The sequence below is a fragment of the Kitasatospora sp. NPDC048296 genome, from assembly GCF_043201815.1.
Lineage (GTDB): Bacteria > Actinomycetota > Actinomycetes > Streptomycetales > Streptomycetaceae > Kitasatospora.
This window is the reverse complement of the sequence record NZ_JBICZB010000007.1, coordinates 60,366-171,738: the sequence shown is the minus strand read 5'-3', so window position 1 is coordinate 171,738 and position 111,373 is coordinate 60,366. Positions and strand designations below refer to the sequence as shown.

Below are 111,373 nucleotides of genomic sequence, written 5' to 3'. Positions count from 1 at the left end.
GGTACCTCACCCCACTCGAAACCCGAGCCAGACTGCAGCGCGACTTCACCCCCGCAGCGTAAGCAACCGCTGTCCAAGATCAGGGGGGAACTTCATGACCTCGGCCTTGGACACTTCGCGGTCCTCTCGGACGGGACGAAGACCGACAGTCCACGCTTCCTGCGGCGTGCCGAGAAGAAGCTCAAGCGCGCCCAGCAGGCCCTCTCACGCAAGGCCAAGGGCAGCAAGAACCACGAGAAGGCCCGTCACAAGGTCGCTCGCGCCCACGCGAGCGTGGCCGATGCCCGGCGCGAGTTCCACCACCAGCTCTCCACCCGGCTGATGTGCGAAAACCAAGCCATCGCGGTGGAGGATCTGGCAGTGAAGGGACTCGGCCGTACCAGGCTGGCCAAGTCGGTGCACGACGCCGGATGGTCGGCGTTCGTAAGCATGCTGGAGTACAAGGCCACGAAGTTCGGCCGGACCCTGATCCGGATCGGCCGGTTCGAGCCGACCTCTCAGGTGTGCTCCCACTGCGGAGTCAAGGACGGTCCCAAGCCCCTGCATGTCCGCGTGTGGCAGTGCCAGGCGTGCGGCGTATGGCTGGACCGGGACATCAACGCCGCCGTCAATATTGCCAAGGCCGCCGGACTGGCGGTGACAGCCTGTCGAGCGCAGGTAAGACGGGGACCTGTCCCCGCACAGCGCGAAGAAGCAGGAACCCACCGAGACGGTCGGACGACCGTGGTAGGAATCCCCGGGTTTTAGCTCGGGGAGCGGAAGTCAATCCAGGGTGTCCGGCTCGTCGGTGAGGCCGAGGCGCAGGTGCTCGATGTGGTAGACGGCTTGGTCGAGGAGGGCGGCCACGTGGTTGTCGTAGAGCGCGTAGACGACCGAGCGCCCTTGGCGCTGCCCGACCACCAGGCCGAGGTTGCGCAGCAGTCGCAGCTGGTGGGAGCAGGCGGACTGCTCCATGCCGACCTCGGCGGCCAGTTCGGTGGCGGCGCAGGGCCCCTCGCGCAGCCGGGAGAGGATCAGCAGCCGGGACGGGGTGGCCAGGGCCTGCAGGGTGGTGGCCACCCGGGCGGCGCTGGTGGCGTCCAGGCGCGTGTGCGGGACGGCGGTGGCGGGGGCGGCTCCATGACCCATGCAGGCAATACTACAACTCATGCATGAAGAAGCGTTCATATGTTCATGTATGGTGGATGGGTCGTTGGCCCCACCCCGCCCTGAAGGGTCCCGCTTGCCATGTCCTCCTCCGCGCTGACCGAGCGCCCCGCGCCCCCGGCCGCACCACCGCGCCCCGACACCGCCCCCAGGCGGCGCACCCGGGTGCTGTCGCTGCCCGAGGCCCGCTGGGCCGCCGTGGCGACGGTGCTGTTCCTGATCGCGCTGCCGCTGCAACTGACCGGCGCGCCCGCCTGGGCGTGGGGCCCGCTGTACGCCCTCGCGTACGCGACCGGCGGCTGGGAGCCGGCCTGGGCCGGACTCCGGGCGCTGAAGGAGAAGACCCTCGACGTCGACCTGCTGATGATCGTGGCCGCGCTCGGCGCGGCCGCCGTCGGCCAGGTCATGGACGGCGCGCTGCTGATCGTCATCTTCGCCACCTCCGGCGCGCTGGAGGCCCTGGCCACCGCCCGTACCGCCGACTCGGTGCGCGGACTGCTCGACCTCGCGCCCGCCACCGCGACCCGGCTGCTGGACGACGGCACCGAGGAGAGCGTCCCGACCGGGGAGTTGACCGTCGGTGACACGATCCTGATCCGGCCCGGCGAGCGGATCGGTGCCGACGGCCGGGTGCTGGACGGCGCGAGCGAGGTCGACCAGGCCACCATCACCGGCGAGCCGCTGCCCGTCGCCAAGGAGGTCGGCGACGAGGTCTTCGCCGGCACCCTGAACGGCACCGGCGCCCTGCGGGTGAAGGTCGAACGGGACGCCTCGGACTCGGTGATTGCCCGGATCGTCGCCATGGTCGAGGAGGCCTCCGAGACCAAGGCGACGACCCAGCTGTTCATCGAGAAGGTCGAGCAGCGCTACTCGATCGGCATGGTCATCGCCACCCTGGCCGTCTTCGCCGTGCCGCTCGCCTTCGGCGCGGCCCTCACCGGCTCGCTGCTGCGGGCGATGACCTTCATGATCGTCGCCTCGCCGTGCGCCGTGGTGCTGGCGACCATGCCGCCGCTGCTGTCCGCCATCGCCAACGCCGGACGGCACGGCGTGCTGGTCAAGTCCGCCGTGGTGATGGAACGGCTCGGCCAGGTCGACGCCGTCGCCCTGGACAAGACCGGCACCCTGACCGAGGGCACCCCCCGCATCACGGACACCCGCCCGCTGCCCGGCTCCGGCCTCACCGAGGACGAGCTGCTCGCCCTGGCCGCGGCCGCCGAGCACCCCAGCGAGCACCCGCTCGCCCGCGCCGTCGTCGAGGCCGCCCGGGCCCGCGGGCTCGCCCTGGCCGTGGCGGAGGACTTCAACTCCGTCCCCGGTGTCGGGGTGAGCGCCACGGTCGAGGGCCGGGTGGTCACGGTCGGCGCGCCGGAGCGGGTTCATGGGGGCACCTCCCGGCCGGAGGCTGGGGGAGGGCGCGAGGGCGCCGCCTCGGAGATCGCCGCCGAGCTGGAGGAGCGCGGCCGCACCGCCGTCCTGGTGGAGGTGGACGGCGTCCCGGTCGGCGTGCTCGGGATCGCCGACCGGCTGCGCCCCGACGCCGCCGCGACGGTGGCCGCGCTGACCGGCCTCACCGGCCGTACGCCCGTGCTGCTCACCGGAGACAACCCGCGCGCCGCCGCGGCCGTCGCCGCCGAGGTCGGCATCGGGGAGGTCCGGGCCGGACTGCTGCCGCAGGGCAAGGTCGCCGCCGTCAAGGAGCGGGAGGCGGACGGTCGCCGGGTGCTGGTCGTCGGCGACGGCGTCAACGACGCGCCCGCCCTAGCCGCCGCCCACATCGGCGTCGCGATGGGCCGGGCCGGCTCCGACCTGGCGCTGGAGACCGCCGACGCCGTCATCGTGCGCGACGAACTCGCCACCGTCCCGGCCGTGGTGGCCCTCTCCCGGCGGGCCCGCTCCTTCGTGGTGCAGAACCTGGTGATCGCCTCGCTGTTCATCACCGCCCTGGTGGTCTGGGACCTCGTCGCCACCCTCCCGCTGCCGCTGGGCGTGCTCGGCCACGAGGGCTCGACCGTCATCGTCGGCCTCAACGGCCTACGGCTGCTGCGCGAGGCGGCGTGGACCAAGGCCCGGGGTCAGGGCCTCCCCCCGACGCACGATCCTCTGTAACTGCCGGCTCTCTTGATCGGTCAGCCGGGGACCCGGACCGGCTCCGCCACCAGGTCTCCCCGCGCCGAATCGGATGTCGTCACGGCCGACAGGCTCAGGCATCACCGTCGCCGACCCTGCGAACCTTGTCGGTCACAGCGCTGGGAGAGTCGGCTTAATCGGGGGGAGACTGCCGAGCCCGCTCGGCCCGACCCCCTCGGGCCGGGCGGGCTCGGCGGGGTCATGCGACCAGTAGGGGTCGTCGACCGTCGCGCACTCCGCCTTGATGGACTCCGGTGGCCCCTGCGTGAATCCGCCTGAGCCGTTGGGCTCGGTGGAGTCGGCGACATCGACCATGGAGACATGCAGCTCGGCACAGCCGTCCGCGCCCATCAGGAACTGGAGGTGCTGCTGCGAATCCTTCACCTCCAGCAGCCGCTGCTCACGTCGAACCACGTACCCCTTCGCGGTCCAGAGTTTCTGCACCTCGTCGAGCCGCTCATTCTGCTTCCCCGGCCCGATCCGGACCCGGCCCCATTGCTCGGCCAGCAGTTCCGCGCGGCCGGTCTTCTTGCATCCCTGGGTACCGCAGAACCCAGTGGTGTCGGCCAGGCTGTAGTACCTCGCTTCGGTCCACTGGAGTCCCGGGTGGAAGGCCCCCGCGACGTCGGCGAGCTCGGCCTCGATCCGGTGCTGTGCCTGGTCGACCGGCACGGTGGGTTCCTCGGGCTCCGGCCAGGCGTACCAGCCGATCAGGAGCGCCAGCAGTACCGCCGGCACTGTCACGCGCCATACTGCGGCCCTCACCTCGGGTCCTCCCTGGTGATCGTGTTCCCGTGGCCGCTCACGATCTTCCCGATGTTGGGGAGCGAGTCGCCGCCCTTGTCGTGCTTCCCGAAGTAGTTGTCGTGGGAGTCGGTCACTGAACCGTCAGCCACCGAGAAGCGCTGCGCGCCGAAGCCCTGGCTCGCCGGGTCCGTGCCGTGCCACAACCCGTCGGGATTCGTGATCGCCTCGTACGCAGCCCAACCGGGAACGAACATCCCGGGCGCGGGCGCCATCGCGACGGGGTCGTACTTGGCCGTGCCGACGTACACGTGATCCGCACCGATCCCGAGCTGCGATGCCTTGTCCACCCCGACACCCGGGCTGCCGACCAGGACGATGTCGTCGACGGGCAGGCCACCGGGCTGCTGGGTCGCTTTCCCGACCACCAGGGAGCCGTAGCTGTGCCCCTGCGCGGTCATGTGTGCCGGCGCGCCCTCGTGGGTGGCCCGGAGTCCGTGGAGGAACTTGTTGTACGCGGCCCCGCCCTCCTCCGCCCGGTCCTGCATGAGCACCGAGGAGCCGGTGCCCTCCAGCTGTGGGGCGTCGTACCCCAGCCAGAACACGGACGCGACGCTCGGGGGCACGTCACCGTTGGCCGTCGCAGCGGTCGTGGCTGACTGGTAGATGCGCTTTGCCGTGGAGGCGTCACCCGCTCCGACGCCTGCCAGAGTGCTGTTCAGCCCGGGCACCAACGACGAGACGTTCTTGGCCTTGTCCGGGTCGCCCCAGGACAGGATCGCGCGGCCCTGCCCCTGATCGCCGATGCCCAGCAACAGCAGCGGCGGGTCGGAGTTCGGCCCGCCACCGTCGTCGAATTTGCCGTCGAGCCGCTTCTGAATGTTCTGGAAGCCGGCGAGCTTCTCCTTGAGGGCGTCGTGCTTGCGCTTCCACTCCGTGTAGTCGGGGTTCTCCACTGGCCCGCCGTTGGTCTCGGCGACGCTCAGCATCTTCTTCGGCTCGGGGCCGAGGTTGTCGAGTTGGCGCTGGTAGTCCTGGATCAGGTTCTTCAGGTTGGTCTTGTTGGCGTCGTTGCGGGCGGCGGCGGGGATGCCGTCGAGGTTGCCGATCTGGTCGGGGTGGTTGAGGATCATCCGGTGCTGCTGGTCGTCGGTCAGGCTGTTCCACCAGGCCTTGACGCTGTTCGGGTCGGTGCCGGCGGCGGGGGCCTGCAGGAGCGCGTTCGCGGCGTCGGTGTCGGTCTTCGCGGTGGCGGAGTCGAGGCCGGTGCCGTTGCTCGCGTTGGTGGCCAGGTGGGCGAGTCGGGCGTTGATGGTCTGGTCGGCGTGGTCGGCCTCGTTGAGCGCCGCGGTGATCCGGGCCTGGATCTGCTGGGCCTGTGAATCGGCGTCGTTGCCGGCGAAGTTCGGGGAGTTGGGGTCCTTGTCCCAGGTGATCCCGTCGTCGGCGACGGTCAGCTTGTGGGTCTTGGCGTCGTCGAGGGCGCTGATCAGGTGCGACTGGGCGGCGGCGAAGCCGTCGTAGGCGTCCTGCAGGGCGCGGCTGACCAGGCCGATCTCCTGCTGGGCGGCCTTGAGTTCGTTCTCCAGGTTCTGCATCCGGGTGTTGGCGTGGTCGGCGGCGGTCCCGGTCCACTGCGAGGTGTTCAGCCGGTTGACGACCTCGGTCTGCCAGTTCTCGACGTGCTGGCCGAAGGCGGTGGCCAGGGTGTCGAAGGCGTTCTTCGCGGTGGTGATGCCGATGATGTCGGCGTCGTGGAGGGTCTTGATGTCCATCGGCTACTCGCTCGCCTTCGCGCTGCGGGGCGCCACCGGGCCGGCGACGAAGTTCGTGTCGAAGGGGTCCGGCGCCGACCCGTTCGAGACGGGCGCGTTCGGGTTCCGCATGCTGTTGTGGGCGTTCTGTTCGGCCGTTCGGTAGTAGGTGGCCGTCGTGCCGAGCTTGGTGCCGACGTCGCTCATGTCGCTGCCGAGCTTGTCCAGCAGGGTCTTCCAGTTGGTGCTGCAGTTGGTGATCGCGCCGGCGGTGAGCCAGCCCTTCAGGCCGCCGGCGGCCTGGTTGCACGGGTCGGTGAGCTTCGCCGTCTCGCCCGGTATGAGACCGCCTATGTGCTGGGCGCTCTGTCCGCAGCCGTCCAGTTCGGCCGGTTTGACCTTGAACTCCAAGCCCGCGTCAGGATCTGCCATGTTTCGTCCCCCGTCAGATCCGGACCGACCGGTTGCCAGGTCGGTCCGTAATGATCAAAAACTGACGACGCATATTAGCGGATCATTAATACGCATCCTGATGAACAGGGACCAGATGGACACGGGGGCAGCCGCACCTCCGGAAGGTGTGGCCCCGAACTGATTCGGCTCAGGCCGGCGGGGTCGGTCGGGCTGGACGCAGGGGGAGGCGAAGCCGATCCGCAGCGTCCGCTGGGGCGTTCCCAGGTCGGGGGACGTCCTCCCTCACAGTGGCGTGAGGATGTCCTGGTGCGCCCCGTCGAGGACGAAGCCGTTGTCCAGCCGGACCCGGACGGTCACCCGGCTGCCCCGCTCCTGATGCTCGGCCCACTCCGGTTCCAGCGCGGCGATCTGCCCCTCCAGCCGCTCCCGGCTCGCTTCCGGCATGGTGTGCCCGTAGTCCTCGAACAGCGCTTTGAGTCGCTGGTACTCGCGGACCTCCTCGCTCTCCGGGAGCTCCCCGTCCACGCGCTCGACGGTGCCCTCGATCCCGGCTCCCAGCGAGAGGAACCCGACGGTCGCCCCGGTTTCCCCGGCGACGGCCTCACCGATCCCGAGGTCCTCCGCCAGCCTGACGCGCCGGCCTTCCTCCAGGGTCATCCGCCCTCCGCCTCTCAGTCGCTCGGTGCCGCAGGCGCAGTCGGCCTGCGGCACCGGCCATTATCCGCCGGGTGCGTCGGCAACCTCTCAGGTGCAGTGCGCCGCGGCCGGGATCAGTTGCGCACCAGGAGCCAGGCGCCCAGGCCGCCGCAGTAGGAGCCGTTGTAGGTGGTGGTGTGGTAGCCGGCCGGAACGGGGGTGTACGGGCAGATCCACAGGTAGGGCCTGGCCCGCTGCATGAACCAGGAGCCGATGCCGCCGCAGCCGGGGACCTGGTGGTTGGTGTTGATGTACCCGGGCGGGATCGGTGAGCCCGCGCAGGTCCAGATCCCGTCCCGGACCAGCTGCATGTACCAGGTGTCGATGTTGGCGCAGCCCATCCCGTTACCGGCGTGTTGGGTGAGCACGTAGCCGGGCGGGATCGGTGAGGTGCCGCAGGTCCACAGGCCGTCCTGGGGCAGCCGCATGTACCAGGAGTCGTAACCGTCGCAGCCGTTGGGTGTGTGGCCGGAGAGCACGTACCCGGCGGGGATCGGTGAGGTGGCGCAGGTCCAGATGCCGTTCCGCACGGGCTGCTGGAACCACATGCCGGCTCCGTTGCAGCCGTTGTTCGTGTGGTTGGTGAGGACGTAGCCCGGGGTGACGGGCGCCCCCCGGCAGTTCCATCCGGCCCCCGCCGCGGCGACGGAGGGAGCCGATGCGGAAGTGCGGGCGGGCGCTGCGCCGGCGGTGCCGGCGGCGGCGCCGGTGAGGACGGCCGCGATCAGCGCGACCACCCCCGCCACGGCGGCGAGCCGGCTCCGGAGAGCCGCGATCGACGAACGGTCCAGTGGTCGGTGATGCCTTCGGTTCACTGCACACCAGTCCAATCGGCAGGTCCGTACGGCACCGTGCGACGGCCGGGCGGCGCCGGATTCGGTGGAGCTGGTGTGACCCTAGCGGGGGTTGGAACGATCCACGAGACGCGGCATGGCCACCTCATGAACCTGGCCGGAATCCTCCGCGATGTGCCGCCAATTCGGCTTCCCCATAGGCTGGTTCGCGTCCGGCGGGCCGCCGGCGGCGCGGTCAGCCGAGGGCGGCGGGGCGGTGGGGGCGCGGCCAGGTGGGGTGGTGCTGGTCGATGACGTAGTGGTGGCCGTGCTGCCAGGCGCCGGTGGGGGTGGGGTGGGCGCCGGCGAGGTGGGGGTGGCCCGCGGGGAGGTCGGTGTGGAGGTGGCTGAGGGCGTCCGGGTCGCGGCTGGGCCACAGGGTGGTGGCGACGACGGCGGCGGCCAGGGCGACCGCGCCCAGGACCACGGCGGTGGTGGGCAGCCCGACGCCCGCCGCGAGCCAGCCGGCCAGCGGGTAGGTGAGCAGCCAGCAGCCGTGGGAGAGCGAGAACTGGGCAGCGAAGGCGGCGGGCAGGTCGGGGCCGGCGGCCGAGCGGCGGATGACCCGGCCGCCGGGCGTCAGGACAGCGGAGCTGCCGGCACCGACCAGGGCCCAGGCGGCGAGCAGGGCGAGCCAACTGCCCGTCCCGGCCGGGGCGGCGGTGACGGCGGTGACGGCGAGGAGCACGCAGGGCAGGGCGAAGGCGGCGGGCAGCATCACGGACCGGTCGCTGACCCGCGCCAGCAGCCGGGGCAGCAGCAGCGCCGTGAGCATCGAGCCGACGCCGTACGCACCGAGGGCGAGGGAGACGGCCCCGGCCGGGCGGTGGAAGTGGTCGCGGACGACGTTGACGGTGTTGACGTAGACGATCGCGCCCGCCGCCGCGACCGCGAGGTCCAGCGCCAGCAGCGCCCGCAGCCGGGGGGTGGCCCAGAACAGCCGGGAGCCGAAGGCGGCCTTGCGGTAGATCCCGCCGGGGCGGTCGACCGGCGTCGGCTTGGGCAGGACGGCGGAGGCGACCAGGGCGGCGGAGGCGAGGAAGCCGGCCGTCGTCCCGGTGAACAGCCAGTTGTACGAGACCACCGAGAGCAGCAGCGCGGCGAGGGCCGGGCTGAACAGTGACTCCAGGTCGTAGGCGAGCCGGGACAGCGAGAGCGCCCGGGTGTAGTCGCGTTCGGCGGGCAGCACGTCCGGGATGGTGGCCTGGAAGGTCGGGGTGAAGGCGGCGGAGGCGGCCTGCAGCAGGAAGATCAGGACGTAGACCTGCCACACCTGGTCGACGAACGGCAGGGTGAGCGCGACCCCGGCCCGGGTGAGGTCCATCGTGACCATCAGGGCCCGCCGGGGTATCCGCCCGGCGAGTGCTCCGGCGATCGGCGCGACGGTCACGTACGCGACCATCTTGATCCCCAGCGCGGTGCCGAGCACCGCCGGGGCGTCGCTCCCGGCGATCGAGTACGCCAGCAGCGACAGCGCCACGGTGGCCAGGCCGGTGCCGACCAGGGCGACGACCTGGGCGGTGAACAGGTGGCGATAGGTGCGGTTGCGCAGCACGCTCAGCATGGGTCCCGTCCCGGGGGCGGCGGCGGTGGGGGGTGACGGGTCCATCATAGTTAATGCGTGCATACGTGTGCACCTATTGGTCGCAGGGCTCCACGGCCGGGGAGCCGCCCGGGCTCAGTCGTGCGGCGGCAGGTGCCCGATCTGGTGGTCGGCGACGTTCAGGGCCTCGTCCACCAGCCGCCGCAGGTGCCCGTGGCGCAGCGAGTAGACGACCCGCCGTCCGTCCTTGCGGGTGGCGACCAGCCCGGCCAGCCGCAGCTTCGCCAGGTGCTGGCTCACCGACGGCCGCGCGGCCCCGGTCGCCTCGGTCAGCGTGGTCACGTCCGCCTCGCCCCGCCCGAGCCGCTCCAGCAGCGCGAGCCTGGTCCGGTCGGCCAGCAGCGCGAGGACGGACGCGGCGACGTCCAGCCGCGCCTCGGCCCGCTGCTGCGAGCGGTGTGCATCTGCCAGATTCGCGCCGGTGCTCATCCGGCCATCGTAGGCCCCGGCCGCGTGCACGCGTGCGTACCTGACGGCCGACGCCTGCGGCGCCAGTAGGCCACGGTGACGGCCGCCGGCAGCGGGCCCCAGTGCGGCCGGGACGACGCCGCCGCGCCGGGCCGGTCGGTGTGCCTCGGCCGGGAGAAGGAGTCGCCTCCCCTCGGCGGGGGAGGCGACTCGTCCGCCGGACCGTCAGGCCGTCAGTCCGCTGTCTGCTCGGTCGACTGAGCGTTGTCGGCGGGTCGCTCCTCGGCGGGGGCGGCGGCGGGGGCCGGGGCGGGCTCCAGGTTGCCCATCCGGGGGAGGGCGAACAGCGCGGCGAGGATCAGGGCGCCGCTGATCACCAGCGGGGTGCGGACGTTGACGGCGGAGCCGATCCAGCCGCTGAGGCCCGCGCCGATCAGCATGCCGATCCGGGTGAGCATCAGGTAGCAGCTGTTGACCCGGCCGAGCAGTTCCTTCGGCACGATCTGCTGGCGCAGCGAGATCGCCTGGACGTTCCACGTCACCACGCCGAAGTTGCCGACCGCGAACAGCGCCGCGACCAGGAACACCGAGGGGCTCAGGCCCATCAGCAGCAGCGCGGAGCCCATCAGCACGAAGGAGAGGGCGATCCGGGCCCGGCGGCCCATCCGCTGGCTGAGCCGGCCGGCCAGGGTGCTGGCGGCCGTGCCGCCTATCACGCCGGAGGCGAGGACGACGCCGTAGGCCCAGGTCGGCGCGGACAGGGTGCGGGTGACCAACAGCGCCAGCATGGTGATGCCGAGCGCGGAGGCGCCGCCGGCCAGCGCGGAGAGGGTGGCGACCAGGCGCAGCTGCTTGTGCTGGTAGAGCCAGCGGACGCCCTCGCGGATGTCGGCGACCATCGGGCGGCCGGTCTGCGTCCGGGGGGCGGTGGAGCGGCCGGTGAGGAAGACCAGGCCGGCGGCGGCCGCGAAGGACAGACCGTCCACCGTGAAGGGGTACCCGGCGGCGAGGGCGAAGAGGGTGGTGCCCACCAGCGGGCCGGCCATCCGGCCGACCAGCAGACCGCCCTGCAGCCGGCCGTTGGCGGCGTCGAGCTGATCGGGCCGGACCACGTCCGGGATGGCCGAGGTGGCGGCGTTGACGAAGACCGTCTCCCCGCACCCGAGGACGAAGGCGAGCGCGGCGAGCGCGGCCAGCGGCGGGGTGGCGACGAAGACCCAGGTCGCGAAGCCGAGCACGATGACGGCGCGTCCGATGTCGATCGTCCACATCAGCCGGCGGCGGTCGAAGCGGTCGGCGATGACGCCGCCGAACAGGGCCATCAGCAGCCAGGGCAGCGAACCGGATACCGCGACCAGGGAGACGGCCTTCGGCGAGTCCGAGACCGTCAGTGCGAGCAGTGGCAGCGATGAGTCCCGCATGCCGTCGCCCACCGCTGAGATCGAGGAGGCCGACCACAGCATGGCGAATTTCCGGCCCAGTTGGGGCCTGCTGCGCTGAGGGGGTGCCGCTAGGCTGGCTGAGGTCACCGACGCAGTATGGCATGACCGCTACAGATTTGGCCGCCCCTTCACGGAGCATTCCCAGCCGGTCCGTCAGAGTCCGGAAACGCCCTTGACAAGGGTGGTCAGCCCACCGGCCAGGGCCAGCCCCAGCACCACGACCCGGGCCCGGTGTTCGGGCACCCGCGCGGCCAGCAGTCGGCCGACCACCGCACCGCCGGCGAGTGCGACGGCCACCAGCCCCCAGGCCGGCGCACTCAGTGCGGGCAGGCCCTTGGTCGCCAGCGAGAAGGCGTTCACCACGACACCGTACAACTGGGCGTTGGGCACGAACTCCCGCGCCGTCCAACCCGAGTTGACGGCATAGAGGGACATCGCCGGGCCGCCCACCCCGGCGGCCGAGTTCATGAACCCGCTGGTGGCGCCCGCGACCAGGGCCCCGCCGACCCCGCGCAGCGCGGCGGCCCGCACGCCCCGGATCACCAGCAGCGAGGCCGCGCTGACCAGCAGTCCGATGCCGATCAGCAGCTCCGGCGTCGGCACCTTCGCCGCCACCCAGGCCCCGGCCGGGACGGTGCAGACGGCGGCGACCAGCAGCGGCAGCATCGCCGTCGGCCGGACCTGCCGCCAACTCCCGGCCAGCCCGACCGCGCTGATCGTCCCGGCGGCGAAGTTGGCCAGCGTCACCCCGCCGTTCGGGCCGAGCATCAGCACCAGGACGGGCGCCGCGACCAGGGCGAAACCGATGCCCGCCAGCCGCTGGACGGAGGCGCCCACCAGGACGACCAGGCCCAGCACCAGTTCGCCGACCCAGCCGCCCATCAGTGCCGGCCGCCGGCGGCGGGCGAGGACGGCGCCACCAGGACGGCGGTACGCGCGGGGCGGTTCAATCGGGCTCCTCGGTCGGCAGTCGGTCCTCGGTCGGCGGTCGGTCCTCGGTCGGCGGTCGGTCGGCGGTCGGTCGGCACCGATCATGCCCCACGGCCGGGTCGCCGGGGGCATGCCCCGCCCGCCGGCCCGGGGAGCGGGGACCCCCGGTCACGGCTTCGGTAGCGCGTCGGAACTCGTCGGGAGCGGGTAGGAGCCCGGGTCGACGGCTCCCGGCAGACCGGCGGCCGGGCGGCCGGGGGCGTTCGGGTCGGGCAGGGACGGCTGCACGGGCGGGGGCGGGACCTGGTTGAACGCGAGGCCGGGCGGCGCCTGGACCGAGGCGGCACGGCCGGCGGCCAGCGAGCCGCGCCCCTGGGTGCCGCAGGCGGCCTGGGTTTCGAGGTCCGGCGGGCTCTGGACGGCGGGCTGGTTGCCGGTGAAGCAGTTGCCGGGGTCGGCCGAGGCGAGGACGAGGTCGACGCCGTTGCCCTCGGTGCGGTTGCGCTGGACCTGGTTGCCGCCGGCCGGGTGGCCGGCCGGGTCGGTGATGATGACGCCGGCCGCCAGGTTGCCCGTGACCAGGTTGCGTTCGACCCGGTTCGCCGTGCCGCCGCCGATCCCGATGCCGATGCCGAAGCCGCCGTCGGCCTGTTCGGGGGTGTCGTGGGCGTTGTTGTCGGTGACGGCGTTCCCGGCGATCACGGCGCCGTGCTGGGGGGCGAGGGCTTCGAGGTCGTTGGAGTTGACGGTGACGCCGACCCGGTTGCCGACCACGCGGTTGCCGAGGATGTACAGCCCGTCCGAGGAGTTGGTGAGTTCGATGCCCACGGCGTTGCGTTCCACCGTGTTGCCGCGCACCAGGGTGTCGCAGGGCTTGCACTGGCCGACGTAGATGCCGGAGTCGGCCCCGCCGGACGCGTAGGAGTCCTCGATCACCCCCGCCCGGGCGTCGAAGGCGTAGATGCCGTACAGGCCGTTGTTGTAGGCGGTCACGCGGGTGGCGCGGAAGCCCTGGACGGCGGGGAAGCGGGTGGTGTCCAGGGGGTTGTAGGCGGAGCCGCCGGCGCCGCGCTGCTGCAGCTTCTCGTCGGTGACGCCGGTGAACAGCACGCCGTTGGCGAGGAAGCCGTGCACGGTGAGGTTCTCCACCACCGAGCCGGGGGCGGTCACGGTGACGCCGTTGACCAGCCGTACGCCGCCGTCCAGGACCACGGTGTTGCGGTCGGTGCCGCGCAGCACGATGCGGGGCTTGGCGATCCGCACGCTCTCCTGGTAGGTGCCCGGTGAGACCAGCACGGTGTCGCCCTCGCGGGCGACGTCCACGGCCTTCTGGATGGTCGGGAAGTCCTGCGGGACCCGGACCACGGTGCCGTCCGGGTGGTGGGCGTCGGAGGAGGGGTCGGCGGTGGAGGAGCAGCCGGACAGGGCGAGGGCGGCGGCGGTGAGAAGCGCGGGGAGGCCCCGGAGCGAGGTCCGTCCACGGACCGGTCGGGAATCGGAGTCGAGTTGACGGATAGTCAAAAGTTGCATAAGGGGTGTTCTATCGTCTCCAATGTCGGTCATGCATGCCGAAACCGGAAAGGCGCGGAAAGAACCGGGAGCTGCCGGAAGCGGTGTCGACCGAAGGGTGCTGATCGCGGGCGGCGGTGCGGGGCTGGCCGCCGGGATCGGTGCCGGGCTCGTCGCGCTGGGGCGCGGGCGGCCCGCCGCTTCGCCCCCGCCCCCCTCCGCACCCGCCGCCGTTCCCTTCCACGGCGAGCGGCAGGCCGGGGTGACGGCCCCCCAGCAGCCCGCCACGGTGCTGCTGGCCCTCGACCTGGCGCCCGCCGCCACCTCGGACGGGCGCGCCGTACTGCGCTCCCTGCTGGGCGAGTTGACCCGGGTGCTCGCCGAGGCGGCCGGCGGCACCTCGACGGACCCGCGCCTGCGGGGCGCGGAACCGGCACAGCTCACCAGCCTGGTGGGGGTCGGCCCGGGGCTGGCCGCGCGGCTGGCCCTGAACGTGCCGCCCGCGCTGGCGGACGTCCCGGCCTTCCCCGGCGACCGGCTGGACCCGGCGCGCGGCGGCGGGGACCTGGTGGTGCAGCTGTGCGCCGCCGACCGCTGGCCGCTCACGGTCCTCGCCGAACTCGTCGGCGCGGCGGGCAGGTCGGCGGGGGCGGGCGTCCGCTGGACCCAGTCCGGCTTCCTGGCCCGAACCGCCCCGGGCACCACGCCGCGCAACCTCTTCGGCTTCAAGGACGGCACCGCCAATCCGGACGAGACGGCCGCCCGCCAGTGGGTCTGGGGCCCGCCCGGGCCGTACGAGCACGGCACGGTGCTGGTCTACCGCCGGATCCGGATGGACACCGCCGCCTTCGCCGCCCTCCCCGAGGACCGCCGCGACCTCGCGATGGGCCGCCACCTCACCGACGGCACCCCGCTCACCGGCACGGCCGAACACGACGACCCCGACATCTACGCCAAGAACCCCGACGGCTCCTACGTCATCCCCAACACCGCCCACGTCCGCCTCACCAGCCCCCGGCTCGACGCCGGCGCCCGGATGCTCCGGCGCGGCTACAGCTACGACGACGCCCCGGACGACCGGGGCCTGCTGTTCTGCGCCTTCGTCCGCGACCCGGCCCAGTTCAGCAAGGTGCAGGAGCGGCTGGCGGCGAAGGACGCGCTCAACCCCTTCCTGGTGCACACGGCCTCGGCGGTGGCCTACGTGCTGCCGGGGGCGCGGGAGGGCGGGGTGCTGGGCGAGGGTCTGTGGGCCTAGCGGGCCGTGCCCGGCGGGCTGTTGGCCCCGGTGATCGGCGGCGGGGCCGCGTGGCAGACTGGCGCGATGGATCATCAGGTGGAGCAGCCGCTGAGCGGCGGGAACGTCAGCGCCGGTGTCGTCCGGGTCGGGGACACCGTGCGCCGCCCGGCCGGGCCGTGGACGCCCGCCGTGCACGCGCTGCTCGCGCATCTGCACGCGGTGGGGTTCCGGGGCGCTCCCCGGCCGCTCGGTCTGGACGACCGGGGGCGGGAGGTGCTCGACTTCGTACCGGGCGAGGTGGTCTGGCCGGACCGCTTCGCGCTGGTGGAGCCGGTGGAGCGGCTGGCCCGCGTCGCCCGGTTGATCCGCGAGTTCCACGACGCCGTACGGGACTTCACGCCACCGCCGGACGCCCGCTGGCAGGTGCTGATCCCGGCGGACGAGCACGAGATCATCGCCCACCACGACCTGGCCCCGTGGAACCTGGTGGCCGACGGCGGGGGCGGCTTCGCCTTCATCGACTGGGACGCCGCAGCCCCCGGCTCCCGGCTGTGGGACGTCGCCTACGCCCTGCACGGCTTCGTCCCGCTGTCGGCGGATCCGGTCTGGCAGCGCGCCGACGCCGGGCAGCGGGTGCGGGTCTTCGCCGACGCCTACGGGCTGGACGAGGGCGAACGGCGCCGCCTGGTCCCGCTGTTGGGGCGTCGCACCCGCTCCATGCACGACTTCCTGCGGGAGCAGGCCGGACGGGGTGTCCAGCCCTGGGCGCGACTGTGGGCGGAGGGCCACGGGGAGATCTGGTGCGGCGACGCCGACTGGATCGAGCAGCGGCAAGTGCACTGGGAGCGAGCCCTGTTGGACGGATGAGGCCGCTCCCGGGGGCGTGTCCGACAATTCGCGTCGCGCGCCCGGCGGGAACGGTCGGACAGGCCCGGATCACCAGGTGACGGGGACGGCGGCCGGGCCGCGCGTGGTGGTGCCGAGTTGCCAGGGGAGCCGGTCGAGCGGGGTGGTGAGGCGCAGGCCGGGGAGGGCGGTGGCCAGGCGGCGGAGGGATTCGCGCATCTCCAGGCGGACCCGCCAGGCGCCGATGCAGTAGTGCGGGCCGGCGCTGAAGGCGAGGGTGGGGGCGGCGAGCGGGAGGTCGAGGTCGGCGTCGAGGCCGTCGGGGTGGACGGCGGGGTCGCGGTTGGCGCTGCCGATGCTGACGGCGAGGACGGCGCCGGCCGGGATGGTGACGCCGCCGAGTTCGATCGGCGCGGCGGTGCGGCGGGCGGTGGTCTCGTCGTCGCCGAGGGGGATGAAGTGGAGGAGGCGTTCGACGGTGTGCTCGGTGATGCCCGGGTCGGCCAGCCGGGGCCAGTGGTCGGCGCGTTCGCCGAGGAGGTAGACCAGGGCGTTGCCGAGGGCGCCGGTGACGCTCTCGTTGCCACTGGCGGTGAGGCCGAGGACGAGGAAGGCGAGCGCGTCCTCGGGGACGCAGCCGTCCTGGTCGGCGGCCCGGACGAGTCGGCTGACCAGGTCCTCACCTGGTTCGCGCCGTCGACGCTCGATCAACTCGCGGGTGAAGGCCTGGAGTTCGGCGATGGTCTCGCCGTTGTCCTCGCTCGGGTCGCCGCCCTGGGCCAGCAGGGCGAGGGTCCAGCGCCGCAGCCGGTCCTCGTCGAGGTGGTCGGGACCGTCGCCGTCGAGTCCCATCAGCCGGGCGGTGACCGCGTAGGGCACCGGCCGGGTGAAGGCCGCGACCAGGTCGGCGGGGGGCCCGCCGGCCACCAGCGCGTCCACCGCCTGCTGGACGGCCGCCGCGACCCAGGGCTGCCAGTCGGCGACGGCGCGCGGGGTGAAGGCCTTCTGCACGGTGGCGCGCAGCCGGCGGTGGGCGGGGCCGTCCTGGTTGAACAGGGAGGCCGGGTTGGCGGTCACGTCCGCGGTGTCGCCCGCGGGCCCGACCTCGTGCAGATCGGCCCGGGTGACACGGGGGTCGCCGAGGGCCTGGCGGACGTCGTGGTAGCGGGTGACGAGCCATGCGGGGGTCCCGTCCGGGAGGGTGGTCGGGTGCGGCGGCCGGGCGGGGCTGAAGGGCAGCAGATGGAGTGGCGGGAGCGGGGTGTCGGTGTCGGGGGCGGCGGTGGACATGGATCCCTTCGGGAGTGGGTGGGCCTGTAGGGCGCGAGCATCCAACTGTCGTATTTTCTGAGGGAATTGATCCCTTCAGGTGGTTTTCCCGTTATGCCCGATGGTACGCGCCCGAACCCGGTTCGAGGTCTCACCGCCCCCATTCGGGCGCCGGGTCGGCCGGCAGCAGCGGCCGCAGCGCACCCAGCACCGCGCCGATGCAGGCGTCGCGCAGCTCGGTCCGGGTGCAGCTCTGCTCCGACAGCCAGTCCACGACCAGCACCCGTACGAACACCAGCCAGCTGCGCAGGACTTGGGAGACGGCCCGGCGCGCGCTCGCGTCCGCGAGCGGCAGCACCCCGAGCAGGCGGCCGCGCAGGGCGTCCAGTTCCTCGGTGATGATGGTCTGGATCACCGGGTCCCCGGCGAGGACGCGGTTGGCGGCCAGCACGGCGTGCCGGTTGGCGATGAAGTGGTCGAGGTGGGCGTCCATGCCCTGGACCAGCTGCTCGACCAGGGTGTCCGCCGGGTCGAAGCGGCTCTTCACCAGCAGGTCCCCGGCCGCCTGCCGGTAGACCTCCGCGAACAGCTCCTGCTTGCCGGCGAAGTGCTTGTAGAGCAGGGCGCGGGACACCCCGGCCTGCTCGGCGACCTCCTCCATCAGCACGTGCTCGTAGGGCCGGGCGGCGAAGGCCCGGGCGCCGACGGCGAGCAGCTGGGCGCGGCGCTCGGTGGGGGACAGGCGCTTTCGGCGTTCCTGGACTGACATGCCGGACAGGTTACTTGACACGTGTCTACCAGCCGGCGCTAGCTTGGTAGACACGTGTCAACCAAGGCCTGACGACAGGTCAGGCGGACCGGTAGTGAGGTGATGGGCTCATGGCGAGGACACTGCGGGTGCTCGCGTGGATCATGGGGGTCGCCTGTGTGGCGATCGGGCTCTTCCACGTACTGGGCGGGAACGCCGCGATCCCCGGGATCGCGGACCCCGGCCCGACGGTCGACAGCTTCGGCCGCTTCATGGGCGCGATCTTCGCCGGGTACGGCGCGGCCTGGATCTGGGCCGCCCGGCAGGCGCCGGTGCCCGCCCGGGTGGTCCGGTGGCTGACGGCGGTGTTCCTGCTGGGCGGCCTCGGGCGGGTGCTGGCGATCGCCGTGGACGGGTGGCCGCACGGGTTCCAGGTGGTGCTGATGGTGATCGAACTCGGGCTCTCGCCGGTGTACTTCTGGCTCGCCGACGCCGACGAGCGGGCGGTCCGGGCCTGAGTGGCCGGACGGTCAGAGGGCGAAGGTCCGCAGGTGGTCGAGGACGGTACCCGCGTCCGCCGTCGCCCCGGTGAGCGAGACATGGCCGTCCGGCCGGACCAGCACCACGGCGTCCCCGCGCAGCCCGTACGCGCGGGCGGCGTGCCCGTCCGGGTCGAGCACGGCGGCCCGGCGCAGCCCGGCGGTGGCGGGCAGTTCGGCCAGGCCCGGGTGGTCGCCGAAGGTCAGCAGGGTGAAGTGCGGTCCGCGGAAGAGGTCGAACAGCCGGGTCGGCGTGCCGTCGGCGGTCGCGCAGGGCGCGTCCGGGGCGCGGTCGCCGGCCCGGACGCCGGTGGCCTCGTCGAGGTCGCGGCCGAGCGGCCCGCCGCGGTAGTCGAGGGAGAGTCCGGTGAGGTCGGCGCCCTGCGCGGCCAGGGTGCGGAACTGGTCGGTCAGCGCGCCGGCGCCGTTGCCGGCGAACGCCGTCCTGTGGTGGGCGGAGGTGGCGGCGAGGCTCGCCCGGGCGACCGGCAGCCGCTCGTCCTGGTAGCTGTCGAGCAGCGCCTCGGGCGCGCCGCGCAGCACGGCGGCCAGCTTCCAGCCGAGGTTGTGGGCGTCCTGGATGCCGTTGTTCATGCCCTGGCCGCCCGCCGCGGACTGGCAGTGCGCGGCGTCCCCGGCGAGCAGGACCCGGCCGTCGCGGTAGCGCTCGACCACCCGCACGGTGGGGCGCCAGACGGTGGACCAGATCGGCTCGTGCATCCGGACCCCGGGCAGGCCGGCCCGCTCGGCGAAGAGCCGGCGGAAGGTGTCCAGGGTGGGGGCGGGCAGCTCGCCGTGCCCGTCCGGTTCGACGGCGGCGTGCACGGCCCACGTGGCGTCCTGCCGCATCGGGACCAGCGTCATGGCGCCGGCCCCGAACTTCGGGTGGTTCCAGAGGTGCATGTGGTCGGTGTCGAGGCCGTCGACGTCCATCGAGGCCATGATGAAACGCTCCTCGTCCCAGGTCTCGCCGAGGAAGGGGATGCCGGTCAGCTTGCGGACGGCGCTGCGGCCGCCGTCGCAGCCGACCAGGTGGCGGGCGCGCAGCCGGGTGCTCCGGCCGTCCCGTCGGACGGTGGCGCGCACGCCGTCGCCGTCCTGGGTCCAGCCGGTCAGCTCGGTGCCGGTCTCGACCGTGACGCCGTACTCGGCGAGCCGCTCGCGTAGCACGGCCTCGGTCTGGTGCTGGGCGAGCAGCAGCATGCCCGCGTACGGGCGGTCGGGGGTGGCGGGGTTGCCGGCCCCGGGGTCGACCTCCTGGAGCAGCCGGTCGCCCTCGTAGACGCGGAGCTTGAGGTTGAGCACGCCCCGGTCGAGGATCCGCTCGACCACCCCGAGGTCGTCGAAGACCTCCAGGGTGCGCGGGTTGACGCCCTTGCCGCGGACGCCGGCGGTGCGGAACTCCCGGTCCCGCTCGATGATCCGGCAGGCGACCCCGGCGCGGGCCAGTCCGATGGCGAGCGTGAGACCCACCGGGCCGGCGCCGACCACCAGGACGTCGGTCGCGGGTGCGGTGTCGTTCGTGAGTGCGGCGTGCATGACGAACCCCCTGATCTCGGCCGTAAGATACGGCGCGTTTCTTGATTTCGACTGTAAACTGCCCTCGATAAGAAACGCAACGTATCTCCGAGGATGGGTGCGGGATCCAGTGGTGAGTGACAGAGCGGGTACGGCCGGCTCGCGGCGGCGCGGCGACGAACTGGAACGGGCGATCCTCGACGCCGTCTGGGCCGAACTCGCCGAGCACGGCTACGACCGGCTCACCATGGACGGCGTAGCCGCCCGCGCCCGTACCAGCAAGCCGGTGCTCTACCGCCGCTGGTCGAACCGGGTCGAGCTGGTGATGGCCGCCCTCGGCCGCAACGCCCCCGACTACCGGGAGCCGCCGGACACCGGCGACCTGCGCACCGACCTGGTGCGGTTCCTGGGCGGTCTGCTGCACCGCTTCGACGACCTGCCGATGGACGCCGTCCACGGACTGCTGGTCGACCTGATGCGCGTCCCCGAGCTGCGCGGCCGGTTCCGCGGGGAGCTCGTCGAACACGGGCCGGTGAACAGCCTGGCCGCGATGATGCACCGGGCCGCCGAGCGGGGCGAGATCGACCCGGCGCGGCTCACCGCGCGCGTCGTGGCGCTGCCGCTGGACCTGCTGCGCGACGCGTTCCTGATCGAGGGTGTCGTGCCGTCCGACCGGGTGGTCGCCGAGGTGCTGGACGAGATCGTCCTGCCGCTGCTCAGGGCGCCTTGCGGGAGCTAGGCTTCGATTCCGGTCGAACGTACGTCCGCGAGGAGGGCCCGAAGCACATGAGCGGCACCGTGGTGGCAGTCAGCAGCAACGCCGAGTACTCGTTCAGCAAGCCGAATCGGGAGGGCATCACGCTGCTCGCCGGACTCGGCGTGGAGGGTGACGTGCACGCCGGGGTGACGGTCAAGCACCGCTCGCGCGTCGCGCAGGACCCGACCGTGCCCAACCTGCGCCAGGTCCACCTGATCCACCGCGAACTGCTCGCGGAACTCGGCGAGTCCGGCTTCGACGTGGCGCCGGGCGCGCTCGGCGAGAACATCACCACCGAGGGCCTGGACCTGCTCGGCCTGCCGGTCGGCGCGGTGCTGCGGATCGGTCCGGAGGCGGAGGTGGAGGTCACCGGCCTGCGCAACCCGTGCGCGCAGATCGACAACTACCGGACGGGGCTGTTGAAGCAGGTCGTCGGGCGGGCGGAGGACGGGACGATCGTGCGCCGTGCCGGGATCATGGGCGTCGTCCGGGCGGGCGGGCCGGTGCGGCCCGGTGACGCGATCGCCGTGGAGCTGCCGGAGGGTCCGCACCGGCCGCTCGAAAGGGTCTGACACCCGCTCGGCGATCCCTCCGATGCCCCTCTGATACCCCCACCCCGTAATGCGGCAGGCCCTCCGGTGTGACCGGAGGGCCTGCCGTCGTATGCGCCGGTATCAGGACCGGACCAGGCGGGCGATGGCCTGGTTGGCCTCGCGGATCTTGCTGTTGGCCTCCTGGCCGCCCTCGGCGATGGCGTCCCGGACGCAGCATTCGATGTGCTCGTCCAGGAGTTGGAGAGCGAAGGACTGCAGGGCGCGGCTGGCCGCGGAGACCTGGGTGAGGACGTCGATGCAGTAGGTGTCCTGCTCGACCATGCGCTGCAGGCCGCGGATCTGGCCCTCGATGCGGCGGAGCCGCTTGAGGAAGTCGTCCTTGTGGGGGCTGTAGCTGGCCATGGCCGTCTCCGGTTCCTGTGCGGTGAGGAGTGTTCCCACTCTACCGGGGCGCGGTGGGAGGGGAGTCGGCCCGGACGTACGGGGGTGCCGTCCGGGCCGGCGGCCGGTCAGCCTCAGCCGTCGAGGCGGCCGACCAGGTCGTAGCCGGCCTCGTCGATGGCGGCGGCGACGTCGGTGTCGGCGAGCGGCCGGGTGCTGTCGACGGTGACCCGGCCGGTGGCGAGGTCGACCGCGACCTCGGTGACGCCGTCGACCTTCTTCAGCTCGGCGGTCACCGAGGTGACGCAGTGGCCGCAGGTCATGCCCTTCACCTGGAAGACCGCGCGCTCGGCGGTCGCGGTGGCGGGGGCCTTGGCGGCGCCGGTGCCGCACGAGCCGCAGCAGGAGGAGGCCTCGGTGGCGGAGGAGTCGACGGTGACGGTGGTCTCGCTCATGGTGTGCTCCTGTCGGTCGGTGCGCGCGATGCCTTCCGGAGTGGTCCGGGCGGCTGCTTCACTGAGAACATACCATACCCCCCTAGGGTAAGTAGAAGAGTTGACGCGGCCTCGGTTCCGCTGCGGGGGCCCGGCCTCGGCCCGGCCTCAGCCCGGTGTCGGCCCGCAGGTGAGCAGGTACGGCGCCAGCGGCCCCAGCGCGATCAGCGCCACCGTCACCAGCCGCACCGCGAACCGCAGCCGGGGCGCCGGGCGCAGCAGCCGCCGCATCCGCAGCAGGGTGCGGGCGCCGCCCGCCGGAAGGGTGGCGGGGGAGGGCCGCAGCGCGCCGACCTCGCACATCGCCGCCGCCAGGTCCTCGGGCCGGCAGGTGCGGGCCGCCCGGTCGTCGGCGAGCATCTCCAGCAGCGGTGCCACGTGCGCCCGCAGGCCCCGGCCGAGCGGCAGCGCCCGGAAGGCGTCGGCGAGGCCGGCCCCGGCCACCAGCAGGACGTGGTGCCGCCCGGCCAGGTGGGCGCGCTCGTGCTGGACGACGGCCCGCAGCTGGCCGTCCGTCAGCTGGGCGACCGTCCCGCTGCTGATCACCACCGGCCCCCGGTGCAGGCAGTACGCCACCGGCACCGGGTGGTCCAGCAGTACCGCCCCGAGCTGCGGGTCGGGCCGCCCGGCGAGGGTGAGCCGGTCCAGGTGGGTGGCCCGGTCGTGCCGGGCCCGGCGGGCGGCGCGGACGATCCGGGCGAGCGGCCAGGCCGCGCCGAGCACGATCGGGACCAGGACGGCCGGCCCCTCGGCGCCGGAGACCGGCGCCCCGGGCTCGAACAGCGCCAGCAGGCCGTGGGCGTGCGCCCGGGAGCCGGACAGCGCGAGGTGGTACCCGGCCAGCGCGACGGCCACGGTGAAGGTCGCCGCCAGCCCGAACCAGGCCGCCAGCGCGAGGGCCGGGGCCCGCTGCGGCCACGCGGCCCGGGCGAGCGCGCCCGGCAGGGCCGCGCCGACCAGTCCGGCGTACAGCGCGAGGAGGAACGCCGCCAGGGCGGTCATTCGGCGCGCTCGGCCAACAGCGTCTCCAGCGCGGCGCGCAGTGCCTGCTGCTCCTCGGGGGTGATCTGCTCGGCGAAGGCCGCCAGGGCGGTGGAGCGGTCGGGGCTGGAGGTGAGGGCGTCGGCCATCAGCGCGGCGGTGTACTCCTCGCGGCTGCGCACCGTCTCGTACAGCCAGACCCGGCCTTCCTTGCGGCGGCGCAGGTGGCCCTTGTGGTAGAGGATCTCGGCCACGGTCATCACGGTGGTGTAGGCGATCTGACGGTGGGTGTTGAGGTCGTCCACGAGTCTGCGCACCGTACTCGGGTCGCCCCAGGACCAGAGCCGGTCCATGATCTCCGCTTCGAGTTCGCCCAAGCGCCGCATCTTCGGTGCTCCCCTCGCCGTGGTGGTCGTCGCGTCCGTCATGGTAGGCGGTGGGTCGGCCGAGGGGGAGGGAGAACTACCAAAGGGGGGTGGGGTATGTGCAGGACGTCACAGCAAAAGCCCTGTCAGCCCGAGGAATCATCCGGGCATTTCGGGATACCCCTTGCCAGTACCCGGGGGATCGGGCTCATTCTGGCGCCATGACGACTCTCGAACCGGCCGCGCCGGCGGCCGTCCCGACCTCACTGCCCTCCATCGACCCCCGCACCCTGGTGGTGCACGCCGCCGCCGAGGGCCGGACCGGCCCGCTGAGCGTGCCGATCCACCAGACCACCGGCTTCGCCTTCGACGACGCGGACGCGATCGCCGCGGCGATGGCCGGCCCGGAGGGCGACTTCGTCTACACCCGGCGCGGCAACCCGACGGTGCGCGCCCTGGAGCGGGCGGTGGCCGCGCTGGAGGGGGGCGCGGCGGCGATCGCCTCGGCCTCCGGCATGGGCGCGATGAGCGCCGTGCTGCTGTCCCTGCTCCAGCCGGGCGATCACGTGCTGGCCCAGAAGTGCCTGTACGGCGGCACCTACTCGGTGCTCGCCGACCTCGGCCGCCGCTACGGCATCGAGACCAGCTACCTGGATGCCGAGCACCCCGGGGAGATCGCCGCCGCCCGGCGGCCCAACAGCCGGCTGCTCCTGCTGGAGACCATCGCCAACCCGACCACCCGGGTCTGCGACCTGCCCGCACTGCTGGCGGCCGGCCGGGCGCACGGGCTGCTCGGGGTGGTGGACAACTCGCTGGCCTCGCCGCTGCTCTGCCGTCCGATCGAGCACGGCGCGGACGTGGTGGTGCACTCCAGCACCAAGTACCTGGCCGGGCACAGCGACGTGCTGGGCGGGGTGGCGGTCTTCGCCGACCGCGAGCTGCACCGCGCCGTGTGGACCCGCGCGGTCGAGCTCGGCGCCACCCCGGACCCGTTCGCCGCCTGGCTGACCATCCGAGGGCTGCAGACGCTGGCGGTGCGGATGCGCGCGCACGGTGAGAACGCCGCGCTGCTGGCCGGCAGGCTGGCCGCGCACCCGGCGGTGGCGGCGGTGCACTGGCCGGGCCTGCCGCAGCATCCGGACCGCGCGGTGGCGGACCGGCTGCTGGACGGCTACGGCGGGATGCTCTCCTTCGACCTGGCCGGCGGCCGGGAGGCGGGCCGCCGCTTCATCGGGGCCGTCCGGCTGGCCCGCCTCGCGCTGTCCATCGGCGGGGTGGAGACCCTGGTGACCCATCCGGCCTCCACCTCGCACCGCGAACTGGGCGACGAGCAGCTCGGGGCGGCCGGGATCGGCCCGGGGACGGTCCGGCTGTCGGTCGGCATCGAGGACGCGGAAGACCTCTGGCGCGACCTCGGGCAGGCCCTGTCGGACCTGGTCTGACACCTTCCCTGCCGGTCGGGTCCCGGTGCTTTTCCTGACTCTCCCGTTCTTTTGGGTTGACCAAATCATTGGCCGTGCTTACGGTGAGGGAGTCTCAACAGCCCGCGCCGGGGTCCGTGCGTCCAGTGCCGCCCGGTGCCGACGGCAGGGGAATCCGTGTACTTCTTCGAGGACTTCAAGCCCGGCGACGCGTTCGAACTCGGCACCGTGACCGTGACCGCGGACGAGATCGTCGCCTTCGGCGAGAGGTACGACCCGCAGCCCTTCCACGTGGACCCGGAGCTCGCGGCCGCCTCGCCGTACGGCGGGCTGATCGCGAGCGGCTGGCAGACCGCCGGCCTGTTCATGCGCCGCTACGTCGACGGGCTGCTCGCCGACAGCGCCTGCGTCGGCTCGCCCGGCGTGGACGAGATCCGCTACCACCGCCCGGTCCGGCCCGGGGACGTGCTGACCGCCCGGGTGCGGGTCGTCGGTGCCGCCCCCTCGCTCGGCCGGCCGTCCACCGGGATCGTCCAGCCCCGCTGCGAACTCACCGACAGCGAGGGCCGGTTGGTCTTCAGCATGATCCTGCACAGCATCTTCGAGCGCCGCCTCACCCGGAACGGCGGCGGCACGCCGCTCTCCGTGGACCCGGTGCACCCGGGCCCCGCGCAGCCCGTCCCGGCGGCATGGACCCCGGCGTGAAACGCGGCGTACCTCCCGACGTACGCCCCGGCGCGAACCAGCCCCCACCAGTCTCGATCCAGGGAGCCCACCCCATGGCCATGGAAGCAGTCTCGAAAACCGCCCAGTGGACGGCCGCCGCCCGCGCGCTGGAGTCCGAGCGGCCGGACGCCGTCTTCGTCGACCCGTACGCCCGCACCGTCGCCGCCGACACCGGCTTCACCCTGCTGGAGCGCTACGCGGGCGCCGGCACCGTCGAGTACCTGGCCATCCGCACCGGCTACCTCGACCGGGCGGTGGCCGAGGCGGTCGCTGGGCAGGGCATCCGCCAGGTGGTCTTCGTGGCCACCGGGATGGACACCCGCCCGTTCCGGCTGGACTGCTGGGCCGAGGGCACCAAGGTCTACGAACTCGACCGCCCAGCCCTGCTGTTGGCCAAGGACGAGCTGCTCGGCGGGGTCGAGCCGCCGGCCGGCCTGACCCGGCACCCGGTGGCCGTGGACCTCGCGGGGAAGTGGACCGAGCTGCTGCTGCTGGCCGGCTTCCGCCCGAACCAGCCCACCCTGTGGGTGATCGAGGGCCTGATGTTCTTCCTCGCCGAGGAGGACGTGCGCCGCCTGCTGGGCACCGTCCGCAAGCTCTCCGCCGACGGCAGCGTGCTGCTCGGCGACTTCGCCAGCCGGGTGTCGCTGATCAACCCGATGGCCCGGCCGTTCCTGTCCGCGCTCGCCGAGGACGGCGCGCCCTGGCGGTTCGGCACCGACCGGCCCGAGGAGTTCCTCGCCGAGTGCGGCTGGCAGGCCCGCGAGGTGCGCCAGCCCGGCGATGAGGGAGCCGAGTTCGGCCGCTGGCCGTACCCGGTGGTGGCCCGCGACGTGCCGGGCGTGCCGCGGTCCTTCCTGTTCACCGCCGACCCGGCCTGATCAAGAATCCTGAGCCCCGGAGGTTCCCCATGACCACCCCCTTCCGTGACCGGGTGATCGACGACGCCGCCGCGGCCGTGCGCGGCCTGACCGTCGCGCTCGGCGAACGCCTCGGCCTCTACCGGGCACTGGCTGGCGCCGGCCCGCTCACCGCCGAGGAGTTCGCCGCCAAGGCTGGGTTGGACCGGCGCTACGCCGCCGAGTGGCTGCACGCCCAGACCAGCGCCGACTACCTGGTGCACGACCCCGCTGAGGGCAGCTACCTGCTGCCCGAGGAGCACGCCGCCGTCCTGGCGGACACCGACGACCCGGCCTTCGTGGCCGCCTTCTTCACCGCCCTCAAGGCCCTCTACGCCACCGAGGACCAGCTGGTGCGCGCCTACCGCGAGGGCGGCGGCGTCGAGTGGTCCGACCACGACGACGCGCTGGACACCGGCATGGGCGCCTTCTTCCTGCCCGGCTACCGGGCGAACCTCGTCCAGCACTGGCTGCCCGCCCTGGACGGCGTGACCGACCGGCTGCGGGCCGGCGGAAAGGTCGCCGACGTCGGCTGCGGGGTCGGCCACTCGACCCTGATCATGGCCCGGGCCTTCCCGGAGGCCGAGTTCACCGGCTTCGACTACTCCGCCGCCGCCATCGAGCACGCCCGCGAACTGGCCCGGCAGGCCGGTCTCGCCGAGCGGGTGCGCTTCGAGGTCGCCCCCGCCGACGCCTTCCCCGGCCGGGACTACGACCTGGTCAGCTACTTCAACGTGCTGCACGACCTCGGCCACCCCGTCCCGGCCGCCCGGTGGGCGCACCAGGCGCTGGCGGAGGACGGCGTCTGGATGATCGTCGAACCCAACGCCCGCGCCGCCCTCGCCGACAACCGCAACCCGGCCGGCCGGATGTTCATGAGCCTCTCCGCCGTGATGTGTCTGCCGGTGGCCGCCGCCCAGCAGGGCCCGCACGCCCTCGGCAACCACTCCGGCGAGCAGGCGCTGCGCGCCATCGCCGAGGAGGCCGGCTTCACCCGCTGGCGCCGCGCCGCCGAGACCGCCGTCAGCGCGGTCTACCAGGCCCGCCGCTGAGACCCCTCGGTCCCCTCGGACCTCTCGACCAGGAGTGACCCCCATGACCACCGCGCCCGAGCTCCGTGTCACCGATCGCTTCCGCGAGCTCCTCGACCGCCTCTCCCAGAAGGCCATCGACGACTACTACAACCCGTACCAGCGCTTCGAGTGGCCCGAGAGCCTCGAAGAGGACCAGTGGTGGATGAGCCCCGAGCTCATCTCCCCGGCCGGCACCGCCGAGCTGGAGAAGCTGGACGAGGCCACCCGCAAGCGCCTCTCCAAGTGGGAGAGCATCAACTTCTACAGCCTGAACGTGCACGGCATCCGTGAACTCCTCATCGAGGTGGTCAACCGGATCCACATGCCGGGCTTCGAGGTTCCCTCGGACTTCTTCCACCACTTCATCGGCGAGGAGAACGAACACATGTGGTTCTTCTCCGAGTTCTGTCTGCGCTACGGCGGCAAGATCTACCAGCCGCCGGCGTTCAAGCTCGCCTCCCCGCGCCACGAGCCGGAGGTGGAGAACTTCCTGGTCTTCGCCCGGATCCTGTTCTTCGAGGAGATGGTCGACCACTACAACATGGCGATGGGGCAGGACGAACGGCTCTCCCGCACCATCCGCCAGGTCAACGCGATCCACCACGAGGACGAGTCCCGGCACATCGCCTTCGGTCGCGAACTGGTGGCCCACCTCTACGGGTTGATGTGCGAGAAGGTGGACGGGAGCCGACTGCGCGAGGTCGAGGCGTACGTCAAGCGGTACATCGTCTACAGCCTCAACTCCTTCTACAACCCGGAGATCTACCGGGACGCCGGGATCGCCGACCCGCTCGCCCTGCGCGCCGCGATCATCGCCGACCCGGGCCGGCGCGAGGCCGAGCGGCGGGTGATCCGCAAGCCGATGGCCTTCTTCCGCAAGATCGGCCTGTTCACCGACGACACCCTGCCGGTCGGCTGAGCCCCCTGCGATCCCCGAGCTCCCTGCGAGCCCCCTGTTGAGAACCCACGACCACCGAGACCCCACGAGGTACCGATGAGTCCCATCGAAGCACCACCGGTCCAACCGGTCCAACCGGTCCAAGGAGCCGAGCCGGGCGGCCTGTTCGCCCTCGGCCCGGAGGCCACCGCCCTGCTGCGCCTGCTCGACGACACCTTCGCCGGCTGGGGCACCCGGGCCGGGGCAACCCCGCTCACCATGCCGGCCCTGCTGCCCGCCGCCGACCTGGCCCGGCTCGACTACTACGACAACTTCCCGCACCAGGCGATCCTGGCCGCCCCGCTCGACCTCGACGCGCGCGCCGGGCACCCCTTCGACGCCGCCGCCGGCACCTTCCCGCACCAGGCGCTGGAACCGGCCGCGCTGGCCCTGCCCTCGGCCGCCTGCTACGCCGTCTACCTGCACCATGCCGGCCGCGAGCTCGCCGACGGCACCCTGGTCACCGTGGTCGGCCGGTGCTTCCGCAAGGAGACCGAGTACCACGACCTGCGCCGGATCCTCGGCTTCCACATGCGCGAGGTGATCGCCATCGGCTCGCGCGAGCACACCGAGGCGCACCTGAGCGCCTTCACCGAGCGGATCACCTCCTTCGCCGAGGCGCTCGACCTGCCGCTGCGCAAGGAGGTGGCCACCGACCCGTTCTACGACCGCGGCGGCGCCCGCCTGCTGCTCCAGCAACTCTCGCCGGTCAAATGGGAGTTCCTGTACGACGGCCTGGCGATCGCCTCGGTCAACGTGCACCGCAACTTCTTCGGCGAGCGCTGCGGCATCACCGTCGCCGGTACCGGCGAGGCCGCCTTCACCAGCTGCGCGGCCTTCGGCCTGGAGCGCTGGCTCTCCGCCCTGACCCGCCGGCACGGCAGCTGGGAGGCGGCCACCGCCGCCGTCGAGCAGGCCGCCCGGCAGGCCGGTACGGCGGTCTGAGATGACCGCCGCCGCGGAGCCCGGGCCCCCCGCCGGCTGGGCCCACCTCGGCATGGACATCGTCTCGGCCGGACGGGTGCGCGAACTGCTCGGTGAGCACGGCGAGTCGATCCTCGCCAAGCTGCTCACCGGAGGCGAACTGGCCGACTGCCGCACCGAGGACGGGATCAACGTGCTCGCCGTGTGCGGCCGGATCGCGGCCAAGGAGGCCGCCTTCAAGACCCTGCGGGTCGCCGACAGCATCCTGCCCTGGCTCGACATCGAGGTCCGCAAGGCCGCCGGCGGCTGGCCGCTGATCGAACTGCACGGCCGAGCCGCCCGGTTGGCCGCCGAGGCCGGCATCAGCGGGATCACCGTGAGCATCAGCCACGACGTGGACTACGCCGTCGCCGTCGGCGCGCCGATCCCAGCCGCCTGAGCCCTCGAATCCACTGCCCCCACCCCCACTCGCACCACGACAAAGGAGTACGACCGTGTCCGACACCCTGCAGCCGATCAAGGCCTGGATCCTCAAGCGCCACCCCGAGCGGACCGACATCGCCCCCGACCTCGACCTGATCGAGAACCGGCTGATCGACTCGCTCTCCTTCGTCGAGTTCGTCTTCCTGCTGGAGCAGGTCAGCGGCCGGAAGATCGACATGACCGCGCTGGAGGTCGACCACCTGCGCACGCTGCGGATCATCGAGGAGCGCTTCCTCACCGCGGCCGTCCACTGACGCTCGGCGAACGCGCCCGGGCCTGTCTTCGGACTCCCGCAGGCGGGAGTTCGAAGACAGGCCCCCGGGCAGGACGCGGCCGCCGCCCTCGTCCCGAGCGGCGGCCGCGTCCTCCAGCGGCTCTCGACCTGGCCTCAAGTCGGCCTTGTACCAGTGCTGTTGCGGTCGACGGGCAGGATGGGCGCGGCCGCCCGCGTACCGGGCCGGCCGCAGTCCCGGACAGCCGACCGACCCCACCACACGAGGTGACAGCCATGGACCAGATCATCCGGAGCGGCCCGCGCGGCCTGCGCGAGATCCTCGCGGCGGGCGAGCGGACGTACTCCTTCGAGTTCTTCCCGGCCAAGGACGAGGCCGGCGAGCGCGCCCTGTGGGCCGCGATCCGGCGGGTGGAGGCGGTCGCGCCGACCTTCGTCTCGGTCACCTACGGCGCCGGCGGCTCCTCGCGGGACCGCACCATCGGGACGACCGAGCGGATCGCCGCGCAGACCACCCTGCGCCCGGTGGCCCACCTGACCGCCGTCGGCCACTCCACCGCGGAACTCCAGGCCATCCTGCGGCGCTACGCGGACGTCGGGATCCGCGACGTGCTCGCGCTGCGCGGCGACCCGCCGGGCAACCCGAACGGCGCCTGGGAGCCGCACCCGCAGGGCCTGCGCCACGCGATCGAACTGGTGCACCTGGTCAAGGAGTTCGGTGCCTTCTCGGTCGGCGTGGCGGCCTTCCCGGAGCGCCACCCGCGCTCCACGGACTGGGAGGACGACATCCGGCACTTCACCGCGAAGTGCCGGGCGGGCGCCGACTACGCCGTCACCCAGATGTTCTTCGAGATCGAGCACTACCTGCGGCTGCGCGACCGGCTCGCCGCGGCGGGCTGCGACACCCCGGTCATCCCGGAGATCATGCCCGCCACCGACGTCCGCCAGATCGCCCGCTTCGCCGAGCTGAGCGGCGCCTCCTTCCCGGAGGGCCTGGCCGGGCAGCTGGAGGCGGCCCGCGGCGACCGCGCGGCGGCGCACCGGATCGGCGTCGAGCACGCGACCCGGCTGGCCGAGCGGCTGCTCCGGGAGGGGGCGCCCGGCCTGCACTTCATCACCCTGAACCGCTCCACCGCCGCCCTGGAGATCCACCACAACCTCGGACTTGTCCGAGGGCTGGACCGCCTCCCGCGGGAGCGCGAGGCCCGGCCACTGATCAGCAGTCCTATCTGACGGGAGAGCCCCATGATCACCACCCGCGACCCGGCGCGCCCGGGCAGACTCCTGCGCACCGAGCGCGAGACCCTGCTGCCCCTGCTGCGCGACACCCCGCTGGAGCGGTTCGAGCTGCCCACCGCCTGTCCGGACTGGACGGTGCGCGAGCTGCTCGCCCACTGCGGCGCCGCGCTGATGCGCATCGTCGAGGGCCGACTGCCCGGCTTCACCCCCGAGCACAACGCCGCCGACGTCGCCGAGCGCGCCGACTGGCCGGTGCGGCGGATCCTGGACGAGCTGGAGTCCGGCATGGCCGAGGCGGGCCCGGCCATCGAGGCGGCGGACGGTGAGCTGGACGTGATCGCGCTCGGCGAGTGGGTGCACGCCGGGGACGTCCGGGAGGCGCTCGGCGTCCCCGGGGCGTACGAGAGCCTCGGGACGGAGGACGCGCTCGCCCTGCTCGCCACCGTCAGCCGCGAGCGCCTCACCCCGCGGGTCTGCGCGGTCACCCCGTGCGGGGACTGGGTGATGGGCAATGTCGTCGACGGCCGGGCGGTGGCCGAACTCAGCTGCGACGAGGGCACCTTGATCAGGATGTACACCGGGCGCCCGGTCCGGCCGGAGCGCTACCGGCTGGCCGGGGCCGTCCGCGAGGAGCTGGTCATCTACCGGTAGGTGTACCGGCCCGGGCGGACGGTGGGTGTCTCAGCCCAGCCGGACCACCTGGAACGCCTCGGCGAGCCGGCCCTCGGGCAGGCCGCCGGCCACGGCGTGCTCGGTCTGCCAGCGGTGCAGCAGCACCTTCAGGTCGTCCAGGTGGGCGGTCTGCGAGGTGTGCAGCCGCAGCGCGGCGAGCTTGCGCTCGAACAGGTCGGTGACGTCCACGAAGCGGTTGGGCGTCGGGCCCATGATCAGCCAGATCTCCGATACCTCCCAGGCCTCCAGCCCCAGCGCCGCCAGCTCCGGGTGGGCGAAGGGGTTGCGGGCGTCCGGGTAGACGGCCCGCAGTGCCGCCTCGCCGGCCGCCCGGTGGTCGGGGTGCGTGTCGGCGATCCGGGCCCAGTTGATCTCCGGGCTGGGCAGCACCACGACCTCCGGCCGGACCTGGCGGATCACCCGGACGATGTCCCGGCGCAGCTCCATGGTGGGCTCCAGCCGGCCGTCGGGATGGCCGAGGAAGCGCACCTCCCGCACCCCGGTGTACCCGGCGGCGGCCCGCTGCTCGGCGCGGCGCAGCGGGCCGATGCTCTGCCGGGGCAGGGCGGTGTCGTAGCCGCCGTTGTCGCCGTCGGTGAGCACGCAGTAGGTCACCTCGGCGCCCGCGGCGGTCCACCGCATCACCGTGCCGGCGACGCAGAACTCGGTGTCGTCGGGGTGCGCGGTCACCACCAGGGCGCGTCGGGGCGCGGGGTGCGCGGTCATCAGGCCTCCTCTCGGCGGGACCACGCCAGCTTCGTCGCCCGCCGGGCCGGTGCACAACGGAATCGGCTGGCGCACACCGGCCATGGCGCGATGAGGACATGAAGGCCAGACAAAGATTTGGCGCAGCCCAATGACTGGGCTGGGAAAACCGGGAAGGGGAACACGCGATGTGCAGGATCTTCGGCCGGCTCGGCGGCGGCCCGGCCGGCCGGGCCGACCTGGCCCGCGTCTCGGCCCGCCAGCACCACGGCGGACCCGACCGCCAGTGCGTCCTGACCGGCGACGGCTGGGCCCTCGGCTGCAACCGGCTGGCCGTCACCGACCCGCACGGCGGCGACCAGCCGTACCGGCTCGGGCACGTCCTGGAGGACGGCATCCTGGTGGCGTTCAACGGCGAGATCTACAACCACGCCGAACTGCGCCGCCGCCTGCTCGCCCGCGGCCACCGGGTGCCCGACCGCTGCGACGGCTCCGTCCTGCCCGCGCTCTACGCCGAGTACGGGCCCGCCTTCGTCGAGCAACTCGACGGGATGTACGCGATCGCCGTGCTCGACCTGCGGGCCGCCGAACCCGAACTGCTGCTGGCCACCGACCCGTCCGGCATGAAGCCGCTCTACTACCACCGGGACGGCGAAGGCCTGCAGTTCGCCTCCGAGCTGCCCGCGCTGCTCGCCTTCCCCTCCGTACGGCGCGAGCGCTGGGAGCCCGGCCTCGACCAGTACCTGCGCCACCGCACGCCGCTCGGCGAGCGCACCGTGTACCGGCACGTGCGCACCCTGCCGCCGGCCGCCGTGGCGCGGTTCAGCCGGACGGCGGGGCTGCGCATCGTCCGGCGCCCTGAGCCTGCCGGTGAGGTGCTCCCGGTGGACGAGGCCGCCGCCGGGCGCGACACCCTGGCCGTCCTCCACCGGGAGGTCGGGCGGCTCGCCCGGGCCGACGTGCCGGTGGCCGTGGTCGCCAGCGGCGGCCTGGACTCCGCACTGGTCGCCGCCCTCGCCGGACAGCACCTGCCCGACCTGCACACCTTCACCCTGGTCCACCCCGGCCGCTGGCCCGCCGACGAACGCCGCTACGCCGCCGAGGTCGCCCGGCACTGCGGCGCCGTCCACCACGAGGTCGAACTCGACCCGGCCGCCCTGCCCGAACTGCTGCCCCGCACCGTCGCCCACCTCGGCCAGCCCAACGCCGACCCGATCACCGCCTCCAGCCACGCCCTGTTCGCCGCCGTCCGCGCGGCGGGCTTCACCGTCGCGCTCACCGGCGACGGCGCGGACGAGCTGTTCGGCGGCTACGACCGGATCCGCGACGCCGTCGCCACCCCGGCCGGGCAGCCGTGGACCGGCGCCTACCTGGACCAGGTCGCGGCGGTGCCGGCGGCGCTGCGGCGGCGGCTGTACACCGACGAGTACCGGGCCGAACTGGTCCCGGACGAGGACGAGCCGCCGCTGCTACCGGAGTCGGACGACCGGATGGCCGCGATCTGGCGCTTCGAGACCGGCCTGCGGATGCCCGCCTACCACCTGCGCCGGGTCGACCACCTCAGCATGGCCTGCGCCGTCGAGGTCCGGCTGCCCTACTGCCAGCCCGCCGTCCGCGGCCTCGCCCACCGCCTGCCCGGGCACCTCAAGGTCTCCGGTGGCCGGGTCAAGAAGCCGCTCTACGCCGCCGCCCGCGGCCTCGTCCCCGATTCCGTGCTCCGCAGGCCCAAGCAGCCCTTCACCCTGCCGGTCACCGCCATGCTCGCCCCCGGGCAGCCGCTCACCGCCTTCGCCCGGGACGTCCTCGCCCCCGAGCGGGTCCGCCGCGACGGGCGGCTGCGCCCCGACCGCGTCACCGCCCTGCTCGACCGGCAGTCCGCCGCCCCCGACGACACCACCGCGCGGGCGGTCTGGGCGCTGCTGGTCCACCAGCTCTGGGCGGACGGCGAATCGGCCCGACCGTGATCGCGCACCTCGCCCAGGCCGTGGGCGCGCCCTGCCCCACGCTGGTCCTGGACGCCACCCGGCTGCCCGCCGACGAGTGGCGGCTGCGGGCCGCGCTCGCCGCGATCCGGCGGCGGCTGCCGGGGCGGGTGCTGAAGTTCGCCCTGCTCCGGCCGTCCGGGCGGCCCGGGTACGACCTCGACTACCGCTTCGTCCAGGCCCTGCCCGGCCGGGCCGAGCGGTTCGACTTCGGCGCCGCCTGCGGGCACTCGGGGCTCGCGGCGGCGCTGGTCGCGGCGCGGTGGGGCTGGGTGCGGGCGGGGGCGCCGGTCCGGCTGCGGGCCCGCGGCGGGGCGCTGCTGGTCGAGCCGTGCGGGCCGGGGGAGTTCACCCTCCACTACGAGCCTGCCGCGGGCGACCTCCTGCCGACCGGGCGTCCGCGCGAGGTGCTGCGCACCGCCGTCGGCGCCTTCACCGCCTCCCTCGTCGCGCTCGGCAACCCGTACGTCTTCCTCGACGCCGCCGAGCTCCACCTCCCGGACAGCCGCGCCCTGTTCGCCGCCGGCCCGGCCGTCGCCGCCCGCCTCGCCCCGATCCGCGCGGCCGCAGCCGCCCTCCTCGGCCTCCCCGCCGCCGGTGCCCTGCCCAAACTCGCCCTGGTCACCCGTCCGGAACCCGCCGGTCTGCCGGTCCGCGCCCTCACCCCCACCGGCTGGCACCCGACCCTCGCCCTCACCGGCGCCGTCTGCCTCGCCGCGGCCCTCACCCTCCCCGGCACCCTCCCGCACCACCTCGCCGCCCCGGGCACCCCCTTCCTCACCCCGGCCGGCCCCACCGCCGTCACGGTCGAGTCGAGCGGCCCACAGCTCAGCCGCGTCAGCGTCCCGCACAAGCGGGCCCGGCTGATCGGTGCGTTCGCCCTCACCCCGGAGCACGGAGTCCGCCCCGCCGCCTGAGCGCCGTCCGCGCCCGGGTCCTTGGTTACCCGTCGTGGCGGCCACACGCCACGGCGGGGGCACGCCGTGCCGAGCGGCCTTTCCGTGCCGACCGGGCTGGAACGATGGGTCGTACGCGGTCTCCGTGCCGCGAGCGGGGCCGGCGGCACCACTGCCCGTGCCCCGCCCTTCCCGTATCCGCGCCGCCGGGCTGCCGCTGTGCCTTCCCCGCATTCGTCAGGCCGCACGACAGAGGGACGTTCCATGAGATTCCAGAATCTGCGGGTCGTCGTCACCGGCGCCTCCCGCCCGTTCGGCCGGTCGCTGGCGGTGGGGTTCGCCCACCTGGGGGCCGAGGTGTTCGTGTCGGCGCGGACGAAGGCGGCCGCGGAGGTGGTCGGCGGGCAGATCGAAGGGGCGGCGCGGGAGCGGATCCACACCTTCGGGTGCGACCTGAGCCGGCCCGCCGAGATCGCCCGGTTCGCCCGCCAGGTAGGGGAGTTGACCGACCGGGTGGACCTGCTGGTCAACAACGGCGCCCGCTGGCTCGGCGGGGTCGCGCTGGACGATGCCTCGGACGAGCAGATCGTGGAGACGATCGGCGCGACCGCCGCCGGCACCGTCCTGATGGTGAAGCACTTCCTCCCGCTGCTGCGGCTCTCCCAGCGCCCGGACATCGTCAACATGGTGTCCGTCTCCGGCCTGGACGCCGCCGACGGCTCGCCCGCCCACGACGCCTTCCACGCCGCGAAGTCCGCCCAGGCCGGGTTCGCCGAAGTACTGGCGCGCCGGCTGCGGCCGTCCGGGGTGCGGGTGATGGCGCTCTACCCGCCGGACTTCTCCACCTCCGACCCCGCCGCCGCCGAATGGGACGGCGCCCACCAGGGACCGCGCGAACGGCTCACCGCGCAGGCCCTGTTCGACTGCCTGACCTTCGCGGTCGACCAACCCAGGGACTGCTTCATCCGGTCCTTCCACTTCGAGCCTCGTTGACCGGGCCCCGGAGCGGGCCGGAACAGCGGGCCGGAACAGCGAGCCAGAACCACGGGGGCAACCCGACGGCAAGGAGGCCCGTCATGACGACAACACCCATCCGGATCACCGCCACCGCACCCGTGCCCAACGGCGAGCTGCACGTGGGGCACCTGGCCGGGCCGTACGTCGCGGCGGACGTGCTGCGGCGCTTCCTGCGGGCGGACGGCAGGCCGGTGCGGCTGAGCACGGGGATCGACCAGCACCACACGGCAGTGCGGCTCTGCGCGCTGCTGCAGGGCCGCAAGGCCGAGGAGGTGGCGGACGGCTACGCGGAGAGCATCACGGTGGACTGGCGGCGGGCCGGCGTCGAGTTCGACGCGCTGCTGCACCCCGCCCGCGAGCCCGGCTACCCCGCCCACGTACAGGACCTGCTCGCCCGCCTGTACGCCGACGGGGTCGTGGTGGCGCGCAGCCGGCTGCTGCCCTACTGCCAGCCCTGCGAGCGCTGGCTGCACGACGTGCTGGTCACCGGCGGCTGCCCGTACTGCGGCGCCACCTCGGGCGGCAACGTGTGCCGCACCTGCGCCCGGCCCAACGACTGCGGGGACCTGCTGCGCCCGGCCTGCGTGCTGTGCGGCACCCCGGCCGTGCTGCGGCAGTACCGCCGCCTCTACCTCCCGCTGGAGGCCCACCGCACCGCCCTGCTGGAGCACTGGGCGGCCACCCCGATGCCGCCGCGGCTGACCGTGCTGTGCGAGCAGCTCGCCCGGGACGGCCTGGCCGACGTGGCGGTGAGCCACCCGGCGGACTGGGGCGTGGAGGTGACCGTACCCGGCTTCGAGGAGCAGCGGGTGGACTCCCGCTTCGAGGCGGTGGCCGCGCACCTGCTGGCCGAGCAGGGGGCCGGAAGCGGCCCGCTGCACTTCTTCGGCTTCGACCACGCGCACCTCCAGGTCGCCCTGCTGCCCGCGCTGCTGCTGCACCTGGGCCGGCCGACACCGGCCGGCCACCAGGTCAACGAGGCCTACCGCTACTTCGGCCGGCGGATGTCCACCGGCGAGCGGCACGCGGTGTGGGCACTGGACGCCCTCACCGAGGCCGGCTCGGACGCGCTGCGCCGGCACGTGCTCGCGCAGCGGCCGGTCGGCCGGTCCACCGACTTCTCGCTGGACGGCCTGGACCGCTCCCGCCAGGTGCTGGAGGACGACTGGAACCCGTGGCTGGTCCGGCTGTTCGCCGCGGTGCGCGAGGACTGCCACGGCGTCGTCCCCGACGCCGCCCCCGGCGGCCACGGCTGGACCTACCTGCGCGACCGGCTGGCCGGCACCGCGGCCGAACTGCGCACCGCCTACGCGCCGGAGAACTTCGACCCGCGCCGCGCGGTCGCGCTGCTGGACGAAGTCGTCCGGCTGGTCGGCGAGTTCCAGCTGGTCAACGCGTACGAGCGGGACCGTGCCGAGCAGCGCTCCTGCCACCGGGCCGCGCTGGCCGGGCAGTTGGCGGTGGCCCGGGCGCTGGCCGCCTGGGCCTGGCCGGTGATGCCGGAGGGCGCGACCCGGCTGGCGCGGGCCCTCGGTGACGAACCCGGCGGGCCGATCACCGTCGAGGCGCTGGCGGCGCCCCGCCCGGGGACCCGACCGTCCCCGCCCACCGGCCCGCTCTTCGGCTTCTGATTCCGAGGCCCACTCCCGAGGCCCACTGACAGCCACTCCCTGCCATCCGGAGGAAAGGCCCGCTCACCGTCGAGCGGGCCTTTCCGCTGCCCGCCCGCCCCGACACAGTCCCCCACCGAAGGAGACCCGCGATGCCCAGCCCCACTCGGCTCCCGTTCCGGCCCGTCCCGCTGCGGCGCCCCACCGCCGGAGCGCCGCCCGTACGGCGGGTCGCCGTGCTCAGCGTGCACACCTCCCCGCTGCGCCGGCCCGGCACCGGCGACGCCGGGGGCATGAACGTCTACGTCCGTGAACTCGCCCGCCGCCTCGCCCTGGACGGCATCGAGGTGGACGTCTACACCCGCGCCACCGGCGCCGACGCCCCGGGCACCGTGCCCGCCGACCCCGGGGTGCGGGTGCGGCACCTGCGCGCGGGCGGGTCGGGTCCGCTGGCCAAGGAGGAACTGCCCGGCGTCCTCGCCGAGTTCACCGCCGAGCTGGCCCGGACGGCGGCCGCCGAGCGCCGCCGCTACGACGTGCTGCACGCGCACTACTGGCTGTCCGGGCAGGTCGGCCTGGCGCTCGGCCGCCGCTGGGGTGTCCCGCTGGTGCACTCGATGCACACCATGGCCCGGACCAAGAACGCGGCCCTGGCCGTCGGGGACCGCCCCGAGCCGCGCGAGCGCATCCTCGGCGAGTGCGCGCTCGCCGCGCGGGCCGACCGGCTGGTGGCCAACACCGCCACCGAAGCCGGGGAGTTGGCCAGGTGCTACGACGCCGATCCGGCCCGGATCTCGGTGGTGCACCCCGGGGTGGACCTCGCCGTCTTCCACCCCGGCGACGGCCGGTCGGCCGCCAGACACCGGCTGGGCCTGCCGCAGGACGCGTTCCTGCCGCTGTTCGTCGGACGGATCCAGCCGCTCAAGGGCCCCGACGTACTGCTCCACGCCGTCGGCGAACTGCTGGCCCGCCGCCCGGACCTGGCCGCCCGTACGGTCGTCCCGCTGATCGGTGGGGCGAGCGGCACGGGGGCGCTGCGCCCGGACGGCTGCCGGGAGTTGGCGGCCCGGCTCGGGTTGGGGGAGCGGGCGCGGTTCCGGCCGGCGGCCGACCGGGCGGCGCTGGCGGACTGGTACCGGGCGGCGGACGTCCTGGTAATGCCTTCGCACAGCGAGTCCTTCGGGCTGGTCGCCCTGGAGTCCCAGGCCTGCGGCACGCCGGTGCTGGCGGCGGCGGTGGGCGGGCTCCCGGTGGCCGTCCGGGGCGGGGTGACCGGACACCTGGTCGAGGGCCACCGGCCGGCGGACTACGCGGCCGTGCTGGAGCGCCTGGCCGACGGGCCGGGGGAGCGGGAACGGCTGGGCCGGGCGGCGGTCCGGCACGCCGGAGGGTTCGGCTGGGACGCCTGCGCGAGCGCCACCGCCGAGGTGTACGCGGCGGCGGTCGCGGAGCGCCGGGCGCTCGCCGCACTGGTCCCGGCGGCCTGCTGAGCCTGGCGGCCTGCTGGGCCTGGCGGCCTGCTGGGCCTGGCGGCCTGCTGGGCCTGGCGGACGGGGGTGGGCAGGGGCGACGGCACGCCCCTGCCCTTGGCGGGTCGGCCCGTCCTGGAGGAGACGGGGCCGCACCCGCGCGAGAGGCGGGTCACCCCACCCTCGGCAGGAGGGTAGCACGATATTTGGCTCGACCAAATATTTGGGGACATTCGAACTGGTGGACGCCAGACGTCAACTGCCAAGCGGCAACGGCACCTGCGGTCGACGGCGGAACCGGTGGATCCCCTTCTGTGGCAGAAGTGCGCCATGGCCTGAGCGCGACTCAGGAATCACTGGAGTCGGCTGGGTGCTCCGGGACACCATGGATTCAGCGCCCCGGAGGCCGACGGCACGGACTCCGAGGAGCGCCCCACCCACCGTTTCCTGGAGGAACCAGCATGTTCGCTCGCCTGCGCACCCGTCGTACCGCCGTCCGCCTGCTCGCCCCGGTGGCCCTCGCCGCCGCCGCGACCGGCGTGGTCCTGGCCGTCGAAGGGTCCGCGACGACCACCGCGCGTCCGGCGGACAACGGCATCGTCTGGCCGGCCCCGACGCCCACCGCCCCCGCCCCGGCGGGCGCGGTGCAGGCCGGCATCGTCTGGCCCTCCACCACCCCGGCCGCCTCGCCCCAGCCCGGCGTGGCGCGGGCGGCCATCGTCTGGCCGGCCCCGACCCCCTCCGCCCCCGCCCCGGCGGGCGCGGTGCAGGCCGGCATCGTCTGGCCCTCCGCCACTCCGGCCGCCGGCTGACCGACCTCAGGGGCGCCGGCCGGTCACTCCGGCCGGCGCCCCCGGCAGTCCGGGCACTCCCCGTGGAAGACCAGCTCGGTGTCGTCCACCCGCCAGCCGCGCAGCCCCTTCCGGGGCGGCGCCGGCGCCTCCACCTCGACGTTCGCCACCCGCCCGCACCGGCTGCACAGCGCGTGGTGGTGCGGCGGCCCGGACAACTCGAACACCGCCGTCCGGCCCGGCCGTTCGAACTTGCGCACCAGCCCGGTCTCCAGGAAGTTGCGCAGCATCTCGTAGACCGCCTGGCTGGTCAGCGTCCCCAACCGCTCCCGCGCCGCCTCGGTGATCGACTCGACGTCCTGGTGCGGCTCGGCCGCCAGCAACTGCAGCACCTCCAGCCGCGGCCCGGTCACCCGCAACCCCACGTCCCGCAGCTGCTGAACGGCGGCCTCGCGGTCCGCAGCCAGAGTCTCGCGCGTCATCAGCCCCTACCCGGGTCGACCAAAGATTTGGTCCCATCGTAGCTTGCACGCCGGGACCGGCCGCCCCGGAAAACCGCCGCCCGCCGGGCGGAAGCACGAGACGCCCCTCTCCGCGGAGGAGGGGCGTCTCGTGCTTCCGGGTGGATCAGGTCGTACGGTGCTTGCCCACGCGGGTCCTGCGTGGCTGAGGTGCCGACATGTGGACCACCCCGTCGCCCTCGATCCCGTTCGGCACTCGTCGGGCAGCGGCGGAGTCGACCGTGATCGACTCCGGTGCCCACTGGTAGCCGTCCCAACGGGAGAACAGGCGGGGGAGGCACTGATGCGAGTATGCGGCGGCCTCGAAGCCGCGTAGCGCCCGCTTCCGGCAGGCTGTCACCACTCGCGGTGGTGGCCGATCACCCGGAAGCTGCCCACGACGCCCTCGCAATCCCAGTCGCCACCCCACTCGTCCTCGTCGAGGCCACGGGCTCTCACGCCGTTGTTGGAGCTGTGGGGGCCCACGACGGCGACCGGACCGCCGTTGTCGCAGTTGAAGCCGCGGAAGACCTCGACGGTCCTCCAGCTCTCGTTGCGAATGTTGAAGCTTCTGGCGCCCAGGCCGCTGGCCGCGGTGATGCAGCCCTCGGTGCCGGCGGAGTACGTACGTTCGTTGATGAAGATCCTTCCCTCCTTGTGGTGGCCGCGTCCGCCGCCCTCACGTCCGCCGCCTTCACGTCCGCCGCCTTCACGTCCGCCGCCGCCGCCGTTGTCGCGACCGCCACCGCCGCCGCCGCCGTTGTCGCGACCGCCACCGCCGCCGCCGCCGCCGTTGTCGCGACCGCCACCGCCGCCGCCGCCGCCGCCGTTGTCGCGACCGCCGCCACCGCCGCCGCCGCCGTTGTCGCGACCGCCGCCACCGCCGCCGCCGCCGTTGTCGCGGCCGCCACCGCCGCCGCCACCGCCGCCACCGCCGCCGCCGCCGTTGTCGCGGCCGCCACCGCCGCCGCCACCGCCGCCGTTGTCGCGACCGCCACCGCCGCCGTTGTCGTGCCCGCCGCCCGCGTTCTTCTCTCCGCCTGCACTGCCGCCGCCGGCGGCGGCCGCGGCCGGGGCCGGGGCCGGGGCCGGGGCGGCTTGTTGGGCGGGCGGGGCCGCCGGCTGGCCAGGCTGGGCTGTCGGTTGTTGGACGGACGGGAGCACCGAGGTGGATCCGGAGGGTGAGGCGTAGGTGATGCCGGTGGCTGCAAGGACTGTCGCGCCTATTCCGGCAGCGGCCACAGTTAATGTACGCGTGAGCATGTCACTTCTCTCTGTCTCTCTCGCGGACGCCGGCCAGGCGACCGACCTGCGATGAACGTAATGAGAGCCCTTATGGCTGTCATTCCGGATATGTCAAAGGTGTGACGCCATGAGTCCAGTCAGGTGGAATTGCGGCACGAATCGCATACCGATGAGAGAGCTGAGGCGTAGTGGGTCACGGCCCGGACGGGTGCTCTCCGTCAGCGGCCGGCCGGTCGGCGAGTTCGTCACCGGTGCCCAGAACGACGGCCCCCCGGAGGATCAGGCGGTGAGCAGGGCGACCGAGGCGAGCCGGCGGGCGAACAGGACCTCGCGTCGGAGGTCCGCCCCGGTGGCGGCGGCCGCGCGCAGCCGGCCGCGGACCAGTTCGGCGGCCTCCCGGCCGATCGCCGGCTCGGGCAGGTCGAGCGCGGCGGTGAAGCCGCCGGCGCGGACGTACCGGGCCAGGAATCCCAGCGGGTAGGGGCCGATGAGCAGCGCCTCGGCCTGGTAGGAGGCGGCCGTGCCGTCCTTGCCGAAGTCCTGCGAGGGCCAGCCGTCGCCGGGGGCGACGGGCCGGCTGTTCCACCAGGCTAGGACGCCGGTCGCGGGCCCGCAGACCGGTCACGACCCGTTACGAGGAGCGATCACGACCCGTCACGAACGTCAGTCCAGCCAGCCGAGCTTGGTCGCCCGCACCCCCGCCTCGAAGCGGCTGGAGGCGCCGAGTTCCTGCATGACCTCGGAGAGCAGGCGGCTGAGGGTGCGCAGGGAGATGCCGAGGGAGCGGGCGATCTTCTCGTCCTTCATGCCCGCGGCGAGCATCCGGATCGCCGCCTGCTGCTGGTCGGTGAGCCGGTCGGCGCCGTGCTGGTAGTCCTCGGTGCGGCCGAGGACGGCGGAGGTGTGCCAGCAGTAGTCGTAGAGCGCGGTGTACGAGCGGACCAGTGCGGAGCCGCGGGCGAGGATGGCGCCGGCGTCGACGTCCTCCGGGTCGATCGGCAGCAGGGCGAGGCGGCGGTCGCTGAGGATCATGTTGAGCGGGACGACCGCTGCGAGCCGTACCTCCACGCCGAGTTCGATCTGCCGGTGGAAGTACTCGGCGAGTGCCGGGACGGAGAGGAAGCGCTGCTGGTAGATGGCGCGGACCCGGGCGCCGCCCTCGATCAGGCGGCGGTCGCGGTCGAGCCCGGCGGTGAGGAAGTCGCCGGTGGGCAGGGCACCGGGGTGCATCGAGGCGATCTCGGTGTGGACCGTGTCGGAGATGCCCTCCAGGGTCTGCTGGATGCGGCTGCGGCCGGTCAGCACCTCGACCTCGACCTCGGAGGGCACGGCGCCGCCGCCGCGCAGGTAGCGTCTGGTGAGCTCCTCGACGGCGGCGAAGGTGAGTTCGGTGCGCTCCTGGCGCTCGCGCGCCTCCTGGGTCTCGCGGGCGAGGATGCGCAGCAGGGCGACCTCGGGGTCGACGGCGGTGGCGTGCGCCTCGGCCTGCGGACCGGTGCTTGTGTCTGCGCCGGTGCCGGTGATCAGGCCGAGTGACTCCAACTCGGCCCAGCATTCGGCGGCCTGGGTCTCGGTGAGGCCGAGCACGTCGGTGAGCTGGGAGAACGGCCGGGAGCCGCGGGCTCGGAGTTCGCGATAGACGGACAGTGCCTGCTCGGAGGATTTGCCTCCGCTCGATGTCGCCATGTCGCCCCCTCCACGTCGAACGTGCAGAGCATGCTACCTGACGTCGAGTTACATTCCAGCAACACAACAGGGGTGCTGCGAGCGGGCGTTCGGAGGGGGCGGGGCGTGGTCCCCGGCCGTGGACCGCTCAGCCGCGTCGGCCGCAGAGCAGGAAGGTGCTGGAGCGGCCGCCGGCCAGCGGGCGGCGGTCGCGCCGCAGGACGCGCAGTCCGCAGGCGCGCAGGTCGGCGGGCGGGGTGCCGCCCGAAGTGGTGCCGGGTGCGGTGCCCGGGTGGTCGGGGGCGATCCAGTCGAGGGCGAGCACGCCGTCCCTGCTCAGGTGTGCGGCGATCTCCCGCAGCAGCAGCGGCCGGACTCGGTCGGGGAGTTCGAGGATCAGGCCGCCGGCCATCATGACCAGGCCGTAGCGGCGGTGCAGGGTGAGCTCGGCGAGTTCGGCGCGGATGGTGGTGACCCGGCCGGGGTGGGTCTCGGGCAGGGTGCCGGCCCAGGTACGCAGCCGGGCGAGCCGGGCCGGGTCGCGGTCGACGGCGTCGACGTCGAAGCCCTGGCGGGCGAGGGGGACGGCGAAGCGGCCGGAGCCGGCGCCGAGGTCGAGGACGGGTCCGCCGGTGGCGCGGGCGGCGCGCAGGTAGTCGAGGATGTCGGCGCCGTGCGGGAGAGGGTCGGCGGTGGGGCGTGGAACGGTGCGCAGGGTGCCGACCGGGCGTCCGGTGCGCAGCAGCATGGCTCCTCCGGGAGGTGGGAAGTTGCCCGAACTGGGCGAAGGGGGCGGTGACTTCATTCTGCGCCCGGAGTTCGGCCCGGAGGAGGTGCGGCGACGGCGTGTTCGCGCCGCGGCCGGTGGACGCCACGAGTGCTGAAGCCCGGAGACCTTCGGCAGGAGACCTTTGGCGGGAGACCTTCGACAGGAGAGCGGATACCCCTACCCCGTACTCACCGTCAGAGGGTGCGCCGCAGCCGGATACCCGTGGGGGAGGACTGCCCGGCGTCGGCGGTGAAGCCCTGCCGGGAGAGGAAGGGGAGCGAGGGGTCGTCGGGGCCGTGCGCGCCCACCCACTGTTCGGCCGCGCCGCGGCCCTGCTGCTGCTCGGTGAGGGCGGCGAGCAGGCCGCCGCCGATGCCCCGGCGGCGGTGCTCGCCGGCCACGCACAGCGTGTAGACCTCGCCGGATCCGATGGTGGCGATGCCGCCGGCGGCCGCGCCGACCACCTGCTCGTCGTGGTCGGCGACGAGCCAGCCGAGCCAGCCGTCCCCGGCGCCGGAGCCGGAGATCTCGACGGTGATCCGGCCGACCGGGCAGTAGGTGGCGATCAGGTGCTCGGTGCGCTGGCCGCCGAGGTACTCCGCGTAGTCCTGGCGCCAGCAGTCCGCGAGGAGCCGGGAGATGGCGACGGCCTCGCTCTGGCGGGCGGGACGCAGCTCCACCGTGGAGTCCATCGTTCGGTCCTCTTTTCGGCGCGCGGGGGGTTCGGGAGGCCAGTAGAGCGGAGCCCTATGGCGAAATCAAGTCAGGCTCCAATCAAGGGAGTTCTGCGAATTTACTTAGGAAACGGATAGCCGGGGGCCGGGCGCCGTGCTGCTTCCGGCCTGCTGGGTAGCCGTCCGGCGCCCGGCCGCACCCCCGGGGGCGGATACCCCCCACCCCGCCGCGCCTCCATGACCCTCCGACTTCCACGGGTTAAACCCTACCCCCCTAGGGTATGCTCGGCAGCGTCTTCACCGGGGTCGCCGATCCGGCCTTTCCGGCATGCCTGGAAGGGCAGTTGACGACCACTGACGTATGCCGTGGGTCTTCCCGCCCCGGCTGATACCCCTAACGGGTAGGGAGTAAGAGATGGCAACCGACAACACCGGGCCGAACCCCCGGAGGTGGCGCGCACTGGCGCTGATCGCCGCCGCCCAGTTCATGGTGATCATGGACACCTCGATCATCGGGGTGGCGCTGCCCAAGATGAAGGACGACCTCGGCTTCAGCCAGGAGAACCTGTCCTGGGTCTTCAACGCCTACGTGGTCGCCTTCGGCGGCCTGCTCCTGCTCGGCGGCCGACTGTCCGACCTGCTCGGCGCCCGCCGCCTGTTCAGCACCGGCTGGGCCGTCCTCGGCGTCGGCTCGCTGGTCGCCGGGCTTGCCCAGAACGTCCCGACCGAGCTGGCCGGCCGCGCCGTCCAGGGCCTCGGCGCCGCGATGATCGCCCCCTCGGCGCTCACCCTGCTGATGATGCTCTTCGGCGGCAACCCGAAGGAGCTCACCAAGGCCTTCGCCCTGTACGGCGCGGCGGCCCCGGCCGGCGGCACCGCGGGCGTCTTCCTCGGCGGCCTGATCACCCAGTACATCAGCTGGCCGTGGGTGTTCTACATCAACATCCCGGTGGTCCTGATCGCGCTGATCGCCACCCCGTCGCTGATGCCGCACGCCCCCCGACGCAGCGGTGGCATCGACATCCTCGGCGCGCTCACCGTCACCGGCGGCCTGGCCGCCGCGGTGTACGCCATCGTCCGCGCCCCGGAGGCGGGTTGGGCCTCCGCCCCGACCCTGCTGACCCTGGCCGGCGCCGCCGTGCTGCTGATCGCCTTCCTGGTCATCCAGTCCAAGCGCCGCGAGCCGCTGATGCGGCTGAGCATCTTCCGGGTGCCGAACCTCGGCGCCGCCAACCTCGCCCAGTTCCTGCTGGCCGCGGCCTGGGTGCCGATGTGGTTCTTCCTCAACCTGTACCTCCAGCAGGTGCTCCACCTGGGCGCCTTCGCCAGCGGCGCGGCCCTGCTGCCGATGACCGTCGCGATCATGGCCATCATGATCACCCTGGCGCCCCGGCTGATCGCCCGCTTCGGCCCCAAGCCGCTGGTCGTCACCGGCATGATCGCCCTGGCCGTCGGCCTCGGCGGGCTCTCGCTGGCCCGCTCGGACGGCAACTTCTGGACCGACGTGCTGCCCGCCTCGCTGGTCGCCGCGATCGGCATGGCGCTCGCCTTCATCCCCTCGCTGGGCACCGCGATCTCCAGCGCGCCCCCGGAGGAGGGCGGCCTCGCCTCCGGCATCGTCAACACCGGCTACCAGGTCGGCTCGGCGCTCGGCCTGGCCGCGATGACCGCCCTGGCCGGCGCGCAGACCACGGACACCACCGTCGAGGGCCTGACCTCCGGCTTCTCCGCCGCCTTCATCGGCGCCGCGGCGATCGCCCTGGTCGGCGGTGTGCTCGCGGTGGCCACCCTGCGCACCCCGCGCCCCGAGGCGGCCGCCGCCCCGGCCCCCGAGGCGCACTCCGCGACGGTCGCGTGAGGCCGTCCCCCCCACCCCCTCGCGGGGCGGACCCCGACCCCGGTCCGCCCCGTCCCTCCCCTCCGTACGGGGCCGCGCGACCGGCGCGGCCCCGTACGTCCGTGAAGGAGCGCCCGACCATGCACCCTGAAACGCCTTCCGCCCCGCTCGCCGCCCTCCTGCGGGCCGTCCGCCACCCGGTGACCCGCTGCCTGATCGCCTGCCTGGCCACCGCCGTCGCCGCCGCGGCCGCCGAACCGGCCCGGGACGGCGCCGCCCGCGGCTGCCCCGGGCGCTGACGACACCGAACCGCTGACCGACACCGAACCGCTGACCGATACCGAACCGCTGACCGACACCGAACCGCTGACCGAAACCGAACCCGGGAGCCCGGTCATGACCATCCCCCGTCCGCAGGCCGTCCTCGCGGCCGCCGCCTACGGCACCCTGCTGGTCCTCGTCGCCTACACCGTGCCGATGACCACCCTCGCCCCCACCGCGGCGGGCCTGCACGCCGGCCCCACCGCCCAGACCTGGGTGCTCACCGGCGCCCTGGTCGGCCTGTCCGCCCTGCTGCTCACCGCCGGCAGCATCGCCGACGACCTCGGCCGCAAGCGGGTGTTCACCGCCGGCGCCGCCCTGCTCGCACTCTCCAGCGCCGCCGCCGCGGCCGCCCCCGGAACGGGCGTCTTCCTCGCCGCCCGGGTGGTCCAGGGCGCCGCCTCCGCCGCCGTCCTCGCCCCCAGCCTCGGCCTGATCGGCGAGGCGTATCCGAGCGGCGCCGCCCGGGTGCGGGCGCTCGGTGTCTGGGGCGCGGCCGTGGGCCTGGGCATCGCCGTCGGCCCGGTGTACGCGGCGCTCGCGGAGCGCTGGCTCGGCTGGCGCGCCGTCTACTGGGGCCTCGCCCTGCTCGCCGTCGTCCTGCTCGGGCTCGCCGTCACCGCCCTGGAGGAGTCCGGCAGCCGCAATCGGCGGCGGATCGACACTCCTGGCGTGCTCACCCTCGGCGCCGGCACCGCCGCCCTGATCGCCGGCCTCGCGGAGGGCCGCTACGGCTGGACCAGCCCGACCGTGCTCGGCCTGCTGGCCGCGGGCGTGCTGCTGCTCGCCGCCTTCGCCCTGGTCGAGGCCCGCAGCGACCACCCGATGCTGGACCTGCGGCTGTTCCGCGACCCCGGTTTCGTCGCCGCCACCGGCGGGGCGCTGTTCACCGGGCTCGCGGTGGTCGGGCTGATGAGCTGCCTGCCCAACGCCCTCCAGCGGGTGCTCGGGGTGTCCGCGCTGGCGGCCGGGGGAGTGCTCGCGATCTGGTCCGGCCTGTCGGTGGTCGCCGCACTCCAGGCCCGGCGCCTCGCCGACCGGATCGGCGCCACCGCCCAGCTGGCCGTCGCCCTGCTGGTCTGCGGCGTCGGCGAACTCGCCCTGCTCGGGCTGCACCCCGGCGACTCCTGGCTGCGGCTGGCCCCCGGCCTGGCGGTGGCCGGTGTCGGCAGCGGTGTGCTCAACGCGGCGCTCGGGCGCCTCGCCGTCACCAGCGTCCCCGCGCACCGCGCCGCGATGGGCTCGGGAGCCAACAACACCGCCCGCTACCTCGGCTCCTCGCTCGGCGTCGCGGTCACCGTCACCCTGATGGGCCTCGGCCGCCCCGCCACCGCCCGGGCCGCCGCCGACGGCGCCAACCACGCCGTGCTGGCCGCCACCGTGCTGTGCGTGCTCGGCGCGGCGGGTGCGCTGGCCGTACGGGCGGCCCAGCGGCGGGTGTCGGCGCGCCACGGTTCCTGAATACCCCGTACGGGTATAGGGTGACCGGCGCCCACCGGGGACACGGCTCTGAGGAAGGCGGACCACCATGCACGCGATCCTGCACGCGCTGTCCATCGCCGGATCGATGACCTGGGAGATCACCTGGGCCCTGATCCTTGGCTTCCTGCTCTCCGCCGTCGTGCAGGCCGTGGTCCACAAGTCCACCGTGGTGCGGTTGCTCGGCGACGACCGCCCGCGCACCCTCGCCGTCGCCTCCGCCCTCGGCGCGGCCTCCTCCTCCTGCTCCTACGCGGCCGTCGCCCTGGCCCGTTCGCTGTTCCGCAAGGGCGCGAACTTCACCGCGGCGATGGCCTTCGAGATCGCCTCGACGAACCTGGTGATCGAACTCGGCGTCATCCTGGCCCTGTTGCTGGGCTGGCAGTTCACCGCGGCCGAGTTCGTCGGCGGGCCGGTGATGATCCTGCTGCTCGCGCTGCTCTTCCGCCTGCTGCTGCGCGAGCGCCTGCTCCGGGAGGCCCGCGAGCAGGCGTCGTACGGGCGGGCGGGCTCGATGGAAGGCCACGCGGCGATGGACATGTCGGTGGCCGGGGAGGGCTCCTTCGCCCGCCGCCTGCTCTCCCGGCAGGGCCTCACCTCGGTCTCGCACGTCTTCGTGATGGAGTGGGCCGCCATCCTCAAGGACCTGGTGATCGGACTGCTCATCGCCGGTGCCATCGCCGCCTGGGTCCCCGACTCGTTCTGGCAGGCCTTCTTCTTCGCCGACCACCCGCTGGCCGGCAAGCTGTGGGGCCCGCTGGTCGGCCCGCTGGTGGCGATCGCGTCCTTCGTCTGCTCGATCGGCAACGTGCCGTTGGCGGTGGTCCTCTGGAAGGGCGGCATCAGCTTCGGTGGCGTGGTCGCGTTCATCTTCGCCGACCTGCTGATCCTGCCGATCCTCAACATCTACCGGAAGTACTACGGCCCCCGGATGGCCCTCTTCCTGCTCGGCACCTTCTACACGGCGATGGTGCTGGCGGGTTACACGGTCGAGTTCCTCTTCGGCGGCCTCGGCCTGGTGCCCAGCCGGCGGAACGCCGAGATCCCGATGTCCGGCGTCGAGTGGAACTACACGACCTGGCTCAACATCGCCTTCCTGCTGCTGGCGGTGGTCCTCCTCATCCGCTTCTTCCGCACCGGCGGCGCCGCGATGCTCCGCATGATGGGCGGCGCCCCGGACGCGGACGGGCACGCAGCACACGGTGACCCGCACGCGGGCCACGACCACCACGGCCACCACTGACGGGACTTGCGTGAGAAGTCGGCCGGGCCGACTTCTCACGCAAACCATTCGGGCTTCGGGGAACTCGCCGGTCCTGACGGAGACGACGAACGCGGCCCGAAGTGACAGTTCCGGGCGGCTACATCAGGTCGCTGATGACCGGGTGATCCGGGGAGAGGGAGCAGGTGAAGACGCGCATGGTCTCTCGTCGCCCGAGTACGACGTCGGTCGGCTCCCGGCACTGACGCCGATCGCGTGGGCCGCCTTCGAGAAAGCCGACAGGCGCCCAGCTCTCCGTGCCCCCGCCCCATTCTCTGCTGGCGATCGCGGCCACGAAGCGCATCTCGCTGCCGCATGTGCCGCACCGCACCGGGCCGTAGTAGCCCTGGTAGTTCCAGGGTTCATGGCCACCGAGCTTCCAGCCCGGGGCCGTCGAGAGGTCCCAGGAGTAGCGGGGGTCGTACTCCTCGGGGTCGCCGAAGGTCGCCATCTCCCATTCCTCGACCCGGGTCTCGAACTCCTCGCCCAGGACACCCGGGTGCGGGTACTCGGTCACCGGCTCCGGCCGAAGCAGGCAGGGGGTGGGCAGATAGCCGGGCTCACCAATGGCAACCGGCTCCGGCGGCGTCAGAAAGCGGTCTCCCAGGTCAGCGGTGTGGCGGTAACGGACCTGGACCCACGGGCCGGCGATTCCGTTGTAGGGCACCCCCCGAGCGTCGTAGGCGTGCTGGAACGGACACCACAGGATCTGAAGGATGTCCATGCCCTCCGGAAAACCGTCGTACCAGGGCACGTCATGCGCATACACCTGCATCACGGGCAGCAAGGGCCACGACACGTCCGCAGGTATCCGGTCCCAGGTGATCTCACCGTGGTAGGCGAACGTTGTCGACCGATCGCCTCGGACGTTGGCGGGGCGATGAGGCTGCCTGCGCATCGAATGACGGCCACCCGGACAGGTCGGCCATGCCTCGTCCTCGGGCCAAGCCAGCGGTCCTCCCACGGAGCTGTCACGCGGGCCGGGAGTCGCCGGCGCAGGATGCAGCCGGACCGCTGTCCTCGCATGATCGGCGAGCTCGGGAAAGACCGAGGTGACATCCAACGGCCGCGGCGGAGAGGAGGCGGCTTTCATCGCCGCCCCCGACGGCATGCAGGCATTTCCTTGATCACACGCGGCATCGTACGGAGGACCGGTCTCCCGCAACAGGCTTCAGTCGTCGAAGTAGCGCGGCCCGCGCTCTTCGGAGAGGGCCCACAGGTCCATGAAGAGCTGGTTGATCCGCGCGCTCAGGGAGCGCAGGTCCGGGCACGTCTCGACAGCGAGGCGTCAGTCCCCGTCAAAGCCGCGGAAGGTCCCCGATCCATCAGCAGCATCGGCGAACTCCGCAAAGTCCATGTTGGCGATGCTGAGGTTGGCGGACACATCCGGAAACCATCGAGCCGGGACCCTGAACGTCCGCCCGGGTTCGTGCGAGAGGTCCACGGCCAGCAAGGGGTGGCCAGGGCTTTTCATCGTGGTCGCGTCCGCCAGGAATACGTCGATGACCTGGTCGTCTTCCTCTGCGGCAGCCTCTTCGTCCAGCAGCGCCCGGACATCCACGTCAGCGAAGCGCAGGTCGCTGACATACGTGGCGTGGGGATACTCGCCGGCAGCGTCGAGTGCGGCACGAAAGGCATCCCAGGCTTCGTCGTCACCGAAGTCGGTACGAAGGACCAGCGAAGTCAGATCATCGGGCTGAGGCAAGGGCATGGGCGTGATCGTCTCACCCGGCGCCGACATTATCGGTGGCGCATGGCCGGGGTCCTGGATGACCGATGCCAAGGGGCCGCCGGCGTGTGGCGCAGCTGCGGCACCTACCTGATGGTCACGGAAACTGCCAGCGGTTGGCCAACCCGGTCGACAGAGTGAGATCGGTTGGCACAGAGTCACGTCATGGCTGATCCGTCTTCCTCGTTGTTCCCGGCTTCCTACCGGTGCCGGGCCGCGACCGTCGCCGATGCCCGCGCGATACATGACTTGGTTGCCGCCTGCGAGCGCGAGCTCCTGGGCTGTCCCGAAACCGAACCCGACCGCATAGCCGCGGACCTCACACTGCCCGGCCTCGACCTGGCCGTCGATACGTTCCTTGTGCACGACTCGGCCGAGTCTCTCGTCGGTCGGGCCTGGGTGCACGGCGGTCGACGCAGTGCGGTCGACGTCCACCCCGATCACCGGGGGAAAGGGCTGGGCAGCGCACTGCTCGACTGGGTCGAGGCGCGGGCACGCCGAGCGGGCAGTGAACGGCTCAGCCAGACGGTCTCGGACAGCGACCGGGCGGCGGTGGAGCTGTTGCGATCCCGCGGGTACGAGCCGTTCGTCGCCCAGTGGCTGCTGGAGATCGCGATGCCCGCCGAACCCGTGGTGCCCGGGCCGCCGCCTGGGATCACCCTGCGTTTTTTCCAGCCCGGTGACGAACGAGCCGCGTACCAGCTCACCGAGGACGCGTTCGACGAATGGCAGAAGCGGCGGAAGTCCTACGAGGAATGGGCCCGGCACACCGTCGAGCGCGACACGTTCGCACCGGCGCTCTCACCAGTGGCGTTCGCCGGCGATCAGATGGTCGGCGCGGTGCTGTCGTTGGACGTTCCGGGCACTGACGAGGGATATGTCGAGCGGGTCGCGGTCCGGAGGGATCACCGTAACCGGGGGATCGCCCGCATGCTGTTGCGGGAGTCGTTTCGCGCCTTCTACCGCCAGGGCCACCGCACGTGCACGTTGTGGACTCATTCGGAGACCGGTGCGCTGTCTCTTTACCAGCGGGTGGGCATGACGGTCCGTCGAAGCTCCGCGGTCTACGGCAAGGCACTCGGCATCGAGTAGCACCAAACACCCGGAGGCGTCATGGTCCGCGTCCTCCGGCGGATCCTCGCGCCGACCGCCGCGATCTGGCACAACGACCGCACCGGACAGCCCCGGTGTTCACCGGCAGTCGGTCAGTCGTTGCCGGGCCGGCGCAGGCCGAGCAGCGACAGTCGGCTGGTGATCCGGTCGAACAGCTCCGTCAGCGGCTCGCTGACCTCCCGGCCGAACTCGGTGAGCCCATAGGTGACTTGGAGTGGCGTCGTCGGCTCGACCTTCCGCCAGACCAGGCCGTCGTCGACCAGCGCGCGCAGGGTCTGGGAGAGCATCTTCTCGCTGATGCCCTGGATGCTCTCGCGCAGCTCGTAGAACCGGAGGTCGTTGCCCCGCAAGGAGATCAGCACCCAGATGCCCCACCTGCTGGTCACGTGGTCGACCATGTCGCGCGCGGGGCAGTCGGTGTGAAACACGTCATACCGGGCTCTGGCCTCGGCTTGGCTGTGCTGCAAACCTTCCGTCATGTCATGAACTTACCTCCAGGTATGTCCTTACGAAAAGTTAGCCGCCGCTCCTAGCGTGAGGAGCACAGAGGACATCCGACAAGGAGCTGATCATGATCGTGGTGACCGGGGCTACCGGGACCATCGGCCGGCCGTTGACGCAGGCGCTGGCCGAGGCGGGGGAGCAGGTGACGGCGGTGTCGCGGCACGCGGCGGCGGTGCCGGACGGCGTCCGCCACCTGGTGGCCGATCTGGGAAGGCCGGCCGGCCTCAGGCCCGCGCTGGAGGGGGCGAAGGCGCTGTTCCTGCTGCTGTCCGGCGACCTGCACGCCGCAGGGGCCAGCCCTACCGACATCATCGGTGAAGCCGCGGCCGGTGGGGTGCGCCGGGTCGTCCTGCTCTCCAGTCAGGGCGTGGCGACCAGGCCGTTCGGCCCGACGCGGATCGCGATGCGCACGCTGGAGGACGCGCTGCGGGAGTCCGGCCTGGAGTGGGTCGTCCTGCGGCCGGGCGGCTTCGCCTCCAACGTGCGGTGGTGGGCCGAGTCCGTTCGCGCGCACCAGGTCGTCGCCGCGCCCTTCGGGGACGTCGGCGTGCCGATCATCGACCCGACGGACATCGCCGAGGTTGCGGCGGCCTGTCTGCTGGACGACCGGCACGCCGGCGGCGTGTACGAGCTGACCGGCCCGGAGGTGATCACGCCGCGCGGGCAGACGGAGGCCGTCGCGGCCGCGCTCGGCATGCCGGTGAGGTTCCACGAGCTCACCCGCGACGAGGCCAAGGCCGCCATGGCCCGGAGCATGCCGGCGGAACTCGCCGACGACACCTTGGACATCCTCGGCTCCCCGAACCCGGCCGAGCTGCGCGTCAGTCCGGACGTTCAGCGGGTCCTCGGCCGGGCCCCGCGCCCTTTCGCCGACTGGGCCGCCCGCAATGTCGCCGCGTTCCGTTGAGGCCGGTCGGCACCGCCGGAACTGCGGATGATCTTGTGGCCCTGCCAGTCCTGAGGGCTGTACGGAAGGTGCCGGGCGATCCGTGGAGGGATTGCCCGGCCCGTGCGGGGGCTGCTGCAGCACTTCCCCAAGGGGTGATCCTGTCCCGCTGCACGCGCGAGGGCCCGGCCGTGGTCGCCGCCGAACCAAACGGGCGCCCACGCAAGACGCTCGGCTGGGAGACCCAGCCGAGCGTCTCGCCAGGCCCCTGGCCGACGCCAGTCGATCACTGTGTTGCGATGTCCCCGGGAATCCGCCGATTCCCGGGGATCGACTGCACCTTGCCGTAGCAGCCGCACGCGGGAGGGGCGGTGGCGGACGCGGTGGTGGCGGTGCCGACTCCGAGGCCGGTGAAGACGACGGCTCCCGCGGCGATGGCAGCGAGCTTGGTAGGCATGGGCGTTCTCGCTGCCCATGGGACAGGGGGATGGGCGTGGGGCAGACGGTGAGGCCGCCGATGACATGCCTGAGCGAACAGCCCTCGGGCGGTCAGGCCGAGACGTGGTACCAGTAGCCGCCGGTGCGCAGGCCGACGTAGTGGACGTTGGTGCCGGTCTCCTTCGCCTCGTACATCATGTCCGCACCGGTGGCGGGGTCGGTTCCGGCGTAGAGCACGACGTGGGTGGTGGTGTGCGGGTCCGTCCCGAAGTACTCGACGTCGCCGGGCCGGCGCTGGGACTCCGCGATCGGGGTGAGGTGGCTGTCCAGGGTCTGCTGGTCGGTGTCGCCGCCGCCCGCGAGGTCGATGCCGGCGCCGAACCAGAAGGCGGCCCGGACCAGGCCCGAACAGTCCAGGCCGGCCGTGGTGTTGGCCGGGCAGGGCTGGATCGAGCCGGTGTAGCCGTCGCAGGTGCCGAGCGACGGGCCGGGGCCCTCGCCGCGCAGGGAGTGGCCGCCGCCCCACACGTAGGGGACGTCCAGGTACGACTTCGCCGCGTTCAGGACCTTGGCGGGGTCGATCGGGCCGCTGGGCAGCGGGGTGGGGGTGCTGGTGTAGAGGGCGTTCTTGACGGCGGTGCCGACGACCCCGTCGATGGCCAGGGCGTGCGAGGCCTGGAAGTTGCGTACGGCCGTGTCGGTGGCCGGCCCGAACTGCCCGTCCACGGTCAGGCGGCCCGCGTTGAACGAGTTCAGCATCGTCTGCAGGGTCGAGACGCACGCACCGCCGGCGCCGGTCTGCAGGTCGCCGCACTGGGTGCGCAGGTCCACGGTGCCGGAGGCGGCGGCCGCCGCCGTGTCGAGCGCCGACTTGGTGGCCGGCCCGACGATGCCGTCGACGCTCAGGGCGTGCGAGGCCTGGAAGTTGCGCACGGCCGTGTCGGTGCCCGGGCCGAACTGCCCGTCCACGGTGATCCGGGCACCGGTCAGGTTCAGCTCCAGCTGGAGCTGGGTGACACAGCCGTCGGCCTCACCCTGCCGGAGGTCGGCGGGGCAGGCCGAGGAGGTGAGGGGTACCGGGGTCGGCGCGGCCGCGGCGGATGCGGCCGACGCGGTGTACGCGCCGACGCCCGTCAGCACGGCCGCCAGGGCCAGGCCCAGCGACAACCGGCGCCGGGTGGGGAGGAGGGTGCTCACAGGAGGGTCTCCAGATCCGTGATGAGTCGTCAGAGATGGCGGGGCGCACAACTGTGCCTCATTCCGCCGTCCGTCGGGGACCTGGCCTGACGTCTCATCGGCCACGGGGCGCGTCCCGCGGCGCTGACCTGTGTTGTGAGACGCGTTTCCACTTGGGCGTGAGACCTCTGTGAGGGAACGCGCCCTTCTCCGGGCCCGAGCCGGCCGCCCGGTGTCGGCGGGGATGCAACCGGGTGAGGCCTCGGGGTCCGGCTGTTGGCGGGGCGCGCTGTGCGCGTTCGGACCGCGCTGCCCGACAGCTGGATGCCGTTCGTGCGCTCCGACTCCGGAGATCGCGAAAGTGCCGGGCGATCCCGCGGGAGGGATCGCCCGGCACTTCTCGTCCGGGGGCTGCTCAGTGCTGGTGGTCGGCGGCCGGCTCCTCGGTGGCCGGGGCGGCGGGGGCGGCGGTGCCGTCCGCGGTGACGGTGAAGGCCGCGGTGTGGACGGTGTTCTGGTGCTGGAAGTCCAGGAAGAGCCGGTAGCTGCCGCCGCTCGGCGCGGTGGTGGTGAAGCCGATCTCGGGGCCCGGGGTGGTGGTGTCCGGGTGGACGTGGAGGTAGGCGAGGTCGCCGGCGCGCAGGGCGACCAGGTGACCGTAGGCGCCCAGGTAGGGCTGGAGGTCGGTGACGGGGGCGCCGTCCCTGCTGACGTTCAGGGTGAGGTGGTTGCTGCGCCCGGGGGTGAGGTCACCGCCGAGGGTGACGGTGTAGCCGTCGACGGTGACGGTCCGTCCGGTCTCGGGGAGTGGGGCGGGGCGCAGGTCGCCCGCGGCGTGGAGGTCGGCACCGAGGGTCAGGCCCTCGCCCGCGCCGGTCGGGGTGAAGTCGGCGAAGACCCGGTACTCGCCGGCGGCGGGGACGGCGGTGGGGGCGCTCCAGGTGCCGTCGGCGGTCAGGGTGGGGTGCAGGTGCTGGAAGGTGGAGAGGTCGCGCGGGGCGACGATCAGGTGGAGTTCCTTCTCGTGCTGCTGCTGGTAGGCGGTGACGGGCTTGCCGTCCGCGCCGAGGATGCGGAAGCGCAGGTCGGTGGGGGAGCCGGCGGTGACGAAGGGGTTGTCGACGCTCAGGGTGTAGCCGCGTTCGGAGATCTGGAGTCCGCCGGGCAGGTGCTCGGCGGCCGGCCCGCCCCCGGTGTCGTGTCCGGCGTGTCCGTCGTGCCCGGCGTCGTGTCCCGCGTGTTCGGCGGCGGGCTTGGGGGCCGGGTCGCTGCCGGTGGCGTGGCCGACGCCGAGGGCGAGGCCGAAGGCGGCGGCGAGGCCGGCGGTGAAGGCGGTGATGCGCAGGGCGGTGTTCATGGCGGTCTCCTCGGATGTACGAAGTGAAAGGGGTCAGGCCCGCATCAGCCGGGCGATGGCCTGCGAGGCCTCGGCGACCTTGGCGTCGGCCTCGGCGCCGCCGCCCGCGATGGCGTCCTGGACGCAGTGGGCGAGGTGGGCGTCGAGCAGGTGCAGCGCCACGGACTGGAGGGCCTTGGTGGCGGCGGAGACCTGGGTCAGCGTGTCGATGCAGTAGGTGTCGGTGTCGACCATGCGCTGGAGGCCGCGGATCTGGCCCTCGACGCGGCGCAGTCTGCGCAGGAGCTGGTCCTTCTCGGTGTGGTAGCCGGCCATGCGGCCCTCCTCGGGTTTCCGGCGGGAGTGCGGGCGTGCGGGCGTGCGGGGCTTGCGGACGGTGCGGGGGAGTGGTCCGATGACCATGAGTGAATACCCCATGGGGGTATCAAGTCAAGCGGATCCCCGCCCTGAAAAATACCTGCCGGGGGTATCCACGAGGGCTTGCCTTCAATACCCCCCATGGGTATAAATGAACTCGGCACCGCCCGATACCCCTGCAGGGTATGACGGCCCGGCCGCGTACGTACCTCGAAGTACCGACTGTCACGAGGAGCAACGATGACCACGCAGGCACCCGCCTCCACGGAGGTGGAACTCTCGATCGGCGGAATGACGTGCGCCTCGTGCGCGGCCCGCATCGAGAAGAAGCTCAACCGGATGGACGGCGTCTCGGCCAGCGTCAACTACGCCACCGAGAAGGCGAAGGTCACCTTCGAGGGCGAGGTCGAGGTGGCCGACCTGATCGCCACCGTCGAGGCCACCGGCTACACCGCCGCCCTGCCCAAGCCCCCGGCCGCCGCCGGTGGCGAGGGCGCCGAGCAGGCCGAGCCCGCCGACGAGCTGGCCCCGCTGCGTCAGCGGCTGTTCACCGCGCTGGCCCTGGCCGTCCCGGTGATCGCGATGGCGATGGTGCCGGCGCTGCAGTTCGACAACTGGCAGTGGCTGTCGCTGACCCTCGCCGCCCCGGTCGTCACGTACGCCGCCTGGCCGTTCCACAAGGCCGCGTTCACCAATGCCCGGCACGGCGCCGCGACGATGGACACCCTGGTCTCGCTCGGTACCGGCGCCGCGTTCCTGTGGTCGCTGTGGGCACTGTTCTTCGGAGACGCCGGGATGCCGGGCATGCGGCACGGCTTCGAGTTCACCATCGCCCGCAGCGACGGCGCCTCGAACATCTACCTGGAGGCGGCGGCCGGCGTCACCGCCTTCATCCTGGCCGGGCGCTACTTCGAGGCCCGCTCCAAGCGCACCGCCGGCGCCGCTCTCAAGGCGCTGCTGGAACTGGGCGCCAAGGACGTGACGGTGCTGCGCGGCGGAACCGAGGTGCGGATCCCGATCGCCGAGCTGGCGGTGGGCGACCGGTTCGTGGTGCGTCCCGGCGAGAAGATCGCCACCGACGGCACGGTGGCCGAGGGCGCCTCGGCGGTGGACGCCTCGATGCTGACCGGCGAGTCGGTGCCGGTCGAGGTCGGGGTCGGCGACAGCGTCACCGGCGCCACCGTCAACGCGGGCGGCCGGCTGGTCGTCGAGGCGACCCGGGTCGGTGCGGACACCCAGCTCGCCCGGATGGCCAAGCTGGTCGAGGACGCGCAGAACGGCAAGGCCGCCGCGCAGCGCCTCGCCGACCGGATCTCCGCGGTCTTCGTGCCGATCGTGATCACCCTCGCGGTGGCCACCCTCGGGTACTGGCTGGGCACCGGCGAGGGCTGGACCGCCGCCTTCACCGCCGCCGTCGCCGTGCTGATCATCGCCTGCCCGTGCGCCCTGGGCCTGGCCACCCCGACCGCGCTGCTGGTCGGCACCGGCCGCGGCGCCCAGCTCGGCGTCCTGATCAAGGGCCCGGAGGTCCTGGAGTCCACCCGCAAGGTCGACACCATCGTCCTGGACAAGACCGGCACCGTGACCACCGGCCAGATGACCCTGCTCGCCGTCCACGCCGTCGAGGGCGTCACCGAGGCCGAGGTGCTGCGCCTGGCCGGCGCCCTTGAGCACGCCTCCGAGCACCCGATCGCCCGGGCGATCGCCACCGCCGCCGCCAAGGCCGGTGAACTGCCCGCCGTCGAGGGCTTCGAGAACGTGCCGGGCCTGGGCGTCCAGGGCGTGGTGGACGGCCACGCCGTGGTGGCCGGCCGGGAGGCGCTGCTCAACGAGTGGTCGCAGTACCTGCCGGAGGCCCTCGCCGAGGCCAAGCGCAAGGCCGAGTCGGCCGGCCGCACCGCGATCGCGGTCGGCTGGGACGGCGAGGCGCGGGCCGTGCTGGAGGTGGCGGACGCGGTCAAGCCGACCAGCGCCGAGGCCATCGCCAAGCTGCGGGCCCTGGGCCTGACCCCGGTGCTGCTGACCGGTGACAACAAGCTGGTCGCCGAGGCGGTCGCCGCCGAGGTCGGCATCCAGCCGGAGCATGTGATCGCCGAGGTCATGCCGCAGGACAAGGTCGACACCGTCAAGCGGCTGCAGGCCGAGGGCAAGGTCGTGGCGATGGTCGGCGACGGCGTCAACGACGCGGCCGCGCTCGCCCAGGCCGACCTGGGCCTGGCGATGGGCACCGGCACCGACGCCGCCATCGAGGCCGGCGACCTGACCCTGGTCCGCGGTGACCTGCTGGCTGCGGCGGACGCCATCCGGCTCTCCCGCAAGACCCTCGGCACCATCAAGAGCAACCTGTTCTGGGCCTTCGGCTACAACGTCGCCGCCCTGCCGCTGGCGGCGGCCGGGATGCTCAACCCGATGATCGCGGGGGCCGCGATGGCCTTCTCCTCGGTCTTCGTGGTCGGCAACAGCCTCCGGCTGCGCCGCTTCCGCTGATCCCTCCCCGATGGCCCCGGGGCCCCGGAGCCGCTGCCCGGTTCCGGGGCCCCGGCGCGTCCGGGCCCTCCTTGTACCGCCGATCGCCGTCACGCACCGTAGTCAAGATCGTCGACCCGGATCGGCCGCCGGGATCCGCCTCATCCGGGCGCGCCCGCTCCGACCTGCGCTTTAAGGGTATTTTGCGAGCGCTTGGGGCGGCGCTCACCGAAGTCCTACCTCACCGCAACCGGACCGAGATGTGACGCTCCGACACTTGTTAGGCAAGCCTTTCCTGCCCTAGGTTCTCGTGTCGCCAGGTCGATGCCCTGCGGCTGCCGCAGGCGTGCACGGCCGAACCCGCTTCCTCGGAGGACCCTCACCATGCCCGGAACCGTCAGGCCCCTCGCGGCCCTGTCCCTCCTCGCCGCCTGCGCCCTCGCGCTCACCGCGTGCGGCAGCTCCGGCAGCTCCGGCGGCTCGGGTGGGGACAGCGCTTCCCCCGCGGCCTCCGGCACCGCCCTGGCCGGCCAGACCATCACCCTCTACAGCGGCCAGCACGAGCAGACCGTCAAGGCGCTGACCGACGACTTCACCAAGCGCACCGGCATCAAGGTCGAGCTGCGCTCCGGCGACGAGGCCGAGCTGGCCAACCAGATCCTCCAGGAGGGCGACGCCTCCCCGGCCGACGTCTTCTACGCCGAGAACCCGCCCGCGCTCACCGTCCTCGGCGACAAGGGTCTGCTCGCCAAGGTCGCCCCCGACACCCTCAAGTCCGTCCCGGCCAACGACAGCTCCGGCAAGGGCGACTGGGTCGGCGTCTCCGCCCGCACCTCCGCCTTCCTCGCCGCCACCGGCAAGGGCGCCGACACCGCGCCGCCCGCCTCCGTCCTCGACCTGGCCAAGCCCGAGTGGAAGGGGCGCCTGGGCATCGCCCCCAGCGAGACCGACTTCGCCCCGGTCGTCACCCAGGTCCTCAAGGCCAAGGGCGAGGACGCCGCCAAGCAGTGGCTCAAGGGTCTCAAGGACAACGCCAAGGTCTACGACAGCAACGAGACCCTCTCCGCCGCGATCAACAGCGGCGAGGTCGAGGGCGGCGTCGTCGACCACTACTACTTCTACCGGATGCGCGACGAGAAGGGCGCCGCCGAGACCCACGCGACCCTGCACTACTTCCCCAAGGGGGACCCGGGCTCGCTGGTCGACGTCTCCGGCGCCGCCGTCCTCAAGCACGGCAAGCACCAGGCCGCGGCCCAGGCCTTCCTCGGCTACCTCGCCTCCGCCCCGGCCCAGACCGTCATCGCGAACTCCGCGAGCTACGAGTACCCGCTGGTCGACGGCGTGAAGGGCAAGCCCGAACTGCCCGCCCTGGACGGCATCGGCACCGTCGCCGACCCGGCCCAGCTCGGCGACGGCAAGCAGGCCCTCGCCCTGCTGCAGGACGCCGGTCTGCTCCAGTGACGACCCCCCCAGCGACGATCCCCCCAGCGACGATCCCCGTTGGCGGGCCGCGGGGGCGGTGGCGGGCCACCGGCCTGCTCGCCCCCGTCGCCGTCGCCGTCGTCGCGGTGGTCGCCTCGCCGCTCGGCTTCGTCATCGCCCAGGCCGCGCAGGCCGGTTGGGACCAGACCCGGCGGCTGCTCGGCCGCCCGCTGATCGCCACCCTGCTCGGGCACACCCTCGGCCTGACCGCCGCCGTCACCCTGGCCACCGCCGTCCTCGGCTTCGGCGCCGCCTACCTGGTCGAGCGCACCGCCCTGCCCGGGCGCCGGGCCTGGACCGTCGCGCTCGCCCTGCCGCTGGCCGTACCGGAGTTCGTCCGCGGCTACTCCTGGGTGTCGCTGTTCCGCTCCGTCCACGGCTACTGGGGCGCGGTGCTGGTGATGACCTGCTCGCTCTACCCGCTGGTCTTCCTGCCGGTCGCGGCCGCCCTGCGGCACGGCGACGCCGCCGCCGAGGAGGTCTCCCGCTCGCTCGGCCGCGGCCGCCTCGCCACCCTGTGGCGGGTCACCCTCCCGCTCACCCGGCCCGCGCTGGCCGGCGGCGTGCTGCTGGTCTCGCTCTACCTGCTCGGCGAGTACGGCGCCTTCGCGATGCTGCGGTACACCACCTTCGCCACCGCCGTGTTCACCCAGTACAAGCTGGGCTTCGACGCGGCCTCGGCCTCCCTGCTCACCCTGGTGCTGGTCGCGCTCGCCCTGCTGCTGGTCGGTCTGGAGGCCTGGGCCGGCCGCCGGGCCAGGGTCACCCGGCACGGCGCCCTCGCCCGCCCCGCCCCGCCCGTGCGCCTCGGCGGCTGGACCGTCCCGGCGCTCGCCGCCCTGGCCGCGCTGGTCGGCGTCTCGCTCGGGGTGCCGCTGTACGCGCTGGCGTACTGGCTGATCAAGGGCAGCTCCACCACCCTGCCCTCCGCCTCCGTCCTCGGCGCCACCCTGGCCACCCTCGGGTACGCGCTCGGCGCGGCCGTGGTCGCCACCGCCGCCGCCGTCCCGGTCGCCCTGTACGGCTGGCGGCGCGGCACCCGGCCGGCCCGCGTGGTCGAGCGGGTCGCCTACCTCACCCGGGCGCTGCCCGGCATCGCGGTGGCCCTCTCGGTGGTGTACTTCGCGGTCCGCTGGGCCCAACCCCTGTACCAGCAGCCGCCGATGCTGATCGCCGGGTACGTCGTGCTGTTCTTCCCACTGGCGTTGACGGCCGTGCGCGCCGCCCTCGCCCAGGTCCCGCCCGGCGTCGAGGAGGCCGCCCGCTCGCTCGGCACCCGGCCGCTCGCCGTCCTCGGCCGGGTCACCCTGCCCCTGGTCCTGCCCGGCCTCGGCGCCGCCGTCGCCATGGTCGGCCTCACCGCCTCCACCGAGCTGACCGCCACCCTGCTGCTGCGTCCGACCGGCACCCAGACCCTGGCCACCCAGTTCTGGGTCTACACCAGCGGCCTCGCCTACGGCGCCGCGGCGCCGTACGCGGCCCTGATGGTCGCGCTGTCCGTCCCCTCCGTCCTGCTGCTGACCCGCCGCACCCTCGGCCGTCCCGGGAGCACCCCATGACCGGACTCTCCGTCGTCGACCTGCACGCCGCGCACGGGCGCAGCCCGGTCCTGCACGGCATCGACCTGACCGTGCCGGACGGCGCCCTCGCCTGCGTGCTCGGCCCCTCCGGCTGCGGCAAGTCCACCCTGCTGCGGGTGCTGGCCGGCTTCCACCCGGCCGCCGCCGGGCAGGTCGTGCTGCACGGCCGCGTCCTGGACGACGGCCGCAGCCGGCTCGCCGCCGAACACCGGGGCATCGGCCTCGTCCCGCAGGACGGCGCGCTCTTCCCGCATCTGAGCGTCGCCGCCAACATCGGCTTCGGCCTGCCGCGTTCGCAGCGCCGCGCCCGGGTCGGCGAACTGCTGGACCTGGTCGGCCTGCCCGGACTGGGGGAGCGCCGCCCGCACCAGCTCTCCGGCGGCCAGCAGCAACGCGTCGCCCTCGCCCGGGCGTTGGCGCCCCGACCACGCCTGCTGCTGCTGGACGAACCCTTCGCCGCCCTCGACGCCGCGCTGCGCGCCGAGCTGCGCCGCGAAGTCGCCGCCACCCTGCGGCAGTCCGGGACCACGGCGGTCCTGGTCACCCACGACCAGGACGAGGCGCTGTCCTTCGCCGACACCATCGCCGTGCTGCGCGACGGCCGGATCGCCCAGTCCGGCAGCCCGGACGAGCTGTACCACCGCCCGGCGGACACCGCCGTCGCCCGGGGGCTGGGCGAGGCGAACCTGATCCCCGCCGAGACCACGGGAGTCGAGGCCCGTACGCCGTTCGGCGCCCTGCCGCTGGCCGCCCCCTCCACCGCCCCCGGCCGCGGCCTCGCACTGCTCCGCCCGGGCCAACTCCGGCTCACGGCCGAGCCGGTGGCCGGAGCCGTCCCGGCGAAGGTGATCGGCAGCGACTTCCGGGGCCACGACCACCGCGTCGAACTCCGCCCCGAAGCCGCCGGGTTGCCGGACACCCTGATCGCGGCCTCGGACCGCTCGTGGCCGACGGGCGGCGAGACGTACGTCAGTGCCGCCGGGCCGGTGCACGTGCTGCCGGAGGCCCTGGTCGGCCGAGGGGTTTAGGGTTCGACGCATGGACGAAGACACCGCCCTCTGGCACCGGCTCGCCGATCTCCTTCCGGAGCCCGCCTCGAAAGAGGTCAAGGACTGCTGGCAGATCGGGGAGCAGGAGTGCGGGCTCGGTCTGCTGGTCGAGGGCCTGCTCGCCCGCCAGGTCCCGATCGGCGGTGCGGACCGGGCGCGGATCTCCGTGCTCGCCGAGCAGTGGGGCGAGCGCGAGCGGCTCACTCCCGGCCTCCTGCGCTGCCCGGGCGACAGCGCGCCCGCCGGGGTGCGGCTGCTCGACGGCGAGCGCGACGAGGCCGAGGTGGTGACGGGCTGGAGCGAGCCGGAGCTCGCCGACCTGGTGCTCGTGCCGTGGATCGGCTGCACCCGCTGCGGGCGGATCCTGCTGCGCGCCCACACCTGGGAGCCCTGGGACGACTTCTCCTACCTCGCCGAGCGCTACGTGATCAGCACGCCGGACTGCGACGCGGCGCTGCGGATCTTCCCGTCCGACTCCGTCGGTGAGGCCTTCGCCGAGCTCCTGCACGGCTGCCCGGAGGCTTAGGGCCCGTTCGCACCCGTGCCCGGCGGTGGCTCAGCCCTCCTCCGGCAGCTCCACCGCCTGCCAGCGGTACGCCGCGTCCTCCTGCCACACCTGCAACTCGCCCTCCACCACCGCCGCCAGGGACAGCCGCCAGTCGTCCCCCACGGCCAGCGCGACCCGGGTGGCCGGGCGCAGCGTGGGCCGCCACCAGCGCGGCCGCCGCGAGGCGCCGCCGGCCGGCAGCCGCAGCCGTACCCCGCCCGCGCCCGCCAGGGCGATGGTCGGCCCACCGCGGTGGCCGACCATGGCGATGCCGAGGGCGGGCTCCCCGTCGCCGATCTCCGGGGCCGCCCCCGCCCCCGCCGGGCCCAGGGTGTGCAGCTGGACCGAGCCGTCCGCCCGCAGGGTGGCGGCCTGCGGTCCGGCGGAGGTGCGCGCCAGGGCCCCGGCGCGCAGGGCGCCCGGCGGGCCGAGCGGGACGGGCGGCCGGCCGGCGCCCGGCCGCCAGCTGAGCACGCGCTCGCGGTGCTCGACCAGCACCAGCCAGGCGCCGGGGCGTTCCTCCTCGGCGGCGAGCACCCGGTCGGCGGGGCAGCCGGGGTGCTCCTGGCCGGTCAGGGTGAGGCCGGGCGCCCAGCGGTAGGAGCGCAGGGCGCCGCCTGCCGCGGTCCACACCGTCAGCTCCCCGGCCGAGTTGACCGCCCCGGCCAGTCCACTGATCCCGCGCGCCGCCTCCCACCAACCGGTCGCGGTGCCGACCCAGAGGGTGCCGGACCGGTCCTCGGCGCAGACCACCAGCTCACCCTGGCGACCGGCCCAGCCAGCCGCCAACTCCCGTACCGTTCCAGGGCTCTGGCCGGCGGGTAGCCGCTGTCCGGTGCGGCCGGGGCCGGCCAGCGCGGTGCCGTCGGCGCCGCCGGTGACCACCAGCGGCCGGCCGGCGCGGTCGGGCAGGACGGCCAGGCCCGCGGTGCGGGCCACCGGACGGTGGGCGCGCAGGAGTTCGCGGCCGCGGGCGACCCACGGGCCGAGCGGGGAGGGGCGGCGGTCCGGGTCCCGGGCCAGCGGTTCGCAGGCCCAGCGGGCCAACTCCTCGCCGTAGCCGGCCGCGAGCAGTTCGGCGCGGGCCTGTTCGGCGGCGAGCCGGTGGTCGAGCCGGCCGTGGTCGGGCAGCAGCAGGGTGCGGGCCAGGGTGCCGACCGCGAAGAGGTCCTTGGCGGTGGTCGGGAAGCCGCCGACCTGTTCGGCCTCCGGCGGGACGTGCCCGGGGGTGAACACCGCGACGGTCAGGGTGTGGTCGAGCGGGGCGAGGAAGGTCAGGTCGATCAGCTTGACCTGGCCCTGGCCGTCCACCAGCACGTTGGCGGGGGAGATGTCGCGGTGCACCCAGCGCTTGCGGTGCAGCTCGTCGACGATCCGGCACAGCCGCGCCAGCACCTCGGCGACCGCCGTCTGGCCGCCGCGCTGGCTGCGCGCCCAGGTGTGCAGCGGCACGCCTTCGACCCAGGGCGAGATCTGGTAGCCCAGCAGCCCGCCGGAGGGCACCGTGCCCGGCCGGTGCGGGGAGGGCCCGAGCAGGAAGCTGGGCACCACCAGGTCGTTGACGCCGAGCCGGTGGGCGTTGTGCGAGACGTCGTCCCAGCGCCCCAGCCAGCGGCGCACCTCGGAGGGGTCGCGCTCCAGCATGATCTTGGCGGCGACCAGTTCCTTGATCCCGTTGTGGCCGGTACGAACGGCCCGCCACACCTCGGCCTCGCCGCCGCGGTGGTGGAACTCCAGCAGTTCGTACTGCTCGGGGTCGAACTCGGGCCCGAAGCGGAGCCCGGGCACCCAACGAGACTCGGACACGCGACCCCCGACGCTTCTCACCGCTGCTGATGTGGCTGCCCAGGATAGTCCGGGTTCCTGTTCGGCCGCCCCGAGGAGGGCCTATTCTGATGGCGCCCGAGCAACATCACGAAATCACGTCAACTCATGATCGTGCGGGGACTGTTGATCATGCGGTGGGCGACTGTTGAGCAACAGGGGGACGGTGCATGCTGCTGATCGCGGTGCTGCTGGTCGTGGTGGCACTGGCCGGTGTGGCCGCCGTCGTACTCGCGCGCCGGCGAACGACCCTGGACGCCACCGGCGTTGCCAAGGCCCTCGCCGCCGCCGCCGAACAACTCGCCGCCGGCAAGGCCCCGCAGGCCCGCCGTCGCTACGCCCGGCTGGCCCGCCAACTCGCCAGCGGGCCCCGGGAGCTGAGCCCGCAGCGCGGCCTCGCCCTGCTCGGCCAGGCCGAGGCCACCATCCCCACCGGCGACCAGCAGGCCACCCTCGCCCTGCACCGCGAGGCCTTCCCGCTGCTCGCCGACCCGGCCCGGCAACTGCCCCGGTGGAGCCTGCGCCGCCTCGCCGAGGAACGCATGCAGGCCCCCGACGGCGACCTCGGGCCGCTGCTCGCCTTCCTCCAGGCCACCGCCGCCGGCGCCGACCCCGGCGAGGAGGCCGAGGCCGCCGCCCGTACCCAGCACTGGCTGCAGCGGCTGTGCCACGAGGGCACCGCCGACCAGCGCGACCACGCCACCGCCCGCGCCCTCGCCGCCCTGCCCGGCCGGGACTGGCCGGTGCTCGCCCGGGCCGCCCTGCTGCGGGCCACCGGCCGGGCCGCCGAGACCGAACCCCTGCTCGCCGCTGCCGCCCCCGGCGGCAGCGGCGAACTCTGGTTCCGCTGGGGCGCCCAACTGTTCACCCTGCACCGCGACGAACCCGCCGTCACCGCCTTCGACGAGGCACTGCGCCGCGGCCCCGGCGAGCCCTCCCCCTGGGGGCGCGGCCCGGCGCTGCGCACCGACAGCCTGCTCTTCCGCGGCCTGGCCCGCCAGCGGCTCGGCGCCACCGACGCCGCCTGGGCCGACCTCGCGGCCGCCGCCGGGGAGAGCCCGAGCGACCCGCGCCCGCGCTACGCCCTCGGCCGGCTCGCCCTGCTGCTCGGCGCCGACGACCAGGCCCGGGAGCAGTTCACCGCGGCCCTGACCGTCCAACCCTCCTTCGCCCCCGCCCGGTTCGGCCTCGCCCTGGTCCACGAGCGGGCCGAGCACCCGGCCGAGGCCGCCGCCGACTACCGGGCCGGCCTCGGCCAGGCCCCCGACTGGCGCGCCGCCCGGGTCCGGCTCGGCGCCGCCCTGATAGCCGCCGGCCAGGCCGCCGACGCCGAGCCGATCCTGCGCGCCGAGGCCGACACCGAACCGGACTCCCGTTGGAGCCGGATCGCCGCCTTCCACCACGGCCTCGCCCTCGCCCGCACCGACGACCAGGCCGGCGCCCTCGCCCGCTGGGAGCGGCTGGACGACCCCGAGCTGAGTGAGCGTCGGGCCCTGGCCCGCGACCGGCTCGCCCGCACCCGGCTGGCCGCCGACCCGGTCGCCGCCCGCGAACTGTGGCAGCAGGCCGCCGCCGAGCACCCCGCCGCCCCCGGCTACCGGGCCGCGCTGCGCGAAGCCGCCCTGCGCGAGGCCGCCCACCTGCTGGTCACCGGCCGCGACCACCCCGAAGCCCGCCAACGCGCCGCCGCGGCGCTCGCCCTGGCCGACGCCCTGCCCGGCGCCCTCACCCACCGGCAGTCCCGGCTGCGCGCCGCCCTCGCCCTGGCCGAGGGCGCCCCCGAGCAGGTCACCGCCCTGCTCGACGCCACCGCCGGGCCGCGCGACCGCTACCACCTGGCCGCCGTGGCCCTGCTGGCGGGCCGACCGGTCCAGACCATCGCCCTCCTCGGACCGCTCGACCCCGACCCGGCCGGGGATCCGGCGCTCGCCCGGCTGCGCGCCCTGCTCGCCGAACGGGCCGGCAACTGGGCCACCGCACTGGACTGGTACCGCCACTTCCTGACCGCCCCCATGGCGGCACCGGCGCACCCCACCGGCGACTGCGCGGTCTGCGCCCACCCCGCCACCGGCACCTGCGGCGGCTGCGGCCGCGAGAGCTGCGCCGCACACCTGCACGCGCCCGCCGGGGCCGCCTCCCCGCGCTGCGTCCGCTGCACCGGCCCGGCCCTGCGCGCCGTCCTGGACTGCGCCCGCCGGGCCGGCACCCCGGAGCAGGCCGAACCCGTCCTCGCCGCCTGGGCCGAGGCGCTCGGCGACAGCGCCGCCGCCGCGCCGCTGCGGCTCGACCTCGCCCTGCTGCGCGCCGAACTCGGCCGCCTGGACGAGGCGTTGGCCGACCTGCCGGAGGACGCCGGCGCCGCCCGGGCCGCCGTCCTGGTCCGCCGGGCCGGTGCCGCCCTCACCGCCGAACAGCCCGGACGGGCCGCCGGCGACCTGCGCCAGGTCCTCACCCTCGCTCCCGACCACCCGCAGGCGGTCGGCGCGCTGGTCCTGCTCGCCGAGCACGAGGCCCACCAGCACGCCGTCGAGGGCCGCCACCGCGAGGCCTACCAGGCCTACCGCGCGCTCCTGCGCAAGGACCCGGCCCACCCCCGGGTGCTGCACGCCCTCGGCCTCGCCGGCTACCGGCTGGCCGTGACCGCCGACGACCAGGACGTCTGGGCCTGGACCCTCGGCTGCCTGGTCGCCGCCCTGCACCAGCCCGGCCTGTGGAACGAGGCCGCCCGGATCACCGGCCGCACCCCCGAACCGGAGCGGATGGCGACCGCCCGTACCGCGCTCACCGACCGCCTCCACGAGGACCTGCGCGCCCTCGACCGGGCCGCCGGGCGCAGCGGCGACGAGGTCACCGCCTGGACCCTGCGCCTGGGCATGGAGGCCCACGCCGCCGACGCCTTCGCCCAGCAGGACGTCCGGATCACGCTGCCCGGCCGCCCCGCCCGCCGCCTCGCCGTCGGCCCCACCCTCGACCGGCTGCTGCGCGCCGAGCCCGAACTCGCCGCCTGGGCCGCCGCCTTCGAGCAGGCCGTAGGGGCCTGGCGGCGCCCGGCGGGCCCCGACGCACCCGCGCTCACCCGGGCCCTCGCCCTGTTCGGCGAGCTCGGCCCGCAGCGCTACCTGAGCCTCCAGGGCCGCCAGGCCGCCGCCGTCGCCGCCCTGGACGCGGTCGCCGAGCACGAGCGCGGCGAGGGCTGGCAGGCGCTGCTCGGCGAGTCCCTGGTCAGCCAGGCCCGCGAGCACCACCGCAACCAGGACTGGCGCGAGGCCCTGGACTGCCTCACCCGCGCCCGGACCGTCCCGGGCGCCGTGCTGCCCGCCGACGCGGCCGGGATCGCCGCCGAGTCCGGCGTCCGGGCCGCCCGCGCCCTGCTCAAGGGCAGCGACGACGACCAGGCCGGAGCCGCCGCGCTGCTGGAGAAGGCCTTCGCGCTGGCCCCGGACGACCAGGAGGTGCGCGCCGACCTCGGCGCCACCTACGCCCAGTGGGCCCGCAAGATCAACAACGAGGACAAGGACTACCCGCGCGCCCTCGCGCTGCTGCAGAAGAGTCTCGACCTCGTCCCCGGGGACCTGACCGCCATACGCTTCCTGCAGGCCGCCCTCGGCAACCGGGCCGGCCAGCTCAGCCACCCCGATGCCACCGACGCGGAGCTGGAGGAGGCCGCCGAGATGTGGCGGCGGCTGATCGACCTCGGCGACGACCCGGACCACCGGCTCGGCCTCGCGTTCGTGCTGCGCCAGCTCGCCCGCTCCGCCGCCTTCGCCGACCACCGCACCCGCGCCGTCGCGCACATGGCCGAGGCCCTGCGTGTCGACCCGGAGTGGGACGGCGACGTCGCGCGCGAGGCGCCGCGCCGGGTCGCGGTGCTGCTGGCCAACCACGTCATCGACAACCTGCAGGACAGCCCGTTCGCCGCCCAGGCCGCCCTGTTGCAGAAGGCCAAGTCCTACGACGACTCGGTCGACATCCGGCGCCTGATGGTCAGCGTCTGGCGCGGTGAGGCGATCGGCCACTACGAGGCCCGCCGCTACGGGGAGGCGATCCGGCTGCTGAAGGAGGCACTCGACCTGTCCGGCTCGCCGGAGGACACCGCGAAGCTGAACAGCGAACTCGGCATCGTCCTCAGCTCCTTCGCCGTCGCCGAGGCCAACGCCCACCGCTACTGGGAGGCCCGCCAGCTGATCGCCACGGCCATCGAGTGCAACCCGGGGGACCGGGAGCTGCGTGCCCTGCAGACGCGGATCAACCGGCTCCGGTGACCGGCAACCGCACGGGAGCCGCCGTCGTCGTAGACCGTGCGCGCTGTGAATGACCGTCAGTTACCTTGCGGGAGTCGTGAGTTCCGACCCGTTCGACCCGTTTGGCCCGTCCGAGCCGTGAGGAGAGGGACCGCCCGCCATGCCACTGCACGAACCTTCGCCGTACGAGGTCCTGGGCATCCCGCTCACGGCCGGGGTGCGCGAGATCAACCTCTCGGTCGGGAAGGCGCTGAAGGCGGGCCGGTTCACCCGCCAGCAGATCCAGGACGCCGCCGCGCTGCTGCGCAACCCGGACCGCCGGCTGGAGGCGGACCTCCAGCAGCCGCTCCCGCCGGAGCCGGTCGACCAGGCCGCCGACCTCCTCGCGCCCGCGCTCGCCGAACCGCTGCTGGTGATCGAGCGCCCGCCGCTGCCGCCCGCCCCGGCCCTTCTCTCCCTGCACCGCGCCGAGTTGGCCGCCGACTTCGCCGATCCCGCACCCGCCGGGGCCGACCCCGAACCGCCCGTCCCGGCCCGATACGCGGCCGACCTGTCCGTGCTGCCGCAGATAGAGGTCCCCGAATGACCGACGCACCGACCGCATCCCCGCTCGACGGCCACCGGCGGCTGGAGGTCCCGCCGGGCGTCGAGTCCGTCGACCTGGACGCCAAGTTCAGCCAACTGCTGTTCCGCGCATCGCTGTTGGGCAGCAAGCTGACGGAGCAGAAGCAGGCCGCCCGGGCCGAGCAGCGTGAACTGCTGGGCGTCCTGGTCGAGGTGGACGACGCGCTCGCCGCCCTCGGCCTGGACCGCGAGCTGGTGGCGCTCGGGCGCGGCGCGGGCATCGAGGCCACCCGCCGACGGCTGCTCGGCCGGCTCGCCAAGGCCGGGGTGCGGCCGATGCGGCTGGAGGGGCTGGCGGCGGACCCTGCGCTGACCGAGATCGTCGGCATCGAGGTACGGCCGGGGGTGGCGCCGGAGACGGTGGTGCAGACGGTGGTGACCGGGTTCTTCTGGGACCAGGAGGTGTTGCGGCGGGCCCAAGTGGTGGTCGCCGCACCGGAGTCGGCGCTGCCGCCGGTCGAGGATCCCCGGATCGCGGAGCTCAGGCCCGAGCGGCCCGAGATCGTCGAGCCGTCGGCAGTGGCGGCGGACGCCGTTGAGTCGTCGGCCCTCGGATCGGATTCCGTCGAACCGGAGCCCGTCGAGCCGGTGACCGTCGAACCGGAGCCCGTAGAGCCCGTCGAAGCCCGGGCCAGGCCGGTCCCACCCCGGGTCCGTCGGCAGGCCAGGGCCGCGGGCAAGCCGGGCAAGCGCGGCAAGCGCAAGAAGTAGCCAGGACCACGAGGGGCAAGAGGGGAACGACATGTACCGCACACTCGGCATCGACCTGGGTACCACCAACTCCGTGGTGGCCCACCTGCGCCGGGGCGAGCCGGAGATCATCTTCAACCGGCAGAACCAGGAGGCCACGCCCTCCGTGGTCGGCAGCGGCCGCAAGGGCGAGCTGCTGGTGGGCTCCACCGCGCGCAGCCGGACCGCCATCGACGGCGCCAACGTGATCCGCTCGGTCAAGCGCTTCATGGGCCGCAAGTTCAAGGACCCGCAGGTGCAGGCGGCCCTCAAGGAGGTCGACTACAAGGTCACCGCGGGCACCGACGGCGACGTCAACGTCTGGTTCAACGGCCGCTCCTACACCCCGATCGAGATCTCCGCGATCATCCTGCACCGGCTCAAGGAGGACGCCGAGCAGCGCCTCGGCGAGCCCTTCCACCGGGCCGTGATCACCGTCCCCGCCTACTTCGGCGAGCGGCAGGTCGCGGCGACCCAGGAGGCGGGCCGGATGGCCGGCCTGCACGTGCTGCGGATCATCAACGAGCCGACCGCGGCCGCGCTCGCGTACGGGCTCGCCGGCGAGGCCGGCGAGGAGGGTCGGACCGTCCTGGTCTACGACCTGGGCGGCGGCACCTTCGACATCTCCATCCTGCTGCTGGTGCCCGGCTCGGTCTCGGTGCTCGGCATCGAGGGCGACAACCTGCTCGGCGGCGACGACTTCGACCGCGCGATCACCACCGCGCTGCTGGAGGACATCCGCGAGGAGTACGGCTCCGACTACCAGCCCGACCTGCGCGACCGCCCGAAGATCGCCTCCACCGCCGAGACCGTCAAGATCGAGCTGTCCAACCAGCAGTCCTCCGAGGTCATCCTGCCGGGCCTGGGCGCCGGACAGCTGGTGCTGGAGACGGAGTTCGAGCGGGCCCGCTTCGAGGAGCTGATCGAGGCCCAGATCGAGCGGACCATCGAGCTGACCCACAAGGCCATCATGCAGGCCAACCTGACTGTCGGGGACATCGACGAGGTGGTGCTGGTCGGCGGCTCGACCTCGATCCCGCTGGTCGCCCGGCGGCTCGGCGAGGTGTTCGGCAACCACCGGATCAAGCGCGGCGTCAACCCGATGCAGTGCGTGGCGCTCGGCGCGGCCGTGCAGTCCGCCCTGGTCGGCGAGGTGGAGTGCCCCGAGTGCCGGGCCCCCGGAGACCTGTCGGCCTCCAACTGCGCCAACTGCGCGACCTCCCTGCTCGGCGGCGACCGGGTCTCCTGCCCGACCTGCCACATCCCGGTCGGCGCCGACGCCGCCGACTGCCCCAAGTGCGGCCAGGACATGGCCGGTTCGGCCACCTCCGGCGCGACCGTCCCGAGGCAGTCGCAGGCCACCACCGTGCTGCGCGGCGACAACTGCCCGCGCTGCGGCACCCCGGCCGCCCCCGGCGTGACCGCCTGCGAGCTGTGCGGCGAACCGCTCAACTCGGCCGCCCCCGGCCAGACCAAGGTGGCCTCCACCGCCGCCGAGGACGTCGGCCTGCGCTGCGCCTCCTGCGCCAAGGTCAACCCGCCCGGCACCGAAGTCTGCGCGGAATGCGGCGAGTTGATGCAGGTCACCAACCCGTTCGACATCACCCCGAAGAACCTCGGCATCGAGCTCAACGACGGCCGCCTCGCCGTCATCATCCCCAAGAACACCAGCTACCCGACCAGTTCGCCGGTCAGCCGGGAGTTCGTGGTCTCCGGCAGCGGCCGTCAGCGCCTGGAGATCGCCGTCTACGAGGGCGAGCACGAGGTCGCCCAGCAGAACGAGCTGATCGGCCACCTCACCCTGCGGCTGCCCGAGGGCCTCGGCGGCCGTACCCCGGTGGAGGTCTCCTTCGGCCTGGACCGGGACCGCACCATCACCCTGTCGGTGCGGATCCAGGGCGGCGCCGAGAAGACCGTCAAGCTGGAGCGGGTCACCCTCGACCCCGAGCTGAAGGTGCAGGTCGAGGAGCAGCAGCGGCAGATCGAGACCTTCACCGACCGCTGGGGCGGCGAGCTGACCGAGGCCGAGATGCGCGAGGCGCAGCGGCTGATGGACGCCCTGGACGACCTGGCGGCCGGGCAGACCCGCGGTCAGTCGGTGGACGAGGCCCTGGAGCGGGCCCAGCGCCAGCTGAAGGCCCAGCGCTGGGTGCGCGGCTCGGAGGCGTACCTGAGCCTGTTCATCCACTACTGCGAGAAGCACCTGGACCCGAGCGACCTGGACCGGCTGCGCTCGGTGGCCGCCGAGCTGCGGCTGCGCCGCGAGGCCGCCGACTGGGAGGGCGCGATGCGCGCGGCCCAGAAGGCGGACGAGCTGTGCGACTCGCTCGGGCACACCTTCCGGATGCTCACCATGTGCAACGTCTACGTCAACCAGAACATGGTCTCGCCGGCCCTGGGTCAGCGGATCATGGCGGAGCTGCGCGGGCTGGACGACGCGGTCGAGGCGCCCAACATGGAGGCCGTCAACACCCACATGTCGAACCTGCTGGCGCTGTACGCGCAGGCGCAGCGGGAGCTCGGCAGCGAGCCGGCCGCCGAGTCGCTCGGCCCGGTGCGCCCGGAGGAGGCCGGTCCGCGATGACCACCGTGAGCCTCCTCGACGTGCAGTGCCCGCTGTGCCGGGTGCCGGCGGACCCGCAGACGCTCGGCTGCCCGTCCTGCCGGGAGGACCTGAGCGTGCTGTTCCGGCTGCGTTACGCCGGTCGGATCGATTACAACCGGGCACTGGACGCCCTGGCGGCCGGGGACGGGGCGCTCGCGCTCGGTCTGCTGCACCGCGCGGTGGCGGCCGAACCCGGGCTGGAAGCGGCCCGGGAGCTGCTGCGATCACTGAGCGTGGCCGGTGTCGCCGGGCCCGGACCGGGCGTGCGGGAGGGCGACACGCCCTCCGACTGACCAATCCGGACGCTCCCGGCCTGCGGTGAAGTTCGATCGGTGTGAGTGTGATGGTCACACGGCTGTTTCGCCACCCTCACAAGGAGTGACGCAATGCGTATTCGCACCACCCTCGCCGCCACCGCGCTCGCCGCGGTGGCGGTCCTCGCGGGCGCCGGCACCGCCGCGGCCGGCGACGCGACCGCCAACGGCATCGCCACCAACTCGCCCGGCCTGCTCTCCGGCAACCAGATCCTGATCCCGATCAACACCGAGATCGCCTTCTGCGGCAACACGTTCAACCTGCCCGGGTTCCTCAACCCGGTGACGGGCAACGTCACCTGCATCAACGGGTGACAGTGGCGCCGGGGCCGTCCGTCGAACCCGACGGGCGGCCCCGGCGCCGTGTCCGCACCCCCGTTCGGGGGTGGCGCCGCGGGCCCGGGAACGGCGACCATGGTCCCCGTCCCGCACCTCCGCACCCAGGAGCCAGCCCGTGCCGACCACGCCCGCCCCGCGCAGCTACGCCTGCGGCACCTCGGACGTTCCGCTGCTCGGCGACACCATCGGGGAGAACCTCGACCGCGCGGTGCGCGCCTTCCCCGAGCGCGACGCCCTGGTCGACCGGCCCACCGCCCGCCGCTGGACGTACGCCCAACTCGCCGCCGACGTGGACGCGCTGGCACTCGGCCTGCTGGAGCTCGGGATCGCCAAGGGCGACCGGGTCGGCATCTGGGCCCCCAACTGCGCCGAGTGGACCCTCACCCAGTACGCCACCGCCAAGCTCGGCGCGATCCTGGTCACGGTCAACCCTGCCTACCGGGCGCACGAGTTGGAGTACGTGCTGAACCAGGCCGGGATCCGGGTGCTGGTCGCCGCCGAGCGCTTCAAGTCCTCGGACTATGCCGCGATGATCGAGGAAGTCCGGCCGCACTGCCGCGAGTTGGAGCGGGTGGTGCTGCTCGGCAGCCCCGCCTGGGACGCCATCCTGTCGGCCGGCCGCGGGGCCGATCCCGCCCTACGCGCTCTCTTCGCCGAGCGCCTGGGCGAGTTGGCGCCCGACGACCCGATCAACATCCAGTACACCTCCGGCACCACCGGCTTCCCCAAGGGCGCGACCCTCTCGCACCACAACATCCTCAACAACGGCTACTTCGTCGGGGAACTGCTCAACTACACCGAGCAGGACCGGATCTGCATCCCGGTGCCCTTCTACCACTGCTTCGGCATGGTGATGGGCAACCTCGCCGCCACCTCGCACGGCGCCTGCATGGTCATCCCGGCCCCCTCCTTCGAACCCGGCGCCACCCTGGCCGCCGTCGCCGCCGAGCGCTGCACCTCGCTGTACGGCGTGCCGACCATGTTCATCGCCGAACTCGCCGACCCGGACTTCGCCCGCTACGACCTCGGCAGCCTGCGCACCGGCATCATGGCCGGCTCGCCCTGCCCGACCGAGGTGATGAAGGAGGTCATCGAGCGGATGGGCATGGCCGAGGTCTCCATCTGCTACGGCATGACGGAAACCTCGCCGGTCTCCACCCAGACCCGCGCCGACGACTCGGTCGAGCGCCGGGTCTCCACCGTCGGCAGGGTCGGCCCGCACCTGGAGGTCAAGGTGGTCGACCCGGCCACCGGCCGTACCGTCCCGCGCGGCGAACCCGGCGAGCTGTGCACCCGCGGCTACTCCGTCATGCTCGGCTACTGGAACGAGCCCGAGCGCACCGCCGAGGCCGTCGACGCGGCCCGCTGGATGCACACCGGGGACCTCGCGGTGATGGACCAGGACGGCTACCTGGCGATCACCGGGCGGATCAAGGACATGGTGATCCGTGGCGGGGAGAACCTCTACCCGCGCGAGATCGAGGAGTTCCTCTACACCCACCCGGACATCCTCGACGTCCAGGTGATCGGTGTCCCCGACACCAAGTACGGCGAGGAACTGATGGCCTGGATCCGGATGCGCGAGGGCGCCGATCAGCTCACCGCCGAGGCCGTGCGCGAGTACTGCGCCGGGCGGCTGGCCCACTTCAAGATCCCGCGCTACGTCCACGTGGTCGAGGAATTCCCGATGACCGTGACCGGCAAGATCCGCAAGGTCGAGATGCGCGAGCTGGCCGTCCGCATCCTCGGCCTCTAGGGCCTTGCCGTACCTTCGGCCGCCCGGGAGGCGGGCCCGGGTACCCGGCGGGAGAGTGGGATCATGCCCCTCGACGTCACCGTGGAACGCGTGATCCCCCTCCCGCCGGAACAGCCCGCCCTGGCCACCGACACTCCCTCCCGATCGGCGTGGCCACCCGCGCACCGGTCCGTATCTGGTCCTCCGACGTCTTCCCGGCTGACTTGGCGACGCTTCGCCTGCGTGCCGTCCCGACGGCACGCAGGTCCGGCGGACATGATCGGAACGACGTGCATCGTCCGATGACGAGCGAGAGCAGGAGGTTCCTGGTGGCCGCCGCCGGATTGTCCTTCGATGTGGTGAGCATCGAGAAGCCCGATGACGCGAATGTGATCATCGGCCAGTCGCACTTCATCAAGACCGTGGAGGACGTGCACGAGGCGATGGCCGGGGCGGGCCCGCACCTGCGCTTCGGAATCGCCTTCTGCGAGGCGTCCGGCGCCTGCCTGGTCCGCCGGTCCGGCAACGACGAGGAGTTGGTGCCGTTGGCCGTACGCAACGCGCAGGCGATCGGGGCCGGCCACTCCTTCGTGATCCTGCTGCGTGGCGGCTACCCGGTCAACGTCCTCAACGCCGTCAAGCTCGTGCCCGAGCTGTGCGGCATCTTCTGCGCGACCGCCAACCCGGTCGATGTCCTGCTGGCCGTCACCGATCGGGGCCGCGGCGTGATCGGCGTGATCGACGGCGTACCACCGGTCGGGGTCGAGACCGACGAGGATGCCGCGGACCGCCACAGCCTGCTGCGCCAGATCGGCTACAAGCTCTGAACTCGGCGTCCTGTCTCCTGCCCGGTCGCATGCCTTCGGCACCTGTACCCGGGCCCACGAACGCGCCACGCCCCGCCGAACGTGTGGGACGTTCGGCGGGGCGATCGGTGGGGGTGTTCGCTCAGTCGGCCTTCGGCTACTCGGTGATCTGGATGAGCCGCACCGGGCAGAGCGAGGCGGTCTGCCTGACCAGCGCGTGCAGCTCCGCGGGCGGCTCCTCCTGGAGCAGCGTCACGATGCCGTCCTCGTCCTGGTCGAAGACGTCGGGGGCGCGCATGACACACTGGCCGGCCGACACACACCGGTCGGGGTCGACGCTGACACGCATAGTGGTTGTACCTCGCTCTGTGGGGTGAACCTCGGTGGAGTGAACCTCTGTGGGCCGGACGGTCACCAGGTGACGGGGAGCTCGTGGACGCCGTAGACCAGGGCCTCGTCCTTGAACTTGAGCTCGGACATCGGGGCGGCCAGCTTGAGGCCGGGGATGCGCCGGAACAGGGTGCCGTAGACGACCTCGAGCTCGATCCGGGCGAGGTTCTGGCCGATGCACTGGTGGATGCCGTAGCCGAAGGCGAGGTGGCTGCGGGCCTCGCGGCGGATGTCGAGGGTGTCGGCGTCGGGGAAGACGCTCTCGTCGTGGTTGGCGGAGTTGTTGAGCGGCAGGATGCCCTCGCCCGCCTTGATGACGGTGCCGTCGATCTCGATGTCCTCCAGTGCGACCCGGGCGGTGCCGGAGTCGGAGATGCTGAAGAAGCGCAGCAGCTCCTCCACCGCGCCGGGCAGCAGCTCGGGGTCGGCCTTGATGGCGTCGAGCTGCTCGGGGTGCTCCAGCAGGCCGAGCACGCCGAGCGAGATCATGTTGGCGGTGGTCTCGTGCCCGCCGACCAGCATCAGCCGGGCCATCGTGACGATGTCGGTGTGGTCGGCGATCGGCTCTTCGCGGTTCTTCTCGATGAACCGGCTGATCAGGTCGTCACCGGGTTCGGTCTCCTTGGCGGTGATCAGCTTGTCCAGGTACATGTCCAGGCCGACGACCGCGGCGCCGTACTCCTCCGGGCTGATGTCGTGGTTCATCATCAGCGCCGACCACTCCTCGAACTGCGGGTGGTCCTCGTACGGGACGCCGAGCAGCTCGCAGATCACCAGCGAGGGCACCGCCAGCGAGAGTGCGGCCACCAGGTCGACCGGTCCGCCGGCCGTGAGCATCGCGTCGATCCGGGCGTCCACGATCTCCTGGATCCGGGGGCGCAGCGCGCGCATCCGGCGGGCGGTGAACTCGGGGATCAGGTAGCGGCGCTGGGCGGTGTGCTCCGGCGGGTCCATGGAGAGCAGCATGAGGCGGACCTCGCGCAGCATCTCCTCGGGGATGTGGAACTGGTGCGGGTAGCCGGGCAGTTTGAGGTTGGAGCTCACGCGGGAGTCGCCGAGCACCGTCTTGACGTGCTCGTGCGTGGTGACCAGCCAGGCCGGCTTGCCGGTGACCTTGAGTACCGCCTGGGAGATCGGCTCGCTCTCACGGAGCTCGGCGTACTGCGCCGGCGGCCTGAACGGACAGGTGCGGGTCATCGGGAAGTTCGGCAGTTCGGTGGCCAGGTGGTCCTGGGTCATGGTGCCCTCTCGGAGTCGGGTTCGACTGGTCGGATCGATCCGCCTGGGTCACCAGGTGACGGGCAGCTCGTACATCCCGTAGACGATGGCGTCGTCCTTGAACTTGAGCTCGGACATCGGGACGGTGAGCTTCAGGCCGGGGATGCGCCGGAACAGGGTCTCGTAGACGATCTCGAGCTCGATCCGGGCGAGGTTCTGGCCGATGCACTGGTGAATGCCGTAGCCGAAGGCGAGGTGACTGCGGGCCTCGCGGCGGATGTCGAGGGTGTCGGCGTCGGGGAAGACGCTCTCGTCGTGGTTGGCGGAGTTGTTGAGCGGCAGGATGCCCTCGCCCGCCTTGATGACGACTCCGTCGATCTCGATGTCCTCCAGCGCGACCCGGGCGGTGCCGGCGTCGGAGATGCTGAAGAACCGCAGCAACTCCTCGACGGCCTTGGGCAGCAGGGTGGAGTCGGCCTGGACGGCGGCGAGCTGGTCGGGGTGCTCCAGTAGGGCCAGGGTGCCCAGCGCGATCATGTTGGCAGTGGTCTCGTGGCCGGTGACCAGCATCAGCCGGGCCATGCTCACGATGTCGGCGTGCTCGACGGAGGGCTCGGCGCGGTTGGCCGCGATCAGTCGGCTGATCATGTCGTCGCCCGGAGTGGTCTCCTTGATGGTGACCAACTGATCGACGTACTGGTCGAGTTCGTAGTGCGCCAGGCCGCGCTCCGCGTCGCTGATGTCCTGGTTCATGATCTGGCCGGCCCAGTGCTCGAAGCGCGGGTGGTCCTCGTAGGGGACGCCGAGCAGCTCGCAGATCACCAGCGAGGGCACCGGCAGCGCGAGCGCGGCCACCAGGTCCAGCGGGCCGCCCTTGGCCAGCATCGCGTCGATCTGGGCATCCACGATCTGCTGGATCCGGGGGCGCAGCGCGCGAATCCGGCGGAGGCTGAACTCGGGCGCCAGCAGCCGGCGCTGGACGGTGTGTTCGGGCTGGTCCATGGAGAGGAAGGTGAGCGGGACGGCCTGCAGCATCTCCTCGGGCACCGGCACCTGCAGCGGGTAGCCGGGCAGCTTGAGGTTGGCGCTCACCCGGGAGTCGCCGAGGATCTTCTTCATGCTCTCGTAGGTGCTGACCAGCCAGGTGGGCTTGCCGTTGACCTTGAGGACCGCCCGAGAGATCGGCTCGCTCTCACGGAGCTCGGCGTACTGTGCCGGCGGGCTGAAGGGGCAGGAACGCGGCATCGGGAAGGCCGGCGGCTGGGCGGCCGGACGGTCCTGGTCAGCAGTCTGGGTCATGGTGCCCTCTCGAACTCACTCGAACGAACTCATTCGAACTCGCATACGTCGGAACTCGCGTGCGTCGTATGCGCGAGCACGCTGATCCGGGCACGCTGATCCCGGCGCGAGGAAGCCCCCCGCGCGAGGAGGACCCGGGCGCGTGGAGCGGCCATCCGTACGGCGCATTCGACCGTTGTTCGCACGTTAGGCGGCCCGATCACCGCGCCACACCCCTGCCGACCCCTACCGTGTGGCCTGTGCCGCTACCCGGGCCGATCCGGCTCGCGCCCCTGCTGGGCTAGGGGCCGCTAGGGGTCCAGCCGGGCCGTCGCAGCGCGTTAGCGTCGGGGCCGGATCACGTTCCCGTGCACCCCGAACACGTCTGTCGACTGAGGTGGTTACCGTGCCCCTGGAGCCCAGCGCTAAGGGAACCGTCCCGTTCGGGAAGTACCGAACCTGGTACCGGGTCACCGGCGATCTCCGAGCGGGAAAACCGGCCGTGGTGGTTGTGCACGGCGGTCCCGGCAGCACCCACGACTACCTGCTGCAGCTGACCGAACTCGCCGAGCAGGGCTGGCCGGTGGTGCACTACGACCAGCTCGGCAACGGCGGCTCGACCCATCTGCCCAACAAGGGCGCCGACTTCTGGAAGGTCGACCTCTTCGCCGCCGAACTGGCCAACCTGCTGGGCGAACTGGGCATCGCCGACAACTACGTGCTGTTCGGCCAGTCCTGGGGCGGCCTGCTCGCCGCGAAGCACGCGATGACCCGGCCGGCCGGACTGCGCGGCTTGGTGGTGGCCAACTCGCCCGCCTCCTACCCGCTGTGGCTCAGCGAGATGGCCGTGCTGCGCGCGCAGCTGCCGCCGGACGTGCAGGAGACCCTGCTGCGGCACGAGGCGGCCGAGACCTTCGAGTCGCCCGAGTACCTGGCCGCCATGCGGGTCTTCTACGACCGTCACGTGTGCCGGATCCTGCCCTGGCCAAGGGACTTCCTCTCCTCCTTCATGGAGATCTACAACAACCCGACCGTGTACTACACGATGAACGGGCCCAACGAGTTCCACGTGATCGGCACCCTCAAGGACTGGTCGATCATCGACGAACTGGACGCGATCCGGACGCCGACGCTGCTGATCAGCGGCAGGTACGACGAGGCCACCCCGGTGACGATGCAGCCCTACTTCGACCGCATCCCCAACGTGCGTTGGGAGATCTTCGAGAACTCCAGCCACTGCCCGCACCTGGAGGAGTCGAATCGCTTCACCGAGGTGATGGTGGGCTTCCTGAAGGAGCTGGCGCAGCCGGTGGGGGAGAGCCGGTCATGACGAAGCGAACAGCGATGATCTTCCCCGGCATGGGCCCGGTCGCCTTCAACGACGTCGGCCGGTTCATGGTGGCCAACCGATTCGCCAGGGAACTGGTCACGGTCGCCGACGAGGTCCTCGGCTACTCCCTGGTGGACGCCCTCCGCGAGGCCGAGGGCGACTACTCCGAGGCGGCCCAGGTGGCCTTCCTGGTCAACTGCCTGGCCAGCGCCGACTGGGCGCAGGATGCCCTCGGCGTCGAAGCGGAGGCCGTCCTCGGCCCCAGCTTCGGCGAGAAGGCGGCGGTCGCCTTCGCCCGGTCGCTCTCGATGCCCGAGGCCGTGCGGATGACCGCCGAACTCGCGCGCTGCATGGACGAGTACTTCAGCCAGGAGCACACCGACATCGTGGTGCTCTCCTTCGTCCGTACTCCCGAGGAGAAACTGGGCGAGATCCTCGCCGAGCTGGACGAGCAGGGCGAGTGGCACGACATCTCCTGCTACGTCGACGAGGGCTTCTACATGCTCTCGCTGCGCGAGTCCCGGGTGGAGTGGATGCAGCAGCGGCTGCGCGCGATCGGTGGGATGCCGCTCTACACCATGCGTCCGCCGCTGCACTCGGGCGCCTTCGCCGGGCTGCGGGACAAGGCCGAGCGCGAGGTGCTGTCCACCCTGCACTTCACCGACCCGAAGCTGCCGGTGGTGGCCGACCAGGACGGCGCGCTGCTCACCACGGCCGAGCAGGTGCGCACGATGCTGCTGGACAGCATCGTGCGTCCGCTGCGCTGGCCGGACGCGGTGGCCGGGCTCAAGCGGCTCGGCGTCGAGCAGGTCTGTGTCGCGGGCCCTGACAGCCTGTTCGGCCGAGTCCCGTGCACCACGGGAAACTTCGAGGTCGTGCCGGCCAACCCCCGGCTGGCGATGACCCCCAGGCGCCGGTCCTCCGTCGGCTGAGCGCCGAGGCGCGGGTCCGCCCCCTCCTGGAGCGCACCTGCCAGAACGCGCCGACACCGGTCAGCGCCGCCCGAGCACACCGGCTGGCCGCTTCGGCGCCGCCCGAGCACACCGGCGCCGCTTCGGCGCCGTCCGAGCACACTCGACGACGAACAACGACAGTGATGGAGTCACCATGTGGGACCAGAAGTTCGAAGAGACCCTGCGCCGCTTCCTGCCCTTCCTGCCCCCGGGCGAGCAGCTGGAGAACGACACCCCGCTGCGTGAGCTGGGCCTGGACTCGCTCGGCACCGTGGAGCTGCTGGGCAACCTGGAGGCGGCCTACGACGTCCGCTTCCTGGACGACGCGCTGACCCCGGAGACCTTCGAGACCCCCGGCGTGCTCTGGAAGACCGTGGCGGGCATGCTGACCGGCGCCGAGGCCTGACGGGGCGGAGAGGGACACGAAAGGGCCACCACGATGGATGACACCGTGGACCTCGCGCTGTCCGGGCGTTTCCTGCGCGGACTCGCCAAGTCGGCGGACCGCCCCGCAGTGCTGGCAGGCGGGACCAGCCTGACCTACCAGGAGCTGCACGAGCGCGCGCTGCTGCTGGCCGGTTCGCTGCTGGCCCACCTGCCGTCGCGGCCGGCGGCGATCGGCGTGCTGGCGGGCAAGGGTCCCTCGGCGTACGCGTCGATCCTGGCCGGTCTGTACACCGGGATCACCATGGTCCCGCTGCAGCCGGCCTTCCCCGCCGCCCGCACCCGGCAGATGATCGAGGCGAGCGGAGTCGGTGCGCTCATCGCCGACGACGACTCGCTGCCGGTCCTGGTCGGGCTGCGGGAGGAGGGCGTCGACCTACCGGTGCTCTTCGCCCCCGGCGGTCAGCCGCAGCCGGCCGTACCGCCGGCGGCGGGCAGCGCGCTGTCCGCGCCGATGCCGGTGCGCGGCGAGGACACCGCGTACGTCCTGTTCACCTCGGGCTCGACCGGCCGGCCCAAGGGCGTTCCGGTCACCCACGCCAACACCCGTCACTACTTCGGCCTGCTCGACGAGCGGTACGACTTCGGTCCCGAGGACGTCTTCTCGCAGAACTTCGACCTCAACTTCGACTGCGCGATGTTCGACCTGTTCTGCGCCTGGGGAGCCGGTGGCACGCTGGTCGTTCCGCCGCCGCAGGCCTACCGGGACATGCCGCGGTTCATCGCCGACAACGGCCTGACCGTCTGGTTCTCCACCCCCAGCGCGATCGCGCTGGTGCGGCGGATGGGGGGCCTCGGGCCCGCCAGCATGCCCTCGCTGCGCTGGAGCTTCTTCGCCGGAGAGGCGCTGAGCTGCCAGGATGCGGGCAACTGGCTGGCGGCGGCGCCGGATTCGACACTGGAGAACCTCTACGGGCCGACCGAGCTGACCATCACCGTCGCCGCCCACCGCTGGGCGGGCGAGGACGCGCTCAACGGCATGGTGCCGATCGGTTCGGTGCACGGCGGACACCAGGTCCTGCTGCTCGACCCCAGCGGCGAGGACTCTGCCGTTGAGGGTGAACTGTGCATTGCAGGACCACAGTTGACCGCCGGATACCTCGATCCCGGTGACGACGTGGGGCGGTTCTTCGACCGCAACGGTCGGCGCTTCTACCGCACCGGGGACCGGGTCCGCCGGGCGGACGGTGGTGAGCTGCTCTACCTGGGCCGGGACGACGCGCAGGTGCAGGTGCTCGGGGTGCGGGTGGAGTTGGCCGAGGTGGACGCCGCGGTGCGCAGCTGCCCCGGCGTGCAGGACGCGGTCACCGTGGCGATGGCGGCCCAGGGCTCGGTGGAACTGGTGGTCTTCTACACCGGCGAGGTCGTGCCGCCGGCTCAACTCGCCCGTGACCTGCGCAAGGTGCTACCGGTGGCGATCGTCCCCAAGCGCTATCAGCACCTGGCCGAGTTCCCGCTGAACTCGAACCGAAAGATCGACCGCAAGCAGCTCGCACTCCAGGCCGCGACGACATCCGATTGAGGCTCACGATGGAGAGGACGGACACACGCCGTGAGTGGTGACGCGATACCGCAGGCCGAGCCCGCCGTGCTGGTGCACGGGGTGCTCGACGAGGCGACGGCAGACTCCGCGCCCGGTGCCGTCGCGGTCAGCGACCGGGACGGGCGATGGACCTACCAGGAGCTCGGCGAGTACAGCCACGCGGTCGACGCGTGGCTGGAGTCGCGCGACGTGCGCCCCGGTGACCGGGTGCTGGTCCAACTGCCGAGCAACCGGGCGCTGGTGGCGCTGTTCTACGGCACGGCCCGGCGCGGTGCGGTGCTGGTGCCGCTGAACCCGGGCATGAAGGAGTACCACCTGCGTTCGGTGCTCGCCAACGCCGAACCCCGGCTGGTGATCGTCGCCGACACCGCGGTGGACCGGATCTCCGGGCTCTCGCCGGTCGAGGTGCTGGGCTTCGGCGAGGTCTGGCCCGAGGTGACGGCTCTGCACGGTGCCGGCGTGCGGGCCTCGGTCCAGGAGGTCGACGCCGACGAGGTCGCCGTCCTGGTCTACACCTCCGGTAGCACCGCCGCGCCCAAGGGCGTGATCTGCCCGCACCGCCAGATGGTCTTCGCCTCCAGGGCGATCAACCAGGAACTCGGCTATCGCCCCGACGACGTGGTGTTCTGCCGGTTCCCGATCTCCTGGGACTACGGGCTCTACAAGATCCTGATCGCCGCGCTCGGCCGCTCGGAACTGGTGCTGGCCGACACCGACTCGGACCTGGTGCTGCTCAAGCGGATCCGTGAGAGCGGCGCGACCGTGGTGCCGATCGTGCCCTCGCTGGCGGCGATGATCTGCTCCCTCGCCGAGCGCGACCCGGGCGGCGGGTTCAAGGTGCGGCTGTTCACCAACACCGGTGCCGCGCTGCCGAAGACCACGGTGGACGCGCTGCGCACGGCCTTCCCCGGCGCCGAGGTGGTCCGCCAGTTCGGCCAGACCGAGTGCAAGCGCATCTCGGTGCTGCCGCCCGAGTTCGAGGACGTCAAGCCCACCTCGGTGGGCCGTCCGCTGCCGGGCACCAGGGTGTTGATCCTCGACGAGGACGGCAATGAGGTGCCCACCGGCGCGGTCGGCGAGATCGTGGTCGAGGGCCCGCACGTGATGCCCGGCTACTGGCGGGCGCCCGAGCTCACCGCCAAGACCTTCCGCACCGACCCGGTCAGTGGGCAACGGCGCCTGCACACCGGTGACTTCGGCAGTGTGGACGAGGACGGGTTCCTCTACTACGAGGGCCGCCGGGACGACATGTTCAAGCGCAAGGGCGTGCGGATGAGCACGATCGAGATCGAGGCGGCCGCGATGGACATCCCCGGTGTCCAGGCCGCCGCGGCGCTGCCGCCGACCGAGGACCGTGACCTCGCGGTCTGCGTGGTGGGCGACCTGGCGCCGCACACGGTGCTGCGGGAGCTGTCGCTGCGCCTGGAACCGGCCAAGGTGCCGGGCCTGTGCCGGATGGTCGAGGAACTGCCGCTCACGCTGCACGGCAAGCACGATCGCAGGAAGCTCGCTCTACTCTTCGAAGGGGCCACCCCGTGACCGGCTACGCCGAGCTTGCCAAGCGCTTCGGTACTCCGTCGTACGTCTACGACCTGGACCGCGTCGCGGCCGCCCGACGCGACCTGTTCGCCGCGCTGCCCGAGGAGGTCGAGCTCTTCTACGCGGCGAAGGCGAACCCGCACCCCGAGCTGCTGCGCGAGATGCGTGCCGGCGAGGGCCGGCGCTGCCGGGCGGAGATCAGCTCCACCGGTGAGCTCGCCGCGGTGCTGAGTGCGGGCTTCCAGGGCAGCGAGATCCTCTACACCGGCCCCGGCAAGACCGAGGGGGAGCTGACCGAGGCGCTGAGTGCCGGGGTACGGCTCTTCTCGGTCGAGTCGCTGGGTGATCTGCGCAACATCGGCGCGGTCGCCACCCGGCTCGGCGTGGTCGCCACCTGCCTGCTGCGGGTCAACAGCGCCAGTGCCAGCGCCACGTCCAGCATCCGGATGACCGGGGTGCCCTCCCAGTTCGGCTTCGACAGCGAGACACTGCCCGAGCTGCGCGAGCAGCTCCTCGACGTGCCGGGTACGGACGTGGCGGGCGCGCACTTCTTCCCGCTCAGCAACGCCAAGGACGAGGCGAGCCTGATCGGGGAGTTCCAGCACACCATCGCGGTGGCCGCCCGGGTGCAGGACGAGCTCGGTACGCGCTTTCGCTTCGTCGACATCGGCGGCGGCTTCTCGGTGCCGTACGCGGTCCGCGGCGAGCGGCCGGTGTACGGCAACCTGCGTGAGGCGATGGCGATCTCGCTGGACGAGTGGTTCCCCGGCTGGCGCAGCGGCGAGGTGAGGATCGCGGTCGAGTCCGGGCGCTACCTGGTCGGCGACAGCGGCACCCTGATGGTCGGCGTGGTCAACCTCAAGGAGAGCCGCGGAAGGCGCTTCGTGATCCTGGACGGCGGGATCAACACCTTCGGCGGCATGTCCGGGCTGGGCCGGATCATGCCGGTCTCGGTGCGCCTGGACGACGAGGGGATCCCGCTCGAGCAGATCGCCAGCCTGGTCGGTCCGCTCTGCACTCCGGGCGATGTGCTCGGTCGCGACATCGAGCTGCCCGCGTTGGCGCCCGGGGACGTGGTGAGCATCCCCAACGCCGGCGCCTACGGCCCGACGGCCAGCCTGCTGATGTTCCTCGGGCGCCCGGCACCGACCGAGATCCTGGTCCGCGGCGAGGAGTTGGTCTCGGTGTCGCGGATCGAGCACATCCGCGTTTACGAACTCGGCCAGGACCTGTGATGTCGCTGCCCGCAGAGCAGAGAAAGGCCGTCGCCGCCGCGCGGGACCAGCCTGTCGCCGCCGCGCAGGACCTCCCCGCCGTGGTCAAGCGGGACGCGACGGTGATCGTCGCGGGCGGCACCTCCGACTCGCACACCTGGAACCTGGTCTTCCTGCAGCTGCTGTTGGAGGAGATGGGGTTCGACGTGGTGAACCTGGGCCCCTGCGTGCCCACCGACCTGCTGGTGAGCGAGAGCCTGGCCCGCCGTCCGGCGCTGCTGGTGGTCAGCAGCGTCAACGGGCACGGCTTCCAGGACGGCATCCGGATGATCAGCAAGGTGCGCGAGCGCGACGAGCTGAGCGCCGTCCCGGCGGTGATCGGCGGCAAGTTGGGCATCGCGGGCGCCCAGAGCGCCGAGCAGCTGGCCGAGTTGATCGCGGCCGGCTACGACGCGGTCTTCGACGACGGGGCGGAGGGGATCGCCTCCTTCCGGCGGCTGCTCGACTCGCTCCCGCAGCGGGTGTTGACGTGATCGGGGGCGAGGTCGGCGGGCTCGGCGGCTTGGGCGAGGTGGTCGGTTCCGGCAGGTGCGGCGAGGTCGCCGGGTTCGGCGGCTTCGGCGCGTTCGTCCGCCGGGCGCACCGGGCGGGCGAACTCGTGGTGCAGCCCCGGATGGGGATGAGCGACCCGGAGCTGATGCGGGCCGGACTGCTGGCCACCAAGGGTGCCGCCGGCCGTACGGTCGGCACCGTCACCCTGGACAGCTACACCCGGGTGAACGACCTGGAGTCCGCCGAACTCGCCCTGCTGGAAGGCGTGTCGCTCAACGGCTACCCGATCGTCAGCCATGATCTGGAGACCACCAGGAGGGTGCTGGACGGGATCCACGGCGCGGACTTCCCGGTGCAGGTCCGGCACGGCTCGGCCGCGCCGCTGGACATCTTCCGGGCGCTGATGACGGTGGGACTGGACGCCTCGGAAGGCGGTCCGGTCTCCTACTGCCTTCCGTACGGGCGCATCCCGCTGCGTGAGTCGGTGGAGAACTGGTCGCGCTCCTGCTCCCTCTTCAGTCGGCTGCGCGAACTCGGGCGGGATCCGCACCTGGAGACCTTCGGCGGCTGCATGCTCGGCCAACTCTGCCCGCCCAGCCAACTGGTGGCGATCAGCGCGCTCGAAGCGCTGTTCTTCTACCAGCACGGGCTGCGCTCGATCTCGGCCAGCTACGCCCAGCAGACGCACCAAGGCCAGGACATGGAGGCCGTGTTCGCGCTGCGCCGGCTCTGCGCCGAACTGCTGGCCGAGGCGGACTGGCATGTCGTCATCTACGCCTACATGGGCGTCTACCCCACCACGCCGCACGGGGCGCTGGCGCTGCTCGGCGACGCGGCCGAGCTGGCCGCCTCCACCGGCTCGGAGCGGCTGATCGTGAAGACCGTCGCCGAGTCCGTGCGGATCCCGACGGTGGCGGAGAACGTCAGCGCGCTGGAGCACGCGGCCGCGCGCGCGGCCCGCACCGAGCGGGTCGCCGATGACGGCGCCGACTCGCAGACCTACGCGGAGGCCGCGGCGCTGGTCTCCGCGGTGCTGAACCTGGACCCGGACGTCGGGCGGGCGATGCTGCTGGCGTTCCAGCGCGGGTACCTGGACATCCCCTACTGCCTGCACCCCGACAACCAGGGGCGCACCCGCAGCTACCTGGACGGGGAGGGGCGGCTGCGCTGGGCGAACATCGGCAGGCTGCCGCTGGCCGGGGTGGTGGAGGCCGGCGAGTCCCACACCGTCACCTCCGGCGAGCTGCTGGGGTCACTGTCCTACATCCGCTGGAAGTTCGACAACGAAGCGATTGCCGCCGGGCAGGGCCATGCGCTTTCCGGCGGTGCTGTCTGAGCCCAGCCAGGCGCTGGGAGTGGCGCGGCGTGACGGGGGCGATGCGCGGCTGGGCGCAGCCGTCCCCGCGTAACTGTTCGTTTGCTAAACGGTCTTGGCCGAATGTGGGAGATGCGCGGATGAATGAGTCCAGTTCCGATTCAGTACTGGCCCGGTTGCTGGCCGCTGCCGCGCCGTCGGAGCACCGGAGGTTGGTTCTCGACCTCGTGAGCAGCGCGGCGGTCGCGGCGCTGAAGGCCGCACGCCCGGAGGCGGCCGAGACCTTGGACACCGCGCGTGCCTTCACCGAGCTCGGCTTCGACTCGCTGGCCTCGGTCGACCTGCAGGCCCGCCTGGTCGCGGCCACCGGTCTCGACCTGCCGGTCACCGTGGTCTACGAGTGCCCGACCCCGGCCGCGCTGGTCGATCGGCTGCTCGCGGCGGCGCTCGGCGCCGTCACCCCCGAACCGGCCCCGACCGCCAACCTCGGTGCGGCGGACGAGCCGATCGCGATCGTGGGCATCGGCTGCCGGTTCGCGGGCGGGGTGGACTCCCCGGACGGGCTGTGGCAGCTGCTGCGCGACGGCGGCGAGGTGCTCTCCGACTTCCCCACCGACCGCGGCTGGGACCTGGACCGGCTGTTCGACGAGGACCCGGAGACCCCCGGCGGCAGCTACGTCCGCGCCGGCGGCTTCATCGACACCGCCACCGAGTTCGACGCCGACTTCTTCGGCATCAGCCCGCGCGAGGCGCTGGGCATGGACCCGCAGCAGCGGCTCGTCCTGGAGACCGCCTGGCAGGCCCTGGAGCACGCCGGGGTCGACCCGCTGGCGCTGCGCGGCACCGAGGCCGGCATGTTCTTCGGCGCCGAGGTGCAGGAGTACGGCCCGCGGCTGTACGAGGCCCCCGACGGCCTGGACGCCTACCTGCTGACTGGCAACGCCCCCAGCGTCATCTCCGGGCGGGTGGCCTACGTGCTCGGCGCGCTGGGCCCCGCCGTCACCGTGGACACCGCCTGCTCGGCCTCGCTGGTCGCGATCCACCTGGCCTGCCAGTCGCTGCGCGCGGGGGAGTCCTCGCTGGCGCTGGCCGGCGGCGTCGCCGTGATGGGCGGCCCGGGCGTCTTCACCGCCTTCAGCCGCCAGCGCGGCCTGGCCCCCGACGGCCGCTGCAAGGCCTTCGCCGCCGCCGCGGACGGCACCGGCTTCGCCGAGGGCGTCGGCGTCCTGGTGCTGGAGCGGCTTTCCGACGCCAAGCGCAACGGGCACCGGGTGCTGGCCGTGGTCCGCGGCTCCGCCGTCAACCAGGACGGCGCCTCCAACGGGCTCACCGCCCCCAGCGGCACCTCCCAGCAGCGGGTGATCCGCCAGGCCCTGGCCAATGCCGGCCTGCGCGCCGCCGAGGTGGACGCCGTCGACGCCCACGGCACCGGCACCACGCTCGGCGACCCGATCGAGGCCACCGCGCTGCTCGCCACCTACGGGCAGGACCGGCCCGAGGACGCGCCGCTGCTGCTCGGCTCGGCCAAGTCGAACCTGGGCCACACCCAGGGCGCCGCCGGCGTCGCCGGGGTGATCAAGATGGTGCTGAGCATGCGCCACGGCTACCTGCCGAAGAGCCTGCACATCGACGCCCCGAGCCCGCACGTCAACTGGTCGGCCGGCGCCGTCGAACTGCTCACCGAGGGCCGGCCGTGGCCCGAGACCGGCGCGCCGCGCCGAGCCGGCGTCTCCTCCTTCGGCGTCAGCGGCACCAACGCCCACGTCGTGCTGGAGCACGACGCCGAGGCCGAGCAGCCGCTCGCCGAGGAGCCCGCCACCGCCCCCGCCGACTCCGGGGTGCTGCCGTACGTGCTGTCGGCGCGCGGCGAGCAGGCCCTGCGCGAGCGCGCCGCGGACCTGCTGCCGTTGCTGGACGGCGACGAGGTCCGGCTCACCGACCTCGCCCACTCGCTGGCCACCACCCGGGCCGGCCTGGCGGACCGCGCCGCGATCGTCGCCGAGAGCCGCGAGGAGCTGCGCGCCGCCCTGGCCGCGATCGCCTCCGGCGAGGCCCCCACCGCCGTCGCCGGCCCCGGCAAGCTCGCCTTCCTGTTCACCGGGCAGGGCAGCCAGCGCCTCGCGATGGGCCGCGAACTGGCCGCCGAGTTCCCGGTGTTCGCCGTCGCCCTGGAGAAGGTCTGCGGCTACCTGGACCTCCAGCTGGACCTGCCGCTCACCGAGGTGCTGTTCGCGGCCGAGGGCTCGGCCGAGGCCGAACTGCTGCACCACACCGGGTACGCCCAGCCCGCCCTGTTCGCGATCGAGGTCGCGCTGTTCCGGCTGGCCGAGAGCTGGGGCCTGCGCCCCGACTACGTGGCCGGGCACTCCATCGGCGAGCTGGCCGCCGCGCACGTCGCCGGGGTGCTCACCCTGGAGGACGCCGCCATCCTGGTGGCCGCGCGCGGCCGACTGATGCAGGCCCTGCCGGCCGGCGGCGCGATGGTCGCGGTGCAGGCCACCGAGGCCGAGGTGGCGGCGCTGCTCACCGAGCGGGTCGGCCTCGCGGCGGTCAACGGCCCCCGCGCGGTGGTGCTCTCCGGCGACGAGCGGGAGGTGCTGCGGATCGCCGAGGAGCTGGCCGCGGCCGGGCACCGGACCAAGCGGCTACGGGTGAGCCACGCCTTCCACTCGCCGCTGATGGAGCCGATGCTCACCGAGTTCCGCCGGATCGCCAGGGTGCTGGAGTACACCGCGCCGAAGATCCCGATCGTCTCCACGGTCACCGGTGAGCTGTGCACCGAGGCGGTGGCGACGCCCGAGTACTGGGTCGAGCACGTGGCCGCCCAGGTGCGGTTCGCCGCCGCGATGGACTGGCTGGCGGCCGCCGGGGTCGACACCTTCCTGGAGATCGGCCCGGACGGCGTGCTCTGCGCCATGGGCCAGGAGTGCCTGGACGGCTCCCCGGCCGTCTTCGCCCCGCTGCTGCGCCGCGAGCACCCCGAGCCCCGGCAGGCCGTGCTGGCCCTGGCGGCGGCCTACACCACCGGTGTCCCGGTGGACTGGGCCCGCTTCCACGCCGGCCGCGACGGCCGTCGGATCGAGCTGCCGAACTACCCCTTCCAGCGCAAGCGGTTCTGGCTGGAGCCGGGCTCGGCCCACGCCGACCTCGCCGGCATCGGCCAACTGCCCGCCGGACACCCGCTGTTGAGCGCCGTGGTGGCCGTCGGTGCGGACGGCGTGGTGCTCACAGGCCACCTCTCGCTGCGCGCCCAGCCCTGGCTGGGCGACCACGTCATCGTCGGGCGGGTGCTCCTCCCCGGCACCGCCTTCGTCGAGCTGGCCGTGCGCGCGGGCGACCACGTGGGCGCCGGTGCGATCGAGGAACTCACCCTGGGCGCCCCGTTGGTGCTGCCGGCCGAGGGCGGCGCGGGCATCCAGGTCGCGGTGGGCGAGCCGGACGAGAGCGGGCGCCGACAGCTGACCATCCACTCCAGGGCGGACGGCGCGGACGCCGGGCAGTGGACCCAGCACGCCAGTGGTGTGCTGGCACCCGCCGCCGAGCCGCTGCCGCAGCCGCTGGACAGCTGGCCGCCGCAGGGCGCCGAGGCGATCGACCTCACGGGCGTCTACGAGGCCCTGGCGGCCCAGGGTTACGGCTACGGTCCGGCCTTCCAGGGTCTCAAGGCGGCCTGGCGGCACGGCGGCGAGGTCTTCGCCGAGGTCGAGCTGCCCACCGAACTGGTGGCCGAAGCCGCCGAGTTCGGCCTGCACCCGGCGCTGCTGGACGCCGCCCTGCACGCCGCCGACCTGGGCGCCGAGCCCCGCGCCGAGGTGCTGGTGCCGTTCGCCTGGACCGGGGTGTCGCTGCACGCCGCCGGCGCCGCCTCGGTGCGGGTGCGGATCTCCCACCCCGGCAAGGACACCCTGGCCCTGGAGTTCGCCGACGCCACCGGCGCACCGCTGGCCACCGTCCGGGGCCTGGTCTCCCGCCCGGTCTCGGACGACGAAGTCCTCTACGCCGTACGGCAGTCTCCGCTGGCCGTGCCGGCCGAGCCGCGGCCGCTGCGGACCGCGATGCTGGACGGCGAGCTCGCCGACCTGACCGCGCTGGCCGACCTGACCACCTCGGCCGACCCGCTGCCGCACGCCGTCGTGCTGCCCGCGGTGGCCGGCGCCGAGGAGCTGCCGCTCGCGGCCCGGGGCGCCACCGCCCGGGTGCTGCGGGTGCTCCAGGCCTGGCTGGCCGACGACCGCTTCGCCGACTCCACGCTGGTGGTGGTCACTTCGCCGGCGCTCGCCCAGGCACCCGTCCGCGGCCTGGTCCGCTCGGCGCAGGCGGAGAACCCCGGCCGGTTCGTCCTGATCGAGCACCCCGACCTGCCCACCGAGGCCGAGCTGTCCGCCGCGCTCGCCACCGGAGAGCCCGAACTGTCGCTGCTGAGCGGCGAGTTCACAGCCCCGCGGCTGGCCGCCCTGCCCTCGGCGGCGAACCCGAAGCCCCAGTGGGGGAGCGTCCTGATCACCGGCGGCACCGGCGGCCTGGGCGGACTGCTGGCCCGGCACCTGGTCACCGAGCACGGTGTGCGCAGCCTGGTGCTGGCCGGGCGCCGCGGCTCGGCGCCCGAACTCGAGGCCGAACTGAACGAGTTGGGTGCCGAGGTGGCCGTGGTCGCCTGCGACGTGGGCGACCGCGCCTCGGTGGCCGCGCTGCTGGCGGCCCACCCGGTCGACTCGGTGATCCACGCCGCCGGCACGGTGCGCGACGGAGTGATCGGCTCGCTCACCGAGGAGACGCTGGAGGAGGTGTTCCGGGCCAAGGTGGACGGCGCCTGCCACCTGCACGAGCTCACCGCCGAGCTGGACCTCAAGGCCTTCGTGCTCTTCTCCTCGCTCGCCGCCGTCCTCGACGGCGCCGGACAGGCCAACTACGCGGCGGCCAACGCCTTCCTGGACGCCCTGGCCGAACACCGCGCCGAGCTGGGCCTGCCCGCCACCGCCCTCGCCTGGGGCCTGTGGACCGGCGAGGCCGGCATGGGTGCCGCGCTCGACGAGGCGACGCTGGCCCGGATCGCCCGCTACGGACTGCCCGGACTGGACGCGGCGCACTCGCTGCGGCTCTTCGACGCCGCCGTGCGCACCGGCGCCGCCCGGGTCGTCCCGATCGAGGTGGACACCGCCGCCGTGCGCCGACGTACGGACGGCATCCCCGCGCTGCTCAGCGGCCTGGTGCGGCCGGTCAACCGCCGGGCGTCGGCCGCCCGCGGCACCCGCGCCCAGGACGGCGGCAACGCGCTCGGCGCGCTGCCCGTCGCCGAGCGGGACCGGACCCTGCTGGAGCTGGTCCGCACCGAGGTGGCGGCCGTGCTGCGGCACGAGAGCGCGGCGGCGATCAGCCCGACCCGGGCGTTCACCGAGATCGGCTTCGACTCGCTGGCCGCCGTGGAACTGCGCAACCGCCTCAACTCGGCGACCGGGCTGCGGCTTCCGGCCACGCTGGTCTTCGACTACCCGGCGCCGAAGGTGCTGGCCGAGTACATCCGCGACACCCTGTTCGGCAGCGAGCCCGGGGCCCCGGCCGCGCCGGTGGCGGCGGCCGCAGGCCTGGCCGTGGGGGCGCCTCCCAGCCGCCGGGCTGGGGGAGACCCGATCGTGATCGTCGGGATGAGCTGCCGCTACCCCGGCGGCGTGGAGTCCCCCGAGGACCTGTGGCACCTGGTCGCCGACGGCGTCGACACCATCGCGGACTTCCCGGCCGACCGCGGCTGGGACACCGAGGGGATCTACGACCCGGAGCCGGGCACGCCCGGCAAGACCTACTCCCGCGAGGGCGGATTCCTCTACCGGGCCGCGGAGTTCGACGCCGACTTCTTCGGCATCAGCCCGCGCGAGGCGGTCGCGATGGACCCGCAGCAGCGCCTGCTGCTGGAGGTCTCCTGGGAGGCGTTCGAGCGCGCCGGCATCGATCCGGCGACGGTCCGCGGCACCGCCACCGGCGTGTTCGCCGGCGTGATGTACCACGACTACGGCAGCTGGCTCACCGACGCCCCCGAGGAGGTGGCCGCCTACTTCGGCAACGGCACCCTCGGCAGCGTGCTCTCCGGACGCGTCTCCTACGCGCTCGGCCTCGAAGGGCCGGCCGTCACCGTCGACACCGCCTGCTCCTCCTCGCTGGTCACCCTGCACCTGGCCGCGCAGGCGCTGCGCGGCGGCGAGTGCACGCTCGCCCTGGCCGGCGGTGTCACCGTGATGTCCACCCCCGACACCTTCATCGACTTCAGCCGTCAGCGCGGCCAGGCCGCCGACGGGCGCTGCAAGTCCTTCGCGGCCGCGGCGGACGGCACCGGCTGGGGCGAGGGCGTCGGCATGCTGGTGCTGGAGCGGCTCTCCGACGCCGAGCGCAACGGGCACCGGGTGCTCGCCGTGCTGCGGGGCAGCGCGATCAACCAGGACGGCGCCTCCAACGGCCTGACCGCCCCCAACGGGCCGTCCCAGCAGCGGGTGATCCGTCAGGCGCTGGCCAGCGCCGGGCTGTCGGCCGCCGAGGTCGACGTGGTGGAGGCGCACGGCACCGGCACCACGCTGGGCGACCCGATCGAGGCCCAGGCGCTGCTGGCCACCTACGGCCAGGAGCACACCGAGGAGCGCCCGCTCTGGCTCGGCTCGATCAAGTCGAACATCGGCCACACCCAGGCCGCCGCGGGCGTCGCGGGCGTGATCAAGATGGTCGAGGCGATGCGCCACGGCGTGCTGCCCAAGACCCTGCACGTGGACGCCCCCTCGGACCAGGTGGACTGGACGGCGGGCGCCGTCGAACTGCTCACCGAAGCCCGGGACTGGCCCGAGACCGGCGCGCCGCGCCGCGCCGCCGTCTCCTCCTTCGGCATCAGCGGCACCAACGCCCATGTGATCCTCGAAGCGGCGCCGTTCACCGAGGACGCCCCGGCCACCGGAACCCCGCCCACCCTGGTGGCGCTGCCGGTCTCCGGCCGCAGCCCCGAGGCGCTGGCCGCCCAGGCCGAGAAGCTGGCCGCCACTGGCGACGCGGACCTCGCCGACCTGGGCCTCGCGCTGGCCACCACCCGCAGCGCCCACCCGTACCGCGCCGTGGTGCTGGCCGCCGAGCGCGCCGAACTCGGCGCCGCCCTGGCCGCGTTGAGCGCGGGTACGGAGGCGCCCGGGCTGGTCACCGGCACCGTCGACGAGGGCGGCCTGGCCTTCCTCTTCTCCGGCCAGGGCTCGCAGCGCCCCGGCATGGGACGCGAGTGGTACGAGGCGTTCCCGGTCTTCGCCGAGCACTTCGACCTCGTCGCCGCCCACCTGGACGGCGCCCTGGAGCGCCCGCTGGCCGAGGTGGTCTTCGGCGACGACGCCGAACTCCTGGGCCGGACGGCCTGCACCCAGGCCGCGCTGTTCGCCACCGAGGTGGCGCTGTTCCGGCTGCTGGAGTCCCTCGGCCTGCGCCCGGACTTCCTGGCCGGCCACTCGATCGGCGAGCTGGCCGCCGCCCACGTCAGCGGCGTCTGGTCGCTGGCGGACGCGGCCAAGGCCGTCGCCGCCCGGGGCCGGCTGATGCAGGCGCTGCCCGAGGGCGGCGCGATGGTCGCGGTGCGGGCGAGCGAGGCCGAGGTGCTTCCGCTGCTGGACGAGCGGGTCGGCATCGCGGCGGTCAACGGGCCGCGCTCGGTGGTGCTCTCCGGCGACACCGAGGCGGTGCAGGAGGTGGCGGCCCACTTCGGGCGCGCCAAGCGGCTGACCGTCTCGCACGCCTTCCACTCGCCCCGGATGGACGGCATGCTGGCCGAGTTCGGCGCCGTGCTGGCCGAACTCGACTACGCCGAGCCGAACATCCCGATCGTCTCCACCCTGACCGGCAAGGCGGCGAGCGCGGCCGAGCTGGGCGCCCCCGAGTACTGGGTCCGGCACGTCCGGGAGAGCGTGCGCTTCGCCGACGCCGTCGACACGCTCGCCGGCCAGGGCGTCACCACCTTCCTGGAGCTCGGCCCCGACGCGGTGCTGACCGCCCTGGGCCCGGACTGCCTGGCCGACGACGCCCGGGCGCTCTTCACCTCCGTCGCCCGCAAGGGCAAGCCCGAGGTCGCCGAACTGCTCGGCGCCCTCGCGCAGGCCCACACCCACGGCGCCGCCCTGGACTGGCCCGCGCTCTACGGCGACTACACCCCCCGGGCCGTCGAGCTGCCGACCTACGCCTTCCGGCACCGGCGGTTCTGGCTGGACGTCCCGGCCGCCAAGGGCGACGCGGGCAGCCTGGGCCAGGCGCCGGTGGACCACCCGCTGGTCGGCGCCGGGATCCGGCTGGCCGCCTCCGACGAGGTGCTGCTGACCGGCCGGGTGTCCCGCGCCACCCACCCGATGCTGGCCGAGCACGCCGTCCTCGGCACCGTCCTGCTGCCGGGAACGGCGCTGGTCGACCTGGCGATCCGGGCCGGCGACCTGCTCGGCCTGCCGGTCCTGGAGGAACTGACGCTCCAGGCGCCGCTGCTGCTGCCCGAGTCGGGAGCCGTCCAGCTCCAGGTCGTCGCCGCGCGCGGCGGGGCCGTGCGGATCTTCTCCCGCCCGGCGGGCGACGAGGAGGCCGACTGGACCACCAACGCCACCGGCCTGCTCGCCGAGCGCGCCGCCGACCGCCCCGAGCCGACCACCCAGTGGCCGCCGGCCGGCGCGACCGAGGTCGACGTCACCGGCCTCTACGAGAAGATGCGCACCGAGGGCTACGAGTACGGCCCGGTCTTCCAGGGCGTCAAGGCCGCCTGGCGGCGCGGCGAGGAGGTCTTCACCGAGCTCGAACTCCCCGCCACCGAACGGCCCGACGCCGCCCGCTTCGGTCTGCACCCCGCGCTGCTGGACGCCGCCCTGCACGCCACCGCACTGCTGGACGAGGAGCGTGAGGAGGCACCGGCGGATGGCAAGGTGCTGCTCCCGTTCGCCTGGAACGGGGTCGAACTGCACACCGGCGGCGCCTCGGCGGCCCGGGTGCGGCTGACCCGCCAGGACGGCGGCGGCATCCGGATCGAGCTGGCCGACGGCGCCGGGACCCCTCTCGCCTCGGTCTCCTCCTTCGTGACCCGGCCGGTGGCGGCCGGCCAACTCGGCCCCCAGCAGGACTCGCTGTTCACTGTGGAGCTGACGCCACGCCCTGAGCTGACCGCCCAGGGCGTGGGCAACCGGCGGTTCGCGGTGCTCGGCACCGGCGACCTCGGCCTCGACGTGCCCGTCCACCCCGACCTGGCCGCGCTCGGCGACGCCGTCCCCGACGTGCTGCTGCTCCCGGTGCCGACGCCGACGGGCCGGCCCGTCCCGGAGGCCGTACGCGCCGCGCTGCGCGCCGCGCTCGGGCCCGTCCAGGAATGGCTGCGCGAGGACCGGTACGCCAAGGCGACGCTGGTGGTGCTGACCGCCCAGGGCCTGGCGGACGCCGCCGTGCGCGGCCTGGTCCGCGCCTCGCAGGCGGAGGACCCGGGCCGGATCGTCCTGGTGGACTCCGCCGAGGCGCCCACCCTGCCGCTGCTGGCCGCCGCCCTCGACTCGGGCGAGCCCGAACTGCTGCTGCGCGAGGGCGCGATCCTGGTGCCGCGCCTGGCCAGGGTCCAGCTGCCGCAGGCCGATCAGGACGGCCCCGACTGGGGCACCGTGCTGATCACCGGCGGCACCGGCGGTCTGGGCGCGCTGGTGGCCAGGCACCTGGTGCGGCAGCACGCGGTCACCAGCCTGGTGCTGGCCGGACGCCGGGGCCCGGAGGCGCCCGAGGCGCGGGAGCTGCAGGCTGAGCTGACCGAACTGGGCGCCCGGGTGGCGGTGGTGGCCTGCGACGTCGCCGACCGGGCGGCGCTGGCCGCGCTGCTCGCCGAGCACCCGGTGCGAAGCGTCGTGCACACCGCCGGTGTCCTGGACGACGCCCTGATCGGCTCGCTGACCCCCGAGCGGATCGACCCGGTGCTGCGGCCCAAGGTCGACGGTGCCTGGCATCTGCACGAGTTGACCCTGGAGCGGGAGATCAGCAGGTTCGTCCTGTTCTCCTCGGCGGCCGGCACTCTGGACGCCACCGGGCAGGGCAACTACGCGGCCGCCAACGTCTTCCTGGACGCGCTGGCCGAGCACCGGGTCGCGGCCGGCCTGCCGGCCACCGCGCTGGCCTGGGGCCTGTGGGCGGGAGCCGGCGGGATGGGCGGCCAGCTCGCCGAGGCCGACCTGGAGCGGATCGAGCGCTCCGGCATCGGCGCGCTGGACCCGGCCGAGGGGCTGGCCCTGTTCGACGCGGCCCTGCGCGCAGAGCGTGCCACCGTGGTGCCGGCGCGTCTGGATCTGGCGGCGCTGCGCGAGCGCAGCAAGTCCCTCCCCGCCGTGCTGCGCGCTCTGGTGCGGCCCACCGTCCGCCGGGACGCGGCCACCGGCGCCGGCGGCTCCAGCGGTGCGGCCTCGCTGGCCCAGCGCCTGAGCACGCTGCCGGCCGCCGACCACGAGCACGCGGTGCTGGAGGCGGTCCGCTCGCAGGTGGCCGCCGTGCTCGGGCACGACGGCCCGGCAGCCGTCCAACCCAGGCGCGCCTTCACCGAGCTGGGCTTCGACTCGCTCGCCGCGGTGGAGCTGCGCAACAAGTTGAAGGTGGTCAGCGGGCTGCGCCTGCCGTCCTCGATGATCTTCGACTACATCACCCCGGCGGCGCTCGCCGCGTACCTGCTGGACAGGTTGCGCCCGGAGCGGACCGAGCCGGCGGGCGAGGAGCCCGACGACGCCCGGGTGGCCGAGTTGCTGGCCGGCATCCCGGTGGCCAGGCTCCGCGAGTCGGGCCTGCTGGAACGGCTGCTGAAGCTCTCCGAGACCGCCGCCGACTCGAAGCCGGCCGCGCCCGGCGCACCGGCCGAGTCCGGGGCCGACCGGACCTCGGCCATCAAGAACATGGACATCTCCGATCTCATCCGCACTGCGCTCGACCGTAGCGACGCCAAGTAATCAGGGAGCGACACCGACCGTGGATACATCTGTCGAGCAGATAGTCGAGGCGCTGCGCGAGTCGTTGCTGGAGAACGAACGACTGCGCCAGCAGAACACGCGGATCGAGGCCGCGGCGCAGGAGCCGATCGCGATCGTGGCGATGAGCTGCCGCTACCCCGGCGGCGTCAGCTCGCCCGAGCAGTTGTGGCAGCTGGTCGACCAGGGCGTGGACGCGGTGGGGGACTTCCCCGCCGACCGCGACTGGGACGTCGAGGGGCTCTACGACCCGGACCCGGACGCGCCGGGCAAGACCCACGTCCGTGAGGGCGGCTTCCTCTACGACGCACCGCGCTTCGACGCCGCGTTCTTCGGCATCTCGCCGCGCGAGGCGATCGCGATGGACCCGCAGCAGCGCCTGCTCCTCGAGGTCTCCTGGGAGGCTTTCGAGCGGGCCAACATCGACCCGCACACCCTGCGCGGCAGCCGGACCGGCATCTTCGCCGGGGTGATGTACCACGACTACGGCAGTTGGCTGGCCGAGGTGCCCGAGGGCGTCGAGGGCTATCTCGGCAACGGCAACCTGGGCAGTGTCGCCTCGGGCCGGGTCTCCTACACGCTGGGCCTGGAGGGGCCCGCCGTCACCGTGGACACCGCCTGCTCCTCCTCGCTGGTCGCGCTGCACCTGGCGGTCCAGGCGCTGCGCACCGGTGAGTGCGCCTACGCGCTGGCCGGCGGTGTCACCGTGATGTCCACCCCGGACACCTTCGTGGACTTCAGCCGCCAGCGCGGGCTCTCGCTGGACGGCCGGTGCAAGTCCTTCGCCGCCTCGGCGGACGGCACCGGCTGGGGCGAGGGCGTCGGCATGGTGCTGTTGGAGCGCCTGTCGGACGCCGAGCGCAACGGGCACCGGGTGCTGGCCGTGGTCCGCGGCAGCGCGATCAACCAGGACGGCGCCTCCAACGGCCTGACCGCCCCCAACGGGCCGTCCCAGCAGCGGGTGATCCGCCAGGCGTTGGCCAACGCCAGGCTCAGCGCCGATCAGGTGCACCTGGTGGAGGCGCACGGCACCGGCACCCCGCTGGGCGACCCGATCGAGGCGCAGGCGCTGCTCGCGACCTACGGGCAGGAGCGCGCCGACGGGGAGCCGCTCTGGCTCGGCTCGATCAAGTCGAACATCGGCCACACCCAGGCGGCCGCGGGCGTCGCCGGGGTGATCAAGCTGGTGATGGCGATGCGCCACGGCCGGATGCCGAAGACGCTGCACGTCAACGAGCCCACCCCGCAGGTGGACTGGACCGAGGGCGCGGTCGAACTGCTCACCGAGGCCAGGGACTGGCCCGAGCGCGGCGAGGCCCGGCGGGCCGCGGTCTCCTCCTTCGGCATCAGCGGTACCAACGCCCACGTGATCCTGGAGAGCGTGCCCGAGCCCGAAGTGCCGCAGCGCGCCACCGAACTGACCGGACCGCTGCCGCTGGTGCTCTCCGGGAAGGGTGAGCAGGGCCTGGCCGCCCAGGCGCAGCGGCTGCTCGACCACCTGGACAGCGCCCCGCTGCCCGACCTCGCCTGGACCCTGGCCACCTCCCGGGCCGCCCTCGGCGACCGTGCGGTGGTGATCGGCGCGGACCGCTCCGCGCTGGCCGCCGGGCTGAGGGAGCTCGCCGCCGGCCGCGCCGCGGCGGGCGTGGTGCAGGGCGGGCGCCAGAGCGAGTCCCGGATCGCCTTCGTCTTCCCCGGACAGGGCTCGCAGTGGATCGGCATGGCGGCCGAACTGCTGGACACGGCACCGGTGTTCGCCGCCAGGATGACCGAGTGCGCCCAGGCGCTGGCCCCGCACGTGGACTGGGACCTGCTGGAGGTCATCCGCGGCGCGGGCTCGCTGGAGCGGGTGGACGTGGTGCAGCCCGTGCTCTGGGCGGTCATGGTGTCGCTGGCCGAGCTGTGGAGCTCCTACGGGGTGCGCCCGGCCGCCGTGATCGGGCACTCGCAGGGCGAGATCGCGGCCGCCTGCGTGGCCGGGGCGCTCTCGCTGGCCGACGGCGCCAAGGTGGTGACCCTGCGCAGCCTGGCCATCGCGGACGCCCTGTCCGCGCGCGGCGGCATGATGTCGGTGGCGCTGTCGGCGGAGCAGGTCCGTGAGCGGCTCGCCGAGTACGAAGGGCGGCTCTCGGTGGCCGCCGTCAACGGCGCGGCCTCGGTGGTGGTCTCCGGCGACGCCGACGCCTTGGACCAGCTGCACGCCGGGCTGCGCGCGGAGGGCGCGCGGGCCAAGCGGCTGCCGGTGGACTACGCCTCGCACTCGGCCCAGGTCGAGTCGATCCGCGAGCGGCTGCTGAAGGAGCTTTCCGGGCTGAGCCCGCGCTCCGCCGAGGTGCCGTTCTACTCCACGGTGACCGGCGAACTGTTCGACACCGCGGGCCTGGACGCCGACTACTGGTACACCAACCTGCGCCAGAGCGTGCTCTTCGAGGGCACCACCCGGCTGCTGCTCGACAGTGGCTACGGCGTCTTCGTCGAGTGCAGCCCGCACCCGGTGCTGCTGCACAGCGTGGAGGAGACGGCGGAGGCGCTGAACGCCGAGGTCGTCGGGATCGGCTCGCTGCGCCGCGACGAGGGCGGCCCGGAGCGCTTCCTGACCTCGCTGGCCCAGGCGCACGTGCACGGCGTCGTCCTTGACTGGGCGGCGGTCTTCGCCGGGACGCCCGTGCGCAAGGTGGATCTGCCCACCTACGCCTTCCAGCGCGAGCGGTTCTGGCTCGGCAGCTCCCGGGCGGTGGGCGATGTGACCGCGGCCGGTCTGGTCGCCGCCGGACACCCGTTGCTCGGCGCCTCGGTCGCGGTCGCCGACGGCGGCGGCATGCTCTTCACCGGCCGGCTCGCCACCGCCACCGCGCCCTGGCTGGCCGACCACGCGGTGGGCGGCACGGTCCTGCTGCCGGGTACCGCGTTCGTGGAGTTGGCCGTCAAGGCCGGCGACGAGGTCGGCTGCGGCCGGGTGGCGGAACTGACCATGGAGGTGCCGCTGCTGCTGCCCGAGCGGGGCGCGGTCCAACTTCAGCTCCACCTCGGCGAGTCGGACGACTCGGGCCGACGCCCGCTGACCGTGCACTCGCGCCCCGAGGGCGGCGAGGGCGAGTGGACCAGGCACGCCAGTGGCCTGCTGGAGCCGGACACCGCCGAGGCCGGCTTCGACTTGGCCGCCTGGCCCCCGGCCGGTGCGCAGCCGGTCCCGGTGGACGGCGTGTACGAGGGTCTGGCCGAGCAGGGCTACCACTACGGCCCCGCCTTCCAGGGGCTCAAGGCGGCCTGGCGGCGTGGCGAGGAGGTCTTCGCCGAGGTCGAACTCCCGGTGGAGGAGCAGGGGTTCGCCCTGCACCCGGCGCTCTTCGACGCGGCCCTGCACGCCGCGGGCCTCGGCGGTAGCCAGGAATCGGACCAGGCCAGGCTGCCCTTCGTCTGGAACGGCGTCTCGCTGTACGCCTCGGGAGCCAAGGCACTGCGCCTGCGGATCACCGGCACCGACGCATTGACCGTCCAGCTCGCCGACACCACCGGCTCCCCGGTGGCCTCGGTGGAGGCGCTGACCACCCGCGCGGCCGACCCCGCCGCGCTCGGGGCGGCCACCCGTTCCGATGCCCTGTTCCGGCTCGACTGGCCGGTCCTCACGGTGGAGGGACCCGCACCCGAGCACGCGGTGCTCGGCGAGGGCGGCCTGGCGGAGCTGGCGACCGTACCGGAGTTCGTGGTCCTGCCGGTGCGGCAGGGCGAGGATCCCGTCACCGGCACCAGGGCCGTCTCCGTCCAGGTGCTGGAGACCCTGCGGCAGTGGCTGGACAGCGAGAAGGTCGCCGCCTCCCGCCTGGTGGTGCTCACCAGGGGAGCGGTGGCGGTGGGCGCCGAGGGCGTCCAGGACCTCGCCGCGGCCGCCGTCTGGGGCCTGACCCGCGCCGCCCAGGGCGAGAACCCCGAGCAGTTCGTCCTGGTGGACGCCGACCAGGACACCACCGTCGAGCAGGCCCTGGCGGCGGCCGCCGCCTCGGGCGAGCCCCAACTCGCCGTGCGCGACGGCAAGGTGCACGTGCCCCGGCTGACCAGGAGCGCACCGGAGGGCACCGTCAGCCCCCTCGACGCCGAGGGCACCGTGCTGATCACCGGCGGCACCGGCGTGCTCGGCGCGCTGGTGGCCCGGCACCTGGTGGCCGAGCACGGTGTGCGCCACCTGCTGCTGGCCGGGCGCAGCGGCGTCGCCCAGGACGACTTCGCCGACCTGGACGCGGAGATCACCGTGGCCAAGTGCGACGCGGCCGACCGCGAGCAGCTCGCCGACCTGCTCGCCACCGTCCCCGCCGACCGCCCGCTGACCGCCGTGCTGCACCTGGCCGGCGCGCTGGACGACGGCTTGGTCACCGCGCTCACCGCTGAGCGGCTGGACGCGGTGCTGCGCCCCAAGGTGGACGCGGCCTGGCACCTGCACGAGCTCACCGCCGGTCTCGACCTCAAGGCGTTCGTGCTCTTCTCCTCGGCCGCCGGCACCGTGGACGGTGCGGGCCAGTCCGGCTACGCGGCGGCCAACGCCTTCCTCGACGGCCTGGCCCAGCACCGCCGGGCGCTCGGCCTGCCCGGCCTGTCGCTGGCCTGGGGCTTCTGGGAGCAGCGCACCGGGATGACCGCCCACCTGAGCGAGGCGGACGTGGTGCGGATGGCCAGGTCCGGGGTGCGTCCGATCGCCACCGCCGAGGGCCTGGCGCTCTTCGACCTCGCGTTGGCCGGGGACCGGGCGCTGCTGGTGCCGATCGGCCTGGACCTGCCCGCGCTGCGTTCGGCGGGCACGCTCTCCCCGGTGCTGCGCGGCCTGCTCCGTCCGGCCGCCCGGCGCACGGCGGCAGCGGCACCCGCGGCACCGGGCAGCGCGCTGGACAGGCTGGCCGCCCTCGGACGGGCCGAGCGCGACACGGCCCTCTTCGAGCTGGTCCGCACCCATGTCGCCGCCGTGCTCGGCCACGACCCGGACATGGTGCTCGACCCGCGACGGGCCTTCAGGGACTGGGGCTTCGACTCGCTGACCGCGGTGGAACTGCGCAACCGGCTGGGCCTGGCGGTCGGGCTGCGGCTGCCGGCCACCCTGGTCTTCGACTACCCGGACCCCACCGCCCTGGTCGGCCACCTCAGGACCGAACTCTTCGGCTCCGCCGAGCCGGTCCCCGAACCCGCCGCCGGCGCGCGGCAGGCCGGCGACGAGCCGATCGCGATCGTGGCGATGGCCTGCCGCTTCCCCGGTGGTGTCGGCACCCCCGAGGAGTTGTGGCAGCTGCTGGCGGAGGGCGGTGACGGCATCTCGCAGTTCCCGGCCGACCGTGGCTGGGACATCGAGGGACTCTACGACCCGGAGCCGGGCAAGGCCGGTCGGACGTACTCCCGCGAGGGCGGATTCCTGCACGACGCCGCCGACTTCGAGCCGGACTTCTTCGGCATCTCGCCGCGCGAGGCGATCGCGATGGACCCGCAGCAGCGCCTGCTCCTGGAGACCTCCTGGGAGGCGCTGGAGCGCGCCGGCATCGACCCGTACTCGGTGCGGGGCAGCGCCACCGGCGTGTTCGCCGGGGTGATGTACCACGACTACGGCAGCAGGCTCAGCAACGCGCCGGAGGACGTGCGGGACTACCTGGGCAACGGCAGCCTCGGCAGCGTGGCCTCGGGCCGGGTCGCCTACACCCTCGGCCTGGAGGGGCCCACCCTCTCGGTGGACACCGCCTGCTCCTCCTCGCTGGTGGCGCTGCACCTGGCGGCGCAGGCGCTGCGCGGCGGCGAGTGCACGCTCGCCCTGGCCGGCGGCGTCTCGGTGATGTCCACCGTGGACACGTTCGTGGACTTCAGCAGGCAGCGCAATCTCGCCGCCGACGGCCGGGCGAAGTCCTTCGCCGACGGCGCGGACGGCACCACGCTCTCCGAGGGCGCCGGGATGCTGCTGCTGGAGCGCCTCTCGGACGCCCGGCGCAACGGGCACCAGGTGCTGGCCGTCATCCGTGGCTCCGCCGTCAACCAGGACGGTGCCTCCAACGGGCTGACCGCGCCCAACGGGCCGTCCCAGCAGCGGGTGATCCGTCAGGCGCTGGCGAGCGCGGGGCTCTCGGCGAGCGATGTCGACGTGGTCGAGGCGCACGGCACCGGTACCACGTTGGGTGACCCGATCGAGGCGCAGGCGCTGCTGGCCACCTACGGCCAGGGCCGGTCGGCGGACCGGCCGTTGTGGCTGGGGTCGATCAAGTCGAACATCGGTCACACCCAGGCGGCCGCCGGTGTGGCCGGGGTGATCAAGATGGTGCAGGCGATGCGCCACGGCGTGCTGCCCAAGACCCTGCACGTGGACGGGCCCTCCAGCAAGGTGGCCTGGTCGGCGGGCGAGGTCCGGTTGCTGACCGAGGCCCGGGCCTGGCCCGAGGTCGAGCGGCCGCGCCGGGCCGGGATCTCCTCCTTCGGGATCAGCGGCACCAACGCCCACACCATCATCGAGGCCGTCACCGAGCAGGTCGCCGAGCCGGCGGGCACCGAGGCCCCGCTGCTGCCCGTCCTGCTCTCCGGGGCCACCCCGGAGGCGCTCTCGGCCCAGGCGGCGAAGCTGACCGCCCTGGTGGAAGCGCCGATCGCCGACCTCGCCTTCTCGCTGGCCACCGGCCGCTCCGAGCTCGGCCACCGGGCCGCGCTGATCGCCCGCGACCGGGACGAACTAGCCGCAGGCCTGGCCGCGTTGACGGCCGACGAGGCGGCGCCCGGCGTGCTGCGCGGCAAGCCGGTGGCCGGCAAGCTCGCCTTCCTGTTCACCGGGCAGGGCGCGCAACGCCCGGGCATGGGCCGGGAGTTGTACCAGAGCCAGCCGGTCTTCCGACGCGCGTTGGACGAGGTCTGCGGCCAGCTGGACACGCACCTCGACCGGCCGCTGCGGGAGCTGATCTTCGATCAGGACGCCGAGCTGCTCGACCAGACCCGCTACACCCAGAGCGCCCTGTTCGCCCTGGAGGTCGCGCTCTTCCGGTTGCTGGAGTCCTGGGGCATCAGGCCGGACTTCCTGGCCGGGCACTCCATCGGCGAGCTGACTGCCGCCCACGTCGCGGGCGTGCTGAACCTTCAGGACGCCGCCCGCCTGGTCGTGGCCCGGGGCCGCCTGATGCAGGCGCTGCCCGCCGGTGGTGCGATGCTGGCCGTCGACGCCACCGAGGAGGAGGTGCTGCCGCACCTCGGGGAGGCCGTGAGCATCGCCGCCGTCAACGGGCCGAACGCCGTCGTGGTGTCCGGTGCGGAGGAGGCGGTGGCCGCCCTCGAGGCCGCCTTCACCCACCGCAGGACCAAGCGCCTGCGGGTCAGCCACGCGTTCCACTCGCCGCTGATGGACCCGATGCTGGCGGAGTTCACCGAGGTCGCGCGCACCCTTGAGTTCGCCCCGCCGACCGTGCCGATCGTCTCCAACCTGACCGGCGAGCGGGCCACCACCGAAGAGCTGACCTCACCCGAGTACTGGGTGCGACACGTGCGCGAGGCCGTCCGCTTCGCCGACGGGATCCGCACCCTGGAGGCCGAGCAGGTCCGCACCTTCCTGGAGCTGGGCCCCGACGCGGTGCTCTCCACCATGGGCACGCACTGCCTGGCCGACCCCGAGCGCTCGGCGCTGATCTCCGTGCTGCGCCGGGACAAGGAGGAACCCCTGGCCCTGGCCACCGCGTTGGGCGCGCTGCAGGTACGCGGCGTCCCGATCGACTGGGAGCGGCTCTACGGCGGTACGGCGGTGCGCCGGATCGACCTGCCGACGTACGCCTTCCAGCGCCGGCGGCTCTGGCTGGAGGACGGACCGTCAGGGCCGGGCGAGGCCGCCGGCTTCGGCCAGGCGGCGGCCGGGCACCCGCTGCTCGGTGCCGAGCTCAGGCTGGCGGAGAGCGACACCATCGTACTGACCGGACGCCTCTCGCTGAGCACCCACCCGTGGCTGGCCGAGCACGCCGTCGCCGGCGTGGTGCTGCTGCCCGGCAGTGCCTTCGTGGAACTGGCGGTCCAGGCGGGCGACCGGGTGGGCAAAACCCTGGTCGAGGAGTTGACCATCGAACGACCGCTGGTGCTGCCCGCGCAGGGCGGGATCCAGCTCCAGGTGGTCACCGGCGCCGACGACGGCTCCGGGCGCCGCCCGGTCACCGTGCACGCCCGCACCGAGGAGAGCGGCGCCGCATGGACCAGGCACGCCACCGGCGTCCTGGCCCCGCTGAGCGCGCCGGAACCCGCCGCGCTTCAGGTCTGGCCGCCGGCCGGTGCCGTGCCCGTCGACCTCGACGGCAGCTACGACCGCCTCGCCGACCAGGGTTACGGCTACGGCCCGCTGTTCCGCTGCCTGCGGGCCGCCTGGCGGCTGGGCGAGGAGGTCTACGCCGAGCTCGCCCTGCCCGAGGAGGCCGAGCAGAACGGGTTCGGCCTGCACCCCGCACTGCTCGACTCCGCGCTGCACGCCATCGACCTGCTGGACGGCCAGGACCCGACGGTGATGACCCTGCCGTTCTCCTGGGAGGGCGTGACGCTGTACGCGGCGGGTGCCTCGGCCCTGCGGCTGCGGCTCACCCCGCAGAGCACCGAGCAGTTGAGCCTGCAGCTCTTCGACGGCGCCGGCGCACCGGTCGCCGTGGTGTCGGTGCTGCGGATCCGGCAGGTGTCCGCCGAGCAGCTGAACGCGGCCGCGGCCGCGGCCGCCTCGGGCTCCGGCGACCTGTTCGAACTGCACTGGGTGCCGGTGCCGTTGGCGGCTCTCCCGCACGACGAAGCGCAGCTCGAACCGGACACCGTGAGCGTCACCGTCGACGGCGTTTCGCACGCCCCGGCCCAGGCTGGTCAGGCTGCTCACCGCGCCCTGGCCGTCCTCCAGGAGCGGCTGGCCGAGGACCGTGCCGAGGGCGCGCCACTGGTGGTCGTCACCCGGGGTGCGGTGGGCGTGGACGGCGCGCCGGACCTCGCGCAGGCCGGCATCTGGGGTCTGGCGCGGGCGGCGGCCGTCGAACACCCCGACCGCCTGGTCCTGGTCGATCTCGATGAGGACCCCGCCTCCGAGGCCGCCCTGGCGGCGGCGGTGGCCACCGGGGAACCGGAGTTGGCGCTGCGGGCCGGTCAGGCGTACGTCCCGAGGCTGGCCGAGGCCACGGCCTTCGAGCGCGTCAGCTCGCTGGACCCGCAGGGCACCGTGCTCATCACGGGCGGTACCGGCAGCCTCGGCCGCCTGCTCGCCCGGCACCTGGTGGGCGAGTACGGCGTCCGGCACCTGTTGCTGACCAGCCGCACCGGGGTCCTGCCAACGGAGCTGGCGGAGCTGGCCGAGCTGGGCGCGACCGTGACGGTGGCCGCCTGCGACGCCGCCGACCGTGAGGCGATGGCCGCGCTGCTCGACGACATCCCCGTCGAGCACCCGCTGACGGCGGTGGTGCACGCCGCCGGGGCCCTGGACGACGCTCTGATCTCGGCGCTCACCGACGAGCGCCTGGACGCGGTGCTGCGGCCCAAGGCGGACGCGGCCTGGCACCTGCACGAGCTGACCGCGGGCCTGGACCTGGCCGCCTTCGTCCTGTTCTCCTCGGCCGCCGCCACCCTCGGGGCCGCCGGGCAGGGCAACTACGCGGCGGCCAACGCCTTCCTGGACGCCCTGGCCGCCCGGCGGCGCTCGGCCGGGCTCCCCGCGCTCTCGCTCGGCTGGGGCCTGTGGGACACCGGCTCCGGGATGGCCGGCTCGCTCGGCGAGGCGGAGCTGCGCCGGCTCTCCCGGGACGGCATCCAGCCGCTGTCGGTCGACCGGGCGCTCGCACTCTTCGACCGGGCGCTGACCTCGGACCAGTCGCTGCTCCTGCCGATGCGGGTGCGGCCGACCGAGCAGGCGCCCCCGATGGTCCGCGCGCTGGCCGCCCGGACCCCGGCCCGCCGCACCGCCCAGGCAGGGCCGGCCGCGACCGACAGGCCGCAGCTCACCCCGCTGCCCGAGCGGCTCGCGGCGCTCTCCCCGGTGGAGAGCAGGCAGTTGTTGCTGGAGACCGTGCGCGGCCACGTCGCCGAGGTGCTCGGGCACCCGAGCGCCGAGGCGGTGGACCCGGAGCGCGCGTTCGGTGAGCTGGGTGTGGACTCGCTCTCCGCGCTGGAGTTGCGCAACCGGATCAGCGCCGACACCGGCCTTCGGCTGTCCTCCACCCTCACCTTCGACTACCCGACCCCGGTGGCCATCGCCGACCACCTCTTCGACGAACTGGTCGAAGACGTGGACGGTGCGCCGGATGTCGAGGCCGAGGTGATCCGCCTGGAGTCCCTGCTCGAAGCAGCGGCCTCGGCCAGCCCGGTCAACGAGGAGCAGCGCTCCCGGGTGGCCCTGCGCCTGCGCGCCCTGACCGCCAGGTGGGCCGGCGACCTGCACCCGGAGCCCGCCGACCAGGGCGGCCCGGAGCTGGACACGGCCACCGCCGACGAGCTCTTCGACCTCCTCGACGACGAGCTCGGCAAGTTCGACTAGCAGGACCTGGGGGGGGGGGGGGGGGGGGGCCGGGCGGGGGGCCCCCCCCCCCCCCCCCCCCCGGGCCCGGGGGGGGGGGGCCCCCCCCCCCGCCCCCCCCCGCGCCCCCCCCCCCCCCCCCCCCCCC

The 111,373-nt window shown here is 73.4% G+C and carries 88 protein-coding genes; 52 read left to right on the top strand and 36 right to left on the bottom strand.

Annotated features, from left to right (window positions below):
- The coding region (locus ACGF12_RS07815; RefSeq protein WP_393026996.1) for an RNA-guided endonuclease TnpB family protein at window positions 1-747 on the top strand (747 nt) is incomplete at its 5' end.
- A 15-nt stretch (window positions 748-762) separates the two neighbouring features.
- Here the strand turns inward: ACGF12_RS07815 and ACGF12_RS07810 are convergent.
- Window positions 763-1,128 carry an ArsR/SmtB family transcription factor gene (locus tag ACGF12_RS07810; protein WP_393026994.1) on the bottom strand — a complete coding sequence of 122 codons (366 nt, stop codon included), beginning with the start codon at window positions 1,126-1,128 and terminating at the stop codon, window positions 763-765.
- Between the two features lie 99 nt (window positions 1,129-1,227).
- Between ACGF12_RS07810 and ACGF12_RS07805 the strand changes: the two genes are divergently transcribed.
- Window positions 1,228-3,255 (top strand): heavy metal translocating P-type ATPase, encoded by a 2,028-nt coding sequence (locus tag ACGF12_RS07805; protein WP_393026992.1) that lies wholly within the window; start codon window positions 1,228-1,230, stop codon window positions 3,253-3,255.
- Window positions 3,256-3,387: 132 nt separating this feature from the next.
- On the opposite strand, the gene ACGF12_RS07800 is transcribed toward ACGF12_RS07805, so the two are convergent.
- The 10 genes from ACGF12_RS07800 to ACGF12_RS07755 form a co-directional block, all read right to left on the bottom strand.
- On the bottom strand, window positions 3,388-4,041 hold the full coding sequence (locus tag ACGF12_RS07800; RefSeq protein ID WP_393026990.1) for a hypothetical protein: 654 nt from the start codon (window positions 4,039-4,041) through the stop codon (window positions 3,388-3,390).
- A complete protein-coding gene (locus ACGF12_RS07795) occupies window positions 4,038-5,795 on the bottom strand; it encodes an alpha/beta hydrolase (RefSeq protein ID WP_393026988.1) in 1,758 nt (585 codons plus the stop codon). Before ACGF12_RS07795 ends, ACGF12_RS07800 begins: the two co-directional genes overlap by 4 nt.
- A 3-nt stretch (window positions 5,796-5,798) precedes the next feature.
- Window positions 5,799-6,206, bottom strand: a complete 408-nt coding sequence (locus ACGF12_RS07790; protein ID WP_393026986.1) for a hypothetical protein — start codon at window positions 6,204-6,206, stop codon at window positions 5,799-5,801.
- Window positions 6,207-6,470: 264 nt separating this feature from the next.
- Window positions 6,471-6,845 carry a hypothetical protein gene (locus tag ACGF12_RS07785; RefSeq protein WP_393026984.1) on the bottom strand — a complete coding sequence of 125 codons (375 nt, stop codon included), beginning with the start codon at window positions 6,843-6,845 and terminating at the stop codon, window positions 6,471-6,473.
- Between the two features lie 113 nt (window positions 6,846-6,958).
- Complete coding sequence (locus ACGF12_RS07780) at window positions 6,959-7,699, bottom strand: hypothetical protein (RefSeq protein WP_393026982.1); 741 nt, start codon at window positions 7,697-7,699, stop codon at window positions 6,959-6,961.
- 214 nt (window positions 7,700-7,913) lie between these two features.
- Complete coding sequence (locus ACGF12_RS07775; protein WP_393026980.1) at window positions 7,914-9,281, bottom strand: MFS transporter; 1,368 nt, start codon at window positions 9,279-9,281, stop codon at window positions 7,914-7,916.
- Window positions 9,282-9,395: 114 nt separating this feature from the next.
- Window positions 9,396-9,749 carry an ArsR/SmtB family transcription factor gene (locus tag ACGF12_RS07770; protein WP_393026978.1) on the bottom strand — a complete coding sequence of 118 codons (354 nt, stop codon included), beginning with the start codon at window positions 9,747-9,749 and terminating at the stop codon, window positions 9,396-9,398.
- A gap of 212 nt (window positions 9,750-9,961) precedes the next feature.
- On the bottom strand, window positions 9,962-11,191 hold the full coding sequence (locus ACGF12_RS07765) for an MFS transporter (RefSeq protein ID WP_393026976.1): 1,230 nt from the start codon (window positions 11,189-11,191) through the stop codon (window positions 9,962-9,964).
- A 132-nt stretch (window positions 11,192-11,323) separates the two neighbouring features.
- The gene (locus tag ACGF12_RS07760) at window positions 11,324-12,052 is read right to left on the bottom strand and encodes a TSUP family transporter (RefSeq protein ID WP_393026974.1); all 729 of its coding nucleotides are present in this window, start codon (window positions 12,050-12,052) and stop codon (window positions 11,324-11,326) included.
- Between the two features lie 216 nt (window positions 12,053-12,268).
- Window positions 12,269-13,630, bottom strand: coding sequence for a nitrous oxide reductase family maturation protein NosD (locus ACGF12_RS07755; RefSeq protein ID WP_393026972.1), 1,362 nt, complete (start codon window positions 13,628-13,630; stop codon window positions 12,269-12,271).
- 97 nt (window positions 13,631-13,727) lie between these two features.
- Between ACGF12_RS07755 and ACGF12_RS07750 the strand changes: the two genes are divergently transcribed.
- Together ACGF12_RS07750 and ACGF12_RS07745 are read left to right on the top strand one after the other, a co-directional pair.
- Window positions 13,728-14,864 (top strand): Dyp-type peroxidase, encoded by a 1,137-nt coding sequence (locus ACGF12_RS07750; protein ID WP_393026970.1) that lies wholly within the window; start codon window positions 13,728-13,730, stop codon window positions 14,862-14,864.
- Window positions 14,865-14,930: 66 nt separating this feature from the next.
- Entirely contained in the window at window positions 14,931-15,713 is a 783-nt protein-coding gene (locus tag ACGF12_RS07745; protein ID WP_393026968.1) for a phosphotransferase enzyme family protein, read from the top strand.
- Window positions 15,714-15,782: 69 nt separating this feature from the next.
- Here the strand turns inward: ACGF12_RS07745 and ACGF12_RS07740 are convergent, their stop codons facing one another.
- Entirely contained in the window at window positions 15,783-16,982 is a 1,200-nt protein-coding gene (locus ACGF12_RS07740; RefSeq protein ID WP_393026966.1) for a cytochrome P450, read from the bottom strand.
- Between the two features lie 130 nt (window positions 16,983-17,112).
- Window positions 17,113-17,730, bottom strand: coding sequence for a TetR/AcrR family transcriptional regulator (locus ACGF12_RS07735; protein WP_393026964.1), 618 nt, complete (start codon window positions 17,728-17,730; stop codon window positions 17,113-17,115).
- Between the two features lie 110 nt (window positions 17,731-17,840).
- Between ACGF12_RS07735 and ACGF12_RS07730 the strand changes: the two genes are divergently transcribed.
- Window positions 17,841-18,227, top strand: a complete 387-nt coding sequence (locus tag ACGF12_RS07730) for a DUF4345 domain-containing protein (RefSeq protein WP_393026962.1) — start codon at window positions 17,841-17,843, stop codon at window positions 18,225-18,227.
- 12 nt (window positions 18,228-18,239) lie between these two features.
- Here ACGF12_RS07730 and ACGF12_RS07725 read toward each other — a convergent pair whose 3' ends face one another.
- Window positions 18,240-19,787, bottom strand: coding sequence for an FAD-dependent monooxygenase (locus tag ACGF12_RS07725; protein ID WP_393026960.1), 1,548 nt, complete (start codon window positions 19,785-19,787; stop codon window positions 18,240-18,242).
- Window positions 19,788-19,899: 112 nt separating this feature from the next.
- Here ACGF12_RS07725 and ACGF12_RS07720 point away from each other — a divergent pair, with 112 nt between their 5' ends.
- Window positions 19,900-20,505 (top strand): TetR/AcrR family transcriptional regulator, encoded by a 606-nt coding sequence (locus ACGF12_RS07720; protein WP_393026958.1) that lies wholly within the window; start codon window positions 19,900-19,902, stop codon window positions 20,503-20,505.
- 47 nt (window positions 20,506-20,552) lie between these two features.
- Window positions 20,553-21,095, top strand: coding sequence for an MOSC domain-containing protein (locus ACGF12_RS07715; protein ID WP_393026956.1), 543 nt, complete (start codon window positions 20,553-20,555; stop codon window positions 21,093-21,095).
- 102 nt (window positions 21,096-21,197) lie between these two features.
- On the opposite strand, the gene ACGF12_RS07710 is transcribed toward ACGF12_RS07715, so the two are convergent.
- From ACGF12_RS07710 to ACGF12_RS07695, 4 genes are all read right to left on the bottom strand, one after another.
- Window positions 21,198-21,479: a metal-sensitive transcriptional regulator gene (locus ACGF12_RS07710; protein WP_380613096.1), complete on the bottom strand. Its 282-nt coding sequence runs from the start codon at window positions 21,477-21,479 to the stop codon at window positions 21,198-21,200.
- Window positions 21,480-21,592: 113 nt separating this feature from the next.
- Window positions 21,593-21,913 carry a heavy-metal-associated domain-containing protein gene (locus ACGF12_RS07705; RefSeq protein ID WP_393026954.1) on the bottom strand — a complete coding sequence of 107 codons (321 nt, stop codon included), beginning with the start codon at window positions 21,911-21,913 and terminating at the stop codon, window positions 21,593-21,595.
- Between the two features lie 147 nt (window positions 21,914-22,060).
- The gene (locus tag ACGF12_RS07700) at window positions 22,061-22,954 is read right to left on the bottom strand and encodes a M56 family metallopeptidase (protein ID WP_393026952.1); all 894 of its coding nucleotides are present in this window, start codon (window positions 22,952-22,954) and stop codon (window positions 22,061-22,063) included.
- Window positions 22,951-23,319, bottom strand: coding sequence for a BlaI/MecI/CopY family transcriptional regulator (locus ACGF12_RS07695; RefSeq protein ID WP_393026950.1), 369 nt, complete (start codon window positions 23,317-23,319; stop codon window positions 22,951-22,953). The genes ACGF12_RS07700 and ACGF12_RS07695 overlap by 4 nt, the downstream gene beginning before the upstream one ends.
- A gap of 200 nt (window positions 23,320-23,519) precedes the next feature.
- On the opposite strand from ACGF12_RS07695, the gene ACGF12_RS07690 reads away from it, so the two are divergent.
- From ACGF12_RS07690 to ACGF12_RS07645, 10 genes are all read left to right on the top strand, one after another.
- Entirely contained in the window at window positions 23,520-24,740 is a 1,221-nt protein-coding gene (locus ACGF12_RS07690) for a trans-sulfuration enzyme family protein (RefSeq protein WP_393026948.1), read from the top strand.
- A 156-nt stretch (window positions 24,741-24,896) separates the two neighbouring features.
- A complete protein-coding gene (locus tag ACGF12_RS07685; RefSeq protein ID WP_393026946.1) occupies window positions 24,897-25,424 on the top strand; it encodes a MaoC family dehydratase in 528 nt (175 codons plus the stop codon).
- A gap of 74 nt (window positions 25,425-25,498) precedes the next feature.
- Window positions 25,499-26,326 (top strand): class I SAM-dependent methyltransferase, encoded by an 828-nt coding sequence (locus tag ACGF12_RS07680; protein WP_393026944.1) that lies wholly within the window; start codon window positions 25,499-25,501, stop codon window positions 26,324-26,326.
- Window positions 26,327-26,355: 29 nt separating this feature from the next.
- The gene (locus tag ACGF12_RS07675; protein ID WP_393026942.1) at window positions 26,356-27,396 is read left to right on the top strand and encodes a class I SAM-dependent methyltransferase; all 1,041 of its coding nucleotides are present in this window, start codon (window positions 26,356-26,358) and stop codon (window positions 27,394-27,396) included.
- Between the two features lie 43 nt (window positions 27,397-27,439).
- Window positions 27,440-28,336: a diiron oxygenase gene (locus tag ACGF12_RS07670; protein ID WP_393026940.1), complete on the top strand. Its 897-nt coding sequence runs from the start codon at window positions 27,440-27,442 to the stop codon at window positions 28,334-28,336.
- A gap of 75 nt (window positions 28,337-28,411) precedes the next feature.
- Complete coding sequence (locus ACGF12_RS07665; protein WP_393026938.1) at window positions 28,412-29,299, top strand: hypothetical protein; 888 nt, start codon at window positions 28,412-28,414, stop codon at window positions 29,297-29,299.
- Between the two features lies 1 nt (window position 29,300).
- Window positions 29,301-29,717 carry a holo-ACP synthase gene (locus ACGF12_RS07660; protein ID WP_393026936.1) on the top strand — a complete coding sequence of 139 codons (417 nt, stop codon included), beginning with the start codon at window positions 29,301-29,303 and terminating at the stop codon, window positions 29,715-29,717.
- 55 nt (window positions 29,718-29,772) lie between these two features.
- A complete protein-coding gene (locus ACGF12_RS07655) occupies window positions 29,773-30,015 on the top strand; it encodes an acyl carrier protein (RefSeq protein WP_393026934.1) in 243 nt (80 codons plus the stop codon).
- Between the two features lie 254 nt (window positions 30,016-30,269).
- A complete protein-coding gene (gene metF, locus ACGF12_RS07650; RefSeq protein WP_393026932.1) occupies window positions 30,270-31,226 on the top strand; it encodes a methylenetetrahydrofolate reductase [NAD(P)H] in 957 nt (318 codons plus the stop codon).
- A 12-nt stretch (window positions 31,227-31,238) separates the two neighbouring features.
- Window positions 31,239-31,883 carry a maleylpyruvate isomerase family mycothiol-dependent enzyme gene (locus ACGF12_RS07645; RefSeq protein WP_393026930.1) on the top strand — a complete coding sequence of 215 codons (645 nt, stop codon included), beginning with the start codon at window positions 31,239-31,241 and terminating at the stop codon, window positions 31,881-31,883.
- A gap of 30 nt (window positions 31,884-31,913) precedes the next feature.
- On the opposite strand, the gene ACGF12_RS07640 is transcribed toward ACGF12_RS07645, so the two are convergent.
- Window positions 31,914-32,630 carry a PIG-L deacetylase family protein gene (locus ACGF12_RS07640; RefSeq protein ID WP_393026928.1) on the bottom strand — a complete coding sequence of 239 codons (717 nt, stop codon included), beginning with the start codon at window positions 32,628-32,630 and terminating at the stop codon, window positions 31,914-31,916.
- Between the two features lie 167 nt (window positions 32,631-32,797).
- Here ACGF12_RS07640 and asnB point away from each other — a divergent pair, with 167 nt between their 5' ends.
- The 6 genes from asnB to ACGF12_RS07610 all read left to right on the top strand — a co-directional run bounded on the left by asnB (window position 32,798) and on the right by ACGF12_RS07610 (window position 40,395).
- Complete coding sequence (asnB, locus tag ACGF12_RS07635) at window positions 32,798-34,573, top strand: asparagine synthase (glutamine-hydrolyzing) (RefSeq protein WP_393026926.1); 1,776 nt, start codon at window positions 32,798-32,800, stop codon at window positions 34,571-34,573.
- Window positions 34,570-35,508 (top strand): PrpF domain-containing protein, encoded by a 939-nt coding sequence (locus ACGF12_RS07630; protein WP_393026924.1) that lies wholly within the window; start codon window positions 34,570-34,572, stop codon window positions 35,506-35,508. Before asnB ends, ACGF12_RS07630 begins: the two co-directional genes overlap by 4 nt.
- A gap of 243 nt (window positions 35,509-35,751) precedes the next feature.
- Window positions 35,752-36,480 carry an SDR family oxidoreductase gene (locus ACGF12_RS07625; RefSeq protein ID WP_393026922.1) on the top strand — a complete coding sequence of 243 codons (729 nt, stop codon included), beginning with the start codon at window positions 35,752-35,754 and terminating at the stop codon, window positions 36,478-36,480.
- Between the two features lie 83 nt (window positions 36,481-36,563).
- Window positions 36,564-38,135 carry a class I tRNA ligase family protein gene (locus tag ACGF12_RS07620; protein WP_393026920.1) on the top strand — a complete coding sequence of 524 codons (1,572 nt, stop codon included), beginning with the start codon at window positions 36,564-36,566 and terminating at the stop codon, window positions 38,133-38,135.
- Window positions 38,136-38,266: 131 nt separating this feature from the next.
- Window positions 38,267-39,604 carry a D-inositol-3-phosphate glycosyltransferase gene (gene mshA, locus ACGF12_RS07615; RefSeq protein ID WP_393026918.1) on the top strand — a complete coding sequence of 446 codons (1,338 nt, stop codon included), beginning with the start codon at window positions 38,267-38,269 and terminating at the stop codon, window positions 39,602-39,604.
- Between the two features lie 440 nt (window positions 39,605-40,044).
- On the top strand, window positions 40,045-40,395 hold the full coding sequence (locus ACGF12_RS07610; protein WP_393026916.1) for a hypothetical protein: 351 nt from the start codon (window positions 40,045-40,047) through the stop codon (window positions 40,393-40,395).
- 23 nt (window positions 40,396-40,418) lie between these two features.
- On the opposite strand, the gene ACGF12_RS07605 is transcribed toward ACGF12_RS07610, so the two are convergent.
- From ACGF12_RS07605 to ACGF12_RS07580, 6 genes are all read right to left on the bottom strand, one after another.
- Entirely contained in the window at window positions 40,419-40,856 is a 438-nt protein-coding gene (locus ACGF12_RS07605; RefSeq protein ID WP_393026914.1) for a Fur family transcriptional regulator, read from the bottom strand.
- A gap of 145 nt (window positions 40,857-41,001) precedes the next feature.
- On the bottom strand, window positions 41,002-41,235 hold the full coding sequence (locus ACGF12_RS07600) for a DUF6087 family protein (protein WP_393026912.1): 234 nt from the start codon (window positions 41,233-41,235) through the stop codon (window positions 41,002-41,004).
- Entirely contained in the window at window positions 41,232-42,137 is a 906-nt protein-coding gene (locus ACGF12_RS07595; RefSeq protein WP_393026910.1) for a hypothetical protein, read from the bottom strand. The genes ACGF12_RS07600 and ACGF12_RS07595 overlap by 4 nt, the downstream gene beginning before the upstream one ends.
- A 645-nt stretch (window positions 42,138-42,782) precedes the next feature.
- Window positions 42,783-43,805, bottom strand: a complete 1,023-nt coding sequence (locus ACGF12_RS07590) for a LuxR C-terminal-related transcriptional regulator (RefSeq protein ID WP_393026908.1) — start codon at window positions 43,803-43,805, stop codon at window positions 42,783-42,785.
- 127 nt (window positions 43,806-43,932) lie between these two features.
- On the bottom strand, window positions 43,933-44,532 hold the full coding sequence (locus ACGF12_RS07585) for a class I SAM-dependent methyltransferase (protein ID WP_393026906.1): 600 nt from the start codon (window positions 44,530-44,532) through the stop codon (window positions 43,933-43,935).
- Window positions 44,533-44,747: 215 nt separating this feature from the next.
- Window positions 44,748-45,245, bottom strand: coding sequence for a GNAT family N-acetyltransferase (locus ACGF12_RS07580; protein WP_393026904.1), 498 nt, complete (start codon window positions 45,243-45,245; stop codon window positions 44,748-44,750).
- 397 nt (window positions 45,246-45,642) lie between these two features.
- Between ACGF12_RS07580 and ACGF12_RS07575 the strand changes: the two genes are divergently transcribed.
- From ACGF12_RS07575 to ACGF12_RS07560, 4 genes are all read left to right on the top strand, one after another.
- Window positions 45,643-47,085 (top strand): MFS transporter, encoded by a 1,443-nt coding sequence (locus ACGF12_RS07575; protein WP_393026902.1) that lies wholly within the window; start codon window positions 45,643-45,645, stop codon window positions 47,083-47,085.
- A 119-nt stretch (window positions 47,086-47,204) separates the two neighbouring features.
- Window positions 47,205-47,363, top strand: a complete 159-nt coding sequence (locus ACGF12_RS07570) for a hypothetical protein (RefSeq protein ID WP_393026900.1) — start codon at window positions 47,205-47,207, stop codon at window positions 47,361-47,363.
- Window positions 47,364-47,460: 97 nt separating this feature from the next.
- Window positions 47,461-48,846 (top strand): MFS transporter, encoded by a 1,386-nt coding sequence (locus ACGF12_RS07565; RefSeq protein WP_393026898.1) that lies wholly within the window; start codon window positions 47,461-47,463, stop codon window positions 48,844-48,846.
- A 67-nt stretch (window positions 48,847-48,913) separates the two neighbouring features.
- The gene (locus tag ACGF12_RS07560; RefSeq protein WP_393026896.1) at window positions 48,914-50,107 is read left to right on the top strand and encodes a permease; all 1,194 of its coding nucleotides are present in this window, start codon (window positions 48,914-48,916) and stop codon (window positions 50,105-50,107) included.
- 118 nt (window positions 50,108-50,225) lie between these two features.
- Here ACGF12_RS07560 and ACGF12_RS07555 read toward each other — a convergent pair whose 3' ends face one another.
- Together ACGF12_RS07555 and ACGF12_RS07550 are read right to left on the bottom strand one after the other, a co-directional pair.
- Window positions 50,226-51,236 carry a hypothetical protein gene (locus ACGF12_RS07555; RefSeq protein WP_393026894.1) on the bottom strand — a complete coding sequence of 337 codons (1,011 nt, stop codon included), beginning with the start codon at window positions 51,234-51,236 and terminating at the stop codon, window positions 50,226-50,228.
- Window positions 51,237-51,413: 177 nt separating this feature from the next.
- Complete coding sequence (locus ACGF12_RS07550; protein ID WP_393026892.1) at window positions 51,414-51,836, bottom strand: DUF6924 domain-containing protein; 423 nt, start codon at window positions 51,834-51,836, stop codon at window positions 51,414-51,416.
- 183 nt (window positions 51,837-52,019) lie between these two features.
- Here ACGF12_RS07550 and ACGF12_RS07545 point away from each other — a divergent pair, with 183 nt between their 5' ends.
- Window positions 52,020-52,946, top strand: coding sequence for a GNAT family N-acetyltransferase (locus tag ACGF12_RS07545; protein WP_393026891.1), 927 nt, complete (start codon window positions 52,020-52,022; stop codon window positions 52,944-52,946).
- A 113-nt stretch (window positions 52,947-53,059) separates the two neighbouring features.
- Here ACGF12_RS07545 and ACGF12_RS07540 read toward each other — a convergent pair whose 3' ends face one another.
- Window positions 53,060-53,446, bottom strand: coding sequence for a winged helix-turn-helix transcriptional regulator (locus tag ACGF12_RS07540; RefSeq protein WP_393026889.1), 387 nt, complete (start codon window positions 53,444-53,446; stop codon window positions 53,060-53,062).
- A 92-nt stretch (window positions 53,447-53,538) separates the two neighbouring features.
- Between ACGF12_RS07540 and ACGF12_RS07535 the strand changes: the two genes are divergently transcribed.
- Window positions 53,539-54,378, top strand: coding sequence for an SDR family oxidoreductase (locus tag ACGF12_RS07535; protein ID WP_393026887.1), 840 nt, complete (start codon window positions 53,539-53,541; stop codon window positions 54,376-54,378).
- 265 nt (window positions 54,379-54,643) lie between these two features.
- Here the strand turns inward: ACGF12_RS07535 and ACGF12_RS07530 are convergent, their stop codons facing one another.
- The 4 genes from ACGF12_RS07530 to ACGF12_RS07515 form a co-directional block, all read right to left on the bottom strand.
- Entirely contained in the window at window positions 54,644-54,814 is a 171-nt protein-coding gene (locus ACGF12_RS07530) for a hypothetical protein (protein ID WP_393026885.1), read from the bottom strand.
- Window positions 54,815-54,906: 92 nt separating this feature from the next.
- Window positions 54,907-55,992, bottom strand: coding sequence for a peptidoglycan-binding protein (locus ACGF12_RS07525; protein ID WP_393026883.1), 1,086 nt, complete (start codon window positions 55,990-55,992; stop codon window positions 54,907-54,909).
- A gap of 394 nt (window positions 55,993-56,386) precedes the next feature.
- Window positions 56,387-57,328: a hypothetical protein gene (locus tag ACGF12_RS07520; protein ID WP_393026881.1), complete on the bottom strand. Its 942-nt coding sequence runs from the start codon at window positions 57,326-57,328 to the stop codon at window positions 56,387-56,389.
- A 33-nt stretch (window positions 57,329-57,361) separates the two neighbouring features.
- A complete protein-coding gene (locus tag ACGF12_RS07515) occupies window positions 57,362-57,643 on the bottom strand; it encodes a metal-sensitive transcriptional regulator (protein ID WP_387632114.1) in 282 nt (93 codons plus the stop codon).
- A 282-nt stretch (window positions 57,644-57,925) separates the two neighbouring features.
- On the opposite strand from ACGF12_RS07515, the gene ACGF12_RS07510 reads away from it, so the two are divergent.
- The 5 genes from ACGF12_RS07510 to ACGF12_RS07490 all read left to right on the top strand — a co-directional run bounded on the left by ACGF12_RS07510 (window position 57,926) and on the right by ACGF12_RS07490 (window position 64,788).
- On the top strand, window positions 57,926-60,172 hold the full coding sequence (locus ACGF12_RS07510) for a heavy metal translocating P-type ATPase (protein WP_393026879.1): 2,247 nt from the start codon (window positions 57,926-57,928) through the stop codon (window positions 60,170-60,172).
- 363 nt (window positions 60,173-60,535) lie between these two features.
- The gene (locus ACGF12_RS07505) at window positions 60,536-61,612 is read left to right on the top strand and encodes an iron ABC transporter substrate-binding protein (RefSeq protein WP_393026877.1); all 1,077 of its coding nucleotides are present in this window, start codon (window positions 60,536-60,538) and stop codon (window positions 61,610-61,612) included.
- Complete coding sequence (locus ACGF12_RS07500) at window positions 61,609-63,192, top strand: ABC transporter permease (protein ID WP_393026875.1); 1,584 nt, start codon at window positions 61,609-61,611, stop codon at window positions 63,190-63,192. Before ACGF12_RS07505 ends, ACGF12_RS07500 begins: the two co-directional genes overlap by 4 nt.
- On the top strand, window positions 63,189-64,241 hold the full coding sequence (locus ACGF12_RS07495; protein WP_393026873.1) for an ABC transporter ATP-binding protein: 1,053 nt from the start codon (window positions 63,189-63,191) through the stop codon (window positions 64,239-64,241). The genes ACGF12_RS07500 and ACGF12_RS07495 overlap by 4 nt, the downstream gene beginning before the upstream one ends.
- A 10-nt stretch (window positions 64,242-64,251) precedes the next feature.
- On the top strand, window positions 64,252-64,788 hold the full coding sequence (locus ACGF12_RS07490; protein ID WP_393026871.1) for a hypothetical protein: 537 nt from the start codon (window positions 64,252-64,254) through the stop codon (window positions 64,786-64,788).
- A 30-nt stretch (window positions 64,789-64,818) separates the two neighbouring features.
- Here the strand turns inward: ACGF12_RS07490 and ACGF12_RS07485 are convergent, their stop codons facing one another.
- Window positions 64,819-66,615, bottom strand: coding sequence for a serine/threonine protein kinase (locus ACGF12_RS07485; protein ID WP_393026869.1), 1,797 nt, complete (start codon window positions 66,613-66,615; stop codon window positions 64,819-64,821).
- 188 nt (window positions 66,616-66,803) lie between these two features.
- On the opposite strand from ACGF12_RS07485, the gene ACGF12_RS07480 reads away from it, so the two are divergent.
- From ACGF12_RS07480 to ACGF12_RS07445, 8 genes are all read left to right on the top strand, one after another.
- On the top strand, window positions 66,804-70,895 hold the full coding sequence (locus ACGF12_RS07480) for a hypothetical protein (protein ID WP_393026867.1): 4,092 nt from the start codon (window positions 66,804-66,806) through the stop codon (window positions 70,893-70,895).
- Between the two features lie 139 nt (window positions 70,896-71,034).
- Window positions 71,035-71,460 carry a hypothetical protein gene (locus tag ACGF12_RS07475; RefSeq protein ID WP_393026865.1) on the top strand — a complete coding sequence of 142 codons (426 nt, stop codon included), beginning with the start codon at window positions 71,035-71,037 and terminating at the stop codon, window positions 71,458-71,460.
- Window positions 71,457-72,209: a nucleotide exchange factor GrpE gene (locus ACGF12_RS07470; protein ID WP_393026863.1), complete on the top strand. Its 753-nt coding sequence runs from the start codon at window positions 71,457-71,459 to the stop codon at window positions 72,207-72,209. Before ACGF12_RS07475 ends, ACGF12_RS07470 begins: the two co-directional genes overlap by 4 nt.
- Before the next feature lie 31 nt (window positions 72,210-72,240).
- Entirely contained in the window at window positions 72,241-74,811 is a 2,571-nt protein-coding gene (locus ACGF12_RS07465) for an Hsp70 family protein (protein ID WP_393026861.1), read from the top strand.
- Entirely contained in the window at window positions 74,808-75,125 is a 318-nt protein-coding gene (locus tag ACGF12_RS07460) for a hypothetical protein (RefSeq protein WP_393026859.1), read from the top strand. The genes ACGF12_RS07465 and ACGF12_RS07460 overlap by 4 nt, the downstream gene beginning before the upstream one ends.
- Window positions 75,126-75,218: 93 nt before the next feature.
- A complete protein-coding gene (locus ACGF12_RS07455; RefSeq protein WP_393026857.1) occupies window positions 75,219-75,461 on the top strand; it encodes a chaplin in 243 nt (80 codons plus the stop codon).
- 139 nt (window positions 75,462-75,600) lie between these two features.
- A complete protein-coding gene (locus ACGF12_RS07450; RefSeq protein ID WP_393026855.1) occupies window positions 75,601-77,241 on the top strand; it encodes an AMP-binding protein in 1,641 nt (546 codons plus the stop codon).
- 281 nt (window positions 77,242-77,522) lie between these two features.
- The gene (locus tag ACGF12_RS07445; RefSeq protein ID WP_393026853.1) at window positions 77,523-78,047 is read left to right on the top strand and encodes an adenosine-specific kinase; all 525 of its coding nucleotides are present in this window, start codon (window positions 77,523-77,525) and stop codon (window positions 78,045-78,047) included.
- A 136-nt stretch (window positions 78,048-78,183) separates the two neighbouring features.
- Here the strand turns inward: ACGF12_RS07445 and ACGF12_RS07440 are convergent, their stop codons facing one another.
- From ACGF12_RS07440 to ACGF12_RS07430, 3 genes are all read right to left on the bottom strand, one after another.
- Window positions 78,184-78,375, bottom strand: coding sequence for a ferredoxin (locus ACGF12_RS07440; protein WP_393026851.1), 192 nt, complete (start codon window positions 78,373-78,375; stop codon window positions 78,184-78,186).
- A 62-nt stretch (window positions 78,376-78,437) separates the two neighbouring features.
- On the bottom strand, window positions 78,438-79,655 hold the full coding sequence (locus tag ACGF12_RS07435) for a cytochrome P450 (protein WP_393026849.1): 1,218 nt from the start codon (window positions 79,653-79,655) through the stop codon (window positions 78,438-78,440).
- 48 nt (window positions 79,656-79,703) lie between these two features.
- Window positions 79,704-80,933 (bottom strand): cytochrome P450, encoded by a 1,230-nt coding sequence (locus tag ACGF12_RS07430; protein ID WP_393026847.1) that lies wholly within the window; start codon window positions 80,931-80,933, stop codon window positions 79,704-79,706.
- Window positions 80,934-81,318: 385 nt separating this feature from the next.
- Between ACGF12_RS07430 and ACGF12_RS07425 the strand changes: the two genes are divergently transcribed.
- The 10 genes from ACGF12_RS07425 to ACGF12_RS07380 all read left to right on the top strand — a co-directional run bounded on the left by ACGF12_RS07425 (window position 81,319) and on the right by ACGF12_RS07380 (window position 111,246).
- A complete protein-coding gene (locus tag ACGF12_RS07425; RefSeq protein ID WP_393026845.1) occupies window positions 81,319-82,242 on the top strand; it encodes a proline iminopeptidase-family hydrolase in 924 nt (307 codons plus the stop codon).
- Complete coding sequence (locus ACGF12_RS07420; RefSeq protein ID WP_393026843.1) at window positions 82,239-83,174, top strand: ACP S-malonyltransferase; 936 nt, start codon at window positions 82,239-82,241, stop codon at window positions 83,172-83,174. The genes ACGF12_RS07425 and ACGF12_RS07420 overlap by 4 nt, the downstream gene beginning before the upstream one ends.
- 175 nt (window positions 83,175-83,349) lie before the next feature.
- A complete protein-coding gene (locus ACGF12_RS07415; protein WP_393026841.1) occupies window positions 83,350-83,601 on the top strand; it encodes a phosphopantetheine-binding protein in 252 nt (83 codons plus the stop codon).
- Between the two features lie 33 nt (window positions 83,602-83,634).
- Window positions 83,635-85,161 carry an AMP-binding protein gene (locus ACGF12_RS07410; protein WP_393026839.1) on the top strand — a complete coding sequence of 509 codons (1,527 nt, stop codon included), beginning with the start codon at window positions 83,635-83,637 and terminating at the stop codon, window positions 85,159-85,161.
- Window positions 85,162-85,191: 30 nt separating this feature from the next.
- A complete protein-coding gene (locus ACGF12_RS07405) occupies window positions 85,192-86,721 on the top strand; it encodes an AMP-binding protein (protein ID WP_393026837.1) in 1,530 nt (509 codons plus the stop codon).
- Window positions 86,718-87,956, top strand: coding sequence for a type III PLP-dependent enzyme (locus ACGF12_RS07400; RefSeq protein WP_393026835.1), 1,239 nt, complete (start codon window positions 86,718-86,720; stop codon window positions 87,954-87,956). The genes ACGF12_RS07405 and ACGF12_RS07400 overlap by 4 nt, the downstream gene beginning before the upstream one ends.
- Window positions 87,956-88,468 (top strand): cobalamin B12-binding domain-containing protein, encoded by a 513-nt coding sequence (locus tag ACGF12_RS07395; RefSeq protein ID WP_393026833.1) that lies wholly within the window; start codon window positions 87,956-87,958, stop codon window positions 88,466-88,468. Before ACGF12_RS07400 ends, ACGF12_RS07395 begins: the two co-directional genes overlap by 1 nt.
- 38 nt (window positions 88,469-88,506) lie before the next feature.
- Window positions 88,507-89,823 carry a methylaspartate mutase gene (locus ACGF12_RS07390; RefSeq protein WP_393027002.1) on the top strand — a complete coding sequence of 439 codons (1,317 nt, stop codon included), beginning with the start codon at window positions 88,507-88,509 and terminating at the stop codon, window positions 89,821-89,823.
- Window positions 89,824-89,942: 119 nt separating this feature from the next.
- Window positions 89,943-100,751, top strand: a complete 10,809-nt coding sequence (locus tag ACGF12_RS07385; RefSeq protein ID WP_393026831.1) for an SDR family NAD(P)-dependent oxidoreductase — start codon at window positions 89,943-89,945, stop codon at window positions 100,749-100,751.
- Window positions 100,711-111,246, top strand: coding sequence for an SDR family NAD(P)-dependent oxidoreductase (locus ACGF12_RS07380; protein ID WP_393027000.1), 10,536 nt, complete (start codon window positions 100,711-100,713; stop codon window positions 111,244-111,246). The genes ACGF12_RS07385 and ACGF12_RS07380 overlap by 41 nt, the downstream gene beginning before the upstream one ends.
- The last annotated feature ends 127 nt before the right edge of the window (window positions 111,247-111,373 follow it).

Coding starts and splice junctions, on each gene's coding strand:
- ACGF12_RS07700 (WP_393026952.1), bottom strand. CDS start 22,954: ATGACCGCCCTGGCGGCGTTCCTCCTCGCGCTGTACGCCGGACTGGTC.
- ACGF12_RS07555 (WP_393026894.1), bottom strand. CDS start 51,236: ATGCCGTCGGGGGCGGCGATGAAAGCCGCCTCCTCTCCGCCGCGGCCG.
- ACGF12_RS07550 (WP_393026892.1), bottom strand. CDS start 51,836: ATGCCCTTGCCTCAGCCCGATGATCTGACTTCGCTGGTCCTTCGTACC.
- ACGF12_RS07480 (WP_393026867.1), top strand. CDS start 66,804: ATGCTGCTGATCGCGGTGCTGCTGGTCGTGGTGGCACTGGCCGGTGTG.
- ACGF12_RS07775 (WP_393026980.1), bottom strand. CDS start 9,281: ATGCTGAGCGTGCTGCGCAACCGCACCTATCGCCACCTGTTCACCGCC.
- ACGF12_RS07560 (WP_393026896.1), top strand. CDS start 48,914: ATGCACGCGATCCTGCACGCGCTGTCCATCGCCGGATCGATGACCTGG.
- ACGF12_RS07695 (WP_393026950.1), bottom strand. CDS start 23,319: ATGCGGCGCTTGGGCGAACTCGAAGCGGAGATCATGGACCGGCTCTGG.
- ACGF12_RS07585 (WP_393026906.1), bottom strand. CDS start 44,532: ATGCTGCTGCGCACCGGACGCCCGGTCGGCACCCTGCGCACCGTTCCA.
- ACGF12_RS07510 (WP_393026879.1), top strand. CDS start 57,926: ATGACCACGCAGGCACCCGCCTCCACGGAGGTGGAACTCTCGATCGGC.
- ACGF12_RS07565 (WP_393026898.1), top strand. CDS start 47,461: ATGACCATCCCCCGTCCGCAGGCCGTCCTCGCGGCCGCCGCCTACGGC.
- ACGF12_RS07680 (WP_393026944.1), top strand. CDS start 25,499: ATGGCCATGGAAGCAGTCTCGAAAACCGCCCAGTGGACGGCCGCCGCC.
- ACGF12_RS07410 (WP_393026839.1), top strand. CDS start 83,635: ATGGATGACACCGTGGACCTCGCGCTGTCCGGGCGTTTCCTGCGCGGA.
- ACGF12_RS07445 (WP_393026853.1), top strand. CDS start 77,523: ATGACGAGCGAGAGCAGGAGGTTCCTGGTGGCCGCCGCCGGATTGTCC.
- ACGF12_RS07475 (WP_393026865.1), top strand. CDS start 71,035: ATGCCACTGCACGAACCTTCGCCGTACGAGGTCCTGGGCATCCCGCTC.
- ACGF12_RS07385 (WP_393026831.1), top strand. CDS start 89,943: ATGAATGAGTCCAGTTCCGATTCAGTACTGGCCCGGTTGCTGGCCGCT.
- ACGF12_RS07610 (WP_393026916.1), top strand. CDS start 40,045: ATGTTCGCTCGCCTGCGCACCCGTCGTACCGCCGTCCGCCTGCTCGCC.
- ACGF12_RS07730 (WP_393026962.1), top strand. CDS start 17,841: ATGGCGAGGACACTGCGGGTGCTCGCGTGGATCATGGGGGTCGCCTGT.
- ACGF12_RS07725 (WP_393026960.1), bottom strand. CDS start 19,787: ATGCACGCCGCACTCACGAACGACACCGCACCCGCGACCGACGTCCTG.
- ACGF12_RS07645 (WP_393026930.1), top strand. CDS start 31,239: ATGATCACCACCCGCGACCCGGCGCGCCCGGGCAGACTCCTGCGCACC.
- ACGF12_RS07620 (WP_393026920.1), top strand. CDS start 36,564: ATGACGACAACACCCATCCGGATCACCGCCACCGCACCCGTGCCCAAC.
- ACGF12_RS07590 (WP_393026908.1), bottom strand. CDS start 43,805: ATGGCGACATCGAGCGGAGGCAAATCCTCCGAGCAGGCACTGTCCGTC.
- ACGF12_RS07455 (WP_393026857.1), top strand. CDS start 75,219: ATGCGTATTCGCACCACCCTCGCCGCCACCGCGCTCGCCGCGGTGGCG.
- ACGF12_RS07665 (WP_393026938.1), top strand. CDS start 28,412: ATGAGTCCCATCGAAGCACCACCGGTCCAACCGGTCCAACCGGTCCAA.
- metF (WP_393026932.1), top strand. CDS start 30,270: ATGGACCAGATCATCCGGAGCGGCCCGCGCGGCCTGCGCGAGATCCTC.
- ACGF12_RS07805 (WP_393026992.1), top strand. CDS start 1,228: ATGTCCTCCTCCGCGCTGACCGAGCGCCCCGCGCCCCCGGCCGCACCA.
- ACGF12_RS07520 (WP_393026881.1), bottom strand. CDS start 57,328: ATGAACACCGCCCTGCGCATCACCGCCTTCACCGCCGGCCTCGCCGCC.
- ACGF12_RS07740 (WP_393026966.1), bottom strand. CDS start 16,982: ATGTCCACCGCCGCCCCCGACACCGACACCCCGCTCCCGCCACTCCAT.
- ACGF12_RS07760 (WP_393026974.1), bottom strand. CDS start 12,052: ATGGGCGGCTGGGTCGGCGAACTGGTGCTGGGCCTGGTCGTCCTGGTG.
- ACGF12_RS07690 (WP_393026948.1), top strand. CDS start 23,520: ATGACGACTCTCGAACCGGCCGCGCCGGCGGCCGTCCCGACCTCACTG.
- ACGF12_RS07540 (WP_393026889.1), bottom strand. CDS start 53,446: ATGACGGAAGGTTTGCAGCACAGCCAAGCCGAGGCCAGAGCCCGGTAT.
- ACGF12_RS07605 (WP_393026914.1), bottom strand. CDS start 40,856: ATGACGCGCGAGACTCTGGCTGCGGACCGCGAGGCCGCCGTTCAGCAG.
- asnB (WP_393026926.1), top strand. CDS start 32,798: ATGTGCAGGATCTTCGGCCGGCTCGGCGGCGGCCCGGCCGGCCGGGCC.
- ACGF12_RS07415 (WP_393026841.1), top strand. CDS start 83,350: ATGTGGGACCAGAAGTTCGAAGAGACCCTGCGCCGCTTCCTGCCCTTC.
- ACGF12_RS07625 (WP_393026922.1), top strand. CDS start 35,752: ATGAGATTCCAGAATCTGCGGGTCGTCGTCACCGGCGCCTCCCGCCCG.
- ACGF12_RS07735 (WP_393026964.1), bottom strand. CDS start 17,730: ATGTCAGTCCAGGAACGCCGAAAGCGCCTGTCCCCCACCGAGCGCCGC.
- ACGF12_RS07435 (WP_393026849.1), bottom strand. CDS start 79,655: ATGACCCAGGACCACCTGGCCACCGAACTGCCGAACTTCCCGATGACC.
- ACGF12_RS07465 (WP_393026861.1), top strand. CDS start 72,241: ATGTACCGCACACTCGGCATCGACCTGGGTACCACCAACTCCGTGGTG.
- ACGF12_RS07790 (WP_393026986.1), bottom strand. CDS start 6,206: ATGGCAGATCCTGACGCGGGCTTGGAGTTCAAGGTCAAACCGGCCGAA.
- ACGF12_RS07715 (WP_393026956.1), top strand. CDS start 20,553: ATGAGCGGCACCGTGGTGGCAGTCAGCAGCAACGCCGAGTACTCGTTC.
- ACGF12_RS07810 (WP_393026994.1), bottom strand. CDS start 1,128: ATGGGTCATGGAGCCGCCCCCGCCACCGCCGTCCCGCACACGCGCCTG.
- ACGF12_RS07795 (WP_393026988.1), bottom strand. CDS start 5,795: ATGGACATCAAGACCCTCCACGACGCCGACATCATCGGCATCACCACC.
- ACGF12_RS07535 (WP_393026887.1), top strand. CDS start 53,539: ATGATCGTGGTGACCGGGGCTACCGGGACCATCGGCCGGCCGTTGACG.
- ACGF12_RS07705 (WP_393026954.1), bottom strand. CDS start 21,913: ATGAGCGAGACCACCGTCACCGTCGACTCCTCCGCCACCGAGGCCTCC.
- ACGF12_RS07770 (WP_393026978.1), bottom strand. CDS start 9,749: ATGAGCACCGGCGCGAATCTGGCAGATGCACACCGCTCGCAGCAGCGG.
- mshA (WP_393026918.1), top strand. CDS start 38,267: ATGCCCAGCCCCACTCGGCTCCCGTTCCGGCCCGTCCCGCTGCGGCGC.
- ACGF12_RS07420 (WP_393026843.1), top strand. CDS start 82,239: ATGACGAAGCGAACAGCGATGATCTTCCCCGGCATGGGCCCGGTCGCC.
- ACGF12_RS07505 (WP_393026877.1), top strand. CDS start 60,536: ATGCCCGGAACCGTCAGGCCCCTCGCGGCCCTGTCCCTCCTCGCCGCC.
- ACGF12_RS07755 (WP_393026972.1), bottom strand. CDS start 13,630: ATGCAACTTTTGACTATCCGTCAACTCGACTCCGATTCCCGACCGGTC.
- ACGF12_RS07785 (WP_393026984.1), bottom strand. CDS start 6,845: ATGACCCTGGAGGAAGGCCGGCGCGTCAGGCTGGCGGAGGACCTCGGG.
- ACGF12_RS07470 (WP_393026863.1), top strand. CDS start 71,457: ATGACCGACGCACCGACCGCATCCCCGCTCGACGGCCACCGGCGGCTG.
- ACGF12_RS07640 (WP_393026928.1), bottom strand. CDS start 32,630: ATGACCGCGCACCCCGCGCCCCGACGCGCCCTGGTGGTGACCGCGCAC.
- ACGF12_RS07570 (WP_393026900.1), top strand. CDS start 47,205: ATGCACCCTGAAACGCCTTCCGCCCCGCTCGCCGCCCTCCTGCGGGCC.
- ACGF12_RS07490 (WP_393026871.1), top strand. CDS start 64,252: ATGGACGAAGACACCGCCCTCTGGCACCGGCTCGCCGATCTCCTTCCG.
- ACGF12_RS07710 (WP_380613096.1), bottom strand. CDS start 21,479: ATGGCCAGCTACAGCCCCCACAAGGACGACTTCCTCAAGCGGCTCCGC.
- ACGF12_RS07580 (WP_393026904.1), bottom strand. CDS start 45,245: ATGGACTCCACGGTGGAGCTGCGTCCCGCCCGCCAGAGCGAGGCCGTC.
- ACGF12_RS07530 (WP_393026885.1), bottom strand. CDS start 54,814: ATGCCTACCAAGCTCGCTGCCATCGCCGCGGGAGCCGTCGTCTTCACC.
- ACGF12_RS07765 (WP_393026976.1), bottom strand. CDS start 11,191: ATGCTGTGGTCGGCCTCCTCGATCTCAGCGGTGGGCGACGGCATGCGG.
- ACGF12_RS07515 (WP_387632114.1), bottom strand. CDS start 57,643: ATGGCCGGCTACCACACCGAGAAGGACCAGCTCCTGCGCAGACTGCGC.
- ACGF12_RS07675 (WP_393026942.1), top strand. CDS start 26,356: ATGACCACCCCCTTCCGTGACCGGGTGATCGACGACGCCGCCGCGGCC.
- ACGF12_RS07595 (WP_393026910.1), bottom strand. CDS start 42,137: ATGCTCACGCGTACATTAACTGTGGCCGCTGCCGGAATAGGCGCGACA.
- ACGF12_RS07575 (WP_393026902.1), top strand. CDS start 45,643: ATGGCAACCGACAACACCGGGCCGAACCCCCGGAGGTGGCGCGCACTG.
- ACGF12_RS07745 (WP_393026968.1), top strand. CDS start 14,931: ATGGATCATCAGGTGGAGCAGCCGCTGAGCGGCGGGAACGTCAGCGCC.
- ACGF12_RS07460 (WP_393026859.1), top strand. CDS start 74,808: ATGACCACCGTGAGCCTCCTCGACGTGCAGTGCCCGCTGTGCCGGGTG.
- ACGF12_RS07395 (WP_393026833.1), top strand. CDS start 87,956: ATGTCGCTGCCCGCAGAGCAGAGAAAGGCCGTCGCCGCCGCGCGGGAC.
- ACGF12_RS07495 (WP_393026873.1), top strand. CDS start 63,189: ATGACCGGACTCTCCGTCGTCGACCTGCACGCCGCGCACGGGCGCAGC.
- ACGF12_RS07430 (WP_393026847.1), bottom strand. CDS start 80,933: ATGACCCAGACTGCTGACCAGGACCGTCCGGCCGCCCAGCCGCCGGCC.
- ACGF12_RS07545 (WP_393026891.1), top strand. CDS start 52,020: ATGGCTGATCCGTCTTCCTCGTTGTTCCCGGCTTCCTACCGGTGCCGG.
- ACGF12_RS07670 (WP_393026940.1), top strand. CDS start 27,440: ATGACCACCGCGCCCGAGCTCCGTGTCACCGATCGCTTCCGCGAGCTC.
- ACGF12_RS07660 (WP_393026936.1), top strand. CDS start 29,301: ATGACCGCCGCCGCGGAGCCCGGGCCCCCCGCCGGCTGGGCCCACCTC.
- ACGF12_RS07440 (WP_393026851.1), bottom strand. CDS start 78,375: ATGCGTGTCAGCGTCGACCCCGACCGGTGTGTGTCGGCCGGCCAGTGT.